Annotated in this window: 91 protein-coding genes, 2 tRNA genes and 2 pseudogenes (1 of these 95 cut by a window edge); 40 read left to right on the forward strand and 55 right to left on the reverse strand. The window is 74.2% G+C overall.

Annotated elements, in window-relative coordinates; genetic code table 11:
• The 3 genes from IPO09_11390 to IPO09_11400 form a co-directional block, all read right to left on the reverse strand.
• Nucleotides 1–4,873 carry the 5' portion of a hypothetical protein gene (locus tag IPO09_11390; GenBank protein ID MBK9517940.1) on the reverse strand. Its footprint begins 1,652 nt before the window's first position, so 4,873 of the gene's 6,525 nt are visible here — the first part of the coding sequence; it begins with the start codon at nt 4,871–4,873; its stop codon lies off the left edge, out of view.
• A 241-nt stretch (nt 4,874–5,114) separates the two neighbouring features.
• Nucleotides 5,115–5,444 (reverse strand): BON domain-containing protein, encoded by a 330-nt coding sequence (locus IPO09_11395; GenBank protein MBK9517941.1) that lies wholly within the window; start codon nt 5,442–5,444, stop codon nt 5,115–5,117.
• A 71-nt stretch (nt 5,445–5,515) separates the two neighbouring features.
• On the reverse strand, nt 5,516–5,797 hold the full coding sequence (locus tag IPO09_11400; GenBank protein MBK9517942.1) for a hypothetical protein: 282 nt from the start codon (nt 5,795–5,797) through the stop codon (nt 5,516–5,518).
• Between the two features lie 130 nt (nt 5,798–5,927).
• On the opposite strand from IPO09_11400, the gene IPO09_11405 reads away from it, so the two are divergent.
• From IPO09_11405 to IPO09_11420, 4 genes are all read left to right on the forward strand, one after another.
• Complete coding sequence (locus IPO09_11405) at nt 5,928–6,119, forward strand: hypothetical protein (GenBank protein MBK9517943.1); 192 nt, start codon at nt 5,928–5,930, stop codon at nt 6,117–6,119.
• A gap of 496 nt (nt 6,120–6,615) precedes the next feature.
• A complete protein-coding gene (locus IPO09_11410) occupies nt 6,616–8,574 on the forward strand; it encodes a hypothetical protein (GenBank protein ID MBK9517944.1) in 1,959 nt (652 codons plus the stop codon).
• A 260-nt stretch (nt 8,575–8,834) separates the two neighbouring features.
• Entirely contained in the window at nt 8,835–9,455 is a 621-nt protein-coding gene (locus IPO09_11415) for a chemotaxis protein CheB (protein ID MBK9517945.1), read from the forward strand.
• Nucleotides 9,456–9,467: 12 nt separating this feature from the next.
• Nucleotides 9,468–10,808, forward strand: a complete 1,341-nt coding sequence (locus tag IPO09_11420; protein MBK9517946.1) for an alpha/beta hydrolase — start codon at nt 9,468–9,470, stop codon at nt 10,806–10,808.
• Between the two features lie 69 nt (nt 10,809–10,877).
• Here the strand turns inward: IPO09_11420 and IPO09_11425 are convergent, their stop codons facing one another.
• From IPO09_11425 to IPO09_11450, 6 genes are all read right to left on the reverse strand, one after another.
• Nucleotides 10,878–11,459 carry a hypothetical protein gene (locus IPO09_11425; GenBank protein MBK9517947.1) on the reverse strand — a complete coding sequence of 194 codons (582 nt, stop codon included), beginning with the start codon at nt 11,457–11,459 and terminating at the stop codon, nt 10,878–10,880.
• Nucleotides 11,460–11,564: 105 nt separating this feature from the next.
• Nucleotides 11,565–11,969, reverse strand: a complete 405-nt coding sequence (locus IPO09_11430) for a DUF937 domain-containing protein (GenBank protein ID MBK9517948.1) — start codon at nt 11,967–11,969, stop codon at nt 11,565–11,567.
• A gap of 116 nt (nt 11,970–12,085) precedes the next feature.
• Nucleotides 12,086–13,012, reverse strand: coding sequence for an EamA family transporter (locus tag IPO09_11435; GenBank protein MBK9517949.1), 927 nt, complete (start codon nt 13,010–13,012; stop codon nt 12,086–12,088).
• A 73-nt stretch (nt 13,013–13,085) separates the two neighbouring features.
• Nucleotides 13,086–13,538, reverse strand: coding sequence for an arsenate reductase ArsC (locus IPO09_11440; GenBank protein ID MBK9517950.1), 453 nt, complete (start codon nt 13,536–13,538; stop codon nt 13,086–13,088).
• Entirely contained in the window at nt 13,535–14,659 is a 1,125-nt protein-coding gene (arsB, locus tag IPO09_11445; protein ID MBK9517951.1) for an ACR3 family arsenite efflux transporter, read from the reverse strand. Before arsB ends, IPO09_11440 begins: the two co-directional genes overlap by 4 nt.
• 10 nt (nt 14,660–14,669) lie before the next feature.
• The gene (locus IPO09_11450) at nt 14,670–15,020 is read right to left on the reverse strand and encodes a winged helix-turn-helix transcriptional regulator (protein ID MBK9517952.1); all 351 of its coding nucleotides are present in this window, start codon (nt 15,018–15,020) and stop codon (nt 14,670–14,672) included.
• Between the two features lie 197 nt (nt 15,021–15,217).
• On the opposite strand from IPO09_11450, the gene IPO09_11455 reads away from it, so the two are divergent.
• The 4 genes from IPO09_11455 to IPO09_11470 are packed head-to-tail and all read left to right on the forward strand — an operon-like array spanning nt 15,218 to nt 17,596.
• Entirely contained in the window at nt 15,218–15,607 is a 390-nt protein-coding gene (locus IPO09_11455) for a thioredoxin family protein (protein MBK9517953.1), read from the forward strand.
• A 10-nt stretch (nt 15,608–15,617) separates the two neighbouring features.
• Nucleotides 15,618–16,319 (forward strand): cytochrome C biogenesis protein, encoded by a 702-nt coding sequence (locus tag IPO09_11460; GenBank protein ID MBK9517954.1) that lies wholly within the window; start codon nt 15,618–15,620, stop codon nt 16,317–16,319.
• 6 nt (nt 16,320–16,325) lie between these two features.
• Nucleotides 16,326–17,348, forward strand: coding sequence for a permease (locus IPO09_11465; GenBank protein MBK9517955.1), 1,023 nt, complete (start codon nt 16,326–16,328; stop codon nt 17,346–17,348).
• 14 nt (nt 17,349–17,362) lie between these two features.
• Entirely contained in the window at nt 17,363–17,596 is a 234-nt protein-coding gene (locus tag IPO09_11470; protein MBK9517956.1) for a TM0996/MTH895 family glutaredoxin-like protein, read from the forward strand.
• A gap of 116 nt (nt 17,597–17,712) precedes the next feature.
• Here the strand turns inward: IPO09_11470 and IPO09_11475 are convergent, their stop codons facing one another.
• The 6 genes from IPO09_11475 to IPO09_11500 all read right to left on the reverse strand — a co-directional run bounded on the left by IPO09_11475 (nt 17,713) and on the right by IPO09_11500 (nt 22,555).
• The gene (locus tag IPO09_11475) at nt 17,713–18,108 is read right to left on the reverse strand and encodes a hypothetical protein (GenBank protein ID MBK9517957.1); all 396 of its coding nucleotides are present in this window, start codon (nt 18,106–18,108) and stop codon (nt 17,713–17,715) included.
• A 157-nt stretch (nt 18,109–18,265) separates the two neighbouring features.
• Nucleotides 18,266–19,342, reverse strand: coding sequence for a Gfo/Idh/MocA family oxidoreductase (locus IPO09_11480; GenBank protein ID MBK9517958.1), 1,077 nt, complete (start codon nt 19,340–19,342; stop codon nt 18,266–18,268).
• Between the two features lie 12 nt (nt 19,343–19,354).
• Nucleotides 19,355–19,930, reverse strand: a complete 576-nt coding sequence (locus IPO09_11485; protein ID MBK9517959.1) for a hypothetical protein — start codon at nt 19,928–19,930, stop codon at nt 19,355–19,357.
• Nucleotides 19,927–20,301, reverse strand: a complete 375-nt coding sequence (locus IPO09_11490) for a hypothetical protein (protein ID MBK9517960.1) — start codon at nt 20,299–20,301, stop codon at nt 19,927–19,929. The genes IPO09_11485 and IPO09_11490 overlap by 4 nt, the downstream gene beginning before the upstream one ends.
• Before the next feature lie 105 nt (nt 20,302–20,406).
• On the reverse strand, nt 20,407–21,702 hold the full coding sequence (locus IPO09_11495; GenBank protein ID MBK9517961.1) for a cytochrome c: 1,296 nt from the start codon (nt 21,700–21,702) through the stop codon (nt 20,407–20,409).
• Nucleotides 21,703–21,970: 268 nt separating this feature from the next.
• Entirely contained in the window at nt 21,971–22,555 is a 585-nt protein-coding gene (locus IPO09_11500) for a DUF2378 family protein (protein ID MBK9517962.1), read from the reverse strand.
• Between the two features lie 142 nt (nt 22,556–22,697).
• Between IPO09_11500 and IPO09_11505 the strand changes: the two genes are divergently transcribed.
• On the forward strand, nt 22,698–23,975 hold the full coding sequence (locus tag IPO09_11505) for a 4Fe-4S dicluster domain-containing protein (protein ID MBK9517963.1): 1,278 nt from the start codon (nt 22,698–22,700) through the stop codon (nt 23,973–23,975).
• A 138-nt stretch (nt 23,976–24,113) separates the two neighbouring features.
• On the forward strand, nt 24,114–24,710 hold the full coding sequence (locus tag IPO09_11510; GenBank protein ID MBK9517964.1) for a hypothetical protein: 597 nt from the start codon (nt 24,114–24,116) through the stop codon (nt 24,708–24,710).
• Between the two features lie 60 nt (nt 24,711–24,770).
• Here the strand turns inward: IPO09_11510 and IPO09_11515 are convergent, their stop codons facing one another.
• From IPO09_11515 to IPO09_11535, 5 genes are read right to left on the reverse strand one after another with little or no spacing between them, the layout of a single operon-like run.
• A complete protein-coding gene (locus tag IPO09_11515) occupies nt 24,771–25,985 on the reverse strand; it encodes an ABC transporter permease (GenBank protein MBK9517965.1) in 1,215 nt (404 codons plus the stop codon).
• Nucleotides 25,985–26,725, reverse strand: coding sequence for an ABC transporter ATP-binding protein (locus IPO09_11520; GenBank protein ID MBK9517966.1), 741 nt, complete (start codon nt 26,723–26,725; stop codon nt 25,985–25,987). The genes IPO09_11515 and IPO09_11520 overlap by 1 nt, the downstream gene beginning before the upstream one ends.
• A gap of 46 nt (nt 26,726–26,771) precedes the next feature.
• Nucleotides 26,772–28,169 carry an efflux RND transporter periplasmic adaptor subunit gene (locus tag IPO09_11525; GenBank protein MBK9517967.1) on the reverse strand — a complete coding sequence of 466 codons (1,398 nt, stop codon included), beginning with the start codon at nt 28,167–28,169 and terminating at the stop codon, nt 26,772–26,774.
• On the reverse strand, nt 28,166–29,641 hold the full coding sequence (locus IPO09_11530; protein ID MBK9517968.1) for an efflux transporter outer membrane subunit: 1,476 nt from the start codon (nt 29,639–29,641) through the stop codon (nt 28,166–28,168). Before IPO09_11530 ends, IPO09_11525 begins: the two co-directional genes overlap by 4 nt.
• 9 nt (nt 29,642–29,650) lie before the next feature.
• Nucleotides 29,651–29,800, reverse strand: a complete 150-nt coding sequence (locus IPO09_11535; GenBank protein ID MBK9517969.1) for a lmo0937 family membrane protein — start codon at nt 29,798–29,800, stop codon at nt 29,651–29,653.
• A 274-nt stretch (nt 29,801–30,074) separates the two neighbouring features.
• On the opposite strand from IPO09_11535, the gene IPO09_11540 reads away from it, so the two are divergent.
• The 3 genes from IPO09_11540 to IPO09_11550 all read left to right on the forward strand — a co-directional run bounded on the left by IPO09_11540 (nt 30,075) and on the right by IPO09_11550 (nt 32,042).
• The gene (locus IPO09_11540; protein ID MBK9517970.1) at nt 30,075–31,211 is read left to right on the forward strand and encodes a nuclear transport factor 2 family protein; all 1,137 of its coding nucleotides are present in this window, start codon (nt 30,075–30,077) and stop codon (nt 31,209–31,211) included.
• A gap of 120 nt (nt 31,212–31,331) precedes the next feature.
• The gene (locus IPO09_11545; GenBank protein MBK9517971.1) at nt 31,332–31,700 is read left to right on the forward strand and encodes a molecular chaperone DnaJ; all 369 of its coding nucleotides are present in this window, start codon (nt 31,332–31,334) and stop codon (nt 31,698–31,700) included.
• Nucleotides 31,701–31,820: 120 nt separating this feature from the next.
• Complete coding sequence (locus tag IPO09_11550; GenBank protein ID MBK9517972.1) at nt 31,821–32,042, forward strand: hypothetical protein; 222 nt, start codon at nt 31,821–31,823, stop codon at nt 32,040–32,042.
• Nucleotides 32,043–32,064: 22 nt separating this feature from the next.
• Here the strand turns inward: IPO09_11550 and IPO09_11555 are convergent, their stop codons facing one another.
• Together IPO09_11555 and hflX are read right to left on the reverse strand one after the other, a co-directional pair.
• On the reverse strand, nt 32,065–34,452 hold the full coding sequence (locus IPO09_11555; protein ID MBK9517973.1) for a DNA polymerase II: 2,388 nt from the start codon (nt 34,450–34,452) through the stop codon (nt 32,065–32,067).
• Between the two features lie 40 nt (nt 34,453–34,492).
• Nucleotides 34,493–35,904: pseudogene (gene hflX / locus IPO09_11560) on the reverse strand (GTPase HflX).
• An 87-nt stretch (nt 35,905–35,991) separates the two neighbouring features.
• On the opposite strand from hflX, the gene IPO09_11565 reads away from it, so the two are divergent.
• Nucleotides 35,992–36,150: a hypothetical protein gene (locus IPO09_11565; GenBank protein ID MBK9517974.1), complete on the forward strand. Its 159-nt coding sequence runs from the start codon at nt 35,992–35,994 to the stop codon at nt 36,148–36,150.
• A gap of 184 nt (nt 36,151–36,334) precedes the next feature.
• Complete coding sequence (locus IPO09_11570) at nt 36,335–39,928, forward strand: hypothetical protein (protein MBK9517975.1); 3,594 nt, start codon at nt 36,335–36,337, stop codon at nt 39,926–39,928.
• A gap of 99 nt (nt 39,929–40,027) precedes the next feature.
• Here IPO09_11570 and IPO09_11575 read toward each other — a convergent pair whose 3' ends face one another.
• Both IPO09_11575 and IPO09_11580 read right to left on the reverse strand, forming a co-directional pair.
• Nucleotides 40,028–43,951 (reverse strand): SEL1-like repeat protein, encoded by a 3,924-nt coding sequence (locus tag IPO09_11575; GenBank protein MBK9517976.1) that lies wholly within the window; start codon nt 43,949–43,951, stop codon nt 40,028–40,030.
• A 69-nt stretch (nt 43,952–44,020) separates the two neighbouring features.
• Nucleotides 44,021–44,191, reverse strand: coding sequence for a hypothetical protein (locus IPO09_11580; protein MBK9517977.1), 171 nt, complete (start codon nt 44,189–44,191; stop codon nt 44,021–44,023).
• A gap of 220 nt (nt 44,192–44,411) precedes the next feature.
• Here IPO09_11580 and IPO09_11585 point away from each other — a divergent pair, with 220 nt between their 5' ends.
• Entirely contained in the window at nt 44,412–46,115 is a 1,704-nt protein-coding gene (locus IPO09_11585; GenBank protein MBK9517978.1) for a TIGR03768 family metallophosphoesterase, read from the forward strand.
• A 151-nt stretch (nt 46,116–46,266) separates the two neighbouring features.
• Here the strand turns inward: IPO09_11585 and IPO09_11590 are convergent, their stop codons facing one another.
• A complete protein-coding gene (locus IPO09_11590; GenBank protein MBK9517979.1) occupies nt 46,267–47,253 on the reverse strand; it encodes an NAD(P)-dependent alcohol dehydrogenase in 987 nt (328 codons plus the stop codon).
• Nucleotides 47,254–47,611: 358 nt separating this feature from the next.
• On the opposite strand from IPO09_11590, the gene IPO09_11595 reads away from it, so the two are divergent.
• Nucleotides 47,612–48,160 (forward strand): dihydrofolate reductase family protein, encoded by a 549-nt coding sequence (locus tag IPO09_11595; protein MBK9517980.1) that lies wholly within the window; start codon nt 47,612–47,614, stop codon nt 48,158–48,160.
• Between the two features lie 203 nt (nt 48,161–48,363).
• Nucleotides 48,364–48,891 (forward strand): hypothetical protein, encoded by a 528-nt coding sequence (locus IPO09_11600; protein MBK9517981.1) that lies wholly within the window; start codon nt 48,364–48,366, stop codon nt 48,889–48,891.
• Between the two features lie 270 nt (nt 48,892–49,161).
• Here IPO09_11600 and IPO09_11605 read toward each other — a convergent pair whose 3' ends face one another.
• The 7 genes and pseudogenes from IPO09_11605 to IPO09_11635 all read right to left on the reverse strand — a co-directional run bounded on the left by IPO09_11605 (nt 49,162) and on the right by IPO09_11635 (nt 57,559).
• Nucleotides 49,162–49,665 (reverse strand): hypothetical protein, encoded by a 504-nt coding sequence (locus IPO09_11605; GenBank protein MBK9517982.1) that lies wholly within the window; start codon nt 49,663–49,665, stop codon nt 49,162–49,164.
• A 78-nt stretch (nt 49,666–49,743) separates the two neighbouring features.
• Entirely contained in the window at nt 49,744–51,045 is a 1,302-nt protein-coding gene (locus IPO09_11610) for a hypothetical protein (protein MBK9517983.1), read from the reverse strand.
• Nucleotides 51,046–51,111: 66 nt separating this feature from the next.
• The gene (locus tag IPO09_11615) at nt 51,112–51,285 is read right to left on the reverse strand and encodes a DUF2384 domain-containing protein (GenBank protein MBK9517984.1); all 174 of its coding nucleotides are present in this window, start codon (nt 51,283–51,285) and stop codon (nt 51,112–51,114) included.
• A gap of 679 nt (nt 51,286–51,964) precedes the next feature.
• Nucleotides 51,965–53,049, reverse strand: a pseudogene (locus IPO09_11620) (IS3 family transposase).
• 294 nt (nt 53,050–53,343) lie between these two features.
• Nucleotides 53,344–54,840, reverse strand: a complete 1,497-nt coding sequence (locus IPO09_11625) for a hypothetical protein (protein ID MBK9517985.1) — start codon at nt 54,838–54,840, stop codon at nt 53,344–53,346.
• Between the two features lie 825 nt (nt 54,841–55,665).
• Nucleotides 55,666–56,970 (reverse strand): hypothetical protein, encoded by a 1,305-nt coding sequence (locus IPO09_11630; GenBank protein ID MBK9517986.1) that lies wholly within the window; start codon nt 56,968–56,970, stop codon nt 55,666–55,668.
• A 13-nt stretch (nt 56,971–56,983) separates the two neighbouring features.
• Complete coding sequence (locus IPO09_11635) at nt 56,984–57,559, reverse strand: hypothetical protein (GenBank protein MBK9517987.1); 576 nt, start codon at nt 57,557–57,559, stop codon at nt 56,984–56,986.
• 95 nt (nt 57,560–57,654) lie between these two features.
• Here IPO09_11635 and IPO09_11640 point away from each other — a divergent pair, with 95 nt between their 5' ends.
• Together IPO09_11640 and IPO09_11645 are read left to right on the forward strand one after the other, a co-directional pair.
• Nucleotides 57,655–58,548 (forward strand): hypothetical protein, encoded by an 894-nt coding sequence (locus tag IPO09_11640; GenBank protein ID MBK9517988.1) that lies wholly within the window; start codon nt 57,655–57,657, stop codon nt 58,546–58,548.
• A gap of 574 nt (nt 58,549–59,122) precedes the next feature.
• Nucleotides 59,123–59,650, forward strand: coding sequence for a hypothetical protein (locus IPO09_11645; GenBank protein ID MBK9517989.1), 528 nt, complete (start codon nt 59,123–59,125; stop codon nt 59,648–59,650).
• Between the two features lie 87 nt (nt 59,651–59,737).
• Here IPO09_11645 and IPO09_11650 read toward each other — a convergent pair whose 3' ends face one another.
• Nucleotides 59,738–60,517 carry an HNH endonuclease gene (locus IPO09_11650; GenBank protein MBK9517990.1) on the reverse strand — a complete coding sequence of 260 codons (780 nt, stop codon included), beginning with the start codon at nt 60,515–60,517 and terminating at the stop codon, nt 59,738–59,740.
• 33 nt (nt 60,518–60,550) lie between these two features.
• Complete coding sequence (locus IPO09_11655) at nt 60,551–60,850, reverse strand: helix-turn-helix transcriptional regulator (GenBank protein ID MBK9517991.1); 300 nt, start codon at nt 60,848–60,850, stop codon at nt 60,551–60,553.
• Nucleotides 60,851–60,866: 16 nt separating this feature from the next.
• Here IPO09_11655 and IPO09_11660 point away from each other — a divergent pair, with 16 nt between their 5' ends.
• From IPO09_11660 to IPO09_11695, 8 genes are all read left to right on the forward strand, one after another.
• On the forward strand, nt 60,867–62,003 hold the full coding sequence (locus tag IPO09_11660) for a DNA cytosine methyltransferase (protein MBK9517992.1): 1,137 nt from the start codon (nt 60,867–60,869) through the stop codon (nt 62,001–62,003).
• A gap of 40 nt (nt 62,004–62,043) precedes the next feature.
• Nucleotides 62,044–62,211, forward strand: coding sequence for a hypothetical protein (locus tag IPO09_11665; GenBank protein ID MBK9517993.1), 168 nt, complete (start codon nt 62,044–62,046; stop codon nt 62,209–62,211).
• Between the two features lie 392 nt (nt 62,212–62,603).
• A complete protein-coding gene (locus IPO09_11670) occupies nt 62,604–63,314 on the forward strand; it encodes a hypothetical protein (GenBank protein MBK9517994.1) in 711 nt (236 codons plus the stop codon).
• A 163-nt stretch (nt 63,315–63,477) separates the two neighbouring features.
• Nucleotides 63,478–63,714 (forward strand): hypothetical protein, encoded by a 237-nt coding sequence (locus IPO09_11675; protein MBK9517995.1) that lies wholly within the window; start codon nt 63,478–63,480, stop codon nt 63,712–63,714.
• Entirely contained in the window at nt 63,707–65,977 is a 2,271-nt protein-coding gene (locus IPO09_11680; protein ID MBK9517996.1) for a hypothetical protein, read from the forward strand. Before IPO09_11675 ends, IPO09_11680 begins: the two co-directional genes overlap by 8 nt.
• The gene (locus IPO09_11685; GenBank protein MBK9517997.1) at nt 65,974–66,300 is read left to right on the forward strand and encodes a hypothetical protein; all 327 of its coding nucleotides are present in this window, start codon (nt 65,974–65,976) and stop codon (nt 66,298–66,300) included. The genes IPO09_11680 and IPO09_11685 overlap by 4 nt, the downstream gene beginning before the upstream one ends.
• 233 nt (nt 66,301–66,533) lie before the next feature.
• Nucleotides 66,534–66,713, forward strand: a complete 180-nt coding sequence (locus IPO09_11690) for a helix-turn-helix domain-containing protein (GenBank protein ID MBK9517998.1) — start codon at nt 66,534–66,536, stop codon at nt 66,711–66,713.
• Complete coding sequence (locus IPO09_11695; protein ID MBK9517999.1) at nt 66,713–67,891, forward strand: site-specific integrase; 1,179 nt, start codon at nt 66,713–66,715, stop codon at nt 67,889–67,891. Before IPO09_11690 ends, IPO09_11695 begins: the two co-directional genes overlap by 1 nt.
• A 20-nt stretch (nt 67,892–67,911) precedes the next feature.
• Here IPO09_11695 and IPO09_11700 read toward each other — a convergent pair.
• The 3 genes from IPO09_11700 to IPO09_11710 all read right to left on the reverse strand — a co-directional run bounded on the left by IPO09_11700 (nt 67,912) and on the right by IPO09_11710 (nt 71,346).
• Nucleotides 67,912–67,985, reverse strand: a tRNA-Pro gene (locus IPO09_11700).
• Between the two features lie 248 nt (nt 67,986–68,233).
• Entirely contained in the window at nt 68,234–69,553 is a 1,320-nt protein-coding gene (locus IPO09_11705; GenBank protein MBK9518000.1) for an aminopeptidase P N-terminal domain-containing protein, read from the reverse strand.
• 50 nt (nt 69,554–69,603) lie between these two features.
• Nucleotides 69,604–71,346, reverse strand: a complete 1,743-nt coding sequence (locus IPO09_11710) for a M61 family metallopeptidase (GenBank protein MBK9518001.1) — start codon at nt 71,344–71,346, stop codon at nt 69,604–69,606.
• A gap of 162 nt (nt 71,347–71,508) precedes the next feature.
• Between IPO09_11710 and IPO09_11715 the strand changes: the two genes are divergently transcribed.
• From IPO09_11715 to IPO09_11725, 3 genes are all read left to right on the forward strand, one after another.
• The gene (locus IPO09_11715) at nt 71,509–72,549 is read left to right on the forward strand and encodes an L-erythro-3,5-diaminohexanoate dehydrogenase (GenBank protein ID MBK9518002.1); all 1,041 of its coding nucleotides are present in this window, start codon (nt 71,509–71,511) and stop codon (nt 72,547–72,549) included.
• A complete protein-coding gene (locus tag IPO09_11720) occupies nt 72,546–72,833 on the forward strand; it encodes a hypothetical protein (protein ID MBK9518003.1) in 288 nt (95 codons plus the stop codon). The genes IPO09_11715 and IPO09_11720 overlap by 4 nt, the downstream gene beginning before the upstream one ends.
• Nucleotides 72,834–72,910: 77 nt before the next feature.
• Nucleotides 72,911–72,996: transfer RNA gene (locus tag IPO09_11725), tRNA-Leu, on the forward strand.
• On the opposite strand, the gene IPO09_11730 is transcribed toward IPO09_11725, so the two are convergent.
• Entirely contained in the window at nt 72,994–73,455 is a 462-nt protein-coding gene (locus IPO09_11730) for a DUF2203 domain-containing protein (GenBank protein ID MBK9518004.1), read from the reverse strand. The two genes, IPO09_11725 and IPO09_11730, sit on opposite strands and share 3 nt — an antisense overlap.
• A gap of 43 nt (nt 73,456–73,498) precedes the next feature.
• Here IPO09_11730 and ffh point away from each other — a divergent pair, with 43 nt between their 5' ends.
• Entirely contained in the window at nt 73,499–75,148 is a 1,650-nt protein-coding gene (ffh, locus tag IPO09_11735; GenBank protein MBK9518005.1) for a signal recognition particle protein, read from the forward strand.
• Between the two features lie 81 nt (nt 75,149–75,229).
• Here the strand turns inward: ffh and IPO09_11740 are convergent, their stop codons facing one another.
• The 11 genes from IPO09_11740 to IPO09_11790 all read right to left on the reverse strand — a co-directional run bounded on the left by IPO09_11740 (nt 75,230) and on the right by IPO09_11790 (nt 101,804).
• On the reverse strand, nt 75,230–76,318 hold the full coding sequence (locus IPO09_11740) for a TIGR04552 family protein (protein MBK9518006.1): 1,089 nt from the start codon (nt 76,316–76,318) through the stop codon (nt 75,230–75,232).
• A 78-nt stretch (nt 76,319–76,396) separates the two neighbouring features.
• Entirely contained in the window at nt 76,397–78,139 is a 1,743-nt protein-coding gene (locus tag IPO09_11745) for a zinc-ribbon domain-containing protein (protein MBK9518007.1), read from the reverse strand.
• 10 nt (nt 78,140–78,149) lie between these two features.
• Entirely contained in the window at nt 78,150–90,440 is a 12,291-nt protein-coding gene (locus tag IPO09_11750) for a hypothetical protein (GenBank protein ID MBK9518008.1), read from the reverse strand.
• A 16-nt stretch (nt 90,441–90,456) separates the two neighbouring features.
• Entirely contained in the window at nt 90,457–91,071 is a 615-nt protein-coding gene (cglE, locus tag IPO09_11755; protein ID MBK9518009.1) for an adventurous gliding motility protein CglE, read from the reverse strand.
• Nucleotides 91,072–91,109: 38 nt separating this feature from the next.
• Complete coding sequence (gltG, locus tag IPO09_11760; protein ID MBK9518010.1) at nt 91,110–93,173, reverse strand: adventurous gliding motility protein GltG; 2,064 nt, start codon at nt 93,171–93,173, stop codon at nt 91,110–91,112.
• Between the two features lie 4 nt (nt 93,174–93,177).
• The gene (cglF, locus tag IPO09_11765) at nt 93,178–93,432 is read right to left on the reverse strand and encodes an adventurous gliding motility protein CglF (GenBank protein ID MBK9518011.1); all 255 of its coding nucleotides are present in this window, start codon (nt 93,430–93,432) and stop codon (nt 93,178–93,180) included.
• A 61-nt stretch (nt 93,433–93,493) separates the two neighbouring features.
• Entirely contained in the window at nt 93,494–94,792 is a 1,299-nt protein-coding gene (locus IPO09_11770; GenBank protein MBK9518012.1) for a tetratricopeptide repeat protein, read from the reverse strand.
• Complete coding sequence (locus tag IPO09_11775) at nt 94,789–98,328, reverse strand: tetratricopeptide repeat protein (GenBank protein ID MBK9518013.1); 3,540 nt, start codon at nt 98,326–98,328, stop codon at nt 94,789–94,791. Before IPO09_11775 ends, IPO09_11770 begins: the two co-directional genes overlap by 4 nt.
• Nucleotides 98,329–98,389: 61 nt before the next feature.
• Entirely contained in the window at nt 98,390–100,204 is a 1,815-nt protein-coding gene (gltC, locus tag IPO09_11780; GenBank protein MBK9518014.1) for an adventurous gliding motility protein GltC, read from the reverse strand.
• Complete coding sequence (locus tag IPO09_11785; protein MBK9518015.1) at nt 100,201–100,971, reverse strand: outer membrane beta-barrel domain-containing protein; 771 nt, start codon at nt 100,969–100,971, stop codon at nt 100,201–100,203. The genes gltC and IPO09_11785 overlap by 4 nt, the downstream gene beginning before the upstream one ends.
• A complete protein-coding gene (locus IPO09_11790) occupies nt 100,968–101,804 on the reverse strand; it encodes an outer membrane beta-barrel domain-containing protein (GenBank protein MBK9518016.1) in 837 nt (278 codons plus the stop codon). The genes IPO09_11785 and IPO09_11790 overlap by 4 nt, the downstream gene beginning before the upstream one ends.
• Before the next feature lie 168 nt (nt 101,805–101,972).
• Between IPO09_11790 and cglC the strand changes: the two genes are divergently transcribed.
• Both cglC and IPO09_11800 read left to right on the forward strand, forming a co-directional pair.
• Entirely contained in the window at nt 101,973–102,398 is a 426-nt protein-coding gene (gene cglC, locus IPO09_11795) for an adventurous gliding motility lipoprotein CglC (GenBank protein ID MBK9518017.1), read from the forward strand.
• A gap of 44 nt (nt 102,399–102,442) precedes the next feature.
• Nucleotides 102,443–102,904 (forward strand): DUF192 domain-containing protein, encoded by a 462-nt coding sequence (locus IPO09_11800; GenBank protein ID MBK9518018.1) that lies wholly within the window; start codon nt 102,443–102,445, stop codon nt 102,902–102,904.
• A 16-nt stretch (nt 102,905–102,920) separates the two neighbouring features.
• Here IPO09_11800 and IPO09_11805 read toward each other — a convergent pair whose 3' ends face one another.
• Nucleotides 102,921–103,289, reverse strand: coding sequence for a TIGR02266 family protein (locus tag IPO09_11805; GenBank protein MBK9518019.1), 369 nt, complete (start codon nt 103,287–103,289; stop codon nt 102,921–102,923).
• Between the two features lie 68 nt (nt 103,290–103,357).
• Between IPO09_11805 and IPO09_11810 the strand changes: the two genes are divergently transcribed.
• Together IPO09_11810 and IPO09_11815 are read left to right on the forward strand one after the other, a co-directional pair.
• Nucleotides 103,358–105,640 (forward strand): type VI secretion system protein, encoded by a 2,283-nt coding sequence (locus tag IPO09_11810; protein ID MBK9518020.1) that lies wholly within the window; start codon nt 103,358–103,360, stop codon nt 105,638–105,640.
• A 61-nt stretch (nt 105,641–105,701) separates the two neighbouring features.
• Nucleotides 105,702–106,169 carry a nuclear transport factor 2 family protein gene (locus IPO09_11815; protein MBK9518021.1) on the forward strand — a complete coding sequence of 156 codons (468 nt, stop codon included), beginning with the start codon at nt 105,702–105,704 and terminating at the stop codon, nt 106,167–106,169.
• Nucleotides 106,170–106,187: 18 nt separating this feature from the next.
• Here IPO09_11815 and IPO09_11820 read toward each other — a convergent pair whose 3' ends face one another.
• Both IPO09_11820 and IPO09_11825 read right to left on the reverse strand, forming a co-directional pair.
• The gene (locus tag IPO09_11820) at nt 106,188–107,156 is read right to left on the reverse strand and encodes a homoserine kinase (protein MBK9518022.1); all 969 of its coding nucleotides are present in this window, start codon (nt 107,154–107,156) and stop codon (nt 106,188–106,190) included.
• A gap of 41 nt (nt 107,157–107,197) precedes the next feature.
• Complete coding sequence (locus tag IPO09_11825; protein MBK9518023.1) at nt 107,198–107,689, reverse strand: hypothetical protein; 492 nt, start codon at nt 107,687–107,689, stop codon at nt 107,198–107,200.
• A gap of 57 nt (nt 107,690–107,746) precedes the next feature.
• Here IPO09_11825 and IPO09_11830 point away from each other — a divergent pair, with 57 nt between their 5' ends.
• Nucleotides 107,747–108,568 carry a tetratricopeptide repeat protein gene (locus IPO09_11830; GenBank protein MBK9518024.1) on the forward strand — a complete coding sequence of 274 codons (822 nt, stop codon included), beginning with the start codon at nt 107,747–107,749 and terminating at the stop codon, nt 108,566–108,568.
• Between the two features lie 228 nt (nt 108,569–108,796).
• Nucleotides 108,797–110,446, forward strand: coding sequence for a sigma 54-interacting transcriptional regulator (locus tag IPO09_11835; protein MBK9518025.1), 1,650 nt, complete (start codon nt 108,797–108,799; stop codon nt 110,444–110,446).
• A 67-nt stretch (nt 110,447–110,513) separates the two neighbouring features.
• Here IPO09_11835 and IPO09_11840 read toward each other — a convergent pair whose 3' ends face one another.
• A complete protein-coding gene (locus tag IPO09_11840; protein MBK9518026.1) occupies nt 110,514–111,362 on the reverse strand; it encodes a tetratricopeptide repeat protein in 849 nt (282 codons plus the stop codon).
• Between the two features lie 99 nt (nt 111,363–111,461).
• Nucleotides 111,462–112,142, reverse strand: coding sequence for an OmpA family protein (locus tag IPO09_11845; protein MBK9518027.1), 681 nt, complete (start codon nt 112,140–112,142; stop codon nt 111,462–111,464).
• A gap of 90 nt (nt 112,143–112,232) precedes the next feature.
• Between IPO09_11845 and IPO09_11850 the strand changes: the two genes are divergently transcribed.
• Nucleotides 112,233–113,594, forward strand: a complete 1,362-nt coding sequence (locus IPO09_11850; GenBank protein MBK9518028.1) for a sigma-54-dependent Fis family transcriptional regulator — start codon at nt 112,233–112,235, stop codon at nt 113,592–113,594.
• Between the two features lie 309 nt (nt 113,595–113,903).
• Complete coding sequence (locus tag IPO09_11855) at nt 113,904–114,410, forward strand: four helix bundle protein (GenBank protein MBK9518029.1); 507 nt, start codon at nt 113,904–113,906, stop codon at nt 114,408–114,410.
• Between the two features lie 59 nt (nt 114,411–114,469).
• Here IPO09_11855 and IPO09_11860 read toward each other — a convergent pair whose 3' ends face one another.
• Nucleotides 114,470–114,844: a four helix bundle protein gene (locus tag IPO09_11860; protein MBK9518030.1), complete on the reverse strand. Its 375-nt coding sequence runs from the start codon at nt 114,842–114,844 to the stop codon at nt 114,470–114,472.
• Nucleotides 114,845–115,042: the final 198 nt, after the last annotated feature.

Genomic DNA, 115,042 nt, shown 5'->3' on the forward strand with positions numbered 1-115,042 from the left:
CGCCGCAGCCGCGCCCCTGCGCGACGGCGGCGCCGCCGGGCAGGTCGAGCCGCACCAGCCGCCGCTCGGTGTCGTAGCCGAAGGCCACCCGGTCGGCGCCAGGCGGGTCGCCGCCGACGGCCGGCGGCTCGTGGGCCGCGAGCAGGCCGCGTCCCTCGCGGACCAGGCGGTGGCGCGCGCCCAGCGGCGTGTCCACCGCCACCGCGGCGCCCAGGCCGTCGCGGGTCACGCGCAGCGTGTCGCCGCCCGGTCCGGTGACCGCCACCGGGCGCGCCGCCGCGTCGTGCTCCAGGGTGGCGGCGCGCCCCGTGGCGTCGGTCACCCGGGCCAGGGTGCCGTCCGCGCCGTACAGGCCCGCGGTGCGGCGGGTCTCCGGCCCCGCCGAGCGCCGCTGCTCGGTGAGGCGCGCCGGCGCCTCGTAGGAGAGGACCAGCGGCGCCAGGGCGCCCACCTGCAGGGAGGTGACCCGGCCCGAAGGATCGAGCGTGCGCCGCACCACCCGCCCCTGCGGCGTGGTGGCGGTGAGCGCGCCGCTGGCCGCCTCCCAGTCGAGCCGCCAGGCCCGGCCGTTGACCACCACCGAGCGGTGCGAGGCCGTCAGGGAGAGCGGGTCGCCCGGGGTGGCCAGGGTGACCTGCTCCGAGAAGGTCGCCACCGAGCGGAGGCCGGCCGGGGTGGTCACGGTGCGGCTGACCAGCGTCGGGGCCAGCCAGCCGAAGCGGGCGTCGGCGCCCAGCACCTCCTCCACGGTGGTGCCGTCGGCGTGTTCCACCCGGGTGCCGCCGCTGGAGTCGGTGCGCCAGGACGAGATCGGGCAGCCCGCCGGGGAGACGGTGCGCTCGACGCCGCCGGCCTCGGTATGGTGCGTCTGGTAGGTGGTCGCCACGCCGCCGAAGGGCGAGACGGTCACCTGCTCGTCCATCGGCGTGCCCGCGCGCGCCAGCGTGGTCACCCCGCCGGCCGGGTCCTCGTGGCGGGTCAGGGCCCCGGTCCCGTCGTAGGCGAAGCGCGCCACGCCACCCGCCGGGTCGGCCAGCCGGGTGAGGAGGCCGTCGGGCGTGTAGGAGAGCGCCCAGGCGCCGCCGGCCGGATCGACCACCGTCTCGAGGAGGCCACCCGGTCCGAAGCCGAGCTCGGTGCGCTGGCCGCCCGCCGCGACGACGGTCGCGCCGCCGGCGCGCCGCTCGATGGCCGCCAGCAGGGTCCCGGCGCCGTCGCGCACCTCGGCGAGCCTGCCCGCGGCGTCGTAGCCGAAGGCGTGCAGCACCTGGCCGGTGAGCGCGTGCACGGTGGCCAGGTGCCGGCCGCCGCTGGAGAGCCGGTAGAGCCGCGCGCCTCCCAGGTCGGGCAGGACCAGATCGCCCACCAGGAACGAGGACACGGGACCACGCACCACCCGGACCAGGTAGCTGCCGCTGTCGAGCAGGTAGAGGTCTCCGTCCGGCGTGGCGGCCAGGTCGGTCGGGCCGCACAGGATGCTGCCGGCGGCCGAGTTGCCGTCGCCGCCGGCGCACCCGAAGCAGGTGCCGGAGACGAGGTCGATGCAGGTGGATTGCGCCCCGGCCAGCGCAGTGATGGTCCCGTCCGGCCCGATGCGCCGGACCCGGTGCTCCGCGTCGGAGACCAGGAGCGCTCCCTGGGGCTCCAGCGCCAGCTTGTAGGGGGTGAGCCGGGCGGCCAGGGCCGGGCCGCCGTCGCCGGTGGCGCCAGGCTGCCCCGTGCCGGCCACCGTCTCGATCCGCCCGGCGAAGTCCAGGCGGCGCACCCGGGCGTTGCCCAGGTCGGCGACGAGGAGGTTGCCGGCGCGGTCCACGGCCAGGCCGGTCGGCTGGGAGAGCTGGGCCAGCGCGGCCAGGCCGCCGTCGCCCGAGAAGCCCGCCTGGCCGGTGCCGGCCACCGTGGAGATGGTGCCCCCCGGCGCCACCCGCCGCACCCGGTGGGCGCCGCGGTCGGCCAGGTAGAGCGCGCCGTCGGCCGACGCGGCCAGCGCCGCGGGGTCGGTGAGCGCGGCCGCGGTGGCCGGTCCGCCGTCCCCCGAGTCCCCCGCCTGGCCGGTGCCGGCCACGGTGGTGATGGTGCCGTCGGGGGCCACCCGCCGCACCACCCGGTTGCCGCGCTCGGCGACGTAGACGCTGCCGTCGGGCCCAACGGCCAGCGCGGCCGGCGCCGAGAGCCGGGCCAGGGTGGCCTGACCGCCGTCGCCCGCGTACCCCGCCGTGCCGGGCGTCCCGGCGAACACGCTCCAGCTGCCGGTGGCGGCCCGCGCCGTGGTGGCAGTGGGCGGGCCGGCAGCCCCGTCGGGCGGCGGCGGCGGTGGCGGTGGCGCCTCGACGGGCGGCCCGAGGCGCCGCACCACGTGCCAGTTCGTGTCGGCCACCAGGAGGGACCCGTCGGGCAGCAGGGCGAGCCCCTCGGGCCGGACGCCGCCCCGGAGCGACGGCGACCCCAGGAGCCGGAAGGCCGGCAGGAGGGGGCTGGTCTGGCCGGGCACCTGCTCGATGAGCGGCAGCACCCGGTGGGGCGTGGCGCCCTGCCGGCTCCCGTCGCCCAGGTGGAGCACCTTGGTGGCCGGCTGGTAGGCGTGGTGCGGGCTCAGCGACCACCCGCCCAGCGCCGCCCCCGGGAGGCCGCGCAGCGCCTCCAGCGTGCCCGACCACATCGCGACCCTGCCGCCTTCCTCGAGGCCGCGCACCGTCACCAGCGTGGGCACCGAGCCAGGCGGGGCGTCGCCGAAGGTGCGGTAGTACTGCCCGCCGACCGCCCAGTACTTCACCGGGTAGCGGTAGGTCACGTACACGGTGACCGGCACCGTCCCGAGGGCCGGACGCCCGTAGGGGTCGACCAGCCCCCGGGTCGAGACCCTGAAGACCTGGTTCGGGGCGGCCGGCCTGAACTCCTGGTAGAGGACCTGGCCCAGGATGGAGACCTGGACGTCCACGGCCAGCAGCGCCGGGTGGATGGAGGCACCCGTGACCTGGAGGTCGAACTCACCGGTGCGCCAGCCCTCCGTGCGATCCGTCCCGTAGTGCAGGCTGAAGGGTGTGCCGGCCAGCGGGATGGCCTCCCCCAGCACCTGGTTGGCGCACTCCAGTACCGAGCCGGGGCGGCAGCAGTCCTGGTCGGCTGGCCGGGGCCGGGGCGGGAGCGGCGGGGGGAGGTCCGGCGGCGGCACGTCGGGCGGGTCGAAGGTGGAGGGGAAGTTGCAGTCGATGGGGGAGAAGTGCGCCAGCGGCACCCGCCACAGCCGCTGGCCCGCGGCGTAGAGCGCACCCAGCTGCGCCCGCTCCGCGGCCGTCACGCCGAGGGCCGAGCCGTCGTCGGCCGCGCCGTCGCCGTCGGTGTCGAGCGCCGCCACTCCGCCGGTCACCGCCAGCACCTGCACCACCCGGCCGTTCGGCTGCGGCACCCACTGGCCCAGCGCCCGGTCGTAGGCGCCGGTGGGGACGCCGCTCCCCACCGGGAAGCCGAGGAAGTCCTCCAGGTAGAGCGGCACCGGCCGGGTGAAGGTCACCCGGGTGGCCCCGGCGGCCAGCGCCTCGTCGACCGACAGCTCCACCGCGTAGGTGTAGGCGGTGGTCGGCGGCAGCTCGGCGGGCATCCGCTGCTTCCCGCTCGGGCCCACGGTGTACTCGGTGGCCCGCACCGTGAGGGTGGTGAGCGGCTGGGTCGCGCCGCCGGGCAGGACCAGCTCGGCCCCCGTGCCCGCCGGGAAGAGCACGGTGGCGCGGCGTGCGCCGTCGGCGTCCGTCACCAGGCTGCCGCGCGCCACCTGGAACGGCGCCGGAGACGAGAGGTCCACCGCCGTGGCCGCCGGGTCGAGCGGCACCAGGGCCACGTCGGGCAGGTGGGCGAAGTCGCGCCAGGGGGCCCGGACCTTCCGCTGGGCCGGCAGGAAGCCCGTCAGGGCATAGTCCACGGTGAGCTCGCCGCCGCCGTTCACCGCCAGGTCGAAGCGCCCGTCGGCGCGGCTGTGGGTCCGCCCCAGCTCAGGGTGACCGAGCACGGTGAGCCGCACCCCGGGCAGGGGCGCGCCGGCCTCGTCGAGCACCCGCCCCCGCAGCACGGCCGCCCGCCGCTCGCCGATGGTCCCCGCCGCGACGCCGCTCTGGATGGGGCTCGAGCCCGAGTACAGGAAGGAGACCGCCGCGCCGAAGGAGGTGGTCACCGTGGGGTCCAGCGGCGGCGCCACCGTGGCCGGGTCCGGCGGGACCACCGGCGGGAGCGCCGTCACCACCAGCGTGAACGGCGGCAGCGCGGCGCTGGCGCCGGCCAGGTCGGTCACGGTGAGGGTGATGGGGCCGGCGGCGCCCACGTCACCGGGCCCCGGGAGCCCGGCCAGCACCCCGCTGCCGGCGTCGAGCAGGATCCAGGCCGGCGCGCCGGCCGCCGAGAAGGTGAGCACGTCGCCCACGTCCACGTCGGCGGCGGCGGGCGTGAAGCTCCAGGGCGAGCCCTCCTCCACGGTGGTGGCCGGCGCACCCGCGATGGTGGGCGCGTCGTTGACGTTGGCCACCGTGACGCCGAAGGCCTGCGTGGCCGAGGCGCCGGCCCGGTCCTCCACCACCAGCGCCACCGCGGCCGCGCCCACGTCCTCGTTCCGCGGCGCGCCGGAGAGCGTGGCCGTGCCGTCGCCGTGGTCGACGAGGGCGAGCCAGGCCGGCAGCGCGGTGGCCCGCAGGGCGCGGACGTCGCCGGCGTCGGGGTCCGCGGTGACCACCTGGTAGGACCAGGGCTGGTCCTCGGTGGCCGCGGTGGCCGGGGTGCTGGTGAAGGTGGGCGCCCGGTTCCCCTCGCCCCCCCCGCCACCGCCCGGGCACCCAACCAGCGCCAGCGGCACCGCCGCGACCAGGATCCGGAGCGTGGAGCGGCTCATGGCGACCCTCCCCCGGGGCGCGCGGGCCGGTGCAGCGCGCCGGGCGCCACCGTGACAGCGGGCTGCCGCGCGCGATCAGCCGCTCGGCCTCCGTTCCGCCGACCGGACGGTGGGCTCGCTCGAGGCACGCCCCATCACCTGGAAGCGTGGGCCGACCTCCCGGGACCGTCAACGGGAGCGGGCTCGCTCGCTTGGGGCTGCGCCCGGCTGGCCCCTCCCTGGCGGGTGCGCCGCAGGCCCGCTACTTCACGATCAGGTCGTTGCGCACCGAGCGGACGCCCTTCACCCCGCCGGCGACCTCCCCGGCCCGGCGGGCGGCCTGCGCCGAGTCGACGAAGCCGCTCAGCTGCACCACGTCCTTGAAGGTCTCGACGCTGATCTGGAACGACTTGAGCGAGGGCTCGTCGAGCAGGGCCGCCTTCACCTTGGTGGTGATGACCGAGCTGTCGACGAACTGGCCGGCGCTCTCGGGGGACTTGTCGGCCGCCTGCGTGGTGGCGCACCCCAGCACGGCGGCGCCCGACAGCGCCAGACCGGCGGCGGTGAGCATGGTCAGCGTGAGCTTCTTCATGGTGGTGCTCCAGGTCAGTGGGTTGGACCGTGCAGCGGAAGGGCGCGGGTGCCACGGGACGGCGGACGTGGTCAGCCGCGGCGCGACCAGAAGAATCCGCCTCCGCCGAACAGCAGGACCAGGACGATGACGATGAGCAGCGTGTTGGTCGACATGGGTTCCTCACGTGGTGCGAAGGCGTGCCCAGGAAGAGCCAGGGCGCCGGGTTCGATCGATGAGGTTGCACCCGCCGTGCCTGGCCCGCGCAGGCGCCACACCTCGCTCCGGGGCCCGGTTGGCACCGGATCCGCCGGGGCGGCGCGTTCACGAACGTTCGTGGGCGCCGTCAGGCCGCCGATCGGCGAGGCGATCACGGCCGGGGGCGCCGAGCGCGCACCGGATGGATCGGCCGCCAGACCTGGGATCCGCGCGGCGGGCCTGGCCGCAGCGGCTGGCGTGGCCTGGTGCGTGCAGTCTCGAAGGTCATCCCCCAAGGAGCACGCCATGAAGACAGCCTCCCGCACGACCGCCCCCCTCGGCGACCTGATCACCGCCGCCTTCGACGGCGCCCGGGGCTACTCCACCGACCCGGGCGAGGTGTCCCTCCTGGCCACCCAGGCCGTGGCGCACATGCTGCGTCGCCTCGGACGGGCCGCCTCCACCTCCGAAGTTCCGCTGGCACCCGTCCAGCCCTGAGCGGCCGTCCGGTCCGTCGAGCTGAGCTGCGGCCACTTCGGTGCGAAGGGCCGGCGGTGCTCGCCGACGTCGTGGAGCCGTCGGCAGCTTCCGCCGACGGAAGATGAGGGGCACCGCGGGCAGCGTCCCGCGTGAGTCGGATCGTCGGCGACAGCTGGCCCCTCCGCCTGGCCGGAGCGTGGCGCTCCCGCTCGAGCCCGCTCGTCTCGCCCTGGACGGGCCAGCCGTCCAAGCCTGTTCGCGAACAACCGCTCGACCACACCCGGCGGGGGCAGCGCTCGCGAGATCAGGGACTTGCGTCGATCGGCGCGAGGCACGGCGGGTGCAGCCTGTACCGAACTCACCCGACAGCGGTTCTTCCCGAACGTCCGGCTCGCGCCGGCGTGGGGTGGACCGCTGCCGGCGACGGGAGGCCGTCGACGGGCACGTTCCGCGAGGCGTGTCTCGCACCACCACCCGCAGCGTCGGGTGCCACTGCAGGGTCCGAGGAGGACACATGATGAAGCCGAAGCAGTACACCGCAGCCACCTGGTTGGGCGCCGCGTCACTCGCCCTGTTGCTCGCCGCCTGCGGCTCGTCGGACTCCCCGTCCGCCGGCCAGGCCCTCACCGACTCGTCCAGCGCGGGCGTGGTCTCGCTCAAGGACTCGTCCTCGGACGCCAAGTCCCGCACCGGACCGGTGCAGGCCGACGGGAGCTTCGCCCTCGACATGGCCGGGCTCTCGGCCCCGTACCTGCTCCGCGTGGAGTGGAGCGAGGCGGGCTCCACCCGCCGCCTCTACGCCGTGTCCGAAGGGCGCGAGAACCTGGACGTCAACCCCCTCACCGACGTGGCCTTCCGCGGCGGCCACGACGAGGACGACGACGACGACGGCGACGAGGAGGAGGACGACGGCGTCTTCGAGGGCTCCGACCACGACGGGAAGCACGGCTCGGCCACCCAGGCCCGGTACATCCTGGGCCAGCTGACCGTGGTGCTGGCCCCGCTCTTCGAGCGCTATGGCATCACCGACCCGCGCACCGACCGCGACGCCGTCCGCCTGCTCCTCCGGGACGTGAGGGTGTCCCTGAGCCACCGCGTCGTCACCGTGACCAACCGCGAGACCGGCGGCGTCATCTTCACGGGGCACCTCAACCGGCTGTCGCAGGGCACCTTCACGGCCGCCAACATGCCGGCCGGCCCCGGCACGCCCGGGACCACCTGCACCGCCTTCACCTACTCGGCGTTCGGTGAGTGCCAGCCCGGCAACACCCAGACCCGCACCGTGCTGACCTCGACGCCCGCCGGCTGCACCGGCGGCGCCCCGGTCACCTCGCAGGCCTGCACCTACGTGCCGCCCGTCAACGCCTGCACCGCCTTCACCTACTCGGCGTTCGGTGAGTGCCAGCCCGGCAACATGCAGACCCGCACCGTGCTGACCTCGACGCCCGCCGGCTGCACCGGCGGCGCCCCGATCACCTCGCAGGCCTGCACCTACGTGCCGCCCGTCACCACCTGCACCGCCTTCACCTACTCGGCCTTCGCCGCCTGCCAGCCGAACAACACCCAGGTCCGTACCGTGCTGACCTCCTCGCCCGCCGGCTGCACCGGCGGCGCCCCGGTCACCTCGCAGGCCTGCACCTACGTGCCGCCTGTCAACACCTGCACCGCCTTCACCTACTCCGCCTACGGCGCGTGTCAGCCCAGCAACACCCAGACCCGTACCGTGCTGACCTCCTCGCCGGCCGGCTGCACCGGCGGCGCCCCGGTCACGTCGCAGGCCTGCACCTACGTGCCGCCCGTCACCACCTGCTCCAGCTTCACCTACTCGGCCTTCGCCGCCTGCCAGCCGAACAACACCCAGGTCCGCACCGTGCTGACCTCCTCGCCGGCCGGCTGCACCGGCGGCGCCCCGGTCCTCACGCAGGCCTGCACCTACGTGCCGCCCGTCACCACCTGCACCAGCTTCACCTACTCGGCCTTCGACGCCTGCCAGCCGAACAACACCCAGGTCCGCACCGTGCTGACCTCCTCGCCGGCCGGCTGCACCGGCGGCTCGCCGGTCCTCACCCAGGCCTGCACCTACGTGCCGCCCGTCACCACCTGCACCGCCTTCACCTACTCCGCCTACGGCGCGTGCCAGTCCAACAACACGCAGACTCGCACCGTGCTGACCTCGTCGCCCGCCGGTTGCACCGGCGGCGCCCCGGTCACCATGCAGGCCTGCGTCTTCGTGCCGGCCTGCACGCTGGCCACGGCCACCCCCTCCTGCAGCACCTGCCACGGGACCCCCGGCACCGGGTCGCATGCGAGCAGGCCGCTGAGCTGCGCGAACTGCCACGGGCCGGTCAACAACGGCGCGGGGACGCCGTCCACCGGGATGGCCGCCGCGCTGTCCGGCACCGCCTGCCGGCTGACCTACCCGACCTCGGGTACGCACGACAACGGCACGGTCAACTTCGGCGCAGCCCAGTAGACCAGCCGTCGTCGAGTCGACTCCCGGTGACCCCCGGGCGTCGCCTCGACACCACGGGCCCGCCAAGGGCCCGGCAAGACCAGCCGCCCTGCCCCGCACCGTCGGGGTGGGGCGGCGTCGCGTCCGGGTCTCCACGCCGACCGAGCGCCCGCACCACCCGGCCCTGTCGCCGCGGCGGCGCGCCGCCCCCGTTTGACCCCGGCCAGCGCGCGGCCGGCGGCATACGGATCCCGGGAACGAAGCCACGAGGTGCCGCACCGATGAACACCCTGGTCCCCGCCATCGACTTCCCCGTGGTCTGCGTCGGCGGCTCGGCCGGCGGCCTCGACGCCTACATCCGCCTGCTGGACCACCTCCCGCCCGACCTGGGCGTCGCGGTGGTCATCGTCAACCACCTCCGGACCGTGGACACCCTGCTCCACCAGATCCTGCCGCACCACACCTCGATGCCCGTGGAGCTGATCTCCGAGCGGCTGCGCATCGAGCCCGACCACGTCTTCATCATCCCGCCGCAGCGGGACCTGCACGTCCTGGAGGGCGAGTTCCGCCTGAAGCCCATCTCCAAGCCCAGGGGCTGGCCCGACGTGATCACGGTCTTCCTGCGCTCCTTGACGGAGCACTGGGACGGGACGCTGGTGGCCGTCATCGTCTCCGGCTACGACGGCGACGGCGCCGCCGCGCTCTGCGGCATCCAGGAGGCCGGGGGCATCACCATCGCGCAGCGGTCCGACACCGCGGCGCAGCCCGCCATGCCCGAGAGCGCCGTCGCCAGCGGGTGCGTCGACCTGGTGCTCTCGCCCGAGGAGATCGCCGACGAGATCCGGCGGATCGCCCGGGCCGAGCCCCGCCGCTGGCGGGCGCGCGCCGTGGCCGTGCCATGATGGAGGCGCGAGGTGCACACGGGCGACAGGAGCGACACGGCCGTGGCCATCCTCAACGGGGCCATCGGGGATCACCTGGCCCGGACCGGGAACGCCCTGGCCACCGGGCTCACCCTGCTGGCGCGGGGCCGGCCGGTGGCGCTGGAGCGCGCCGCCCTGGCCCAGGCGCTGCCGTCGGCCGGCCCCCGCGTGGTGGTCCTGCTGCACGGCCTCATGACCACCGAGGCCATCTGGCGGCTGGCGGACGGCCGCGACCACGGCGCGCTGCTGGAGCGGGACCTCGACCTGACGCCCCTCTACCTCCGCTACAACTCCGGGCTGGCCATCGCCGACAGCGGCGCGGCCCTGGCCAGCCTCCTGGAGCGGCTGGTCGAGGTCTACCCGGCGCCGCTCGAGGAGCTGGTGCTGCTCGGCTACAGCATGGGCGGGCTGGTGGCCCGCAGCGCCTGCCACGTGGCCAGCCTGGAGGGGCACCGCTGGCTGCCGCTGGTGCGCCGGGCCATCTACGTGGGCACGCCGCACCGGGGCGCCCCCCTGGAGCGGGCCGGGCGGCTGGTGGCCCGGGTGCTCCAGGCGGTGGACGACCCCTACACCCGGCTGGCCGCCGAGCTGGCGGACCTGCGCAGCGACGGCGTGAAGGACCTCGGCGACGCCGATCTGCGCCACCAGGACCGCGCCAGGCGCCTCGCCAGCCCCTCCCTGCGCGACCCGCACCACCCGGTGCCGCTCCTGCCGTCCATCCGCCACCACCTGGTGGCCGGCGCGCTCTCGCGGGAGCCCTGGCTGGCGTCGCTCTTCGGCGACGCGCTGGTCTCCGTGGCCAGCGCCACCGACGGCGCCGCCTCCGGCCGTGAGGCCGCGCCGCTGCCCCGCGGCCAGGTGCGGGTCCTCCCAGGCCTCTCCCACCTCGCGCTGGCGAGCCGGCTCGAGGTCTACGAGCAGGTGCGCGACTGGTGCGAGGAGGAGCTGCCGGCCTCGACCCCACCCTCCCGCCCGACGCGCCACGCCGCCGACCTCCCGGTCGCCGCCGCGCCGGCCGGCGACCCGCGCCCGCCACCCCTCCCCCCGCCGGGCCAGGAGGCCAGCCGGCCCGCGGCCAGGTGGCGCGGCCTCGCCCAGCTGGCCGGGGAGGCCGTGGAGCACGGCGCCGGGGCGGTGGAGCGGGTCCACCTGGCCACCGCGCGGCGTCCGTTCACCGTGCTGGAGCGGGTCCCAGGGCTCGCCGGACCGGCGCGGCTGGTCCACCGGGTGCACGACGCGGCGGTCACCGGCGCCTACGGGCTGGTCCGCCTGGCGGGGCGGGCGGTGGGCGCAGCGGCGCCGGGCCGATCCGGCGCCGGGCGCCCGCGCTGACCGCCGGCGGCGCCCGGCACCGGCGTCCCTGGTTCGGTCGACCGCCCAGGGATCCGGCAGCTCGCCTGCTCAGTCGTTCGGGCGCCACTCCACCAGCCAGCTCGCCAGCGGGGCGTCGGGCGAGCGCGGCTCGAGCGTGACCCGTCCCTGGTACTTCGAGAACGAGAAGGCCGACTCCAGCGTCCCGCAGACGGCGGTGAGGTAGTGGGAGCCGCGCAGCTCCGGCGGCAGCTCGCGGATGGTCAGCCTGGTCAGGCCGGCCTTCGGGTTGGTCACCTCGACGTGGCCGCAGTCGCGGTAGGTGGTGAGCCACCCCTGCGGGAAGGTCTTGAAGAGGAGGCTGGGCGACGGGCTGAGGAGGCGGGTGAGCCCCTGGAAGAGCGGCTTGAAGAAGCCGTCGAGCGAGTGGAGGAAGGAGGCGGTGCCCCAGCGCCGCAGCCCGGCCTCCCCGGCCTCGGCGAAGACCGCCTCGGCCAGCTCGGCGTTCAGCGCCACCGGCAGGTGGTCGGTGCGCAGCGCCTGCTCGATGGCGGCGACGGTGTCGGGCCGGAGGCGCGCCCGCACGGCCGCGGCGCAGCCGAGCCGGTCGATGGCCCAGAGATCGTCCTTCAGGTGGGCGGCGCGGACCGCGGGGCCTCGGGGCGTGGACACGTCCACCTCGAATACGCGAACGGACCGGGCCTGTCGAGCCGCCGGGCCCGGGGCGGGCCGCGGCGAACGGCTGGCCGCAGCCCGCTCCAGGACGGGTGGGGTCGCCTAGAAGAGCCCCTTCAGCAGGCCGCCGAGCGACCCCTGCAGCGACCCAGCGTCGGGGAGCCGCCCCTCCGGCGTCAGCTTGTCCACCATCCCGGGCAGGAGGGTGGAGAGCTGGCCCGCCAGCGCCCCCGGATCGATCCCGACCTGGCGCGCCAGCTGGCCGAGCTGGTCGGGGCCGAGCGCGCTCGTCACCTGGGCGGGCGAGACCGGGAGGTTGGCCCCGGTGGACACCCAGGAGCCGACCACGTCACCCAGCCCCTTCTGCTGGAAGGACTTCACCAGCCCCTCCAGCCCTCCGCCCGCCAGCATCCCCACGACGGCCTGCACCAGCGCGCCCTGCCCGCCGCCCGCCTGCGCCCCGCCCGCGTTGCCCACGGCCTTGCCCAGCTCGTCCAGCAGTCCCATCGGTCGCTCCCATGAGGTGAAACGGGTGTGGGCGCAGCGTACCCTGGGTGCGGCCTGCCGCCAGCGTCCCGTGCGGGGCCAGTGTCGACCAGCGCCGCGCCCGGGGGACCGGGCTGCTAGGCCCGCGCCGCCCGCTCCTTGGCCCGCAGCACCAGCACGGTGCCGGCCAGCACCAGGCCCAGCCCGGCCGCTGCGGTGGCCGTCCACCGGTAGCCCTCGAAGAGGGTGGAGGCCAGCATGGCCACCACCGGGATGACAGCCGTGGAGTAGCCGGCCCGGCCGGCGCCGATCCGCCTGAGGAGCGTGAGGTAGCTCACGAAGGCCACCACCGAGCCGAACAGCGCCAGGTAGAGGAGCGACGCCACGTAGGGCGTCCGCCAGTCGAAGGTGAAGGGGGTGCCGGTGGCGACGCACCAGCCCGCCACCAGCAGCGCCGCGTAGCCCATGGCGTAGGCCGTGGCCGGCACCACCGCCACGCCCCGGGCGAAGATGCGCTGCGAGAGCAGGTTGCCCCCGGCGGCCACCACCGTGCCGCCGGCCGCGTAGGCCACGCCGGTGAGCAGCCCGGCGTCGCCCCGCACGCTGCGCACCTCCGGCCAGAAGAGCAGCCCGACCCCCGAGACGCCCAGCACCGCCCCGAGGAGCACCGCCGGCGGCGCCGGGGTCCCGAAGAACAGCCGCGCGCCGGCCAGGTTCCAGAACACCATGAAGGCAAAGAGCACCGCCACCAGCCCGGAGGTGAGCGTGGCCTCGGCCCGGTAGACCAGCACGTAGTTGAGGCCGAAGAGCAGCACCCCGAGCAGCGCGAAGGACAGGTGGTCGGCCGCCGCGTAGCGGAGGCGGGCGCCGCGCAGCGCACCCCAGGAGAGCAGGAGCGCCGAGGCCAGGGCGAAGCGCCAGGCCACCGACACCTCCGGCGCCACCAGGCCGAGCTGGAACTTGATGACCAGCCAGGTGGTGCCCCAGATGAAGGTGGGCACCGCGAAGAGCAGGAGGCTGCTGGCGCCAGCCTCGCGGGCGGCGGCGGGTGCGGGCGTGGTCATGGGCGGCGCCGGAGCATAGCGGCGGCCCCGGAGGGCCGCCAGGCGCGGCAGGCGCCGCCGGAGGAGGCGGCCTTCAGCGGGAGAAGACCACCGCGAGGCGCCGCCGGAGCTCGTCGCGGACGTCCCGGAAGGACTGGAGCTTCTGCGCGTCGGTCAGGCCGGCGCCGCCGGGATCCGGCAGGCCCCAGTGGATGCGCCGGGCCTGGCCCAGGAAGACCGGGCACTCCTCCTCGGCGCAGAGCGTGATGACCACCTCGACGTCCCCGGGCGGGATGGTGTCCACGCTCTTGGAGAAGTGGCCGCGGAGGTCGATGCCGATCTCGTCGAGCGCCTGGATGGCGAACGGGTTGACGTGTGAGGGCTTCGAGCCGGCCGAGGAGACCTTCACGCCCGCCGGCGCCAGCGACCGGGCGATCCCCTCGGCCATCTGGCTGCGCGCCGAGTTGGCCACGCAGAGGAAGAGCAGGTGCCTGGGGGCGAGCCGCCTCAGCTCCGCGGCCTCGGACTGCCAGGTCGACTCGGTCACGGCTTCACCTCTCCCGGGGCGGGAAAGTCCCCCGCGCAGTTCTCGAGCGCTGCCAGCCGGGCCGTCTCGCCCGGGAACCAGCGATCCCGCAGCCGCAGCGACACGTTGACCAGGCCGATGAGCACGGGCACCTCCACCAGCGGCCCGATGACCGCGGCGAAGGCGGCGCCGTGGTTCATGCCGAAGGTGGCCACCGCCACCGCGATGGCCAGCTCGAAGTTGTTGGACGACGCCGTGAAGGAGAGCGTGGCGGTCTGGCCGTAGCTGGCGCCGAGCTTGCGGCTCATGAAGAAGGAGACGAAGAACATCACCACGAAGTAGATCAGCAGCGGGATCGCGATGCGCACCACGTCGAAGGGGACCTGCACGATGGTCTCGCCCTTGAGCGAGAACATGACCACGATGGTGAAGAGCAGCGCGATGAGCGTGATGGGCGAGATGCGCGGGATGAAGACCGTGCGGTACCAGGCCTCCCCCTTCCAGGCGGCCAGGCCGAACCGGCTGCTGATGCCGGCGATGAACGGGATGCCCAGGTAGATGAAGACGCTCTGCGCGATCTCCCCGATGGTGATGTGGACCTCGGCCCCCTGCAGCCCCAGCCAGCCCGGCAGCACGGTGATGAAGACCCAGGCGTAGACCGAGAAGAAGAGCACCTGGAAGACCGAGTTGAAGGCCACCAGGCCGGCGCAGTACTCGGTGTCGCCGTCGGCGAGGTCGTTCCAGACGATGACCATGGCGATGCAGCGGGCCAGGCCGATCAGGATGAGGCCGACCATGTACTCCGGCCTGTCGCGCAGGAAGACCACCGCCAGCACGAACATCAGGATCGGCCCGACGATCCAGTTCTGGACGAGGGAGAGCGTCAGGATCCGCACGTCCTTGAGGACCCGCGGCAGCTCCTCGTAGCGGACCTTGGCGAGCGGCGGGTACATCATGAGGATCAGGCCGATGGCGATGGGCAGCGAGGTGGTGCCGACCGACAGCCGGTCGAGCAGGGGGACCACCCCGGGCCAGGCGAAGCCGAGGGCCACGCCGGCCGCCATGGCGGCGAAGATCCAGAGGGTCAGGTAGCGGTCGAGGAAGGAGAGGCGGCCGGCGACGCCGGCGGCGGGCTGGGTCACGGACGGACTCCTAGAGGCTGCCGATGAGCGCCTTCAGGCGGCGCAGGGTGCGGGGCTCGACGCAGTAGCAGACCCGCGGGCCTTCGATGTCGCCGCGGATGAGACCCGCCTCCTTGAGCACCTTGAGGTGCTGGGAGACGGTGGACTGGGCCAGCGGCAGCTCGTCCACGATGTCGCCGCAGACGCAGGCTTCGCGGCGCACCAGCAGCCGCATGATCTGCACGCGGGCCGGGTGGCCCAGCGCCTTGGCCAGGAGGGCCAGCTCCTCGTCGGCCGCCTCGCCCTCCACCGGGCGGGCGTCGGGCTGGGGGCGCGGCGCGGCCGGTGGGGCGCAGGGGTCCTTCTTGGCGGGGGCGGGCATGTATCGCCTATCTACGATGGCTGAGGCGCCGCGCGCAACGGGGCGTCGCAGCCGTCACCATCTCGTTGCCGATGGACTCTGCGCCAGATGACCGCAGGACCTCGGGTTGTCCGTTCATCGTCATCATGCGATAGGTTGGGCGACCCGCAGGGAGGCGATCCGTGACGAGGCGATCCTGTCGCAGCACCGCGCTGGCCCTGGTGGCCTGCGCCCCGCTCCTGGCCGCCTGCGCCAGGAGCGGGGCGGAGCCCAGCGCCGCCGCGGCCCAGGGCCGCGCGGGAGAGGCGGCCACCGCCGTGGCGCCTCGCTCGGTGCCGCGCCTGGTGGACCTCGGCGCCGGCACGTGCATCCCCTGCAAGGCCATGGCGCCCATCCTGGAGGGGCTCAGGGTCGAGTACGTCGGCCGCATGGAGGTGGTCTTCATCGACGTCTGGAAGGACCGCGCCGCCGGCGAGACTTACGGCATCCACATGATCCCCACCCAGATCTTCTTCGGCGCCGACGGCCAGGAGCTGGCGCGCCACGAGGGCTTCATGGGCAAGGACCAGATCCTGGCCCAGTGGAAGGCCGTCGGCGTGGGCTTCTAGGGAGGCCCCGGTGGTGGAGCTCCTCACCGCGTTCGGCCGGGCCTTCGAGGCCTCGGCGGCCCTGGCCCTCCCGGCCGCCTTCCTCTGGGGCGTGCTCTCGGTGGTCCTGTCGCCCTGCCACCTCTCCAGCATCCCGCTGGTGGTGGCCTACATGAGCGGCGGCGACGAGCTCCCGACCGGCCGGCGCGCGGTGGTGCTCTCCGGCAGCTTCGCCCTCGGCATCCTCGGCAGCATCGCTCTCATCGGCGCCCTCACGGTGGCGGCCGGCCGGATGGCCGGCGACGTGGGGCCCTGGGTCACCTACGCGCTGGCCGCGGTCTTCTTCGCCGTGGGCCTGAACCTCCTGGGGATCCTGCCCCTGCCCTCCTGGTCGGCCCTGCCGGCCGGCGCCAGCCGGAAGGGTCCCGCCGGGGCCCTCGTCCTCGGGCTGGTCTTCGGCGCGGCCCTGGGCCCCTGCACCTTCGCCTTCATGGCGCCGCTCCTCGGCCTGGCCTTCCGCGCCGGCGCCGGCCAGGCCGCCTACGGCGTGCTCCTGGTGGCGCTCTACGGCCTGGGCCACTCGGTGGCCATCGTGGCCGCCGGCGCCTCGGCCCAGAACGTCCAGCGCTGGCTCTCCTGGAAGGCCGGGGCCCGCGCCGCGGTCCTGGTGAGGGGCGTGGCCGGCCTGGCCGTCATGGCGGGCGGCGCCTACTTCCTCTACACGGCGACCTGAGCCCCGATGCCTCGCACCACCCGCACCGCGCTGCTCCTCGCCCTCGGCCTGGCCGCCTGGGCCGCCGCCTACTCGGCCATCCACCCGCTCTCCGAGTGGCTCAGCTTCACGGTCCTCGGCCTGGCGCGCGGCTCGCACCTCGGCGAGGCGGTGGCCTTCTTCCTCTACGACACGCCCAAGGTGCTGCTCCTCCTCACGCTCATCGTCTTCGCGGTCGGCATCGTCCGGTCGTTCTTCACGGCCGAGCGGACCCGCGCCATCCTGGCCGGCAAGCGGGAGTCGGTGGGGAACGTGCTGGCCGCCCTGCTCGGCATCGTCACCCCCTTCTGCTCCTGCTCGGCGGTGCCGCTCTTCATCGGCTTCGTCGAGGTGGGCATCCCGCTCGGCGTGACGCTCTCCTTCCTCATCTCGGCGCCCATGGTGAACGAGGTGGCGCTGGTCCTGCTCTTCGGCCTGTTCGGCTGGAAGGTGGCGGCGCTCTACCTGGCCACCGGGCTCACCATCGCCATCGTCGCGGGCTTCGTCCTCGGCCGCCTGAAGCTGGAGCGGTTCGTCGAGCCCTGGGTCTACGAGTCGATGCAGGCCGAGGCCACCTTCGAGGCGGAGCGGCTCGGCTTCACCGGACGCGTGGACAAGGGGCTGGAGGCGGTCAGGGAGATCGTCGGCAAGGTCTGGCCCTGGGTGCTGGCCGGCATCGCCGTGGGCGCCGGCATCCACGGCTACGTGCCGGAGGGGGTGCTCGCCGCCTTCATGGGCAAGTCGGCCTGGTGGTCGGTGCCCCTGGCGGTGCTCATCGGCGTCCCCATGTACTCGAACGCCGCCGGCATCATCCCGGTGGTGGAGGCCCTGCTCGGCAAGGGGGCGGCCCTCGGGACCGTGCTGGCCTTCATGATGTCGGTCATCGCCCTCTCGCTGCCGGAGATGATCATCCTGCGCAAGGTGCTCCGGCCGCGGCTCATCGCGACCTTCGTGGGCGTGGTGGCCGCCGGGATCATGCTGGTCGGCTGGCTGTTCAACTCCATCCTCTGACAGGGGGCAGGACCATGAAGATCCAGGTGCTCGGGACCGGCTGCGCCAAGTGCAAGCAGCTGACGTCTGCGGCCGAGAAGGCCGTGGCGGAGCTGGGGCTCGGCGTCCAGGTCGAGAAGGTGGAGGACCTCCGCGAGATCGTGAAGTTCAAGGTCATGTCCACCCCGGCCCTGGTGGTGGACGGCCAGGTGCGCTCCACCGGCAAGGTGCTGTCGGTGGAGGACGTGAAGGGCTACCTGCGGGGCTGAAGCAGGACGCCGTCCCCTCCGCCCGCGACGCACCGTGGCAGCCCCCGCTGCTGCGACACCCCCGACACGGATCGTCTCGCCGGGGCGCGGCCGGGCCGCTCCTCCCCCCACCGGGCTCAGGCGCTGGGACGGAGGGCCTGGCGGGACTGCGCGATGCGCGCCGCCCACTCGATCCCCTCGGGCTCCTCGAGGAAGGTGGCCACCCGCACCGACGCGCCGAGCCGCTCGATGGTGGAGGCGAAGGCCATGGCCTCCACCTCCACCGCCCAGGACCCGGAGACGATGGCCACGGCGGCGATGCGGGAGGCCGGGTCGCTGACCACCCTGCGCCAGAAGCCCCTGACGATGGGTGAAACCTCGCAGATCCGCTCGGCCAGCACGAAGACCACGCCGATGGGGCCGGTCTCGGAGGCGGCCTGGGCGCAGGCCACCAACTCCCCCTGCCACCTGGGCAACAGCAGGTGCGGCCACTCGTAGCGGGCCACCACCAGGCCCGGCGCGCGAGTCTCCACGACTGGGAGGTAGACCGACATACCCGGCCACACAAGCACGCCGCATGCCGCGCCCGGGCGCATACCCGGCGGCCGTTTGGGCGCCAACCGTTTCCCGCGGCGCCCCCGGGGCGTCCCGCGTTCCCGGGACGGCCGGGGCCCGGCGGGCGCGCCCCGGTCAGGACCCGAGCCGCTGCACCTGGCCGGTGGTGGCCGCCACCCGCGCCGCCTCCAGGACCTCGAGCCCGGCGATGGCCTGCTCCGGCGCCGCCGGCGGCGGGCCACCCCCCCGCAGCGCCGTGGCGACCCCGGCGTAGAAGGCCGGGTAGTCTCCCCGCTCGGTCCGCACCGGGCGGGCCTCGCCCTCCAGCCCCAGCAGGCCCCAGGTCTCGGGCGCCGCCTCGCCCCAGCCCGGCGCCCCCGGCCTGGCCCCGGCGGCCAGCGCCTGCTCCTGGCCGTCGAGGCCGTGCAGCGTGAAGGCCGCCCGGTCGCCGACGACGCGGAAGCGCGGACCTCGCTGGGCGGCCACCTTGCTCATCCAGAGGTGGCTGCGTGCGCCGGAGGCGTGGCCGATGGCCAGGAAGTCGTCGTCGTCCACCAGGGACCCTGGGCGGCGGCGATCGAGCTCGGCGTAGACGCTCCGCGCCGGGCCGAGGAGCAGCAGCGCCTGGTCCACCAGGTGGGGGCCGAGGTCGAAGAGCAGGCCGCCGGCCTCCTCGGGCCCTGGCCGCTCCTTCCAGCCGGCCCGGGGCGCCGGCGACCAGCGCTCGAAGCGCGACTCGAGGCGGCGCACCTCGCCGAGCGCGCCCTCGGCCACCAGCCGCCGAACGGTGAGGAAGTCGCCGTCCCAGCGCCGGTTCTGGAAGACGCCGAGGAGCAGGCCCCGCTCCCGCGCCAGGCCCGCCAGGGCCCGCCCCTCCTCCGCCGACGCCGCGAACGGCTTGTCGACCACCACCGCCAGCCCGACCTCCAGCGCCGCCCGTGCCAGCGGCGCGTGGCTCCGGTTCGGCGTGGCCACCACCACCAGGTCCAGGCCGAGCGCGGCGCGCCGCTCGAGCAGCGCCTCCACCGAGTCGAGCGCCAGCGCGCCCGGGTGCTCCACCGCCAGCCGGGCCCGCCGCGCCCCGTCGCGCGTCACCACGGCGGCCAGCACCAGGTCGGCGGCGGCGGCGATGAGCGGCGCGTGGAAGGTACGGCCGGCCAGGCCGTAGCCGAGGAGGCCGACGCGCAGCGGGCCCGGGTGGGTGATGGGCATGTGGTGGCTCCTTCAGCGGGGGCGCGGCAGCCAGCGCGGCCAGGGCGCGTGCTTCTCCAGCACGGCGCCGCTCCGGAACTCGGCCACCGGGCGGAAGGGCCGGCCGAGGTCGCTGTTGTCGTACACCAGCACGTGGGGCAGCGACCGGATGGCCCTGGCCAGGTTCTTCAGGGACCTGGGGTAGCGCGCCACGAGCTTTGCGGTGGGGACGTCGTGGCCTCCCTGCAGGACGCGCATCGAGACGCGCTCCTCGCTCAGGGCCGGACCGTCGAGCCCGATGAAGCAGAGCACCACCGCGTGGCCGAGCGCGGCGGCCCGCTCCAGGAAGGCCACCTTCTCCCCCACCGGGTCCGAGAAGACGGTCTCGAAGACGAAGCTCTCCCGCTGCTCCAGCAGCGCCTGCCGGAGCCGGCCGGCCGCCTCGGCCGCCTGGTAGGCGTCCACCGAGAGCTCGCGCGCCAGGTCGTCGGCGTTGACGAAGCGCAGGCCGGCCGGCTGCAGGTGGGCGCCGAAGAAGGTGGTCTTGCCGGCCCCGTTCGGCCCGGCCACGGCCACCACGATGGGCCGCGCGTCGAAGGGGGACTTCACGCGCGGCCGGCAGGCCGGAACACCCGGTTGACGAACCGGCCCACCGTGCGCTTCCCGCCCTCGTCGATCCGGACCAGCAGGCCCGGCCTGCCGGGCGCCGGCTCGAAGTGCGGGAAGGGCCGGCCGGCCAGGTGGGCCTTCAGCCGGGCGCGGCCCTCCGTGGCGTCCACGGTGCGCAGGCAGTCGGAGAGCGGCGCCGCCTCGCCCCGCTGCTTGAGCCGGAGCACGCTGTCGGTGCGCAGCACCGACTCGACGGCGCGGCCGATGCGCGCCCAGAACTCGATCTGGCCGGCGATGGAGCGCTCGGCCGTCTCGCCCACCACGCGGGCGTCGAGGACGAGGGCGTCGGAGAGCTTGACGGGCTGGCCCATGGCGGCATGGTAGCATTTTGCTACCAGGCGGCAAGGCCCGCCCGGGGTTGGCTCGGGGACCTGGGGCGCGGCCAGGGCTCGCCCGGGCCCCGGCCCGCCACCGGCCTACGGCGCCGCCGCGATGGCGTCGATCTGGGCCCGGGTCAGGGCGCGCAGGGCCGCCGTGCCCATGCCGCCGGTCTTCTTGTCGATGGCCCGGCTGATGGATCGGGCCGAGCTCCCCTTCTTCCGGTCGCCGTGGCACCCCGCGCAGTACTGCGCGTAGAGCGCCGCGCCGTCGAGGGGCGCCACGTAGAGGCAGGCCCGCACGGTGACCGGCGCGCCGCCGGCGCAGCCGGCCGGCGTGGCGCTCGCCACGGCGCGGACCTGGCTGCCGTCGGGCTGGCAGGCCCCGTAGGCCGAGTAGGTGAAGGCGGTGCAGGTGGCCACCGGCGGCAGGTAGGTGCACGCCTGCGAGGTGACCGGGGCGCCTCCGCTGCAGCCGCTCGGCGAGGCGCTCGCCACGGCGCGGGCCTGGGTCCCGCCCGGCTGGCAGGCCCCGTAGGCCGAGTAGGTGAAGGCGGTGCAGGTGGCCACCGGCGGCAGGTAGGTGCACGCCTGCGAGGTGACCGGGGCGCCTCCGCTGCAGCCGCTCGGCGAGGCGCTCGCCACGGCGCGGGCCTGGGTCCCGCCCGGCTGGCAGGCCCCGTAGGCCGAGTAGGTGAAGGCGGTGCAGGTGAGCTGGGCCGGGACGCCCGGGCCGCCCGGCATGTTGGCGGCGGTGAAGGTGCCCACCGCCGGGGCGGAGAGCCGCCCCGTGTAGATGACGCCGCCGGCCGCGCGGTTGGTGACGGTGAGGACGCGGCCCGACCTGGTCGCCTGCACGTCCTCGAGGAGCAGGCGGACGGCGTCGCGGTCGGTCCGGGTGTCGGCGACGCCGTAGCGCCCGAGGAGCGGGGCCAGGGCCACCGCCAGCTCGGCGTGGAAGGCCCTGGCCTGGAGGGGCAGGCCGCGCGCCTGGTCGGGATCGCCGCCCTCGAAGACGAGGTCGTCCTCCGCGTCGTCGCCCCGCCCGTCGGGATCGGTGGCGTCGTCGTGCCAGCTGCGGAAGGCCGCGTCGGTGAGGGCGTTGACGTCGAGGTTCTCCCGGCGCTCGGCCACCGCGTAGAGGCGGCCCTCGGCCCACTCCAGCCTGAGCAGGTAGGGCGTCTGGAGCCCGGCCACGTCGAGGGTGAAGGTCCCGTCGGCCTGCGCGGTGGTGGTGCGGGTGGTCGCCGCGCCGGACGAGTCGGTGATGGTGACGGTCCCGGGGCCGGGGGCCTGCCCGGGGGAGCTGGAGTCTCCCACGCCGCAGGCGCCGAGCAGCAGGCCGAGACAGGCGGTGCCCAGCCAGGTCGAAGCGGAGTCCGGCGGCGGCTTCATCGGGTGACCTCCTCGGGTCATGCGCGCGCGCCCGGTCCTGGGGCACGCCGGGCCGCGAGCGGGCCGGCCCGATCGAGCCGAGCCCACGGTGGCCCCCGCCTTCGGTGCATCCAGCGTGCCGCACCACGATCGCCTCCGGGCAGCGGATCGCGGCGCCAGCCTGCGCCCCGGAACGCCCGCGCGGGTGTTCGCGAACGGCCCGTGGCGCCCGTGGAGCCGCCGCGGCCTGGGCCCCCACCGCAGGGCCGGACGGCACGCCGGCCGCGGCTCAGGCCTCCCAGCGGACCCGGTAGGTGGCGTCCAGCAGCGCCACCTGCGTGCCCGTCACCTCGAGGCCCTTCACCCCGAACGGCTCGAGCGCGGCGGTGAAGACGCCGCAGTGGAAGGGGGGCACCAGGAAGTCGCGGGAGAAGGTGACCAGCGCCTCCCGCTCCCCCACGAACTGGATGCGCCGCTCGCCGTAGCTGACGGTGCCGCGGTAGGCCGTCGGCGTCTGGCCCAGGATGGCGCGCGGGCTCCGGCCCGCCAGCGCCACCAGGGTCGCGCCCAGGGTGGAGCCGAACACGTTGGCCAGGGCCCGGTAGCCCACCTCGAAGAAGGCGCGGTCGACCGAGCCGAGCTCGGGCTCGAGCTGGTCCACCGCCCGGCCGATGATGGTGAGGAAGTCGGCCACCGGGAAGGAGAAGAAGTCGGTGCGGTGCGCCTTGCCGGTGGGGTCGCAGGCCTGGGCGGCCGCCTTGCCGAGGTGCTGCTCCACGGTGTCGAAGATGGCGTTGAAGATCAGGCCGCGGACCGTGTCGCGCGGGGTCGAGGCCGCGATGCGTGTCTGGAGGTCCCGCTGGTCGACCGGCATGTCGCCTCACAGTGTGCCCCGGTTCGGCCGAGGAGTGAACACGCCCAGTCACGACGTGCCGGACGGGGCTCCCCGGCCGGGCCGCCCTGTCCGCCGTCCCGGGGGGCTACCATGGCCCGCACCACCCACCGGGGATGCCCGCATGGCCCACCACGCCTCGCGCTCCGTCTACGACCGGCTCACCGAGCGGCTCAACCGCTTCCCCCAGGGCGCGCCGCCCTCCGAGACCCTCTTCGAGATCCTGAAGCTCCTCTTCAGCGAGCGCGAGGCGGCCCTGGTCTCGGTGCTCCCCATCCGCCCGTTCACTGCCGCCCGCGCGGCCCGGCGCTGGAAGACCAGCCTCTCCGAGGCCCGCGGCGTCCTGGAGGCCCTGGCCGCGCGCGCCATCCTGGTCGACTGGGAGGGGGCCGACGGCACCTGGTACGTGCTGCCCCCGCCCATGGCCGGGTTCTTCGAGTTCTCGCTGATGCGGGTGCGCCAGGACGTGGACCAGCGGGCGCTGGCCGAGCTCTTCTACCAGTACCTCAACGTGGAGGAGGACTTCGTCCGGGCGCTCTTCGCCGGGGGCGAGACCCAGCTCGGCCGCGCCTTCGTGAACGAGCCGGCCCTCTCCGAGGAGAACGCCCTGCACGTGCTCGACTTCGAGCGGGCCAGCCAGGTGGTGCGCACCGCCAGCCACCGCGCCATCGGGCTCTGCTACTGTCGCCACAAGATGGCGCACCTGGGGCGGGCCTGTGACGCGCCCCAGGACATCTGCATGACCTTCAACACCTCGGCGCAGTCGCTGGTGCGCCACGGGCACGCCCGCGCCGTCGGCGTGGCGGAGGGGCTGGACCTGCTGCAGCAGGCCCGCGAGCGCGGCCTGGTGCAGTTCGGCGAGAACGTCCGCCAGGGCGTCAACTTCATCTGCAACTGCTGCGGCTGCTGCTGCGAGGCGCTCATCGCGGCGCGCCGGTTCGCCGCCGCCCACCCCATCCACACCACCCCCTTCCTGCCGGTGGTGGCCGAGGCCGCCTGCACCGGCTGCGAGCGCTGCGTCCGGGCCTGCCCGGTGGAGGCCCTGGCCGCGGTGTCGGCCAACGACCCGCGGCAGCCCCGCCGCACCGTGGCGCGGCTGGACCTGGACCGCTGCCTGGGCTGCGGCGTCTGCCTGCCGACCTGCCGGCAGGGCGCGCTCACGCTGGCGGCGCGCCCCGCCCGGCGGCTCACCCCGCTCGACAGCGCCCACCGCGCCGTCCTCATGGCGCTGGAGCGCGGCACCCTCCAGGACCTGGTCTTCGACAACCGGCTGCTCTTCAGCCACCGGGCGCTGGCCGCCTTCTTCGGCGCCATCCTCCGGCTCCCGCCGGCCAGGCGGCTGCTGGCCACCGGGCAGGTGCGCTCGCGCTACCTGGAGGCGCTGGTGCGGCGGCTGGCCTGACGGGGCGGCCGCGCGCGGCCCGGCACACCGGCCGCCCACCGCGGCGCCACTCCCACACCCACCCACGCCGGCGCCATGACGGACCGCGCCGGACCTGTCAGCGTGGCCGCTCCACCAGCGACGAGGGGCCCCGGACACATGTGGTTCCTGCTCTTCAGCCTGGGCGCCGTCCTGCTCGGCGCCGTCGGACTGCCCGCGGCGCGGCGCCTGCCGGCGGCGCCGCCGCCCGAGGCGCTGGTGGCCTGCTACTTCCTCCTGGCCGCGCTCCTCCGGCTCCTGGTGCGCAACGCCCGCCTGGCCGCCCACGCCCGGAAGGCCCGCACGCTGGCCAGGCGCAAGGCGGACAAGCCCGGCACCTTGATGGGCGAGCTCGGCCTCGGCGTCGGGCGCGGCGCGCTGCAGGCGGTGGGCGGCGACGTGCTCGGGGCCGGGCTCTCGCTGGCGACCGCCCTGCTGCGGGGCGCCGCCTCATCGCTCTCGGCCCCCCCGCCCCCGCAGCGGGAGCGGCGCCGGGCCTCGCGGTGGGAGCAGCTCAAGGCCGCCGGCTGCATCGCCGGCGTGGGGGTGGTGTGCGCCGGGGTGGCGTGGGAGCCCCTGGTGCACCGGCGCCTGGTGCGGGCCGCTGAGGCGGCGGTGCAGGCCGGTGGGCAGGCGACCGCGACCCCGACCCCGACCCCGACCCCGACCCCGACCCCACCCCCACCCCCGGATCCCCCCGCATCGCTGGACCTCTGACCGCCCCCACCTCCTCCCCGCGGCCCCTGCCGCGGCCAGGGCGAGCAGGCGCGCCGGCACCTACTCGTGCCGCAGGGCCACGATGGGATCCATCCGCGCGGCGCGGCGCGCCGGGAAGTAGCCGAACACCACGCCGATGCCCGCCGAGAAGACCAGCGAGAACAGGTTGATGGAGAGGCCGAAGACGAACGGCACCTCCATCCAGCGCGCCAGCCCGAAGGAGGCCGCGGTGGCGATGACGATGCCCACCAGGCCGCCCAGGGCCGACAGCACCACCGCCTCGATGAGGAACTGCAGCAGCACCTCGCGCTCCAGCGCGCCGATGGCCAGGCGCAGGCCGATCTCGCGGGTGCGCTCGGTCACGCTCACCAGCATGATGTTCATGATGCCGATGCCGCCCACCAGCAGGCTCACCGCCGCCACGGCGCCCAGCAGCGTGGTCAACACCTTGGTGGTGCTGGACAGGGTCTCGGCCAGCTGCTGCGTGTCGAAGACGTTGAAGTCGTCGTCGTCGCCCTCGGCCAGCTTGCGCCGCTCGCGCAGCAGCTGGCGCAGGCTGGCCTTGAGCGGACCGCTGTCGCTGCCCTCCTGCATCGACACCAGCAGCGTGCCGACCTTGCGGGTGCCGGTGACCCGGCGCTGCAGCGTGTGCAGCGGCACCAGCACCACGTCGTCCTGGTCGCCCATGCCGCCCTGGCCCTTGGAGGCCAGGATGCCGATCACGTCGCAGGAGAACTGCTTGACCCTGAGCTGCTGGCCCAGGCCGGTCACCCCCGCCGTGCCCCCGTAGAGCTCGCGCCGCACCGTCTCGCCGACGACGCACACCGCCGCCCCGGCGCGCTGCTCGTCGGGCTCGAAGGCGCGCCCGGCGGCGAGCTTCCAGTTGCCCGTGTCGAACCAGGCGTTGCTGCTGCCGGTCACGCCGGTGGCCCAGCTGCGGCCGTTGGCCACCACCGTGACGCTGGTGGTGCCCTGGGGCGCCACGGCGGCCACCCCGCCGATCTGCGCGGCGATGGCCTCGGCGTCGGCCTCGGTGAACTGCGGCACCCCGTGTCCGCCACCCCCGCCGAAGCCGCGCTGGCCGGGCCGCACCATCAGCAGGTTGGTGCCCAGGCTGGAGATCTGGGTCTGGATGGCCTGGGTGGCGCCGTTGCCCAGCGTCACCATGGTGATCACCGCGCTCACGCCGATGACGATGCCGAGGATGGTGAGGAACGAGCGCAGCAGGTTGCGCTGCACCGACCGGATCGCCAGCAGGAAGACGCTGAGGAGCATCAGGCCCCCTCCGCCATGGCCGGCTCGGGCGGGGCCGCCGTGACCGGGTGCAGGTTCTCGGTGGAGGCGGCGATGGTGCCGTCGACGAAGTGCACCATGCGCCGCGCGTAGGCCGCCATGTCGGGCTCGTGCGTCACCATCAGCACGGTGATGCCGTGGTCCCGGTTCAGCGCCAGCAGCAGGCCCATGATCTCGTGGCTGCGCCTGGTGTCGAGGTTGCCGGTGGGCTCGTCCGCCAGCACCACCGCCGGCGCCGTGACGATGGCCCGCGCGATGGCCACCCGCTGCTGCTGGCCGCCCGAGAGCTCGGCCGGCGCGTGGTGCTCCCAGCCGCCCAGGCCCACCGACCGCAGGGCCGCGGCGGCGGCGGCGCGGCGCACGCCGGCGGCGTCGCCGCGGTACAGCAGCGGCAGCTCGACGTTCTCCTGCGCCGAGGTGCGCGCCAGCAGGTTGAAGCCCTGGAACACGAAGCCCAGGTAGCGGCGCCGCAGCCGCGCCCGCTGGTCGCGCGACAGGGCCTCCACGTGCGCCCCCTGGAACAGGTACTGCCCGGCGGTGGGGGTGTCCAGGCAGCCGAGGATGTTCATGGCGGTGGACTTGCCCGAGCCGCTCGGCCCCATGATGGCGACGAACTCGCCGGCCGCCACGTCGAGGTCGATCCCCTTGAGCGCCAGCAGCTCGGACGCGCCGCTGCCGTAGCGCTTGGTGACGCCGCGCAGCCGGATCAGCGGCTCGCTCACGGCCCGCCTCGTGGGCCGGCGCGCCGCGGCGAGAGCGCCGCCGCCCTCATCGCGCCGTCCGCTGGTTGGTGATGACCAGCATCCCCTCGGTCAGGTCGCCGCCCGTGATCTCGGTGAGGTGCCCGTCGCTCAGGCCCGGCGTCACGGCCACCGGCACCGGGGCGCCGTCCCGCAGCGTCCACACCTGCCTGGCCGCGGTGGTGCTGGCCCCGTCCGCGGCCGGCCGACGGGTGCGGTTCCCGGGCATGCGCGGCGTCAGGCCGGAGAGCACGCCGCCCTTGGCCGCGCCCGGGGCGGACGCGGCCGTGGCGGCCGTGGGGGTGAAGCGCAGCGCCGCGTTGGGCACCAGCAGGACGTCCGGCAGGTGCGTGGCGGTGATGGTGGCGGTGGCCGTCATGCCCGGCCGCAGGCTCAGGTCGGCGTTGTCGACGTCGAGGTAGGTGAGGTAGGTGACCACGTTGTCGGTGATGGTCGAGCCGAAGCCCACCCGGGTGATGCGGGCCGGGAAGGCGCGGCTCAGGAAGGCGCTGACGGTGAAGGTGGCGTCCTGGCCGACCTTCACCGCGCCGACGTCGGCCTCGTCCACGTAGACCCACAGGCGCAGCCTGGTCAGGTCCTCGGCCACGGTGAAGAGGGTCACCGCCTGCAGCGAGGCGGCCACCGCGTTGCCGGGATCCACGCTGCGGGTGAGCACCACGCCGTCCTCCGGGGCGGTGATGGAGGCCTTGGACAGGCTGGTCTGGTCGGTGGAGAGCGCCGCCTGCCCCTCGCTGACGCCGGCGCGGGCGCTGCGGTCGTCGGCGACGGCGCGGGCCAGGGTGGCGCGCCCGGTGTCGAGCTCGGCCTCGGATGGCACCTTGCCGCCGGAGAGCCGGGCCACCTCCTCCAGGCGGGCCAGGCCGGCGCGCGCCTCGATCACCGTGGCGCCGGTCTGCGCGACCTTTCCCCGGGCCGCCGCCAGGGAGGCCCTCGAGCGCAGCACCTGGTCGCCCAGCCTGGAGGTGTCGAGCTCCACCAGCACCTGGCCCTTGGTGATGCGGTCGTTGACGTCCACGTTGACCTTGAGCACCGTGCCCGAGAGCTCGCTGCCGATGCTGATCGAGCGGGTGGGCTGGAGCGTGCCGTTGGCGGTGACCGTGAGGGTGAGCGGACCGCGCGCCGCGGGCTGCGTCGTGTAGCTCGGCGCCGCGCTGGCCGCGCTGCGCCAGCGCCAGAGCCCGACGCCCCCGGCGGCCAGCAGCAGGGCGGCCGTCGCCATCCAGGTGGTCGGCCGGCGCCACCAGGCGCGCGCGGCCGGCTCGTCCAGCAGCGCGGCCAGGTCGCCGGGGGGCGCGGGGGGCGCCGCCGGAGGTGCGCCGGGGAGCGCCGGCGGGGGCGCCGCCGGGGACCTGGCGGCGGACGCCGCAGGCGGGGAAGCGGGGGGCGAGGCGAGGTCGTTGGTCATGGGTCGGTGCGCCGTGGGCTGGATGGGTCGTCGCCGGGGCCGGCCGGAGGGGTGGCGTCCGCTCGCTGCCAGCCGCCCCCGAGGGCCTTGTAGAGGCGCACGTGATCGGCGCTCAGCTCGGCCTGGGTGCTGGCCACGCCGTCCTGGGTGGTGAGCAGCGAGCGCTGCGTCTCCAGCACGGTCTGGAAGTCGACCAGCCCGCTCTTGAAGCGCTGCTTGGCCAGCAGGGCGGCCTGCTCGGCGGACGCCCTGGCGCCCTGCAGGTGGATCAGGCGCTGGCGGTTCCCGCGCAGCGAGACCAGGGAGTCCTCCACGTCCTGCAGGGCCGTCAGCACCACCAGCCGGTAGGCCAGCCGCGCCTGCTCGAGGGCCGCGTCCTGGGAGCGCACCCGGGCGCGGGCCGCGCCGCCGTCGAGGAGCGGCACCGACACGCTCCCGAGCAGCGCCCCCACCACCGCGGCGCCGCCGGTGAGCGCGCTGAGCGCCACCGCGCTCACCCCCAGCGAGCCGCCGAGCGTGAAGCTCGGGTAGCGCGCCGCCTCCGCCTGCGACAGGCGGGCCAGCGCGGCTCGCACCTCCTGCTCGGCCGTGCGCACGTCGGGGCGCTGGCGCAGCGTCTGGGCCGGGATGTCGAGGGCCAGGTCGGCGGGCGGCGCCGGCACGGGCACCTCGACCTCCAGCTCGGCCTGCCGGGCGTCCGGCGCCTGCCCCGTCAGCACCGCCAGGGCGTGTCGGGCCCGCGCCACGCTGGTCTCCAGGGCGGGGATCTGGGCCTGGGTCTGCTCGGCCGCGGTGCGCGCCTGCGCCAGCTCCAGCGAGGTGACCAGCCCGGCCTGCAGCCGCCAGTCGGTGATCTGCACCGTCTCCTGCTGGCTGGCGAGGTTGCTGCGCGCGATGGCCAGGCGCGCCTGGTAGCCGCGCAGCTGCACGTAGTCGACGGCCACCTCGGCCGCCACCGAGACCTGGGTGGCGGCCAGGCGCGCGGCGCTGGCCTGGGCGTCGGCCTCGCTGGCCTTGAGGGCGCTGCGCCGGCCGCCGAAGACGTCCGGCTCCCAGGTGGCGTCGAAGCCGGCCTGGAAGGTGTTGCCGGCCGGCGCGTCCCCCACCTTGCTGCGCCTCGCCGAGGCCGACACGCCCAGCGTCGGCGACAGGCCGGCGGCCTCGACGTCGCGCAGGGCCCGCGCCCGGCGCAGCGCGGCCTGGGCGCCGAGCACCGTGGGGTTGGCGTCGAGCGCCTCGGCGACCAGGGTGGTGAGCAGCGGGTCGTCGAAGCGCTCCCACCAGCTGGCCAGGGCCGTGGCGTGCCCCGGTCCGGCGCCCTGCGACCACTGCGCCGGCGGCTCCAGCTCCGGACGGGCCGACGGTCGGCCGGACGCCCCAGCGCACGCGCCCAGCGCGACGGCCAGCGCCAGGGTCAGGACGGCGCCCAGGGCCCGAGGCCCGGGGTGCCGGGGGCGAGCCCGGGGCGGCATGTCGGCCGGTCAGGTCAGGCGGCGGCCCTGGATGAGCTGGATCAGCACGACCACCACGGCGACCACCAGCAACACGTGGATGAAGCCACCCATGGTGGTCGAGGTCACCAGGCCGACGGCCCAGAGCACGAGCAGGATGATTCCGATGGTCCAGAGCATGGCGTCTCCCTTGAGGTTCGAGGCTCCAGGGAGCATCGGCCGTGCCGCGCGCTGCGAGGCCAGGACCCCCCTGGTTCCGGGGGCCTGCTGGCGCGGGGCCCCGGTCAGGGGCGTTCGCCCACCCGCCCGGACGTTCGCGAACGGGAGGCGGGTGGCCGCCGGCGACCGCCCTCGACAGGCTGGCGGCCGGGTGAAACCATGGGTGGCACCTGGCCGCAGCGCCACCTCGACTCCTCGAGCGCGACGGCGGCCAGGACGGGACAGGTGCCGACGGATGGACCCCAGCGACCAGCAGGCCCTCCGGCAGCTCCTCGACGACTACCTGCGGGCGTACGCCGCCCGCGACGACCGCCTCACCGCCTCCTTCAGCGAGGACTTCTCCGGCTTCACCGGCGGCGGCGAGGAGCTGGTGAAGGACCGCCAGGCGTGGGTGGCCATCACCCGCCAGGACTTCGCCCAGGTCCGGGATCCCCTCCGCCTCGAGGTCAAGGACGTCTCGCTCCAGTCGCTGGCGGAGACGGTGGCCGTCGCCACCGCCTTCTTCTCGATCCACCTGCCCATCCAGGACCACGTCCTGTCGCGCGAGACCGCCCGCCTGGTGCTGGTCTTCCGCCGGGAGGCGGCCGGCTGGAAGATCTCGCACAGCAGCATCTCCATCCCCTACCACCTGGTGCGCGAGGGCGAGGTCTACCCGCTGCAGGAGCTGACCACCCGCACCCAGGTGCTGGAGCAGCTGGTGGCCGAGCGGACCCAGCAGCTCTCCGAGGCCAACGCCGTGCTGGCGCGGGAGATCGCCGGGCACCAGCAGACCGAGGCCAAGCTCCGGGAGAGCGAGGCGCTCTACCGGTCCATCCTGGACGCCTCGCCCGACGACATCACCATCGCCGACCTCGAGGGCCGGGTCCTCCTGGTCTCCTCGGGGGCCGTGCCCATGTTCGGCGGCGAGTCCGCGGCGCAGGGCACGGGGCGCCGGGTCACCGACTTCCTGGTCCCCGAGGACCGGGCGCGCGCCATGTCCCGGGTGGCCCTCCTGCTCCAGGGCGTCGCCCCGGGCCCGAGCGAGTACCGTGGCCTGCGGCTCGACGGCACCACCTTCGACCTCGAGGTCAACAGCGCCCTCCTCCGCGACGCGGAGGGGCGGCCGTCCAAGCTCGTGGTGGTGGCCCGCGACGTCACCGCGCGCAAGCAGACCGAGGCCGCCCTGCAGCAGGCCGTCGCCCAGATCAAGACGCTGCACGGCCTGCTCCCCATCTGCATGCACTGCAAGAAGATCCGGGACGACCAGGGCCAGTGGAGCCCGGTGGAGGTCTTCGTCCGCGAGCGCACCGACGCCGAGTTCAGCCACGGCCTCTGCCCGCAGTGCCTGGCGGCCAAGTACCCGGACCTCACCCCGGGCGAGGGGGAGCCCTGAGGCGGGCGCGGCGCGGCGCCCCGTCTGCCGGGAGCGCCGGGGAGCGGCGGGTGCTACAGATCCACCCCATGAGCGCGAACCGGCCGGCCCCAGACGACGCGACGCCGCAGCGAGCCTCCCATGGAGGGTGATCCCTGCCGGATGTGCGGTGGAGACGGGCGCGTCGACAACGCCCTGGGCGGCACCTCGGCCAGGTGCCCCAGCTGCCACGGCTCGGGCCGGCGCGCCGAGCTGTACTCGGGCTTCCACGACGTCACCAAGACCAAGCCGTCGCACCACCTGGCGCCGGCCCAGGCCTCCAGCGGCCCGCAGGGGCCGGTCACCCCTGAGGCGGTGCAGCTCGCCGGCGAGGTGAGCGCCAGCACCACGCTCGCCGAGGACGCCAAGAAGCGGCTGCTGGCGGAGATCGTGAACCACGAGAGCACGCACGGGCGCTGCACCAAGACCTTCCTCAAGAAGGTCCGCAAGCTGGCCCGGCCGGCGGGGTAGCCCGCGGGCGCAGGGCCTGGCTGCCCCTTGCGTCCCGGGGGCGCTTGCCCGCATACTGCTCGGATGTTCAGCCCCGCCGCCGCACCGCCCCTCCCCCGCCACGCCGGCGCAGCCTGAGCCATGGTCGACCGCCCGGCCGTCCGGCTCGACCACCCCACCCTCGAGCACGCCATCCTGCAGCTCGAGGCCCGCCTGCAGGCCGTCGTCACCTACGGCGCCGGCGGCTGCCCGACCTGCCACGACGCCGAGCTGCGCGGCGGCATCGCCATCCTGAGGCGGCTGCTGGAGCCGGCGGCCGTGGCGGCGACCTCCGCGGTGGCGTCGAGGCTGCGCCGGCGGTGAGGCCACGCGGCCCTGGCGCGCCTCACGACCCGAACAGCCCGAGCTGGGCCGTCCCACCGAACCAGGGGCGGGCGTCCCAGCCCCGCGCCTCGGCGACGGAGCGGGCGATCGGCAGGAGCTGGCGCTCCAGGTAGTGCTGGTAGTCGAGCCGCGCGCCGGAGCGCGCCTCCACCGGCTCCGCGCCGGCGCGGGTCATGACGTAGGAGATCCGGCCGCGCTGGCCCTTCCAGCCGAGGAGCCGCGCCGCGCGCACCTGCGGGGACTCGGTGCCATAGTCCTCGGCCGGCCGCCGGAGCGACCGCCGGTACACCAGCTCGGCGTCGAGCGAGCCGCCCTGGAGGCGGGTCACCAGGTCCCGGCAGAAGCCGGCCACCTCCGCCTCGCCCGCGTCGGCGAAGGCCCGGGCCAGCAGCTCGACCTGGAACCGGCGCGCCAGCGGCGTGAAGTCGCTGCGCGCCGCCTCCATGCCCTTCACCTCCACCTCGGCCGCCCCGCCCGGGCCGAGCCGCAGCCCGGCGTAGCCCTTGGCGCGGCCGCGCCCCTCGCCGGTGTGGTCGTGCTTCAGCCGGGGGATGAAGAAGCGCCGGTAGGCCTTCTCGCAGCGGATCCTGAGGTGCGAGGGGACGTCGTGCTCCCGGCGGATCCGCCCGGTGAGGGCGGCGTTCAGTTCGTCCGCCGCGCGGGCGCCGAAGGCCGCCAGGTCGTCGAACCCCGCCTCGTCGCCCAGGCCCGAGAGCACGAAGACCGAGTCGGTGTCGCCGTAGAGCGTGCGCAGGCCCCGCTGCTCGAAGAAGTCGCGCGCCGCGGTGAGGAAGACCTTCCCGAACGAGGTGATGGCGCCGGCCAGCTCGGTGCGGGCGTAGCGGCAGCCGTCCGCGCCGAGCACGCCGTAGAAGGAGTTCTGCAGGATCTTGTAGACGTAGGCCGCCGTCTCGTCGCCCGCCGCGAGCGCCGCCTCGCGCTCCTCCGCGTAGCGCGTGATGATGGCCGGCAGGATCCCCGCGGCCCGCTCGAAGCGCGCGCCGTTGGGGGCCACGAGGTCGTCGGGGGCGGGCGCCCGCTGGTCGGCCCGGGCGTGCGCCAGCGGGTCGATGTTGAAGGTCCGGATGAGGGACGGGTACAGGCTGCGGAAGTCGAAGACCAGCACGTTGGGGAAGAAGCCCGGCAGCGCCTCGAGGACCGTGCCGCCCGCCGCCCCCGAGACGCGCCGCTCGGCGCGGGGCGGCGGCAGGACGCGGCGCGACCGCAGCTCGGCCGCGTAGATGCGCTCGAAGGCCGGGATGCTGGTCCAGGCGAGCTCGAGCGAGACCCCGGTCAGCGCCGCGCGCCTGGCGGTCAGCGCGTCGAGCCCGGTCCTGGCGAGGATGCGCAGCACCAGCTCCGAATCCCGCAGGCAGTAGGCGCAGAAGGTGATGGGCTCCTCGCGGCGGAGCCGGTCGAGCTCGTCCAGCTTGGCCAGGCCCCGCGCGGACACCGTCTTGCCCTCCCCGAGCACGGCGCGCGCCACCGCCTCGAGGGAGAGGTCGTCGAAGCGCTCCCCCGAGGCGCGCACCAGGCGCATGGCGTCGAGCACGGCGCGCCCGGACACCTGGAAGGCCGCCCGGCGCCCCTCGCGGTCCAGCAGCGACGCCTCCTCCGCGGTGCGCCCCACGTCGAACGGCAGGCCGTGGGCCGCGTAGCGCTTCGCCAGCACGCGCAGGTCGAAGTCGATGACGTTCCACCCGGTGATCACGTCCGGGTCGCGGGCCAGCAGGCGCCTCGCCAGCGCCGACAGCAGGGCCGCCTCGGTCGGGAAGGAGGCCACCTCGGGCACGCCCAGCGGCGGGCCCACGAACAGCACCTCCCCCGCCCCGCCGGCACCGGCCAGCGAGACCGCGACCACCGTGCCGGCGCGATCGGTCTCGATGTCGAGCGCCAGCCACGCCAGCGGGGTGGAGGCGCGGCAGGGCCCGAGGGTGGGCTCGACGAACACCGCGTCGACCCGCCGCCCCGGCGCGGCGCGGCCGCGGATGGCCACCGGGCCGTGCAGCCCGAGCGCCAGGAGCGCCTCGGCGGCCCGGGGCCGCTCCCGCACCAGCACCGGCAGGTGCGCCGCCGCCAGCGCCAGCTCCGCCCCGTCGAGCGCGGCGTGCCCCACCTCCAGCCGGGCCAGCGCGGCGCCCGGCAGGTCCGACCAGGGCTCGGGGTCGAGGGAGGCGCCGCCCAGGCACGCCAGCGCGGCCGGGCCGTGCTCCCAGGGCAGGTACAGCGCGGGCCGCGGCGCCGGCACCACCGCGGCGAAGCTGCGCCGGTCGTCGAGCCGCCCGGTCAGGAAGATGCGCCCGGCCGCGCCCGCGCCGCGTGGCCCGGCGGAGCGCGCCTGGCGCCCCTCCTCCCAGGCCGCCACGATGAAGCCCTGCACCTCCTCCATCCGCGGAGCTTACTCCGTGGGGGCGGGCCTGCCCGGCTCCTCAGCCCTGGAAGGCGCGCGTCAGCCTGGCGATGACGCCGGGCGTGGAGCGCACCCGTACGCTGCGGCCGGCCTCGTCGAAGGTCTCGGAGAGGACGCGGGCCGTCTCGTACACCTCGCCGATGCGCCCCTGGCTCGAGTAGGGGATCACCAGCTCGGCCTCGACCATCTGCGCCTCGAAGAAGTCGAGCACCGACTGCCGGAGCGCGGCCACGTCCTCCGGCACGTGGGCCGAGAGCTGGATGGCCCCTGGGAACCGCGCCGCCAGCGCCAGCCGCGCGGCCTGGTCGAGCCGATCGACCTTGTTGAGCAGCAGGAGGCTGGGCACCTCGGCCGCGCCGATGTCGCGCAGCACGGTCCGGGTGACCTCGAGCTGGGCCTGGCAGGTCGGGTCCGAGGCGTCCACGACGTACAGCAGGAGCGAGGCCTCCAGCGCCTCGTCGAGGGTCGAGCGGAAGGAGGCCACCAGGTCGTGCGGCAGCTGGCGGAGGAAGCCCACCGTGTCCGACACCAGCACCCGGGGGCGGGACTCCGGCTGCAGCGCCCGCACGGTGGTGTCGAGCGTGGCGAACAGGCGGTCCGCCACCAGCACCTCGCTGCCGGTGAGCGCCCGCATCAGCGACGACTTGCCCGCGTTGGTGTAGCCCACCAGGGCCACGCGCAGCTGGTCGCGCCGGGCGAAGCGGCGGTGGTCCTGCTCCCGCTGGACCGCGGCCAGCCCCTCGGCCAGCTCCGCCAGCCGGTCGCGGATCTTGCGCCGGTCGAGCTCCACCGCCGAGTCGCCCGACCCCCGCCCCTGCTGGCGCTCCGACCGGCCCGCCGACTCCCGCAGGCGGGGCGCCAGGTACTTGAGCCGGGCGATCTCGACCTGCATGCGCGCCTCGCGGCTGCGGGCGTGGCGGTGGAAGATGTCGACGATGACGCCGGTGCGATCGAGCACCAGCGCGCCGGTGGCCTTCTCCAGGTTGCGCAGCTGGCCCGGCGAGAGCTCGTGGTCCACCACCACCACCGTGGGCTTCTCCCCGGCCACGGCCAGCGGCTCGGCGCCGGCGGCCTCCTCCTCCTCCGGGCCGTCGGCCTCCTGGGGGCGCCGCCAGCCTCGGCGGCCCCTTCCTCCTCGGCCCCCGCCTCCCAGCGCTCCCTGGCCTTCGAGGTGCGGTCGGCGGCCCCCGAGGCGATGACGCCCGGGCCCCCGGTGAGCCGGGCCAGCTCCTTCAGCTTCCCGCTGCCCAGCACCGTGCCTGCGCCGGTGGTGGTGCGCCGCTGGCTGAGCGTGGCCACCGTCTCGTAGCCCAGCGTGTTCACCAGCCTGCGCAGCTCGGCCAGGTGGGTGGCGTGCTCCAGATCCGACGCGTCGGGGAGCTGGACGCCGACGAGGACCGCCCTGGGCCGATCGGCGAGGTTGTTCGACATGGGGGGTGCTCGTAGCAGATCCGGCGGGTCGGCGCGCGGGCGGGCAGCTTCAAGGCCGCCGAGGCCCGCTACACCGCCAGCGACCAGGTGAACAGGAAGGACCTGAAGCGCTGGCTGGCCAAGGCCCGGGACATCCAGTGGGACCACCAGCACATGGTCCGGCGGAAGGGGAAGCTGGAGCGGCTCAGGTGGGATCCGGCGCTCGCTGCCCTCTCGGTCCCCCGTAAGGTCTCCGCGGCTCGCTGACCCGCCCAGGGTCGACAGGCCAGCCCAGGCCGAGCGGTTCAGCGCGGCAGGACCGGACGGTGGCGGGATTCGAGGTGCCCTGGGCACGCTCCGTGTCACAATGGTGTCTCCCGGGCGCCTACGACATCAGACCCCGCATCGGCCGAAGCGAGGTCTGTGGTCCCTTGGGCCCCGAAGGGCTGCCGTGCCCCACGCCGTCCAGCAGCGCCGCCTGCGTCCGGCGCCTTTCGAATCGCATCGCTCCTGCCGCGAGGCCATGGTGCCGAACCACTCGAAGCGCAGCCTCACCTTCCTCGGCATGCTGCTCTGCGCGAGCTGTGGCTCGGGATCCACGGCGCGACCGGAGGCCACCGGGGTCCAGCTGTCGCCCGCGCGGGTCTCTCTCCAGCCCGGGGCGTCTCTGCGCTTCCAGGCCACCGTGCTGGGACCTGCGGGGATCTCGCAGGCGGTCGCGTGGACCCTGCTCCCCGCGCCCGGGGGCCTCCCGGCGGCCGGGTGGATCGATCCCGACGGCACCTATCATGCGCCCCTGGTGGTCGCCTCCGTCACCGAGACGGTGCGGGTCACCAGCGTGGCCACCCCAGCGGTCACCGCCACGGCCGAGGTCGTGCTGCCGGCCCGGACTGTCATCGTGAGCCCCTGGTCCGCGCAGGTCGAGGTCGGCGGCTCGGTCCAGTTCACGGCGGCCGTCGCCGGGCTGGTCGACACCAGCGTCACCTGGGAGACCGATGCGCCCGGCAGCCCCATCAGCGCGGGCGGGCTGTTCACGGCGGGCCCGGAACACGCCCAGCACAGCTGGACCATCTGGGCGCTCAACGCCGTGGGGGAGGCGGGCGCCGGCCTCCTCACCGTGGGCAGGAACCCCCCGATCCTCACCCATACCTCTGGCCCGGCCGCGCCTGGCGACGTGATCACGCTCCACGGGCAGGAGCTCGACACCTGGCAGGAGATGGTGGTGGCCTTCACCGATGCCCTGGGAGGTGAGGTCCTGACCGGGGGCATCCCAGCCGAGGATGGCCGCTCCATCACGACGCGCGTGCCAGTGGGAGCGGCCAGCGGCCCGGTGCGAGTCGAGGCTCCCGTCGCCTCGAGTCCGACCCACTTCGAGAGGGCTCCGGCCCTCCGCCTGCGCCTCCAGGAGCAGGTCCTGGCTCCCGGCCAGTCCACCACGGTGCAGCTCGCCCTCCTCGGAGCGGCCGGGGTGCCGACCACCGTGGTGGCGGAGCTGGGCTCCATGGCCGGGATGACCTACCAGGCCCCCACCTCCGTGGCTGGCCCCGTGTTCGACACCATCCGGGCCTGCCTCACGGGCACCAGCCGCTGCACCTCCGCCACGGTGGAGATCAGGCCCGTGGTCGCCGGCCCCGCACCCCTGGTGGTTGCCAGCGGCGGGTCGATCCAGCTCGAGCTCCGCGGCGCAGGTGGCCCGGTCGGCGCGACCTTCGGCCTCCGCAGCGGCCCCGGGTTCGTCAGTCCCGGGGGGCTCTACCAGCCTGGCGCCGAACCGTTTCAGGAGGGTCCAGCGCTCCTCCAGGCCACCTGGGCCGGCGGCACCGAGACGCTGGAGGTGGGCGTCCTTGGAGTCGGTCCAGGGCTCGTCTCCCGGCTCTCCGATCCAGTCGACCACCGGCCTGCGCTCCCAGCGGGCACGCCGCTCGGCGGCAGCTGGGCGGACGCCGTGGCGGTCGCTGGGCACCTGGCCTACGTCGCCGCAGGGCCACCGGAGGTCACGGTCTGCGAGCCGATCGACTGCCCGATCGTCCGCCCGGATGGCTCGCCGGAGACCTGGTGGATCGACGTGTACGACCTGTCGGACCCGCTCCGACCTCGCTGGCTCGGCGCGAGCGAGTCGGCGACCCACCCGCAGCAGCTCTTCGTCGCCGGTGGGCTCCTCCTGGCCTGGTCTTCGAAGGACACCACCGCGAGGGCCTGGTCCGACAGCCACGGGTTCCTCGCGGTCGGTCCGCCGACGCTGGCGGTCTATGATCTCACGGGTGGTCTCCCCGCGCTGCGAGCCCGCTGGGTCGCGCCGACCTACACGGCAGGACCACCGCTGGCGGATGGCGCCTCGCTGCTGCGCTTCCAGTACCCACCGATCCCGTACGGCCAGAGCCGGCCGGAGACCGTGCAGATCTCCGCCTCCGACCTGGCCGGTGACCCCGCGGTGGAGACCTGGAGCAGGACCGCCACCTTCTCGCCAGGCTGCCGACCCATGGGGGCCCCCACGGCTCGAGGAAGTCGGCTCTACGCGCAGGCCGAGTGCGGCAATGGGTACCCCCCCTTCACGTACGAACTCTTCGCCTGGGACCTCGCCAGCGAGCCCCCCGCGCTCCTCGGCCGGACCCCGCTCCCGCCCTGGTGGGGCGCCGGACTCCTCAGCCTCCTGGAGCAGGACCTCCTGGTGACGTGGAGCTCCTACCTGCGGATCTACGGCCTCGGGTCGGGGCTCCCCACGCTCAGGGCCGAACGGCCCTTCGGTTCGCTCACGCCACCGATCCCCGGCCCGCAGGGGCGCTGGCTCTTCTCCGGCGGCTTTCCGCCATTCGAAGGGGACCACGGGCAGGTGTTCACCGGGAATCCTGGACTCGACGTTCTTCAGGTTGACCTGACCGACCCGGCCGCGCCAAAGGCGGTCGCCTCGACCTTCGGCACGAGCCTTCCCCGGTCGGGCGCCGCGCTGGCCGGGAGCGTGGCGCTGATCGCGGAGGGGCTGGCGGGCGTGGGCATCTACGACCTCTCCTCGGCCGGAGGGCCGGTCCGAAACTCCGTCTTTGGTCAGGATAGCTCGCTCTGCGGCCTGCACGTCTCCTCGGCCGTCGTCGCCTCCGGCTACCTCTGGACCAGCGGCGACGGATTTTTCTCGCAGATCTCGGCCTGTGAGGGGCCGTTCCCTTTCCTCGCCGCCCACGATTTGGGTGCCCCAGGCCGCCCGGTGCGGCCCCTGGCGTGGCGGCGGGTCGAGTGGTTCGTGCCGCACACCGGGGTCATCGCCGCCTGGCCCGGCGGTCTCCTGTATGCCTACGGGGCCTCGCTCGAGATCATCTCGCTGGCCGATCCCGCGCAACCGGACCTGCTGGGGGCGCTCGATCTGGACCTCCACGCCCTCGCCGCCGAGGGCGCGCTCGCCTGGGGTGGAACCGCCGACGGGCGCCTCGTGGCCATCGACCTCACCGATCCCAGGCTGCCGACCGTGGTCGGAGAGGTGGACCTCGGCCTCCCGGTGGCAGCCGTGGAGCTGCTCGGAGGAGGCCGACTCGCGGTCGCGCTGGCCTGGGGAGGTGACGGAGACCTCGTCCTCGTGGACGGCTCGACGCCGACCGCTCCCTTCGTCCTCGCCCGGGCGGGGATCGGAGAGGCGGTCTACGCCTTGGACACCCACGGGACACTCGCCGCGCTCACCACCGACACCAGCCTGCTGGTGCTCAACCTGGTCGACCAGGCACGCCCTGCGCTGCTCGGCAGCGTGACACTCCCCTCGCCGGTACCCTTCGCGGAGGTATACGAACCCGGCCGCGGTCGGGCCGTCGCGTTCCACCAGGGCCTCGCATGGGTCGGGACCTGGGCTGGGCGTGGCCTGGTTCGCGGGTACGACCTCGACGTGCCTGGGTGGCCCCGCCTGGTCTCCACCATTCAGGCCGAGGAGGCCTCCCATGTCGGTGCGCTGACGCCCTTGGGCGGCTCGCTCCTCGTGAGCGGTGGCGGCACGGTCGAGGTCGACGTCTCCCGGCCTGGCAACGTGGTGAGGAGCCTGGCATCGCCGCGGGACTTGCAGCGCTGAACGGCTCGCGCCCAGCGAGGCGAGCGCGCCGAACCAGTACCCGGCGGATGGTGAGGAGGGTCTGAGCGGGGCGGCCCGGCGCCGCGCCCGACCATCCGCCTAGGGCCGCTCCGCGAGGTGGAAGCGCTCGACCCGGCCTCGCCGCGCCAGCGCCGCCGCCACCTCCGGCCTGGCCAGGAGGGCCCGCTTGGCGGCGCGCCAGCTGGCCGTCGTCGGCGTCGCGGGCTGCTCGTCGAGGGCCTGCGCATAGAGCAGGGCGCCGGATCGCTCGGAAGGGGTCTCCAGCCGCTCCAGGTAGACCGCGGCGGCCGCGTCGAGCGCTCCGAGGACGACCAGCGCGCGCTGCCAGGTCGACAGGGCGTCGACGCGGTGCGCCTCCAGGTAGTCCTTGGCCGAGGCCACCGTGGCGGCGTCACCGAGCTGATGGGCGGCGATGAGGCGGACCATCTCGAGCTGCATCCGCCCGTAGGGGCTGAGGCCCCCGATGCCCCGGATGGCCCGCAGGGCTTCCGTGGGCTGGCCGAGCCTGCAGCGAAGGAAGGCGTGGTTGATGGCGACGCCCACGTCTGGCTGGCCTCCCGGTCCAGGCGCCGCGGCCAGGCCAAGCGCCAGGCCGGCCTCCTCGGGGCGCCCGAGCGCCTCCAGGGTGGTGCCGCGAGCGTTCTGGAGCCAGGCCGCCTGCTCGCCGGCGTCGGTGTAGTGCCCGCGCGGCACGCCCATGAGGGCGAGCGCCCGGTCCGCCTCCTCGAGCGCCTCCCGCTGGCGGCCGGCGTCCGCCAGCCCATCGACCAGCGCCACGACGGGCCGCAGCGAGCGCGGCTCGCGCTCCACCGCGGCCCTCAGGCGGCCCAGGTTGCGGGCCTTGGCCGCCTCGACGTCCAGGCGCGCCGGCGCCCTCGCCACCAGCGCCTCGCAGGCCGCGTCCACCCTGAGCGCGGCCAGCTCGTAGGGGTCGAGGACCCGGCCCACCACCTCCTCGGCGCGGTCGAGCCGGCCCTGAGCGCAGAGCGCCACCACCAGGTCGGCCCACTGGCTCCCGTCGTCGTCCTCGGGCACCCAGCCCGCGTCGAAGAGCGCCTCCAGGAGCCGCGACCGGGCGCCGGTGTCCGGGAGGCGGGAGGCCGCGCGGAGCAGGCGGCGGACGCCGGACTCCTGGACCTCGTCCAGCGAGGACCGGTGGGTGCCGGCGAAGGTGGTGAGCGCCTCCACCGCCTCCGCCGCTCGAGGCGCCCCTGGCCCGGCGGTGAAGCCGAGGAGCCCGCAGCCTCGCGGGTCTCCGAGCCGGCACGCCTTGAAGCTGAGGTCAGCGGCGCGTGCCTGGTCCTCCGGGACCCCCTCGCCGCGCAGGTGCACCAGCGCCACCAGGAAGCAGGCGGCCGGCCCATCCTGGTCGCAGGCCACCTCGACGGGGCCCCACTCCGCCGCCGCCGCGGGGGCGGCGCCGGCACCGGCCACCAGCAGCTGCGCCACCTGGTAGCAGGAGGGTGCGAAGCCCTGCGCGCAGCCCTGGAGCTGGAGCGCGCGCGCCCGCCCGGCGTCCTCCCGCGCGGCGCCACCCACCTCGTGCTGGAGGCCGAGCTCGAAGCACCCCTGGGGCGTGCCGAGGCGGCAGGCCTTCTCGTAGAGGACGAGGGCCCGGGCCTTGTTCACCGGGAGGCCGGCCCCGCGCATCAGGTTGTTGCCCAGGTTGGAGCAGGCCCGGCCGTTGTCGAGCTGGCAGCCCCGCGCGTAGAGCGCGTTGGCCATCGCCCAGTCCTGCGGGACGGCCTGCCCGCTCTCGTGGGCGTAGCCGAGGTTGTTGTACCCGAGGCCGGAGCCGAGCTCGACGGCGCGCCGGTAGAGCAGGAGGGCCCGGGCCTGGTCCTTGGGAACCCCCTCGCCGTGGTCGAGCTGGTGGGCCAGGCCGGCGCAGGCGTCGCCGTGGCCGAGCGCGCAGGCGCGCTCCTGGTGGCCGGCGGCTCGCCCCGCATCCCTGGGCACGCCCTTGCCGTGCAGGTGTGCGATCGCCAGGTTGTTGCAGCCCTCGGCCGAGTCCAGCCGGCAGGCCTCCTCGTAGCGCTCGTTGGCGGCCGCGAGATCCACCGCCCTGCCACGGCCCAGCTCCGCCGCGGCCCCCAGGCGGCTGCAGGCGTCGCCGTCCCTCATCTGGCAGGCCTTGGCGTAGAGCGCGTTCGCCAGGTCCCAGTCCTGCGGCACGCCCACCCCCCTCGCGTGGAGGCTGCCCTGGTTGCGGCAGGCAAAGGCCGTGCCCAGCTCGCAGCCGCGACGATGGAGCTCGAGCACCCGGGTCGGGTCCCTGGGTAGGCCCTCGCCCCGCTCCAGGTGGACGCCCAGGTTGGAGCAGCCCGATCCCTCCCCCAGGTCGCAGGCCCGCTCGAAGAGGCGGACCGCCCTTCCGAGGTCCTTGGTCACGCCGCGACCGCTCGAGTAGCTGAGCCCCAGCTCGCTGCACCCGGCGCCGTCCTCCCGCTGGCAGGCCCGCTCCAGGAGCTCGTTGCCGCGGGCCGTGTCGAGCGGCGCGCCGGTCCCCTTCACGAGGCGTTGCCCGAGGCTGCTGCAGGAGGCGGCGTGGTCCAGCCGGCAGCCGCGCTCGAAGTGGGCCAGGGCCTTCGACGCGCCGTCGGGGGCCTGCTCCTCGACGAGGCCGAGGTTGCGGCAACACCAGCCCTCCCCTGCGCTGCAGGCCTGCTGGTAGAGCTCCCTGGCCTTGGCCGGGTCGGCGGCACCTCCAGCGGCCGTCTCGAGCGCGTAGGCGAAGCTACCGCAGGAGCTCGCGTTGCCCAGGCGGCAGCCGCGCTCGAACAGCGCCCGGACCCGGCCCGGCTCGACGGGTCGGCCGCGTCCACTGGCGCCGGCGCGGCCCGCCTCCAGGCAGCCGAGGGCGTACCCCAGCTCGCAGGCGCGCTCGAAGCGGCTGAACGCCTTGTCAGGGTCGAGCTCGACGCCGCGGCCGCGCCGCAGGGCGTCGCCCAGGTTGGCGCAGCCCATCCAGGAGCCGAGATCGCAGGCGCGCTCGAAGTGGCCCATGGCGGCGGCCGGATCGGCCGGGGGCACCAGGCCGCGCTGCACCGCCACCCCCAGGTTGTTGCAGGCCGCGCCGCTCCCGGCCCGGCAGCCCCGCTCGTGGAAGGTCAGGGCGGTGGCCGCGCGCCCGGCCCGGTCGGGCCCCTGCTCCAGGAGGAGGCCGAGCTCGGTGCAGGCGGTGCCGGCGCCGAGTTCGCAGCCCTTGCCCCAGGCGTCGATCGCCTCCGACCGCTCCGCCTCGGTCGGCTCTCCCTGGTACAGCGCGCCACCCAGGGCCGTGCAGGCCGGGCCGTCGCCAGCCTGGCAGCCCTCGCGGAAGAGCCTCAGCGCGGTGGCCAGCGCACGGGCCACCGCGGCCTCGTCGCGCAGCGCCGCGCCGAGCAGGAGGCAGGCCTGGCCCGAGCCGAGCGTGCACCCGCGCTCGAAGAGGTGCGCCGCCCTGGCCGGGTCCGCAGGGGTGCCCGTGCCGTCGCGCAGGTTCATGCCGAGGTCGGCGCAGGCGGCGCCGCTCCCGAGCTCGCAGCCCTCCTCGTAAAACCGGTTGGAGCTGGCCTCGTCCCTGGCCACGCCCCGACCGATCTCGAGGCTGTGCCCGAGCCAGGCGCAGGCGTCGCCGCTCCCCGCCGCGCAGCCCTGGTGGAGGTAGGCGTTGGCGCTGGCCCTCGCCTCCTCGCTCGTCGGGTCCTGGTGCGCGACGGCCGCCAGCGCCAGGCAGGCCTGGCCGGCGCCGAGGCGGCACGCCTCCCCCAGCAGCCGCCCGGCCAGCGCCGAATCCTGCGGCACGCCGTCGCCCCTGGCGTGCTGCCAGCCGAGCCGCTCGCACGCCGTGGCGCTGGCGCAGGGCAAGGGGCTGGGCTCGGCCGGCGACGCCGCGGGCGCGGCGGCCACCGGTGACGCGGACCCACCGGAGGCGGCGGCGCCACCCGCGCCGAGGAGGAGCGCCGCCAGGCCCAGGCAGGGCACGCGCCGGAGGAGGTAGGACAGGGCGTGCGCCTGCATGGACGCGGATGATTGCACTCCTGGTCCGCGCACGCCAACGCCATGGCCGCGGGACGGGGGAGGGAGCGCTCACGACCTCTTCGCGGCGAAGGCCCCGGCGGTCTCGATGAAGAGCCTCAACGGCCCGGAGCGCTGCGACCGGTGCTCCACCAGGCCCATCGCCAGCCCGCCGTGGTTGGCGAGGTACGAGGGGGCCGCCACCACCACGAAGCGGAAGGCGCCGGTCAGGCGCACCTGCACCGCCAGCGACCCGGGGGCCGAGGAGACCTGCGCGCAGGGTCGCGCCTACACCTGGCGCGGATGATCGTGGTTGAGACGGCCCGCGCTGGCCCGCGCGCCTGCCGTGGCTCTCAGGGCGCCGCGGGCGGCGCCTCGTGGCAACCCTGGCCCCACGTTGGCTGGCGCGGGCGTTGCACGACCTGGCGTCGGCCCGGTGGTGGTGACGAGAGGCGGTGCACACATGCTCGCAGGTCGCGCAGGGTTCCAGCTGGTGCTGGCCGGAGTCCTCCTCGCCGGCGCGAGCGGCTGCACCGGTGGCGAGGCGCGCACCCGCCCGCCGGTCGCCTACCCGAACGCCCCGGAGGTCCTCACCACGCGCCAGCGGATCGTCCTGCCCGACGCCAGCCCCTGGGGCGCGCCGACCATCTTCCCCCACGAGCTCTCCAGGTACGAGGCGGCAGGCTACGGCACCTGGCGCCTCGCCGCGGGGTACGACGCCGGGCGCCGGCTGGACCTGATGCCGCCCGGCTACACCGGCGCCCAGGTCAGCGGGGCCGCTCGCCTGGCCAGCCTCTTCGCCTTCTCCGACATCCACGTCGGCGACGAGGAGTCGCCGGCGCAGGCCGTCAACTTCGGCTGGCAGGGTGGCAGCTCCTCGGCCTACTCCGGGGTCATGCTCTACACGACGCAGGTGCTCGACGCGGCGGTCCAGACGGTCAACGCCATCCACCGCGAGCGGCCCATCGACTTCGGCCTGAGCCTCGGCGACGTCACCAACAACAACCAGCACGACGAGCTCCGCTGGTACCTCGACGTGATGGACGGCCGGGTGGTGCGCCCCGACTCGGGCGACGAGGACGACCCCATCCCCGGCCCGGGCAACGACCACCAGGACCCCTTCCAGGCCGCCGGGCTCGACCCGGCCATCGCCTGGTACCAGGTCCGCGGCAACCATGACGACCTGTGGATGGGGACGGCCCCGGTCACCGACCGGATCCGGGCGGCCTACACCGGCGACCTGATCCTCGAGCTCGGTGACGTCTTCACCGCACCGGAGGGGATCGAGAGCCACGGCTTCTACATGGGGGCCCTCGACGGTCGGACCCCCTTCGGCGACGTCTTCGGCGCCGGCCCGGTCGACACCTTCCCGAGCCCGCCACGGGTCCCGGCGGCCGACCCCGACCGGCGCCCGCTGAGCCGGCCGGAGTACCTGGAGGAGTTCCTCGGCTCCACGTCGCGCCCGGCCGGCCACGGCTTCACGGCCGACGCGGTCGCCGCCGACTCCGCCAGCTACACCTTCGAGCCCATGGCCACCCTGCCGCTCAAGGTGATCGTGCTCGACGACACCCAGCCGGCCGACGACTTCGCCCTCCACGGCCAGGGGTACCTCGGCGCCGACCGCCTCGCCTGGCTGCTGGCCGAGCTCGAAGCGGGCCAGGCCGAGGGGAAGCTCATGATCATCGCGGCCCATGTCCCGCTCACCTACGTCAACTGGCGGCGGGCGGCGCCCCTCCTCACCGCCGCCGAGATCGCCGCCAGGCTCAACGCGTACCCGAACCTGGTGGCCTGGCTCTCCGGCCACGTCCACCGCAGCAACGTCACGGCTCGGCCGTCGCTCGATCCGGCCCGCCCGGCCTCGGCGGGCCACGGCTTCTGGGAGATCTGGAACCCGTCGCTGCGTGACTTCCCGCAGCAGTTCCGCCTGATCGAGCTGGTCCGCAACTCCGACGCGACCCTCTCCATCTTCCTGACCAACGTCGATCCGGCGGTGGCCGAGGGCTCGCTGGCCGCCACCTCGCGGCGGTACGCGGTGGCCAGCCACCAGCTCTTCCGGGCCACCGTCGAGCCCGGGACCGGCGGGGCCTACAACGCCGAGCTCCTGAAGCCGCTCGGCCCCGCGCTGCGGGAGGCGCTGCAGGGGCTCGGGACGCCGCTGCCGCGTTGAGCTGGACCGTGGGGCCGAAGCGGCCATCTGGAGCGCCAGCGCCGCCGGGATGCGCAGGCCGGGTCTCGCGTCGCCGGGTGGCGGTGCGATGGGGGTGTCATGGTGTTCGCTCAGTCCCTGTGGCGGCGCGGGCCCGCCACCGGAGGCGTGATCACACCGTCACGACGACGTTCCCCCGCTTGTGCCCCGCGTCGACGTGGCGGTGCGCCTCGACCATCTCCTCGAACCGGTAGCGGCGATCGATGACCGGCCTGTACTGCCCGGCCTCGGCGAGGGTCGCCAGGAGGCGCAGGTCCTCCACGCCCCAGCTCACCACGCCCCCGATGACCTTCTTCGTCGTCGTGAGCGACACCCAGGGCGCCCGCAGCATCTCGGGGAGCGAGCCGAGGACCACGAGCAAGCGCCCCCCCTCGGCGAGCGAGCCTTCGCAGCGGGAGAAGGGCGCCGTGCCGGCCGTGTCGACGATGACGTCGTAGCGCGCGCCGCTCCGGGTGAAGTCCTCATTCGTGTAGTCGATCACCTGCTCGGCCCCGATGGAGCGCACCAGCTCGAGGTTGGCCGTGCTGCACACGCCGGTCACGCGCGCCCCGAGGTGCCGGGCGAGCTGGACCGCGGCGGTCCCCACCCCGCCCGAGGCGCCGACGACCAGCACCTGCTCTCCGCGCTGGAGCTTCGCCCTCCTGAAGAAGCTCAGCGCGGTCGTCCCGCCGAAGGACAGGGCCGCCGCCTCCTCGTGGCCGAGGCTGGCGGGCTTGAGCGCCACGGCCTCGTCCTTCCGGCCGTGCCCCTCCTCCGGCAGGCACCGGTACTCGGCGTGGCAGCCCATGCGCGTCCCGGTGAAGCCGAAGACCTCGTCGCCCACCTGGAACCGTGTGACCGCCTTCCCGGTCGCCTCGATCTGGCCGGAGAGCTCCGTCCCGAGGATCGGCTGGCGCGGCCCGGAGAAGCCGAGCGCCAGCCGGGAGAGGAGCCCGAAGCCTCTCGGGACGTCGAGGCTGCGGACCCTCCAGTCGCCGGCGGTGACGGTCGTCGCATGGACCCGGACGAGGACCTCGTGGTCCCCGGGCACCGGCTTCGGAACCTCCTTCAGCGTGAGGACCTCGGGCGGTCCGAACCGGTCGTACGTGTAGGCCTTCAGGAGTCCTCCCGCGTCACGGTCAGCCCGGCGCCCCCATCGGTCCTCGTCTGTAATGCGACCGCGCCGCGGATGACCTCCCACACCGAGTCTGCCCCTTCCGGGCCCTTCCGGCCCCGGGCCGTCCGCCCCCCACCGTCGGCGGGCGTGCAAGCGAGGTGAGGGTCATCGGCTGGCGATGGCCCCCGGATCCGACCTTCGCCCCGTGGACTGGCTGCCGAACCTGATCGCGGCGGGTGCCACCCAGCTGTCCGAGGCGTGCTGCTGCTGCGCTGGCGATGATGGGCCCCTGAGGGCGCCCGCGTCGTCGGGGAGGCCGGTGGCTTGAAACGGCGCAGCCACCTGGCTAGGAGCCGAACGCATGGGACTCCTGACCTTCGCGCTCAACGTGACGCTGGATGGCTGCTGCGACCACCGCGAGGGGGTCGCCGACGACGAGATGCACCGCTACTGGACCCGGGCCATGGACTCGGCGGGCGCCATGCTCTTCGGGCGCACCACCTACGAGCTGATGGAGTCCGCCTGGCCCCAGGTGGCGAAGGATCCGAAGGCGGCGCCGTCGGACCGGGCCTGGGCCAGGAAGCTCGAGGCCAAGCCCAAGTACGTGGTCTCGACGACCCGCCGCGACTTCCCGTGGAGCAACACGCACCACGTCCGAGGGGACCTGGCCCGGGCCGTGAGGGCGCTCAAGAAGGCCACGCCGCGCGGGGTGATGGTGGGGAGCCCCATGCTCTCCGCCGAGCTCCTGCGCCTGGGCCTGGTGGACGAATACCGCCTCCTGATCCACCCCGTGGTGGCCGGGCACGGACCGTACCTGTTCGCCGGCCTGCAGGCCTCCTTGCGCCTGGAGCTGGTGGCCTCGAAGCGGCTCAAGTCGGGCATCGTGGCGCTGCACTACCGGCGGCGGTAGGGGGCGGGGCGGACCGAGCCGGTCACCCGCCGCCACACTCCGGTCGCGGTACACGGCCCGCAGGTGCGGAGCCCTTGCCGCCCTACCGGCCATGAACGGGCCAGGGCCAACGATTCCAATTTGATCTCGGCTTCGCTGTTGGCTCCGACGCCCGTGCACTCATAGTCTGGACCGGTTCAACTGGGCCGTGCTTTAGTCTGCCCATGGCATCCGGCCCTGACGACAAGAGCGTCGAAGCGCTCACGGACGATTTTCGCGCATGGGGAGTCTCGGATCCGGAGACCTGGGCTCGCTCGCAGGCCGAGGAAGGCATCGACCAGTATGGGCGCCTCGTCTTCCTTCGAGGCGCATGGCAGGCCGTCCTGAAGGATGGCGACACCAGCTGGATCGATCCCCTCGTCGCGCGAAGCGAGGCCCGGCCCACGGAGCCTGGGGCAGGCGCCGGCCAGGCGCTGAGGCGCCTCCTGGCCGCAGGAGCCTCCCGCAGCGACCTCGCCGAACTCGTGCGCGTGATGCAGTGGGAGACGATGGCTGGCCTGGCCTACCAGCTCTCCGACCCGGGCGTCGTCACCTACCCCTCGAGCGACGCCCCCCGCGTCGAGTGGGCGCTGGTTCGAATCGACGCCGACGGGCAGCCGATCTCCGAGATCGGCTCGCTCCACGAGAGCGTCCTCGAGACCGATCCGACGGGACGGGAGATGCGCCCGGCCTCGCCCATTGCGGGCCGGTAGGGCTGCCTCTCTGCAAAGGCGCTGCAAAAGAACAGGGGCCCGTGAGGACCCCTGTTCTTTCAACCGTTTATGAGTCGGGGAGACAGGATTGGAAAGAGAAGTATGGCGCTTAGCTAACTACGCGACGGCACACAGACTTTCCCGGTTTCCGTTGTCGCGTCGAGGGCTTCGTTCGGTCCAGGGAGTGCAGTGGCGTCCGGCTCGGTGACGCCGAGGGCCTCCGAGTTTTGGCAGCAGTTTGGCAGGTAGTTTCTGCCAGCCCAGGTCGCTCTACGCCTCGCTCCTCCACAGAACCACGCGTCGGAAGCGCTCGTATACCCAGACACGGCGAAAGACTCTTGGGTGGACTTCCAGGAGCGGGCGCCAGACGTGACGCACGAGACCCTCGATTGGCTCTGCCGCGATGCTCGCCGTCCTCGGGTTCGCGTCCTCGAAGTCGTAGTAGAGGAGCAACTCGAATGGCGCGCCATCGACCTCGTAGGACTTCCCAAGCTTCTGCTCCAGCATCGTCCGTTCAGGAAGCCGGACTCGGGTGATGTCCAGAGGAACCTGGGCGGGAGCCACCCGCATGGCAGTGATCCTCTGTTCAACAAAAGCGCTGTCGAGGATCCTGCCAAGCTCAAAGTACGTGGTCACGCCATCGAGGCCGCACATGATGTCGGGCTTCGGTTCGTCTGGGCTCTGCACGGAATCGGGAGCGACTCCCAGCCCTCCGGCCACACTGAATTCGAGGAATACCTCTCGCTCGTGTGCCTTCTTGCTCTCGCTGGTCATGTCCCGCCTGACAGATAGCTACCCACTCGCTCGCTCGTGCCTCTGAATGTCACAGCCGACTATGACGCCGCACCTCCACTAGCCTGCGTCGGGTCTTGAGCGTCGGAACAGGTTCGAGACCATTCGCCAAGCTCGGGTAACCCTGGTCGGTGCCACGGCTGTGGGTACAAGGGGAGTGAGCGTCAGCTCTGCGCTGACGCGGTTGCCCCCCTCCTCGGCGGCAGGCAGCCCGTCCATGGTTGGGCCCCTGACTTCTATCCGGCTGGGGACCAGGGTCACCCCGTCCCCCATGGCAAAGCTCATCTGATCCTCTGGCATCACTTCGTAGTGTCCTGCAGCAGCGCGGCGTAGTGACTTGATGCGCGAACTCCAACGAATGTGCGGGTAGAGTTCGTTTGGTGGCGCGAGACTCTCCACGGCCCCCTGCAGCACACCGTGAAACGACCTGGTCAACGGAAGCGCCTCGAATGGGCGTTCAAATGGCTGGGCCACAAGCACAAGACGGCTTGCCTCCGGCGTGCCCGACAACTCGAGTATCGCCTCCCGCAAGTAGCGAGCGGTGTCGACAACCGCCCTCCCAGCGACGACATAGACTTCCGAGAAGCCCTTGTAGCTGTGTTCGTAGGCGTCGCTCGCCTCCTTGGCGTCCTGGTAGGTCACGTCGTCACCCTTGAAGAGAACGCGCCTCCGGATTTCGGCATCCAGGGACTTCTTTGGAATGGCCCATTCTTTGGCCAGCCCCTCCTCGTCTACGGCCATCTCCAGTTTCAACCGCCTGCGGACAACGGGAGTGAGCGCCTCCATCCCCACGAACAGGTGCGAGAGCGCCATCGACTTCTGCTCTGGCCGCCAGGCGCGAAGCGCCAAGTCATAGTGAACTGCTGCCCGGCTAAGTCGTGCCAGGTCTGGGTTGTGCCCAAACGTCTGCAGGAACGCCATCGTTGCGTCCAGGTCGAGCCACCTTCCTGGCACAGGAAGGCCCGTCGGCGCCGGTAGGAAGCGCTGCACAAACTCGTGCTCCATCCGACCCGGGGTCACGTCGAGTGCGAGTTCGATCTCCAGGTCACCGACGCTGGCATTCGCCGCGACGGAAAGCAGCGACTTCAAGAACATCGCCGCATTCGGAAACGCGCCCATCGCCTTCTGGGCCGTCGCTGCGGGACCACTGACCTCGACGAAGATTCCCCTAGGCACTGCCGCGTCGAACCCCTCGTCGACAAAGTGGGTCCGGACGACACACGTCACCGGCCCTTCAACTGTAGGAATCCCTGCGACAACGATCTGCTCACCAGGCCTGATGCGCGCGAAGGTTGTTCCGCGCATCACGACCACGAACTTGGGCTTCGTGGCCTCGCTCTCCGCGGTGTCCGTGAGCGCCATTCGATCCGCCTTGCCTTGCTCCGCCAAGAAGACTCTGGAGGTCTTCGTCCCTGACGTGGCCTCGGCCTACGAGTAAATGCCGAAGTCGATCCGATCCAATATCCCGAGCACGCTATCAGTTCCGGCCTTCGTGCGAAGAAGCCGCTTAGGCTTCTCAAAGCTCAGCGCCCAGTTCGGACGGTCGAGCCAGGTGCGGGCACCTCTAGCGTCGCCGAGTACTGCCCTCGCCCGGTCGAGCACCAGTCTCTCGCGCTTGCGAAGCTCCTTGGCACTTCCGGCACGGGGCCACCTCCCGGCGGCTGCCTCTTGGACCTCCTTAGGACCGGTAGAGCGACTGCCGGGAGCCGTCCTCCATCTCCTGTTCTTCCTTCGGTGTCATAGCCAGCTACGACGCTTAGGCCCACCTGTTCACGGAGGCATTGTCCCAGCCAGCTATGACAGCCGCTCCCGCCTCCCGGCCGTTGGCGAGGGGAAACATCCCGTCATCCCACTAGGGCTGGCTCCGCGGGTCCGGAACGCCCTTTCGAACAAGGCCACTCTTCGTGAACTCCAGCCCTGACAGGAACGCGCAGGCACGAAGCGGACCGCTGATGAAGAGAGATCCTGCTACGCCCTTGTCGGTGCAGGCCCGAGCGATGATGGACTGTCGAGGCATGGGGGCGCAGGCCGAGCGCATGTCGATCAGCGGATCAACCTTGAGTTCCAACTGCGCCACTTGACCGCCTGGTACGCTTCCGTATGGAACGGGAGTTGGCTGGACGCCCGAAAAGACCGCGAGCGTGTCTGCGGCGAGCGGGGGCCTGTTCAAAGCTGGGTCTCCTGACCTGACCCCCAACTCTAGGCCGCCCCGGATGCAACCGAGTTGTGACGTGACCCTCCCCCGGGGACTGGTCCTATCCGAGGTTGAGAATCTCCTCCCCCGAAGGGCGTTGCTTGGCTGCGAAGGGTCCGGCGTCATGTCGGAAAGCCCTGTGTGGGGCCTGTTTCCGTTGTAGCCCCGCCGCCAGGCCTCGATCTTCCGGCGGGCATCGTTGATGTCCAAGAATAGCTCAGCCTTGAGCAGCTCGTCTCGCAGCCTCCCGTTGAAGCTCTCGATGAAGCCGTTCTCGACCGGCTTGCCGGGCCGGATGAAGTCGGGCCGCACGCCGCGCCGGTACGCCCAAGCGTCCATCTCCTTCGAGTAGAACTCCGACCCGTTGTCGACGGTGATGGTCTTCGGGTAGCCGCGGTTCGCCGCGAGCCCGTCGAGCGCCGAAGCAACCTTCTTGCTGGTGAACGAGGTGTCCACCGCAATGACCGGGCACTGCCGGGTGAAGGTGTCGACCACGATTGGCGCCCGGAACCGCCGGCCGCTCATCAACTGGTCCTGGACGAAGTCCACCGCCCACCGCTCGTTCGCCGCCGTCGGCGCGGCCGGCACGACGCGGAGGTGGGCGCCGCGCTTCTTCAGGGGCTTGGTGCGCACCGAAAGCGCTTCCGCACGGTAGATCCTGTGTCTCCGCTTCTTGTTGATCAGCCACCCCTCGCGTCGTAACAGGATGTGGAGCCGCTGATAGCCCCATCGCTGCGGTGCCTGCGCCAGCTCGCGAAGTCTTGCCCGAATCGGTGTGTCGTCCGGACGATGCGCCCGGTAGTAGAACGTCGCCCGGCAGAGCAGCACCAGCCCGCAGGCTCTCCGCCTGCCGACGCGGAAGCGCTCGACCAGGTGGTCCACCTGTCGGCGCTTGCCTGCGGGCTTCACCATTTTCCCTTGAGGACCTCCTGGAGCATCTGCTTGTCCAGGGTGAGGTCGGCGACCAACCCCTTCAGCCGCCGGTTCTCTTCCTCGAGCTGCCTCACCTTCTTCAGCTCCGCGACGCCCATCCCGCCGAGCCGCCGGTTCCACAGGTAGAAGGTCTGCTCCGAGATCCCCATCTTCCGACAGAGCTGCGCGGCCGGCGTCCCCGCCTCCACCTGCCGCAAGGCGTAGGCGATCTGCTCCTCCGTGAACCTCGACTTCCGCATCCTCGGCTCCTCTCTCCAGAGGCCCCCGAAGGAAGGAGAGTTCTCAACCTCGTTTCGGTCCAGTCTCTTGGGGGGACGTCACTTCAGTTGGGGCGCGAGCAGGCCCGCGTACCAATGCGGCGCGACCCGGGCTGAAGCGTCCGCCTCCACGGATCCGGCGTCATCTCCGTCGGCGGCAGGGTGGCGCCCACCTTCCTGCCGCAGACCTGGCAGGCCACCACGGCGCCTAGATGGGCGTCGGGCAGGGGTAGCCAGGAGCCGGGGCAGTCGGTGGTGAAAGCCACCGGGGCGAAGCTACGGGCAGGTCGCGGTGGTGTTGTTGCCGGAGATATCCACCCTGGCCGGAGATGCATTCAACTTCGCCAGAATCGCCTCGGCCTGACATTGAGGGAAGTTCGGGTTGCCGACGATCCAGAGCCCATTCCCAATGGTTTGCAGTGCCGGCGTGGTCACGGTGCTCAAGATGCTGTTGCCTTCGATATCCACGATGAGTGCACTGCGCAACGCCGGTGCACCGATACTGGCAAGGGAAGCGTTGCTGAAGAAGACCAACTCCTCGGCGCCCGTCATGGCGGGCAAGCTCACCGAGGTCAGGCCAATTGTATGGTGAACTGAGATGGCTCCCGCCGACAGCGCCGGCAGGCTCAACGTGCTCAGGGACGTCGTGCAATCGATGCCGACAGATCCCGTAGTCAGCACGGGCAGGCTCAAGCTCGGCAGGTTCGACCACTCCCCCCATGACGCCACGTAGACGGAACCCGTGGTCAACGCCGGCAAGCTCAAGCCTGGCAGGGCAGTGGCCCCCTCGATGCTTACCGTTGCCGGATAGGCGTTGGCTGGTCCTGTTGCAAGGACAGGGAGACTCAAGCTCGCAAGGGACGGTGAGGCCCTCACACGGACGGCTCCGCTCGTCAACGAAGGCAGGCTTATGGTGGTCAGTGAACCCCCATAGCAATCGATCGCCCCCGTGGTCAATACAGGCAGGCTCAATGCAGCAAGCGTCGCATTGCCGCCCACCGTAACGGAGCCCGCAGTCAGCACAGGGAGAGTCGCGCTCTTCAGGGCTGGATTGCGTTCAATCAGCACATTGCCCAAAGTGAGCGCGAGAAGGTCCAGGCCTTCGAGCACCGGGTTGGCTGAGACCTCCACGGTGCCAGCATCCGTCAGCGCATTCAGGGCCAAGGTGTCAAGGGCGGGGTTGTCCGAAACGACCAGTCCGCCATAGCAGACCATCGTCTTCGTGTTGCAGTACCTCTCGGTTGTCACGGACGTCAGCGAAGGAAGGGCTACGGCTCGCAACATCGTGTTCCCCTCGACCACCAGCGAGTACACACTGGTCAGTAGCGGCAGGCTCACACTCGTCAGGTTGGTCCCCGAGATCGTCAGCGTTCCAGTGAGGGAAGTGCAGCCGCGAGCAGCGAACGCATCCAGGTCGGCAACGCTGGTGATGGACACGTCGCCAGTGCAGGCAACGGATTGCGCACTTGACGCCGTGAAGTCCTGGCCGCCAGCATCCACGCCGCTCAGGCTCACGGAACGGTTGGCCGGCGTGAAGGTGAAGTTGGCGAGCGAGGGCGTGACGGTATAGGCACCGTCGGTGAGGCCCGCAAAGGAGTAGTGACCCGCCGTGTCCGTGGTCGTGGTGGCCCTGCTCGCGCCGGTCAGCGACACGGTGACGCCCTGGGCCACCGCCCCGGAGACGGTGCCAGCTACGCTCCAGGTGTCAGGTGTCGATGATCCTCCGCACGAACCGAACCAGGCGCTGGTCGAAAGCCCCACAAGGACGGCCATCAACTGGACTGCTCTCCAGGTGCGCATGGGTTCCCTCCGCAGCGTTGCTCCCTCTCGGCAGTCCGAGAGGACCAGGACTCGACAGCCACCAGGAGGAGGACGTATTCAGGGGCTGCCGGCGCGCTTGGGCCTCAAGGTCGACGACTCTCGCGGGACCAGTAGCCAAGGCGGCTCCTCCGATTCAGGCTCGACCTCTGAAAGGGATCCCACAAGCGCCGCGTTGTCTCAGCCCGGCGAGGACGCCCCGGCTTGGTGACACCGCGCGGGTGCGGCAGAGGGCGCTCCGCCGGCGCCAGTTCCGCCCAGAAGCCCGGGGCCGTCCCAGCCACGCCCACCTCCGAACCTTCATCGCCCAGCAGGTGCTCCAGCTCGTCCCTTAGCGCCGGCTTGGCATCAGCCAAGGCTGCCTCGACGGCGGAATGCTCGTCCCCTTCCAGGATCTGCTCCGAGTGCACGAGGAGCACGCGCAGGCCTGCGGGGTGGAGCGGGGTTGCCAGCGGGGTGGCTACCCATCCGCACCCCCGAGGGCGCCCATCCACGGAAGGGGATGGATTTGGCAACCCAAGTGGCAACCCGGAGCCGGTTCACCAAAAGCGAAGGGCCGGATTCCGTAGTGGATTCCGGCCCTTCCAAGTCGGGGAGACAGGATTTGAACCCGTAGTGGGCGTCTTACGCAACCCGGTGATGGCACTCGCCCTTTCGCCCTTTCACCAGTAACGACGCCTGCTTCGGGTGGACAACCTGTAGGACTGGAGTGGACTCGGTTCGACGGAGTTCGACCATGGTTCTGGAGACATTCTGGAGACGGCGCTTGGCGCCGCGTGGCTACTTCTCCACGAAGTATGCGATGTCGCCGCACCATGCCCGCTCAAGTCCCTGCCAAGACCTTACCGCCTGCGCGCCATCGCCCGGGTTGTGGACCATGGCTTCCGTGAGCGTGCTCTCGGTGATGACGATGCAGTGGGCGGGTGCTCCAAGCTGGCCAATAGGGAAGAGCACGTAGCTGCCGTTGGCATTGAGCTCGGTCACCCTTCTCGCCAAGGCGCCGGGCAGTGGCCTCTCAATCCGGAGTTCCCACTTCGATCCGAGAACCGCCAGAGCGCTCTTCAGCCGATCAAACCCCGAACCAGCGCTCCCTGCTTTGTGCCACATGATGTCTACCAGCGTCGCTTCATCGACCACGTCCGCCCCCTTGTGGCGGAGGACGCTTCTCGCGCACGCTGGGATGCATCCATAGTCCTTGTCGGCCTGCTTCAAGATCTTGAACTGTTCGGCCATGTCAGGCACCTCCCGGTTCTGGGCGTTTGCACCGACCACGAAGACGAACCCTGTTGTGAGACTCAAGGTCTCGCGCAGCGCAGCAAAGTCGGCCTCGCTGAAGCACTTCAGTTCGCGCGTGACCATCTCGGCGGTCATGGCTGCGAACCTGGCTGCCTCGCGGTAGGCCCGGCCACCGAGAAACGGAAACACTTCAGCAGCGATGTTGGCGATGCCCGCCGCGCCGGAGCCGTGGACGTTCCAGCAGAGCTGCGGATACCGAAGCCGGTAGAACTCCTCGTAGCCGGTCTGAAGGTGGCCAGCGGCAGCGAGGTCGGCGTTCTTGGAGTCCGTGGCCAGGTCGCGCCCGGTCCAGCGTGGCGGGTGGCTGCCGTCGTAGCTCGGCCACCACCGTGACCGTAGTGCCTGGACGCGCGCCTTCTCCCTGGTCGCGTAGTTGAGGATGGTCTGCTCCTCGGTGGAGGGTGCCCGCCCAACGCCCGCCAGGTAGCCGGCCATCGTCTGGGCGTGTTTCAGCTTCGCGGAGTCCTCCCAGGCGTCCATCATCTCAGGAGAATGTGCGCCCGGGGCTAGGTGCATGAGGGTGACGTCCACGGCGCCCTCGAAGAGAGCTCGAGCAGCTGCGATGACGGCCTGGAAGTCGGCCGGGTGGTTGAGCTTGGTCAGGCTCCGGAGCCAGGCAATGGCGCGGAGGAGCTGCACCTGGAAGGCCAGTCCGTGGGGCGCGGTCGCGGCCCGCTCATCGACGGCTACGCGGACCTTCTCGTCGATGAATGCTGCCACGACCTGGCACTCGGCGAAGAAGGCGTTGGACAACGCAAGGGCTTCTGACTTGGTCTGCTCAGGGTCCACGTGTCCTACCCCTTCACCGAACCACAAGAGTCCATGGCTGCGGCTTGTCCGGGTCGATGATCACGCCGGGCCACGGCCCGAGGTCGGGGCGCAGCCGAACGACGGAGCTGTACACGGCAAGGATGACGGCCACCATGTTCCCCTCGTGGAACGCGACCTCGCTGTGCTCGTGCATGTACCGCCACCGCTGGAACGTGCCCTCGAACTCCTTGAGCGATCTGGCCAACCCCTCCACGGTGGCAGGTTGCGCGTCGACGTGCAGAAACGAGGCGACATCCTCCTGGGCGCGGCGGGACAGAAGGCCGAACATGGCAACGTACCGGTGACCATCCGGCCCCTTGGACGGGGGCGTGCCGCCGTCCAGCATGACGCGAGACTTCAGCGCGAGTTCCAGGGCGAGTGCTGCGCAGGTCGCCTGGGATTGGATAGGCGAAGGTCCCCGCCCCCCTCGAACGTCGGGGGACGCCATGAACGACCCCAGCACCTGGTATGCGAGGAAGAAGTCCCTCGAGCCGCGAAACATGTGGCAGGCGGCGATGTTCCGGATCACCTGCTCGCTGTCCGGGGTCATCGGCTCGTCCGGGCTCATGCCTGTCATCATCGTCGAGGCCCCCGACATCGCGGGCGCCAGCGAGGTTCGCGGAGCCCCTCCTCGGCTCTTCCCACCGGCTGATCGACAGGATCATGCTGGAAACCATGGCGACCTCCCGCTCCCCGTCCAGGTCTACCGCGCAGGCCGAGGCCAGCCGCAGCAACGGCAGCCAAGGTCGCGGCCCCGTAACGCCCGTTGGCCGCGCCCGGAGCGCCCAGAACCCCCTCGACCACGGCCTGCGCTCGGAGGAGCTGACGGTCCTGCCCCACGAGCGGCCCGAGGAGGTCGTGGAGCACATCGAGCGCGTCCTCGCCGACCTTGGCGTCGAGGGGTACACGGAGACCATGATCGGCAAGCGGGTGGCTCTGCGCCTCTTGCAGCAGCGCCGCCTGGAGGATATCGAGGCCCGCCACCTCCAAGCCGAAGTGGACCGCCGCCTCGACGACACCGACGAGATGAAGGCGGTCCGGCTCATCGAGGGGACCTGCGCCGCGCTCCAGACAATGGCGACCGTCATGTCCTCATCGTTCCCCACCGGCCGCGAGGCGCTGGACCAGCTCCTCGTCCCAGTCTCGGCCGTGTCGGCCATGCTCGAGCAGGTCGAGGCCACCGGCGCCAAGGTCTTCGTCGGCGGCGCGGCGCTCAAGGCGGCGCTGAGCCGGTTGAGGCAGGAGTCCCCCTTGGAGACCGACGCGGCGGCCTACGCCGTGGTCCTGGAGAAGGCCCTCGTCGCCCTTGGCGCTGTTGAGCAGCTCCTCCCCGGCACTCGGGCCGCAGTCGAGGCCCGGAAGGTCGAGGTGGCGAGCCAGATGCCGCTCCCTGACGACCGCGACGCCCTCCTCCGCCGGCGCTACGCCGCCGACCTGGACCGCCGCCTCGCCGCCGACATGCGCCTGCTGGCGGCGCTGCGGGAGCAGCGAGAGGCGCTTTCCGGCTCGGGTTCGCTCGGTCAGCCTCCCCAGGTGCAGGTCCGCCTCGTTCGCTGACCTCGCCAATCGCTAGGGCTACCCTTTCGGGTCGGCACCGTCAGGCTAGCCCCACAGAGGTACCCAGCGCTGGGACCTCACACGAGGGGGTCAGGCGCTCTTCAAGTTCCCATTCTGGCGGGGCAGTTCCGCCCTTCAGGCTCCAATCGGGGAGCAGGGGGGTGGCCGCTTCCGTAGCCGGGGGGGGAGGGGCGTGGCAGCCAAAAGTTCCTTTGGTTCCTGTGAGTTCTGCTTGGGATGCGACCAGACAACTGGGCTGAGCAAATCCTGCCTCCTTATGGGGATAAGGAGATAGTCCGGGAGTTCCAGGAGTGACCGGGCTTCTTGGTCTCCACGCCGGCGAGATCCGCTCGCCGCTGTAGTCCACCAGGATCACCACCATCACGCCGACCACCGGCGCGGATGTTCGCGCGCTGGGGGCCTGGCCCTCGTGTGCCCGGCGCGCCCCGGAGCAGCGATGGTCCAGCAAGTTCAGCAGCAGTTCTCGGGGTTGATGCGGAGGCGGGCCTTCGAGCCGATCAGGAGGTTCCTCACGGGGACCGACGCCGACGACAGGTTGAGCGAGGGGATCGCCATGGCCTACGAGGCCGCCCTCCGAAAGGCGGCGCAGGGGGTGCTGATGGACGACGCCCTGGTCGTGTACGCCGCTCGGCTCCGCGCCATCGAGATCAGGCGCGAGTTCGTTCGTGGCCGGCAGCCGCGCCGTGACGCCCTGCACCGCGCCAACTTCACCGACGGCCGCACCGAGGTCTTCCACCTCGATGGCCTGCTCAACGAGGACGATGGCTGGCAGAGCGAAGGAGACGTCGGTCTCCAGGCCGCCTGGCTCGCGGCCACGTCGATGGACCCTGCCGAGCAGATCGCCGCCGCCATCGACCTCGGTACCTGGCTCTCCAGCCTGGGAGATGGCGACCGTGACCTGTTGGCCGGCCGCATGGCCGGCCACACGCTGCAAGAGCTGGCCTGGCGCACCGACGCCTCGGTCTCCAGCACGTTCAAGCACCTGCGGGACCTCGGCAAGGACCTGGCCCAGCACGCCGGCATCCTGCTAGTGAAGAAGAAGCGGAAGCCGCGAGGCCGCACCGCGGTGGCTCGCTGCTGACCGCGGGTCGCGGTGGTGGAACGGGAGGCCGAACCGGCCCCTCGTTCTTAGCCCTCGCCGCCCGTGTAGGCGACCTGCCCCACCAATCTACCGACCCTTCAAGAGCGCCTTTAGGAGCTGCTTGGCGTGCACCTGGACGTCCTCGCCCGCCGCCGCGGCCGCCTTGGCCAGGACCTCGTAGACCGCAACCTCTTCCTCGGCGAACAAAAGTTCCAGAGCCCGGGTCTCTGTCAGTGCAACGTGGGAGTATCCGGAAGGAGTCGCCCAGAAGCACTTCTCGCACACGGACTTCTTCTTCGTGGTCGTGAAGTTCTTGCAGTGCTCGCAGGCCCAACTCTTTCTGCGCTGGCATGACGGACACAGCAGCATGAACTCGTCGACCTTTGTCAGGTCAGGGTCCCCGAAGATCTCGAAAGGAAGCCGGTGATCCACCTGCAAGAAGTTCTCGTCGAATCCGGCAAAGCAGACGGAGCACTTGGCCCCGTCCCGTGCCACGAGCGACTTCTTGAGCGCCTTGGGAAAGGCCTTCCGCCCGCCCAACTTGGAGCTCTTGGCGTCAGCCGGGTCTCCGATGGTGTACGCGGCGATCTTCCGGGTACCGCTCCTGGACGAGACCTTGAACGTAACGAGTGGAACGCCGTTGTCCAACACGTCCATGCGGGCGCGCGGCGGGTGATGGTAATCGTACTGGTCGTGGAGTTCCTCCGTCGTCACGTATCCTTCGCGAAGGATGTGCGCGAGCACGCGCTTTGGACGGGCGGCCTCGACCTTGTCGATCAAGTCCAGCAAGTCCTTGGGCAACTTCTTGCTCTTCGCCCGCTCGATCAGCTTCACAAACTCAGGGTTGTCGGTCGGCGACTTGGACACTGGGCGTTGGCGCTTTCTGCGCATGTCCCACGTTCACTTGTCCGCACGGGGCGACCGAAGGTCCTCGGCACGCGTCAGCACCGAACTCGCCCGCACCCCAAGCGCGGCCGAGATTCGCTCGATGTTGTCGATGCTGATGTTCTTCTCGCCGCGCTCGACGGCGCCCATGTACGTCCGGTGAACCCCAGCCAGTTCGGCCAAGTGCTCCTGGGAGATCTTGCGTGCTTCTCGTAGCTTCCGCACGGCAAGCCCGAAGGCTGTTCGAAGGGTCACGGCGAGGCGAATCTCAACACCTTGACTCCTGTTGGTCGACACTCTATAGGCAGCGCACATGCCGAAAGGTCTGAAGATGAACGTGCTTGATCTCTACTGCGGAGCCGGAGGCCTCAGCGCCGGCTTCGAGTTGCTGGAGACCTTCCGCGTCGTTGCGGGGCTGGACCACTTCGAGCCGGCCGTGAAGACGTTCTACCGAAACCATGTCGACGCAAATCGAAAGTTCGCGTCGCCGACCGACATCACGAGCGTCCGTGGGGAAGACCTCGAGAAGGAACTCGGCAAGATCGACATCGTCATCGGTGGCCCTCCTTGCCAGGGGTTCAGCCACGCTGGTCCGCGCACCGTCAAGGACGCCCGCCGAGACCACGTGTGGGAGTTCGCTCGCCTCGTCTCGGAGATCAAGCCAAAGGCGTTCGTGATGGAGAATGTCAACGGCCTGCTGGTGACCGGGCAGAAGAAGCGCGGCCAACTCCTGGAGGAGCTGACGGCGCACTACGAGAAGTGCGGCTACCGTGTTGTCTCTCAAGTACTGGACGCCGCGGACTACCTTGTCCCACAGCGCAGGAAGCGCCTGTTCATCGTTGGCGTCCGCTCCGGCAAGTTCGAGTTCCCGTTGCCGATGTCCGGTGCGGTACCGGACCTGTTCCACCGAGTGGAGCGGTTCTCGACGGTCAGCGATGCGCTTGGCGATCTGCCGGAGCCCAAGGGCCTGCCCGACCAGCCCTACGAGGCCTCGCCCCACGGCTGGCTCCAGCAGTACCTGCGGCACGGCTCCAACGGGCTGAACAACCACACCCCATCCAAGCACAGTCCAGACATGCTCCGGCGGCTCTCCAAGCAGGAGCCGGGCACCCGCCTCTACCCGAACTGGAACCACTCCTGGTTCCGACTGATCTTGGCGCAGCCGTCTCCCGCCGTGAAGGAGAATCACCGGGCGCCCTTCGTTCACCCGACAGCACCGCGCGTCACAACGCCGCGGGAATGCGCTCGGCTCCAGACCTTTCCTGACTGGTTCGTATTCGAGGGAACGAAGACCGCCCAGCTCATCCAGATCGGCAACGCTGTACCGGCGCTTCTCGGTCTTGCGGTAGCGACCGCGCTCGCCAAGTCGTTGGGTGCCAGTCTGAAGCTGACAGAGCGCGCCGCCATGGTGCCCTCCGCCGCTGTCCCGACATCTCGGGCGGAACGAAAGGGCCGACTGGCCGGGTAACACTCGAGATCCGCTCATGCCAAAGCTTGGTACGCGAGGGATGTTCTTCTGCAAGCTCTGCAAGGAGCCCACGACGCACGTCTTCAAGGAAGAGAACGGCAGGGAGAAGTACGTGTGCCTCTGCTGTGAGAGCGAGAAGGTCCGGGGCAAGGACGCGACGGAGCAGATCAAGAAGTCACGCAAGGGCGGGATGTACACGCCCCCGTAGACGGCGCAGTGACCCTGCCCTCCCGACTTGGAGCGCAAGAAGACCGTGCTCGCCGGGGGACTGCCTTGCCAGGCCTTCTCCCACTGAGTACCGCCTCAGCTAGATTCCACCGTGGCCGCGTCGCCTCGGCTGCCTGATGCCCCTGGCCACCGTCCCGTCGATGCCCGTCGCCTGCAACTGACCCCAGCCGGACCTCAAACGACCGTCGGCGAGCGGCCTGGCGGCCATGTCACGCTGCACGGCGGCTACGTCGCCGAGGCTGAGAGGTCGGAGCGGCAGGATATGAAGTAGAGGGGCTAGGGCCGATCACCCGAACGCCGCCGTCCTCGGGCGGCCGCCCCTCTCCATCGCCGAGGCGACCGCCGCGCCAGTAAGGCGCACGAGGAGCGGCCATGGGCTTCGCGCGCGTACCGAAGGTCGCCGGCATCGGCGAGAACACCGGGGACGACTACCGCTTCCCCGACGACAAGGCGGCCCGCGACTACATCATCGTGACCCGCGGGCGCACCCCGGAGCAGCTCGTGAGGATCACCACCGCCGGCATCACGGGCTTCTCGGTGGCGAAGGTGATGGCGAAGTTGGAGAGCGCGGGATGGGCGCTCGGTCCTCACGGCCCGGCAGCCAAGGAACCGCCCGGTCTCCCCGACGCCGCCGCGGTGGCCTTCCTCCGCGGACCGCCCGAGACCGTCGCGACCGAGCTGCTGAGCGTGGTCACCATGGCCCAGCAAGCAGTCCGGGCGCTGGAGCTGCTCGACGAGCTCGTCCCCCTTGCCCGGGAGCTCCGAGCCTTCCGGGAGCGCACGCCCGGGGCATCCGAGAGCCTGTCGAGCTGGCGGAGCGAGTTGCAGATGATCGCCGCGTTCACGCACTTCGCGGCGGAGCGCGAGGGCCTCGAACTCGGCGACAAGGAGATGGAGGCCTTCGCGCTCATCATCGGGTTCAGACTGCCGGAGGAGGAGTTCCACCGCGACCCGCTCACCACACGTGACCGCGCCCAGAACTGGCGCCGGACTCTCAACCGGGCCGAGGCGAACGGGATCATCGACGTCCTGCGGGCACTCGCCGACCAGGTGAAGTCGGAGACCCCGCCCACCAACGCTTAGGGCGTCACGGATTCGACCATACGCGCCGAACCGTGACTCACGGGGACTAAGCGTCTGGGGTAGGTGAGCGTCACGGATCGCTCTGTTCTGACCGATTCGAGAGGCTTTCCACCAAGTATAGTAGGCGTAGTTGAGAAGACCTCACCAGCACAACGAGGTCTTCATGCCCATCAACTTCAACACCAACCCCGACGCCACCACCATCATCGGCGTCTTCAACAAGAACAAGTCCACCACCACCAGCACCTGGAACTCGATGAGGGGGCGCAAGTGTCCCCCTAATGTGCGGGTTGAGTGGTGGTGGTGGCCGAATCCCAAGTTCATTCGAGTGGATGTGGGGCTTCCGGTCCTGGACACCTTCCACGCGGTCCTGGTCGCCGGTGAGGTGCGTCGTGCATGAGGCCGACATCACGGCCCTCATGGCCTTGCTGCTTCTGCGGACACTGACTCCACGTCGCCAGATCGACGTCACGCCCATCACGGCGCCCGTTGTCGCCGTCGAACTCGACCACAATGCAGGCGAGACCACCGTCGGCATCAAGTTGGCGGTGGAGATCAACGGTACGGCCCTGGTCCACACCGAGCTGGTGTTGGGCGCCTCGGTCTCGGTCACCTCCCTCACCGCCGCCATCGCTCGGTTCCTGGAGCAGGTAGGTGTCACGGTTCCTGTTAAGAGGAAGATCGGGCGGGTGTTCCTCGTGGCTCAGGATACCAAGGCCGTGCTCGGCCTCATCGAGAACGTCACCCGCGACACTCGCATCCGGCAGCTCGGCGAGGACGTCCACCACGCCGACTTCATGCCGGTCCAAGTCGGCACGGGCAGGTGGGTCCTCTCCCTCATCGACCTCCGGGCCTTCTTCCAGGACCGCGACATCGAGAACGTGGCTGACTTCATCGGCTTCGCCTCGGTCGAGGCCGTCTCCCACCAACTCGCCGGCCAGCTCGGCCGGGATGCTGCCCAGCGGCTGGCCACCGAGGGCCGGGGCGTGGCCGTCATCAGCCTGGCCTTCAAGCAGTTCCGGGACCGGATGCTGTCGAGGTGGGGGGCTGATCCACTCCGGAACCGCACCCTGGCGTCGCTCGCCGCCCGGGTGTTCCGCGGGAGCTTCCTCAAGTCGGGCCCGGCGCCGTGGAAGCGGCGACTGTCCGTGAAGAAGCGGAAGACCACATCCGGCTTTCGGGATGAGCGCCGGAACGAGAAGGTCTTCGCCGGCAACCCGGACGTCCGCCTCTCCGCCGCACGTGCGCTCTGGGGCGGCCTGATGATCGCGTTCCAGCGGGGGTTCGTCGTCCGGCCGCTCGTCGAGCTTGACACCATCAGCCTCTACCCGCACGCAGCGATCATCCAGGCCCTGCCCTACCAGCGCACCCGTTGGCGCGCACTTCGCGGCCTGGGAGAGATCGAACAGGTGGAGGGCTTCGCCACCGTCGAGTTCGAGTTCCCGCCCGACTGCGCCTACCCCAACTTGCCGACGGTGCGCGACGGCGTCCACCGGATGCACTTCACGCGCCGGGGCGTCAGCACCTGCACTGTTGCGGAGCTGCAGGTCGCCGTGCGGCTCGGTGCAAGAATCCAGATCATCAGCAGCCAGGTCTTCGAGCCGGGCGAACGTGAGCGTCAGCACGACCCGGGCGCCTACATGCGCGTCCTGCTGGCCGACAAGGCGAGCGCCCCCAAGGGGAGCATCCAGTACGAGATGTCCAAGCTGCTCGTCAATGCGCTCATCGGCAAGCTGGTGGAGCGGTTCGGCGGCTCGACCCTGCTGGACTTCGAGCGCACCGCGCAGCTCCAGGGCTTCGCGGCCGGCCTCGGGTCCACCGTCGCCAACTCCAGCACGCTGCACCAGGCGTTGAAGCGCAACCTGGATGCCGGCTCCATGTTCGCGCCGGAGTGGGCGGCGCTGATCATCGGCCGCGGTAGGGCGATCATGGGCGACGCCTGCGCGAAGGGCCAGGTCGCCCTGGTGTCGACCGACGCGGTGCTCGTCGCGCCCGGCACCGACCTCTCCTGCCCCGGACTCGACGCCCTACGCGCCGTCGGCTCGGATCTGCGGCTGGAGCACACCGCCGACGCTGCCTTCATCGCCAGGAATCGGTGTTACGCGCTCCTCCGCCGACCCGAGAACATCACGGAGAAGGACGACGTCCTCGCGTCGAACTCGAAGTGGGCGGTGATCAGGACGGCCAGGCACGGCCCGTCGGAGACGCCCGTTGAGTTCGCCGAGACGGTGCTCGCCTGCATCGCCGCTGGCCGCGACGTGGCGCCGGCGCGTGTCCGCGAGCGCCGCATCGGCGCCCATGAGGCGGTGCGCCTCGGCCGCCGCATCAACGAGGAGGTGTCGGAGCCGCACCGGACGACGTTCAGCTGGGATGGAAAGCGGCGCCTCCTGAACCGGGACGTGAACATCTTCACCGACGCGACCGCCACTGCACCCTACGAGACGCTGGGTGCGATGGAGGGCGCCGAGCGGCAGGCGCAGCGGTCGAAGAGTAAGCGGGAGCGGGTCACCTCGCGGGAGCAGGCGAAGAAGCTCCGCGCCGTGATGGCCCTGCTGGCCGACGGGCTCACCGTGGCCGAAGTAGCGCGCGAGGTGGGCGTGGAGCTGAACGTGGTGGAGGAGATCCGGCGACGGATGCCAGTCGGTAGCCGGGGGGCGCCATGACCCGCACGACCCGGTCCAGCAGCTCCCTCGTCGCGGCACTCGAGGAGTCCGGCCGCCGGATCTTCGAGACCGACACCGGCCGGCTCTACATTCGCTGTCCGTGGACACGCTGGCACGCTGACGTGCTCATCAAGCACGCCGAGATTGTCCTGGGCATCGAAGGGGTGTCACCGGACTTCCTCAAGTGCGAGATCTGCGGCCAGAAGAGCCACGGCGACGTGCTCCGGATTCTGGATCCCTGGGCGGTACACCGGGCGGTGCTCCGAGCGTTGGGTGTGGTTGATCCGCCCGCGGCGACTGACCCAGAGGAGGACCCGTCGTGAGCTCGCCGGGGAAGTCGGGGCGCTGGTTGTGCCGGTCGTGCGCGTGCATCACCGGAGAGCCGTACCGGTACCCCGAGTCACCGTGGACGTACTGCTCCAGGTCTGGGTGCGCGATGTCGGAACAGGAACAGGTCGTCGCGCTGGCTCGGCTCCAGAGGGAGGTCCACTTGCCGCCCCGGCTGGTTCCTGTCTCCGGCGCCGGAGCGCCAGCCCCCACCTCTGAGAAGCCGTTGATGACGGTGAAGGACGTCGGGGCGTTGCTCTCGAAGTCCAACCAGGCCGTCCACAAGATGATCGAGCGGGGTCAGCTTCCCGGCGTCACCCGCGTGGGCCGCCGCGTCTACGTCCGTCGGGCCGACCTGCTACGGTCCCTGGCCGAAGGGCGAGTGCCTTCACCTGGAAGGAGCAGGTGATGGCGGTTCAGGTCAGGCCCTACGTGGTGGCCATCAACCACGTCGAAGGCTGCGCCAAGCGCAAGTGCGGCCGGGAGTGCGTGCGCACCGTGGACGGGTGGGAAGTGGACGTCGTCGCGTACAGGGCCAACGGCGAGATGGTGCGGGACCGGAAGAAGGTCACCGGCTCCAAGACCGCCGCGTGGCGCTGGGGCGAGGAGCGCCAGAGCTTCCTGCTCCTGAATGGCAAGACCAAGCCGGTGGTGGCCCCGACGTTGAGGGTCTTCTGGCCCAGGTACCTCGGCGCGTGCCGCGCCAAGCGGTTGAAGCCCTCGACCCTGGTGCAAAAGGAGCTCATCTACGCCCACGACCTGGAGCCTCTGCTCGGGGACGTGCGGCTCGATGACATCACCGACCGGCGCATCTCGAAGCTGCTGGAGGCCAACGCCGAGAAGAACCCAAAGACCGTCAACAACATCCTGGTCAACGTGAACCAGCCGCTCAAGCTGGCGCTGAAGTGGGGCGAGATCAGCAAGATGCCCTGCACCATCGAGCTGCTGAAGGTGACCGACACCGAGGTCGCCTTCTACGAGCCCGAGATCTACGAGAAGATCCTGGAGGTGGCCAAGGGCATCGATCCCCGTATCGAGCTCCTGGTCCTCCTCGGTGGCGAGGCCGGCCTGCGCTGCGGCGAGATCATCGCGTTGGAGCAGGGCGACGTCGACCAGCAGCGGAACTACATCCACGTCCAGCGGTCGGAGTGGGAGGGCCACCTCACCACGCCGAAGTCTGGCCGGAGCCGCAAGATCGACATGACGGAGCGTCTGCGCTCCGCGCTCAAGAAGGCCCGGCACCTGCGCGGCGACCGGGTCCTGTGGCGCGAGGACGGCTTCCCCAAGGTCACCCAGGTGCTCTTGGCGAAGTGGATGGTCAGGGTGCAGAAGCTGGCCGGCGTGGAGGTTACCGGCGGCATCCACATCCTGCGGCACACGTTCTGCTCCAGGCTGGCGATGGCCGGCGCCCCGGCGCTGGCCATCAAGGAGCTGGCGGGCCACCAGTCCCTCGCCACCACGCAGAGGTACATGCACCTCTCGCCGAAGGCGAAGGAGAGCGCCGTGAAGCTGCTGGAGGGGGTGAGGTTTGACCAAACCTCTGGAGACATTGTGGAGACGGCCCAGGGGTCCGTGAGGAACCCCTGAGCCGTCAGGTACTTACGTAGTCGGGGAGACAGGATTTGAACCTGCGACCCCTTGGTCCCGAACCAAGTGCTCTACCAGGCTGAGCCACTCCCCGATGCTGCGGCGTCGGTGCTGCGCTCGCGGGTACGGGAGGCCCACGAACCGACGTAAGGCGGCGTGAATACTGGACCGCCGAACGGGTGTCAAGGCCCTTGCTCCCAGCAGGAATCGCCCTCGGTCCGGGGAGCAGGGCTTCACCCTGGGATCTGGAATGGCACCATCCGGGTCCTCGAACCGTCCGCCACCGGCGGCCCTGAGGGGCGGCGCCACCGAGGGTCGCCAGCGCCGCGCCGGCGGCCCCCCTCAGCGGACGCAGGCCGCCTCCAGCTCGGCGATCTCCTTGGGCACCCCGGCGGTCAGGTTCTGGTGGCCGTCGGCGGTGACCAGGATGTCGTCCTCGATGCGGATGCCCACGCCGCGCAGCCCCGGCGGCGCGGTCTCGTCGTCCTCGGCCACGTAGAGCCCGGGCTCGATGGTGAGCACCATGCCGGGCACCAGCGGCCGGCTGGCGCCGTCCACCTGGTAGTCGCCCACGTCGTGCACGTCCATGCCGAGCCAGTGGCTGGTGCGGTGCATGTAGTAGCGGCGGAAGCCCTGGTCGGCGATCCGCTCCTCCGGCGTGCCGGAGAGCAGCCCCATGGCGCACAGCCCCTCGGTGAGGCCGCGCACCGTGAGGTCGTGGAGCTGCTCCACCGTGGCGCCGGGGCGCACCGCCGCGATGGCCCGCTTCTGCACCTCCAGGCACAGCGTGTAGAGCCTGGCCTGGGCCTCGGTGAACTGGCCGGAGACCGGGAAGGTGCGGGTCACGTCGGCGGTGTAGAGCTGGTACTCGCCACCGGCGTCCACCAGGCAGACGTCGCCGTCCCGGAGCACCGCGTCGCCGGCCCGGTGGTGCAGGATGGTGGAGTTGGCGCCGCTGGCCACGATGGTGCCGTAGCCGGGCCCGCTGCCGCCGCGCCGCCGGAAGGCGTACTCGATCTCGGCCTGCACCTGGTGCTCGCGCCGCCCGGCCCAGCCGTCGCGCATGGCGGACAGGTGGGCCTCGGCGGTCAGGTCGGCGGCCTTGCGCAGCAGCCCGAGCTCGGTGGCGTCCTTCACCAGCCTGAGCTCGTGCAGGATGCGGCCGGGCTCGACCACCGCCCCGGGCGCCCGCCGGCCGGTGCGCGCCCCGGCCCGCAGCTCCACCAGCAGCCGCACCACCCGGGCGTCCCAGGCGTCGGCGGCGCCCAGCTTGAACCAGAGGGTGCGGGCCGCGTCGAGCAGCCCGGGGAGCTGGGCCTCCTGGTCGGCCACGGTGAAGGCGGCGTCGGCGCCCAGCACCGCGGTGGCCCCCTCCACCCCGAGCCGCCGCCCGGTCCAGATCTCCTTGGCGCGGTCCTTGGGGCGCACGAAGAGCAGGAAGCGGCGCTCGCCGGGCCGGGCCGACAGCACGGCGCACCCCTGCGGCTCGTCGAAGCCGGTGAGCCAGTAAAAGTCGGAGTCCTGGCGGAAGGGGTACTCGGCGTCGCCGTTGCGCAGCGCCTCGTCGGCGGCGGGCAGCAGCATGACGCCGCCGCCCTGCCGCTCCATGGCCTCGAAGACGCGGGCGCGGCGGGCGGCGTACAGGCTGGCATCGTGGTCCATGGCGTTTCTGCTCCTCGGGCACCGGCGGCTGCGCCGGGCCCCTCGTTCACTCAGGGGCTGGGAAAGGGCTGGCCGCACCAGGCCTGGAAGGCGGCCCGCTGCGCCTGGGAGGGCGCCTCCACCGGCTCCAGCCAGGCGGTGTCCTCGGGCGGCGCCCCGAGCGGCACCTCCACCTCGTGCAGGGCGTCGCGCCGGAACAGGGTGAGCCTGAGCGCGCCGGCCGGGCCGCGCTCCTCCAGCCGCTCGGCCAGGCCGGCCCGATCGAGCCGGAAGCCGCCCTCGGCCAGCAGCTCGTCGTCGGCGGTGAGGCCGGCCAGCCAGGCCGGGCTGCCCTCGCGCACCGAGGTCACGGCGAGCCGCGGCCCGCTGCTGAGCTCGGCCCCCAGCCAGCCGTGGGGCGGGCCGTCCTCGGGCCTGGCCGGCTTGCCGCCCTTGTCGTCGGGGCCGCGGGCCGGCCGGCGGCGCAGCCGCAGGCCCACCAGCTCGAGGTCGGGCTCCAGCGGCCCCACGCCTCGCACCAGCTGGTCGAAGAGGAGCGCCGCCGCCTCGGCGCCCACCAGCTCGGCCACCACCCGCTCCACCCCGTCCTCGGGCACCCCACCCTGGGCGTGGCGGGCGTAGAGCTGCCGCAGCACCTCGTCGAGCGAGGCCCCGGCCCGCCGCAGCGCCAGGTCCAGCGCCAGCGCCACCAGCTCGCCCTTCACGTAGTAGCTGACCGTGCTGTTGGCGGTGTTCTCGTCGGGCCGGTAGAGCTTCACCCAGGCGAGCAGGCTGGACTCCTCCGCCGAGGTCTTGGCGGCCCCGGGGGTGCGCCACAGCGTGGTGAAGAGCCGCCCCAGCGCCTCCTGGTGGCGGGCCGGCGGCAGCAGCCCGGCGCGCACCAGGGTGAGCTGCTCGTAGTAGCTGGTGGCCCCCTCGAACCACCAGAGCAGCCGGGTGTACTGCTCGCGCCCGTAGTCGTAGGGCGTCAGCGCCGCCGGGCGCAGCCGCTTGACGTTCCACAGGTGGAAGAACTCGTGGGAGACCAGGCCGAGCACGTCCTCGTAGCCCTGGCGGGAGCCGAAGCCCAGCCGCGGCACCAGCAGCACGCTGGAGGCCAGGTGCTCCAGGCCGCCCCGCCCCTTGCCGGTGAGGTGCACCACGAAGACGTAGCGCCGGTAGGGCAGGCTGCCCCAGAAGGCGCCGTGGGCCTCCACGATGCGCTGGACGTCGCGCACCAGCCGCGCCAGGTCGTGGTTGCCGCGCCCCCACACCACCACCTGGTGCTCGCGCCCCAGCGCCTGGAAGCTGGCCGCCTCGTGCTCGCCGATCTCCAGCGGCGAGTCCACCAGCTCGTCGTAGTCACGCGCGGTGAAGTGGGTGGGGCCGCCCTCCAGGGCGGTGGCCACCCGCCAGCCGGGCGGCAGCGCCACCTCCACCCGGTGCGGGCCGGTCTCGCGCCCGCGCGCCGCCAGGAAGACCCCGGCCGGCGAGAGGAAGGCGTGGCTCTGGTCCACGTGGCTGGTGCGCACGGTCAGGTCGTTGGCGTAGACGCGGTAGCGCACGGTCACCCGCGCCGCGGCCCCGGCGTCGAGCCGCCAGCGGTGCTTGTCGAGCCGCACCACCGGCACCGGGCAGCCGGTCTCGTCGCTGGCCTCCACCTGCTCGAGGTGGCGGGCGAACTCGCGGACCAGGTAGCTGCCAGGGGTCCAGACCGGCAGGGCCAGCTCCAGCCCGTCGCCCGGCTGCTCCAGCTCGAGCGCGACGTGGAGGTGGTGCGTCTGGGGAGCGGGGAAGGAGAGCCGGTAGCGCATGGCGACCCCGAATCTAGCCCGGGAGCGGGGGGGCGCAGGGGAAAGGCCAGGCTCCCGCGTGGGGGGGCCCCGCCGCCCCGGGTCGGCCCCGGCGCCCGGCCCCGTCCCCCGGCCCGCCGGAGCGCTGGCCCCGGCGCCCGCGGGCGGCTACCGTCGTGCGCCATGGATCCCTACGGCCTCAGGCGCGTCGTCTCCCCACCCGGCGTGCTGCCCCAGCGGGCCGACCGGCTCGACCCCGACCTGCCCCTCGGCGAGGACGAGCTGGCCATCGACGTGACGGCCCTCAACGTGGACGCCGCCAGCTTCCGGCAGCTGGAGGGGAAGGTGGGGCGCGACCCGGCGGCGCTGGCCGCCGAGATCACCCGGCTGGTGGCCAGCTGCGGCAAGCTGCACAACCCGGTGACCGGCTCGGGCGGCATGCTCATCGGGCGGGTCGCCGAGGTGGGCCCGCGCCACCCGGCCGCCGGCGCCCTGCTGCCCGGCACCCGCGTCGCCACCCTGGTCTCGCTCACCCTGACGCCGCTCCGGCTGGACGCCATCACCGCGGTGCGCCCGGAGACCGACCGGGTGGAGTGCAGCGGGCGGGCCATCCTCTTCGCCTCCGGCCTGTGGGCAAGGCTGCCGGAGGACCTGCCCGAGACGCTGGCGCTGGCGGCGCTCGACGTGTGCGGCGCCCCCGCCCTGGTGCTGCGCCACCTCAGGCCGGGCATGCGGGTGCTGGTGCTGGGCGCCGGCAAGTCGGGCACCCTGGTGGCCTTGGCGGCCCGCGAGGTGCTGGCCGGGCGCGGCTGGGTGGTGGCGGCCGACCGCTCGCGCGCCGCCCTCGACGACCTGCGCCGCCTCGGCGCGGTGGACGACGCGGTGGAGGTGGACGCCACCGACGCGGTGGGGTCCATGCGCCGGCTGGAGGCGGCCGGCCCGGCCTTCGACCTGGTGGTGAACTGCGCCTCGGTGCCCGGCACCGAGCTCTCCTCCATCCTGGCGGTGCGGCCGGGCGGCACGGTCATCCTCTTCTCCATGGCCACCAGCTTCACCGCCGCGGCGCTGGGGGCCGAGGGGGTCGGCAAGGACGCCACCCTGGTGATCGGCAACGGCTTCGTGCCGGGCCACGCCGACCTGACGCTGGACCTGCTGCGCCGCCACGCCCGGCTGCGCACCCTCTTCGAGGGGCGGTACGCCCCCGGCCACAGGAGCGCGCCATGACCGACGAGCAGGTGAAGCAGGTGGTGACCGCCTACCAGGTCCGGCTCACCCGCGAGGGCTACCAGCCGGTGCAGATCGACTTCGACCGCACCACCGCCGCCTTCCCGAAGAGCCGGCAGCTGGAGCACGTGGCCTGGATGTGCGGCGGGATCCTGGAGGCGCTGGCCGCCGGCGACCGGGAGCGGGCCATGCGCTGGCTGGGCTTCACCCAGGGCGTGCTCTGGGCCCACGGGGTCTACGCCGTGGCCGAGATGCGCGAGCAGAACCGCGCCAGCTCGCCCTAGGGCGGGGGGAGCGGCGGGGCTGCGCGTGCGCCCCGCGGGGCGGCCGCCGGGGGGCGCGGTGGTATCCTCGCGCCCGCGGGGCCGTGGCGGAACTGGCAGACGCAGCGGACTTAAAATCCGCGTCCCCTCGCGGGGAGTCCCGGTTCGACCCCGGGCGGCCCTAATTGGCGAACGGCGGCGGCTCGAAGGTGACGCCCTCGAGCGGCTGGCGCGCCGAGAACCCGGCGTCGAGCGGGTGCCAGTGGATCACGGCCGGCTCGCCGAACTGCCAGCACAGGAAGACCGGCTCGTCGTCCACGGTGGAGTAGAAGTCCACCAGCCCCTGCTCCAGGTCCTTCACCAGGCAGCCCATCTCGTTGATGCGCTCCACCGCGGCGGTGATCTCGCCGGCCAGCCGCTGCAGCCGCAAGGCGTCGGCCTCGCGCCCGGGCGGCGCGGCCCGGCCGTCCTGCAGGATGGCCACCGCCACCTCGGCGCCGCCCATGGACTCGATGAGCGGCTGCAGCTCGGAGCGCACCTGGGCCACCCGCCCGAACTCCAGCTGCAGGGCCCCCACGAGGTCGTTGGCCTCCTCCACGGTGAAGAACCGCGGGCCGTCGTCCTGGTCCTGAATCCCTGGCATGGGCGTGTTATACCAGCCCGCCACGTGAGGGGGGATCACCGCCGTGCTCGAGACGGTCGCCAAGGGCTTCAAGGCTGCCCGCAACAAGCTGAAGGGTCGCACCGAGATCACCAGCGAGGTGGTCGACGAGGCGCTGCGGGACATCCGCGTGTCGCTGCTGGAGGCCGACGTGGCCTTCGAGGTGGTGAAGCGCTTCGTGGCCCGGGTGCGCGAGAAGGCCGTCGGCGAGGTGGTCGAGACCAAGGTCAAGACCGCCAAGGGCAAGGTCAAGGTCTCGCCGCAGGACCACTTCATCAAGATCTGCCACGACGAGCTCGAGGGGCTGATGGGGCCCGTCGACACCTCGCTCACCTGGGCCGAGCGCGGCCCCACCGGCATCATGATGGTGGGCCTGCAGGGCTCCGGCAAGACCACCACCGCCGGCAAGCTGGCCAACAAGCTGAAGAAGGACGGCAAGCGGCCCATGCTGGTGGCGGCCGACATCTACCGCCCGGCCGCCGTGGAGCAGCTCAAGGTGCTGGGCGCCCAGCTGGGCGTGCCGGTCTTCCACCAGGCCGGGGTCCAGCCGCCCGAGCTGTGCCGGCTGGCGCTGGCGGCGGCGGCCCACGAGAAGGCCAACGTCCTCATCTACGACACGGCCGGCCGCCTCGCCATCGACGACACGTTGATGACCGAGCTGGAGCAGATCAAGGCCAACGTCGCCCCGCACAACGTCCTGCTGGTGGTCGACGCCATGATCGGCCAGGACGCGGTGCGCACCGCGGCCGAGTTCGACCGGCGCCTGGCGCTGGACGGCTTCATCCTCACCAAGCTGGACGGCGACGCCCGCGGCGGCGCGGCCCTCTCCATCAAGGAGGTGACCGGCAAGCCCATCAAGTTCCTCGGCATGGGCGAGACGCTGGACCGCCTCGAGGAGTTCCGGCCCGAGGGCCTGGCCTCCCGCATCCTCGGGTTCGGCGACGTGGTCGGCCTGATGAAGGACTTCGAGCAGCACGTCGACGCCGAGAAGGCGGAGGCGGACGCCGAGAAGATCCTCTCGGGCGAGTTCACGCTGCAGGACTTCGTCGAGCAGATCCAGCTGGTCCGCAAGATGGGGCCGCTGGGCGAGCTGATGGAGAAGTTCCCGCTCTTCGGCGACCTGCCGGAGGGCTTCCAGTTCGACGACCAGGCCCTGCACAAGATCGTGGCCATGGTCGGCTCGATGACCCGGGCCGAGAAGCTGCGCCCGGACTCCATCACCGACCCGCGCATCAAGCGCATCGCCAAGGGCTCGGGCCGCAGCGAGAAGGAGGTGCGCGACCTCCTCAAGCAGTACCACGCGATGAAGTCGGTGATGAAGTCGATGGGCTCGGCCTCGGGCCTGCTGTCCCGCCTCCCCGGCATGAAGAACCTGATGAACCTGCGCAAGCTGCAGGGCAAGGGGATGGAGGACGTGCTGGGCGCCGACGCCGCGGCCATGGAGCAGGCCATGGGCGGCGGCATGGACCAGGCCGCCATGGCCCGCATGGCGGGCCTGCCCAAGGGCTACACCCCACCCATGGCCTCCGGGGCCATGGCCCGCGCCCGCCTCATGGGCTACGCGCCCGAGCCGGTGGCGGTGACCGAGAGCAGCAAGGACCGCGACGCCCGCAACAAGAAGCGCAAGGCCGAGCGGCAGTCGCGCAAGAAGAACCGCAAGAAGAACAAGCGGTAGGGCGCAGGCGGCGCCTCGGTCTCGCGCCCGCCGGGCAGCTGCTCGGCGCGGCGGGAACGGCGGCGCCGGGCCCGGTCCGCCCTACCCCTTGGCCTTCGCCTTCACCCTGGCCTTGGCCTTGGCCTTGCGGGCCTTCTGCTTCTTCGGCACCACCAGCCCGCGCGACAGCCGGCGCAGCACCTGCTGCTGCTGGCGCCGCTTGTAGCGCTCGTGGGAGGCGTCGCCCTCCTCGTTGCGGCGGGCCGTCTCGGCGTCGATGACCTGGAACTCCACCAGCGAGAAGACCACGCTGCCCAGCTCGTCGGCCATGGGGTCGAGCGGCGGCAAGAGCTCGTCGATGCGCACCGGCACGTCCACCACGAAGTTGAGCACCTTGAAGGTGTCGGCGCTGAAGTCGTTGCGCGGCGCGGCCGGGTCCTTCTTCTCGGCGTGCAGGGGCAGCTGCAGCTCGGCGGCCAGCTCGGCGCCGCGCGGGTGGCGCGCCAGCAGCTCGCCGAAGCGCAAGAGGCTGTTCTGCACCTGGCCGGGCACCGCGTAGTTGAAGGGGAAGAGGTGGCGGGTCAGGTGCAGCACCACCGGCGGGATCTGCTCGGGCCGCTCGGTGACCACCCGGTAGCGCACCCGGTCGAAGACCTGGGCCGCCACCGACTCCTTCTTGGCCAGCAGCTTGGTGACCAGCGACTCGCGCGTCTTGACGTTGCCGCGGAACTCCACCACCGGCAGCCCCAGGGCGCGCATCCGCTCGGCCTCGGCCATGACGCGCCGGTGGACCCGCTCGGCCAGGTCGGCCTCGCGGATGGGCGTGCGGAAGAGCAGCTCGCGCGCCTCCAGGTGGTGGATGACGTGCATCACCTTGAGCACCACGCAGGCGATGCGGCGCAGCTTCCTGGGCTCCAGCACGCCGGAGGCCCACAGGAAGAGGTGGCGCAGGTCCTCGGGGTTGGCCACCACGTCGGCCACCCGGTAGCCGAAGGCGCTGCGCAGGTAGTCCACCGACTGCGACAGCACCATCCGCAGCCGCCGCTCGTCGCGCGCCTCCTCCAGGTCGAAGAGGTTGAGCCGCAGGAAGGCGTCCACCTCGGCCGGCGAGGTGAACTCCAGGCGGCGCCAGTCGATGACCGAGCCGCCCCGCAGCAGCAGGCGCAGCGCCTCCAGGTCGGCCAGCCCCATCTCCTCGATGGGGTGGTAGGCGCCGCCCGCGTGGGCGGGGGGCTTGTGCGGAGGGGTCACGGGCGGGCGCCTTGGGCGCTAGAAGCCGAACGGGAAGGTGACCGGCTGCCCGCGGGCGTCGCCGATGCGGGGGAAGCGGATGCCGCGCACCACGCCGGTGATGCAGCCGGCGAACGGGCTCTGCGCCAGGTCCGGCGTGAGGCAGCGCACCTCCTTGGGCACGCCGTCCGGCTGGATGGTCCAGGCCATCTTGAGCGTGCCCTTCACGCCCGGCTCACGGGCCTGCTGCTCGGCGGCGCAGCGGCGCAGGGCGTCCACGTGCAGCCGCACCGACTCGGTGATCTGGGCGTCGCTGAGCCGCTCGGGCACGGCCGCGCCGCCGGTCTTGGGCGGAACGTAGACGGTCCGGCCGGAGCCGCCCAGCGCGGCCGCCAGGTCGTCCTCGGCGCCCTGGTCGAAGTCCAGGACCGAGTCCTTCTTCTTGGCGGCGGGCTTGGTGGCGGGCTGGGCCGGCGGCGCCTCGGCGCGCGCGGCCACCCTGGGGGCGGGCGCCTTGGCGGGCGGCGGGCGCACCGGCCTGGGCGCCGCCTTGGGCGCGGCGGCGGCCCTGGCCACCGGCTCGGGCGCGGCGGCGGGGGGCGCCGCGGCGAGCGCGGGCGCGGCGGCGGGTGCGCCGGCCTCCGGGGCCGGAGCCGCGGCGCCAGCGGCCGCCTGGCCGCCGGCGGGGGCGGGCTCCACCGGGGACGGGGCCGGGATGGGCGGGGCCGGCGGCTGGACCTGGACCACCGCCGGCGGGGCGGGCGGCGGCGCGGGGGGCGGCTGGGGCGCGCCGCCGCCAGCGGTGAACCACCAGGTGGCGCCGGCTCCGGCCACCACCACGGCCAGGCCGACGCCGGCCAGGAGCGCGGTGCGGCCGCTCCGCTGCTGGCGCATCGCCTCGGCGCCGCGGGCCACCGAGGTGCGGCGGACGGCCCGCTCGTCGGTGACCTCCATGCCCTTGATGGGCAGCGGCAGGAGGCCGGTCGGGTCCACGCCGCCGGTGTCCGGCAGCTCGTCCACCAGCGAGCGCCCCGGGCTGGGGCGCGGCGCGGCGGGCGCGGTGGCGGCGTCGCGGGCCGCCAGCTCCTCGGAGGCCAGCGACGCCAGGGCGCTGGCGCCGGCGGGCTTCCACTCCACCTCGGGGGCGGGCGCGGCCGGGACGCCGGCCGGGGGGGTCAGGGCGCGGGCCGGCTGGTGGGCGGCAGACGCCACCCGCGGGGCCACCGGCGCGGCGGCCACCACCGGCGCGACCACCGGCGGCAGCGTCGGCAGGCGCTCGGGCTCGGGCTGCGGCAGCGGGCTCACGGCGGCGGCCAGCTCGGGCACGCCGGTGAGCGGCGCCCAGTCGGCCATGCCGGCGCGCCACACCAGCGAGTCGGGGCCGAGCTCGCCGGCCTCCCAGCGCCGCTTCACCTCGGCGACGGGGAGCGGGCCGACCTGGGCGTCGCCGATGCCGACGAACCACTCGGTGGCCGCGGTGACCGGGGGCGCCGGGGCCGGCGCGGGCTCCGCCGCGGGCGGCTGGGGCGCCGGGGCCGGCGCGGGATCGCCGAAGGCGTGATCGAAGGCCGCGCCGAGCTCGTCGTCCAGCCCGGGCCCGGGCGACCCCTCGACCTCGGGGGGCGGGGCCACGGGCGGCGGCGCCACCACCGGCGGCGCCTCGGCCCGCCGCACGGTGACCACGTTGCCGCACTTCTTGCAGCGCACCTTCACGCCGGCCGGACCGACCTTGTCGTCCGGGATCATGTAGGCGGAACCGCAGCTGTCGCACGTGAATTTCATGGGGGCACTCTCAGGCCGGGACGACCGCCGCGAGGCCGAGCTGCTCGCGCACGAAGGCATAATCCTCCGAGACGCAGAAGAGCGAAAGATCCTTGAGCCTGGTCTCCTCCCGCAGCTTGGAGACCTGGGGCCGCTCGACCTGGACGGCCCGGCGCACCACCTCCAGATCGGCGGCCAGGAGCGCCCCGGCCCGGTTGGAGGTCAGCTCGGCCCCGTCGAGGTAGGCGCGCACGTCGCCGGGGTGCTGCACCTCGGTGTAGGCGCGGGCCAGCAGCTTGAGCGTGTTGGCCCGCACCTTGTCGGGCAGGAACTGCTCCAGCTGCCGCTTCAGCTTCGCCACCAGGTGCGGGTCGGCGGTCACCACGAAGCGCGAGGTGCCCACCGAGCAGGCGGCCTGGAAGACCAGGTCGAGCTGGTCGTGGGGCATGAGCCGGGCCATGAAGAGCTCGGGCCGGGCGAAGGCCATGGCCTTGGCGATGAGGAACCAGAGCTCCTTCTTGGGCCGGTCCTGGAAGACCTCGGCCGCCGCCAGCAGGCCGGCCGGGTCGGTGGGCACCAGCTGCAGGCGGGCCCCCGGCTCGTCGCGGCGGAAGAGCCGCAGCGGCTCGACGGCCAGGGTGCGCGCCACGTACTTGAACATGTTGGCGAAGAAGAGCATCGAGGCGGCCACGTCGACCTCCTCGCGCCGCACGTCGATGCCCAGCGCCTTGGGCGCCTGCACGAAGAGCGGCCGGGCGTGCACCGCCAGCAGCGCCATGATGTCGGCCAGCGGGCCGCGGGCCCGCTCGTGCAGCAGCCGGCCCCACAGGGCGTCGTCGAGCGGCCGGTTGGCCTGGTCGCGGGCGAAGGTGCGCAGCCGGGACAGCACCGCCACCTCCTCGTCGCTGGCGCCGCCGGTCAGGTGCACCAGCACCTGGGCGGCGTTGTAGGCCCGGTCGTACTCCTTGCGGCCGGCGTGCAGCCGCACCAGCGCGGCCAGCGCCTTCTGCGGCGCCGGCGCCAGCCTGAGCAGCTGCCGGTAGGCGGCCACCGCCTCGCCCTCCTGCCCGGGCGCGGCGGCGGCCAGGTCGGCGTAGCGCTCCACCACCACGGCGTCCTCCGGGTCGGCCCGGGCCACCACCTGGTAGGCCATGCGGGCGCCCTCGTCGCTGCGCAGCACGGTGCGGTAGAGGTCGCCCAGGGTGCGCCACAGCGCCAGGCGGGCCTGGGCCGCGTCGGGCGTCTTGGGCAGCCGCTGGATCATGCGCACGTAGGCCTGCTCCAGGTCCGGCCAGCGCTTGGCCCGGGCGTGCGCCTCCTCGATGGCGGCGAAGGCCTGCGGCAGGCGCGGGTTGAGGTCCAGCGCCTGCTCCAGCGCGGCCAGCGCGCCCACCTCGTCCTTCACCTCGTCGCGCAGGATGTCGGCCAGCAGCAGGAGCAGCCGGGCCGCCCGCGGGGGATCGGCCTGCACCTCCGGCCGGGTCAAGAGCTGCTGCAGCACGTCGGCGGCCTTCTGCCCCTGGCGCGTCTCGCGGTACAGGGCCAGCAGGGCCTCGGTCACCGGCAGGTCGGTGGGGTCCAGGCGCGAGGCGCCCAGGTAGGCGTCGATGGCCTGGTAGGGGTCCTGCAGCTGCTCGCGGCAGGCCTTGCCGATGGCCACGAAGAGGTCGAAGCGAGCCTTGCCCTCCAGCACCGGCAGGAGGCGCTGCCGCTGCTCCACCGCCCCCTCGTGGTCGCCGGCCGCCTCCAGCAGGCCGATGAGGGCGCGCCGCGACGGCTCGTGCCCCTGGTCGATCTCCAGCGCCTTCCTGAAGCTGGCGATGGCGCGGTCGGGCTGCCCGAGCCGGCCGGCCAGGTCGCCCAGCTGCCAGTGCGTCTCCACCACCTCCAGGTCGGAGAGCCCGTCGCGGTGGTGGATGAGGATGGCGGTGAAGATGCGCAGCGCCTCCTCGTCCTGCCCCTCGGCCACCAGCAGGTTCCCCAGCCCCTCCAGCGCCGGCAGGTAGGTGGAGTCCAGCTCGTAGGCGCGCCGGAAGGCCTGCAGGGCCTTCTCCTGGTTGCCCAGCTTCTGGGCCACGTAGCCCAGCCGGTAGGACTGCCGGCACAGCTCCTTGGCGTCGCCGCCGCCGGCCAGGGTGCGCACCATGCCGTCGAGCACCCGCTCGGCGTCGGGCCACTGCTGCGCCGCCACGTAGAGATCGGAGAGCGGGCGGGCCGCCGGCAGGTGGTCGGGCCGGCGCCTGAGCGCCTCCTCCCAGGCGCGGGCCGCGCCCTCGCGGTCGCCGCGCTCGTCCAGGAAGAGCCGCCCCACCTCGGTGCCCAGGGCCGCCTGGGTGGAGGCGTCCTCGGCGTAGCGCGCCTCGGCCACCAGCTGCTCCAGGAACCCGGCGCGATCCTGCTCGGCCTCCAGGATCCCCTTCATGGCCCGGATGGCCGGCAGGCAACCCGGATCCAGGGCCAGCGCCTTGCCGTAGGCCTCCTTGGCCCCGGCGCGGTCCATCAGCATCTGCTCCTGGATGGCCCCGGCGCGCACGTAGAGCTCCACGGCGTCGCGGCCGGCCCCGGCCAGGCGGGCCTCTCGCCGCAGCATGTCGAGCGCCAGGTTCCAGTTGCCGCTGCGCTCGTAGAGCCGGCCCAGCGCCGAGACCGCCTCCCTCGACTCCGGCTCGAGCTGCAGCGCCTGGCCGAAGATCTGCTCGGCGCGATCGACGCGGGAGAGCTCCTTCCACCAGACCTCGCCGGTGGCCACCAGCAGCGCCACCTGCTCGCGCCGGTCGGTCAGCAGGCCGAGCTGGTGGCCCATGATGGCCAGCAGCTTCTCCCACTCGCCCTGCTGCCGGTAGAGCCGGGAGAGGGCGCGCACCGCCCCCAGGTTGCCGCCGTCCAGCCCCAGGATGGCCTCGTTCTGCGCCACCGCCCGGGCCGGGTCGGTCATCTTCTCCTCGAAGATGGAGGCGCTCTTGGCCAGGATGCGGGCCTGCTCGGCCGGGTCCGGCGAGAGCTGCACCTGCCGCTCGTAGACCCGGTTCAGCTCGGCGAAGCGATCCAGCTTGGTGTAGAGCCGCTCCAGGCCGGCCAGCGCCTCCTGGTGCTGGTCGTCCAGGCCGAGCACGGTGCGGTAGGCCTCCACCGCCGCCTCGTCGTCGCCCAGCTCGTTCTCCTGCACGCCCGCCAGCTGCAGCTGCCAGGCCACCCGGGCGGCGTCGTCGGCCGCCAGGTCGCGGGCCCGCGCCAGCACCGCCGCCAGCTGGCCCCACTGGTGCTCGCGCCGGTGCAGCGCCACCAGGCCGGCCAGGGCCTGCGCGTCGCCGCCGTCCAGCTCGAGGAGGCGCTTGAGCGCCCCCACCGCCTCCTCCACGTCGGAGAGCGCGCCGTCGTAGAGCCGCGACAGCTCCAGCAGCAGCGCCTTCTTCTCGTCGAGCCCCGAGGCCGCCAGCAGCTTCTGCTCCAGGGCGATGACCAGCTCGCGGCTCCGGCCGCGCCGCGTGAAGAGGCCGGTCAGGGCGTCGAGCGCCTCGCCGCCGGCCGGGTCGGCCTCCAGCGCCCGCCGGTAGGCCTGCTCGGCCCCGTCGGCGTCGTCCAGCACCGCGTCGCGCAGGGCGCCGAGCCGGAGCAGCAGGCGCGCCCGCACCAGGCCGCGGGCCTCCTCGCTCACCTGCTCCAGCACCGCCGCCAGCTCCTCGTCGGCGCCGGTCTCGTGGGCCAGGCGGGCCGCCTCGGTGAGGGCCTCGGCGTCGCCGGGCGCCTCGCCCAGGGCGCGGCACCAGGCCAGGAAGGCCATCTCCTTCTGGCCCAGCCGCTTCTCGTGGACGCCGGCCACCTCCTTGCGCAGCGCCAGCCGCTCGGCCTCGTCGGTGAGCTGCGGGGCGAAGAGGTCGCAGACCCGGGCGTAGTCGCGCCAGGAGCCGGCCGCGGCGTGCAGCGCCCGCAGGCCCAGGTAGGCGGCCCGGCTGGCCGGGTCGAGCTCCAGCACCTTGTCCAGCGCCGCGGCCGCCGCGTCGGGCCGCTTCTGGCCGCGCCACAGCTCGGCCACCGCCAGCCAGGCCGGCACCGCCTCGGCCGGCCCGCCCTGGGCGGAGAGCAGCGCGGCGCGCGCCTCGGCGGCCCGCACCCCCTCGGCCCCGGCCCCGGCGGCCCCGAAGAGCCGCTCCAGCCGCTCCAGCTCGTCGGCGGCGTGGGGCTCGATGTCGAAGGCCCGCTTGCCCTGCTCCACCGCCTCGGTCTTCTGGCCCGAGCGCAGCAGCACCTCGGCCAGGTCGAGCCGCACCCGCTTCACGCCGGCGGCGTCCTCCTGCAGGGGCACCAGGCGCCGGTAGGCGCTGGCCAGGGCGTCCAGGTCGCCCTGCGCCGCGTACAGGTCGCGCAGCGCCTCCAGGGCGCCGCGGTTGCGCGGGTCGGCCTCCAGCACCGCCTTGTAGGAGGCCACCGCCTGGGCCGGGTCGCCCAGCTTGCGCCCGGTGACGAACCCCAGCCGGTCGTTGAGCCGGGCCGCCTCGCGCCGGTCGACGGTGGCCGAGAGCTGCACCCGCAGGTGCTGGGCCAGCTCGCCCCAGCGCTCCTGCCGCTCCAGGAGCTGCTCCAGCGCCGCCAGCGCCCCCTCGTGGCGGGGGTGCTGCTGCAGGAGCTCGCGCCACAGCCCGACCGCCTCCTCGGTGCGGCCCAGCTGGTCGGCCAGCCCGCCCATCTTGGCGAGGAGCCGCTCCCGCGACGCCCCGTCGCCCACCGCGGCCCGCTGGGCCGCCAGGGTCTCGAGCAGCGCCTCGGCGCGGCCGGCCGCCTCGTGCAGCGCCTCCAGCGCCTGCAGCGAGGGCAGGTGGCGCGGGTCCACCTCCAGCGCCTGGCGGTAGGCCTCGACGGCCTGGTCGGCCGCCGAGAGCCGCTCCTCGCAGAGCCGCCCCAGGCGGAAGAGGAAGGCCAGCCGCTCCGGGCCGGCCGCCGCCGCGGCGCGGGAGCGCAGCACGTCGGCCAGCTCGGGCCAGCTCTCCAGCCGCTGGTAGAGCCGCTCCAGCGCCGCCAGCGCCTCCGGGGCGGCCTCCGGCTGCAGGGCCAGCGCCCGCCGGAAGCAGGCGGCGGCCTGGGCCGGGCCGGCCAGCGGCCCCTCGTGCAGGCGCCCCAGCACCAGCGCCACCTCGGCCGTCGGGCCGGGCGGCAGGTGGTCCAGCTCGTCCTCGTAGAGCGCCGCCAGCTCCTCGTGGTGGCCGCCGGCCTCGGCCGAGCGCTCCAGGCGGGCCCGCACGGCCGGGTCGGCCGGGTCCTCGCGGAACGCCTTGCAGAGCGCCAGGAAGGCCAGCTCCTGGTCGCCCAGGCGCCGCTCGCGCAGGTCGGCCAGGGCCAGGAAGAGCGCCTTGCGCTCCTCGGGGTCCGGCCGCTCGGCGGCGCGGGTCTCCAGGGCCGCGGCCTGGCGCACGTGGTCGCCGGTGGCGGCGTAGGCCGCCTCCAGCGCCAGGGCGGCGCGGGCGTTGCTGGAATCCTTGGCCAGCATGGCCTCCAGGCGGGCCAGGGCCCCGGGGTGGTCCGGGGTGGTGGCCAGCACCTGCTCGAAGAGGGCCAGCGCCCCCTCGCGGTCGTGCAGCCGCCCCTCCCTGAGCTCGGCCAGCCGCTGCCTGAGCGGCGTCAGCACCTCCAGGTCGCCGTCCGCCTCGGCCGCCGCGAGCTCGCGGGCCAGGACGTCGCCCAGCTCCACCCAGCGCTCGCCGGCCACGCAGAGCCGGTCGAGCCGGCCCAGGGCGTCCCGGTCGCCCGGCGCGAGCTCCAGCAGCCGCTTGAGCGACACCGCCGCGCCGGCCCCGTCGCCCAGCCGCTCCTCCTGCAGCACCGCCAGGTCGTACAGCAGCCCGGCGCGGGCCTCCGGCCGCTCCTCCAGGGCCAGGGCCCGCCGCAGCGCCTTCTCCAGCGGCTCGGCGTCGTCGCCGCTGCGCAGCGCGCCCAGCAGCCCGGCCGACGCCTCGCGGTCCTCGGGCAGCAGGTCGAGCAGCCGCTGCCAGGCCTCGGCCACCCGGGCCGGCTCCTGCTCCAGGCGGGCCAGCTGCCGCAGGTACTCGGCCCGCACCTGCGGGTCGTGAGCCCGGTCGGCGTGCTCGGCCAGCAGCGCCGCCAGCTCCTCGCCCACCCCGGCCTGCTGGCCGAAGCCCACCGCCAGGGCCAGCGACTCCAGCGCCTCCGGGTCGGCGGCCAGCGCCCGCGCCGCGGCCGAGAAGGCCAGCTCGGCGTTCTTCACCTGGTGGCCGTAGCGCTCCGCCACCTGCCGCAGCAGCGCGGCCCGCGCCGCCGGGGCGGGCTCGTTGCGGGCCCGCGCCTCCAGCACCTCGATGACCTTGGAGTGGTCGTTCTCGGCCGCGAAGATGGGCTCGAGCAGCGTGGCGGCCTGCACCGCCACCGGGCCGGTCCCGTGGCTCAGCTCCTCCAGCGCCGACAGGGTGCCGGGGTGGCGCGGCGACCGCTCCAGCACGGCGCGGAAGCAGGCCAGCGCCCCGGGCGCGTCGGAGAGCCGGGTCTGGCGGACGCGCCCCAGCCGGTGGCGCAGCTCGGCCGCCTCGGCCACCGCGTCGGGCCGGGCCTCGGCCGCGGCCGCCTCGCGCTCCAGCACCAGCGCCAGCTCCTCCCAGCGCTCGGCCGCCCCCAGCAGCCGCGCCAGCAGGCGCAGGGCGTCGGGGTCCTCGGGGTCCACGGCCAGGATCTTGCGGAACGCCGCGATGGCGCCCTCGCGGTCGGCGAGCTGCTCGTCCATGATCTTGGCCACCTCGAAGAGAAGGTCCTTGCGGGCGCCGGCCGCCGGCGTGGCGTCCGCCAGCCGGTCGAGCGCCGCCGCCAGCTCGCGGCGCTCACCCTGCCGCCGCCGCACCCGCACCAGCGCCGCCAGCGGCTCGGGGCCGGGCGACGCGGCCGCCACCTCGTCCCACAGCGCGGCCGCCTGCTCCAGGTCGCCCAGCCGATCGGCGCACAGCGCCGCCAGGCGCCGGCGCAGCTCCAGCCCGGGGTCCGGCAGCCGGGCCAGCGCGGCCCGGTACAGCCCCGCCAGCTCCGGCCAGCCGCCGGCGTCGCCGGCCAGCCGCTCCAGCTCGCCGCGCGCCTGCGGGTCGTCCCGGCCGGCCGCCAGGGCCGCCTCGAAGGCGCGGCGGTGGGCCGCGAAGGCGCCCGGCGCGTCGCCGGCCCGCTCGCGCAGCCCGGCGATCTCCGCCAGCAGGTCCAGGTGGTGCGGGCCCGAGGTGGCCTCCAGCCTGATCTCCAGCAGCGCCGCCAGCCGGGCCGGGTCGCCGGAGAGCCGCTGCACGTCCTCCAGGATGCGCTGGGCCGCGCCGCGGGCGTCGGGCCGGGCCAGCAGCCGCTCCAGCCCCGCCACCGCGCCGGGCTCGCGCGGCCACTCGGCCAGCACGGCGGCGTAGGCCTCCACCGGGTGGAGCGGGTCGGGGTCGGGCTCGAGCAGCGCGGCGCGCCGCAGCAGCAGCGCCAGGCGCGCGGCCTGGTCGCCCTCCCCGGCCACCTCGGCCAGCGCCGCCAGCACCTCGCACCGCTCGGCCACCTGGCCGGTGCGGGCCAGGGCCTCCTCCAGCGCGGCCAGCACGGCGGCGTCGCGGGGGGCCAGGCCGCGGGCCTCGGCCAGCAGCGCCACCTCCACCTCGGGCGCGCCCATCAGCAGGGCGATCTCCGAGGCGTGGCACAGCGCCGGCACCTTGGCCGCGCCCACCGCCACCGCGGCGCGGCGGCGCGCCACCTCGAGCCGCTCGCGCCCGGCCTGGGCGTCGGTGTAGAGCCGCTCCAGCGCCTCGAGCGCCTCGGCGTCCTCGCTGGCCAGGTCGAGCACCCGCCACCAGGCCACGATGGCCGCCGGCCCGTCGCGCATGTCGCCGTCGCGCACCCGGGCGGCCCGCCGCCGCCACTCCACCTCGCCGGCGCCGCCGGCCGCGGCCACCGCCTCGTAGGCCTCGGCCACCTCGCCGCTGCGGCCGCAGGCCCCGGCCAGCCGGACCAGGTCCAGCTCGGCCTCGACGCGCCCCGGGCCGCCCTCCTCGAAGGCGCGGCGGGCCGCGGCCAGCGCCCTGGCCGGATCGCCCAGCTCGCGCTCCAGCAGGCCCCGCAGCTCGGCGTGCAGCCGGCCGCGCTCGGCCGGGTCGTCGACCACGGCCAGGCGGGCCTCGCGGGCCGCCAGCCGGCGGGCGTGCTCGCCGGCCGCCTTGAGCGCCACGTCGGCGGCCAGCAGGGCCTCGCGGCCCACCGGCCCGGGCACGGCCGCCAGCAGCGAGAGGGCCTCGCGCGGGCCGGTCCGGCCCGGCTCGCGGCGGGCCAGCTCGGCGTGCAGCTCGAGCGCCCCGCCGGGATCGGCCAGGCGGGTGCGGCGCAGCTCGGCCAGCCGGAAGGCGGCCTCGGGCTCCCAGGCGCGGGCCAGCCGGCGCTCCAGCGCCGCCGCCAGCTCGTCGGGCCGATCCAGCCGGGAGAGGAGCCGCTCCACGGCATCGGCCACGTCGCGGTCGTCGGGCGCCAGCGCCGCCACCTCGCGCCAGGCGGCCAGCGCCCGCGGCAGGTCGGCCAGGCGCGCCTCGGCCACCGCGCCGATCTCGCGGAGCGGGTCCTGGCGGGCCGCCGGGGAGGCGGCCCGGGCCGCCAGCTCGTCGCACACCTCGAGGAGCTGCGGCCACCGCTCGGCGGCGCGGTGGAGCCGGCGCAGCGAGGTGAGCGCCGTCGAGTCGCCCGGGGCCAGGGCCCGCACCCCGGCCCAGGCGGCCACCGCCCGATCGCGCGCCTCCAGCCGCCGCTCGCACCAGTCGGCCAGCTCGCGCAGCACCGGCAGCCGCTCCTCGGCCGGCAGGGCCGTCGCCAGCGCCTCCAGCAGGCCGGCCGCGGCCTCCGGCTCGTGCGCCAGGTCGGCCAGGCGCCGCACCTCGCGCCGCCGCTCGGCGTCGGCCGGGCGGGCGCGCGCCGCCTCCAGCGCGGCCGCCAGGGCGTCGCCCGGGCAGGCCAGCTCCAGCTCCTGGGCCCGCGCCACGTCGCGCCAGGCCTCGGCCCGGGCCTCGGGGTCCGGGTGGCAGCGGGCCTGGGCGGTCAGGGCCCGCACCCGGCCCCGCACGTCGCCGCGCAGCGCGTAGACCGGCGCCAGCGCCAGGCCGGCCGCCAGGGCCACCCCCGGGTCCGGCGACGCCAGCGCGTCCTCCAGCGAGCGCGCCGACGCCGCGTCGTCGGGGTTCACCATGAGCGCCTGGGCCAGCCGCTGCACCGCGCCGGCCAGGTCGCCCAGGCCGGCCGCCAGCCGGGCGCTCTCGCGGGCGGCGCGGGTGGCCTCGACCGGGTCGTCGGTGGCCGAGGCCAGGTCGGCCAGCGCGGCGGCCTGCCCGGCCTCGTCGCCGTCCTTGCCCAGCGCCGCGGCCAGCCGCCCGAGCAGGCGCGGCCGCTGCGAGGGGGCCGCCACCGCCAGCGCCTCGCGGTAGACCTCGGCGGCGGCGCGCGGGCTGGCCAGCCGCTCGGCCAGGACGTCGGCCAGCTGCCCGAGCAGGGCCACCTGCTCGGCCCCGGCGGCGGCGCGCGAGCGCTCCAGCAGGAGGTCGGCGGCCTCCTCCCAGCGCTCGCCGGCCAGCGCCACGCGGGTCAGCGCCGCCAGCAGCTCGGCGTCGCCGGGGCGCAGCGCCAGGCAGCGCCGCAGCTGCGCGGCCGCCTCGTCGGAGGCGCCCAGGTCCTCCTCGGCCACGGCGGCGGCGCAGCGGCGCAGGGCCAGCTCGTCCTCCGGCCGCCCCGCCAGCCGGCCGGCCAGCTCCCCCAGCAGCGCCACCAGCTCGCCCTCGGCCCCCACCCGGCGGGCCAGCGCCTCGCAGCGGCGGCGCGCCTCGGCGTGCTCCGGGCAGGCCCGCAGCGCCTCGGCCGCCACCGAGAGGGCGGCGCGCGGATCCGCCAGCCGGTCGGCCCGCAGGGTCGCGGCGTCCAGCAGGAGGCGGGCCCGCTCGCGGGGCTCGGCGCCGGCCGGCAGGCTGCGGGCCGCCAGCTCCAGCATGGCCACCTGCCGGTCCACCTCGCCCCGGGCGGCGTACTGCGGCGCCAGCACCAGGGCCAGGCGGGCCGGGTCCACCCCGCGCTCCAGCAGGCTGGCCAGCAGCGCCACGGCCCGCTGCTGCAGCGCACCGGCCAGCCCGCCGCCGGCCAGCGTCGCGGCGAGCGCGGCGGCCGCCTCGCCGGGGCGGTCGAGCGCGTCGGCCAGCAGGCTGGCCCGGTCCAGCTCGAGCCCGGCCCGCTCGGCCGGGTCGGCCGCCAGCGAGGCCAGCCGGCCCAGCACCTGCTCGCGCTCCTCCGCGGCGCCGCTCCCCGGCGAGGCCTCCAGGGCGGCGTGCAGGCCCCACAGCGGCGCCACGTCCCCGGGCGCGCCGGCCACCAGCTCGCGCCACCGATCGGCGGCCCGCGCCGGCCTCCCCAGCGCCAGCTCCAGCCGGGCCAGGGCCTCGCCGGGGGCGCGCCGCGCCTCGCCCCGCGCCGTGGCCAGGTCGGCCTCGAGCCGGTCGGCCTCGGCCTGCTGCGCCTCGGCCCGCGCCTGGCAGGCCAGGCGCGCGGCGGCGGCGGCGTGGTCGGCGGGGTCGAGCCCGGACACCTCGGCCCAGACCTCGGCCGCCTGCCCGGCCAGCCCGAGGTCGCGGTCCAGCACCTCGGCGGCCCGGTGCAGCAGCGGGGCGCGGTCGGCCGGGGCGGAGGGCAGGGCCTGGGCGGCGGCGCGCAGGGCCCGGCAGAGCGCCGGCAGCGCGGCGGCGCGACGGGCGGCCTCCTCGAGCGGCGCCCGCAGCGGCGCGTGGGCCGGGGCCTGCGCCAGGGCGCGGCACAGGGTGCGGAAGGCGTCGCGCGGCCGGTCGAGCGGCCCGAGCTCCAGGGCCGCCAGCTGCTCCAGCAGCTCCACCCGCGCCGAGGTGTCCGGCTCGGCGGCCTCGCGCAGGGCCAGCAGCCCGGCCAGGGGCTCCCACTCGCCGGCCTCCGCCAGGAGCGGCGCCAGCGCGGCCGCGGCGGGGGCGTGGCCGGGATCGGCCCGCAGCGCCGCCTCCAGGTGACGGCGGGCGCGCCCGGGGTCGCCGAGGCGGCCGGCGGCCAGGGCGGCGGCGCGCACCTGCAGCGGGGCGTGGCCGGTGCGGGCCGGCGCGGCGCCCAGGTGGCGCTCCAGCAGCGCCAGCGCCTCCTCGACCCGTCCGGCGTCGACCAGCAGCTCGAAGGCCTGCAGCGCCGCCGGCTCGCAGGCCGGGTCGGCCTCCACCGCCTCCAGCAGCGCGGCCAGCGCGCCGGCCCCGTCGGCCAGCCGCACCAGCCTGAGCTGGGCCTGGGCCAGCAGGATCCGCACCAGCGCGCCGCGGTCGCGCGTGGCGGCGGCCAGGCGCGCCAGCGAGGCGGCCTGGGCGCCGTGGTCCTTGCGCTCGGCCAGGATCCGCTCCAGCAGGTCGAGCACGGCCGGGTGCCCGGGCGAGAGCACCCAGGCCCGCTCCAGCCGCTCCACCGCGCGCGGCACGCCGTCGGGGTCGTAGGCGGCGTAGAGCTGGGCGGCCTGCACCAGCAGCCCGGCCGCCGCGGGGCGCGCCACCCGCTCGGCGCCGGCCTCCAGCGCCGCCGCCTCCTCGCGCCAGCGGCGCGGCAGGCCGGCCAGCCGCTCGCGGGCCTGCTGGGCCCCGGGGCTGGTGCGGTCCAGGGCCTGCGCCTCGATGAGCGCGTCCATGGCCAGCTCGTGGAAGAGCGCCTCGCCGGTGAGCTCCGAGCCGAGCTGCACGTAGGCCGCCGCCAGCGCCGGGCGCGCCGCCCCGGCCTCGCGCGCCCCGTCGAGCAGCCGCTTGGCCTGGCCGAAGCGGCGCAGCGCCAGGCAGGCCTGCAGCGCCAGCCGGCGCGCCTCCTCGAGCCCTGGGTCCAGCTGCACGGCGCGCCCGTAGTGCAGGGCCGCCCGATCGCGCCGCCCCAGCCGCTCCTCGCAGATGGTGCCGAGGCGCAGCGCCGCGCGGGCCGCCTCCCCCGGCGTGGCCGCCGCCTGCTGCGCCACCTCCAGCGCCGCCGCCAGGGCCGGCCAGTCCTGCCGCTCCTCCGCCAGCGCGATCAGCCCGGCCAGGCCGGCCGGGTGGCCCGGCGCCACCGCCAGCAGGGCGCGGTAGAGCGCCTCGGCGCGCCGGTCGTTCTTGAGCTCGAAGCGGGCCAGGTCGGCCGCCTGCTGCCAGAGCGGCGCCGCCTCGGCGGGGGGCAGGACCCGGGCGCGCGCCTGGTGCAGGGCCACCAGCGCCTCGACGCGCCCGGCCTGCCGGTGGTGATCGGCCAGCTGCTGGTAGGCCGCCAGGTCTCCGGGCGCCGCTTCGAGGGTGGCGAGGTGCGCCCGGATCGCGTCGTCCATGGCCCCGTGCCGTCGGCTAGAAGGTGTAGCGCGCGCCGGTCAGCAGGGCGACGCCCGCCGTCTCGGCGGAGAGCACGTACAGCCCGTCGACCTGCACCCACCAGGAGAAGTGGCGCAGCTGGGCGAAGTACTCCGCGCCCAGGCCGCCGCCGAGCAGCACGTCCTGGTCGCCGAAGAGGCCGGCCGGGTGGGCCAGCGAGACCCCGCCGCGGGCGTGGGCGTAGGTGAAGAGCCGCTCCCAGCCGTTGGCGTCGCGGTAGGCCCAGAAGGCCACGCGCGCGTCCAGCCCGGCCACCATCAGGTCGAAGGCCCCGTAGTCCAGGCTGGCCTTCTGGAAGATCCCCTCGGCGAAGAGCGAGACGGCCACCCGGCTGGTCACGTCGTAGCCGAGCTGCAGCCCCACCAGGTGGCCGGTGGCGGTGCCGCCGCCGTCCGCCGCGGAGGGGAAGGCCAGCGGGTCCTTGGCGGGCGGCGTGTCGAGCAGCACCACCGGCCAGCCCACCTCGAAGCCGATGAACAGGCCGCGCTCCACGTCGGCGAAGCGGGGGGCGCGCGGGTCCTCGGCCGGGCCGGGGGCGGCGTCCTGGGCCAGGGCTGGCGCCGCGGCGGCCAGCAGCAGCGCCGCGGCCAGGGAACGTCGGAAGGCGATGGGCACGGGTCTCCCCTCCCCTACTCGGCGCCGGCGGCGCGCAGGATCCACGGGTAGGTGATCACGGCGATGCCGCCGCCCTTCGGCTTCGGGAACTGCCAGCTGACGATGCGGGCCATCATGCACTGGTGGACCTTGTCGTCGGCCAGGGAGGTGCCGCCGCCGTCGATGGAGGCGTTGGAGGCGTTGCCGTCGGCGTCGATGGTCCAGCGGATGACCACCTTGCCGGCCAGCTTGGGGTTCACCGCCAGCTGCTCCTCGTAGCAGAAGCGGATCTGGGCGGCGTGCTCGCGGATGACGGCCCGGATCAGCTCCTTGTCGATGGAGCCGAGCACGGTGGCGGTGCCGGTGGTGATGGCGATGTCGCGGTCGCCCTTCTTGCCCAGCGCGCCCACGCCCTGGCCGTAGCCGCCCAGGCCGCCGCCGCGCCCCTTGGTGCCGATGCCGCCGATGCCCACCGTCTCGCCGGCGCCGCCGCCGCCGCTGCCGGTGCCGCGCACCCCCAGGCCGCCGAAGCCGAAGCTGTCGCCCACGGTGGCCCCGAACATGTTGCCGGTGGCGCCGCGCAGGTCGCCGCCCAGGCCGCCGGAGCCGAAGACGGTGGCCAGCCCGCCGCCGCCGCCGCGCCCCAGCGCCCCCAGCACGCCCATGCGCTTCACGACCTCCTTGGCGTTGGGGTCGATGGCCTTGGGGGCGGAGCGGCCGGTGGTCTTGGGCGCGTCCTTCTTGCCCATCTGGCCCTCGTCGCCCTTGTGCTTCTCGGCCATCTCGCCGGCCTGGTCGTCCTTCTGGCGCTTGTCGCCCGGCAGCTTCTCGGCCGGCTTGGGCGCCTCGGGCGGCTTGATGATGAACTTGGCCATGCGCGACGGGTTCTTGAAGAGGTCGTCGGCGGTGGTGTCGGTGTCGTAGGGGAAGTTCTGCGCCGCCACCACGAAGCCGGCCTGCACGAAGAACAGGATCAGGAAGAGGTTGAGGAACTGGTAGTTGATGCGCTCCCACCAGGGCGGCACGTGCAGCGGCTCGGGCCGCCGCGCCCGGGCCTCCAGCGCCAGGCCGCCGCCCAGCTCGGCGCGCACCGCGCCGGCGCGCGGCACGCCCACCCAGTAGGCGCCCGGCAGGGCGCCGTCGGCCTCCACCTTGCGGGCCAGCACCAGCTCGGCCAGCGAGGTGCGGGCTCCCCGGTCCTCCACCGCGCCGGTCATGCCGCGGGCGAAGGCGAACTGGTACTCGCCGCCCTGGTGGCGCAGCACCGGGAAGGCCGGCGCCGGGAGCAGGCCGGCCGGGATGGCGAGGGCGCAGCCCGGCCCCTCGCCCACCAGCACCGGGCGCGGCGGGGCCACGAAGCCGCCGGCGTCGAGGAGGGTGTCGCCCCAGAGCAGCCGGAGCTCCACGCCCACGTCGCCCTGGCTGAGGTCCTCGGCGGCCCCCGAGGCCGCGCCGAGCGACCAGCGCCGCCTGGCGTGGCGGTGGGGCTGCGCCGGGCGGACGGGTGCAGCGGCGATCGGGGAAGCGGTCGCGGTCGCGGTCGCGGTCGAGGTCGAGGTCGAGGTCGAGGTCGAGGTCGGGGTCGAGGTCGGGGTCGAGGTCGAGGTCGAGGTCGGGGTCGAGGTCGAGGTCGAGATCGGGGCCTGGGCCGCGGTCGCGGCCGTCACCGCCCTCGTCACCCGCGGCGCCACCGGCGGCGCGGCCGGACGGGCCGGGGCTGGCCGGGTCGAGGCCGCCGGCGCCCGGGCCGGCGCAGGCGTCGTCGCCGGCGCGTCGCCCTCCGCCCCGGCGGGCTCCCCCTGGCCGAGCTCGAGCACCACCTTCAGGCCACCCAGGGTGATGGCGTCGCCCGGCCGCAGCTGGCAGCGGGTGACCTTCTTGCCGTTGACGAGCGTCCCCTCGGCGCTGCCCATGTCGATGATCGACACGGCGCCCTCGGGCGAGACCTCGATCACCGCGTGCACCCGCGAGATCCGGTCGTCGTCGAGCGACAGGTGCGCCGTGGCCAGCCGGCCGATCTTGATGATCTCCCGGTTGAAGACCTCGGTCCGCAGGAGCTCGGTCCCGCGGAACACCTTGAGCGTGAGGGGCGTGGCCATCCGGCTAGAGCTCCCCGCTGGCCCGCATCACCTTCTCCCGCCAGTCCTCGCGGATGCGGATGAGGTTGGAGTGGGTCACCTTGCGGCGGGACTCGACGTATTCGCCGTCCGGGCGCTTCAGGTCGCCGTCGATGGTGTCGTCCTCGAAGTTGATCTCGGTCCGCTTCTCGTAGACCACGGTGGGCTTCACCTCGCCCTTGTCCTGAGCGGACGGGACGGCCGGGAGAGCCAGCAGTGTGAGCAGCGCCAGGGTGCGCATGGTCGTCACCTCGATTCGCGCCGAGCTTACCACCCGGTCCGAGCCAGAAAGAAGTGGCAGATCAGGGCTTTCTGCCACCGCCCGGGGGGGGCGGTGTAGGTGCGGCCCGTTCACCCGGGGTGGCGGTGGCGGCCGGCGCCGGGGGGGCGCCCGCCCTGGCCTTGGCCGCCTGCCGCTCGGACTCGGCCTGGGCGGCCCGGGCCGCCTCGCCGGCCTGCCGTTCCTGCTCCAGGCGCCCCTGGCACTCGCGCATCAGCCGCGGCGCCGGCGAGCCCTCGGGCAGCACCGGCCCGGCCGCCTTCTCGTAGGCCTCGAGGGCCCGGAGCGCCCCCTGGCAGTCGCCCTGCTCGCGCATCAGCAGCAGGCCGCGCGCCAGGTGGACCTCGGGCAGGGCGCCGCGCGCCTGGCGCTCGGCCTCCTCGTAGGAGCGGAGCGCCTGGTCGGGCTTGCCGAGCCGGCGCTGCGCCACGCCCAGCGTCAGCCGCACCGGCGCGTCGGTGGGATCGTCGGCCAGGAGCGCGGTGGCCTGCGCCTCCACCTCGGCCCAGCGCCCCTGGGCCGCCGCCGCCTCCAGCAGCGCGGCGCGGGAGGGCCGGTGGCCGGGGCTCAGCGCCAGGGCCCGCTTCCACTGCGCGGCCGCCCCGGCCGCGTCGCCCTGGCGGGCCGCCACCTGCCCCGACAGGAAGGCCACCTCGGCGTCGTCGGGCGCCACCTTCTGGGCCCGCAGGGCCACCAGCCTGGCCAGGTCCACGTCGCCCCGCGACAGCGCCACCTGGATCAGGGTGCGGTAGGCCACGGCGCTGCCGGGCTCGCGCAGCAGCGCCTCGCGCGCCAGGCGCCAGGCCTCCTCGTTCTGCCCGGAGCGCTGGTAGAGCGCGCCCAGCCGGGCCCGCGCCACGCCGTCCTCCGGGAAGTCGCGGATGGCCTGGCCGTACGCCGCGGCCGCCCCGCGCGAGTCGCCCTCCCGCTCCAGCAGCACCGCCAGGTTGACCGCCGACTGGCGCAGCGGCCGGGTCGCCTGGGCCCGCTGGTACGCGGCGCGGGCCTCGGCCAGCCGCCCCTGCCGCTCCAGCGCCACCCCCAGGTTGTGGTGGGCCTCGGGCTGGTCGCCGGCGGACGCCACGGCGCGCCAGCGGGCCTCCATGACGGCCCAGTCCACGTCGCCGGCCTTCTCGGCCGCCTGCTGCTGCGCCGCCGCCTCCTCGAAGAGGCGGGCCGACCGCCCGGCGCCCGGGTCGGCGGGCTCGACCGGCCTGACCGGGCGAGGCGCCGGCGGGGGCGGCGGCGCCACCGGGGCGCCGGCGCAGGCCGCGAGGAACAGGGCGGCCACCAGGGCCGGGGCGTGCGGGGCGCGGGTCACGGCAGCAGGTCCTCGTCGGCGCCCTTCTTCGGGCGGGGCAGCGGGTCCTCGCCGCGCGGCCTGGGCGGCGCTGGCTCCTGGACCTTCGGGGCGGCGCGCCGCTCGCCGGGCAGCTTGAGGGCCGGCAGCGCGGGGTCGGCCCTGGTCCCGGCCTCGGGGCGCCTGGCCCCCTCGCGCGGCCTCGGCGCAGCCGGCGGCGGCTCCACCGCGGCCAGCGTCCCGTGCCCCATCGGCGTGGGCGGCGTCGCCAGCCGGGAGAGCGCCGGCAGGGGCTCGGCCCCGGGGCCCAGCTCGGGCCGGCGGGCCGCCACGGTGGCGGTGGCCCGGTCGGCGCAGTCGTTCTTGACGCCCAGCTCGCGGGCCTTGGCCACCGCCAGCTCCAGCCCCTCCCCGGCCTTCTGCTCCAGCGGCTCGGCCTGCTCGCCCAGCTGGGCCCGGTACTCCTCGAGCAGCTCGGGGTTGCCGCGCAGCTCCTTGGGCACCGGCGCGTCCTGCAGCACCCGGGCGAAGTTCTCGTAGAGGCGCCCGATCCGCTCCAGGGCGCAGACCGCCGGGTCGGCCACGCCGAGCTTCACCACCGCGGTGTACTGCTCCTCCAGCCGCTTGAGGCGGGCGCCCTTCAGCTGCAGCTGGCCCGCCAGGTACTTCGGGCCGACGTTGAGGTCCACGGTGCGGTAGTCGGCGAAGGCCGGCTCCAGCTCGCGCAGCGCCGCCTCGGCCGCCAGCGGCAGGCCGCGGTCCTTCACCTGCTCGCGGTTCTTGCGGTAGTGCTCCAGCCCCTGCTCGTAGGCCCGGCGCGCCCCGGCGGCGTTGCCGGACTTCTCCATGAGGCGCGCCACGCGGTGCTGCGCCGAGAGCCAGTCGTCGGGGGTGCGGGCGTAGCGGCGCTGGTAGGCCTCCAGCCGGGCCAGCTCCTTCTGGGCCTGGCCCTGGCGCCCCGCCAGGTCGGCCAGCGAGAGGGCCAGGCGGGCGGCGTCGGGGCCGTCCGGCCAGGTCTCCAGGTAGGCCAGGCTGGCCGCCTCGGCCCGGCCCCAGTCGCGCAGGCCGGCCCGGAAGACCGCGGCGTTGATGATGGCGTCGGTGGCCCGCTTCTCGTCGTACTGCGGCCCGGCCGGCGGCGCGGCGCCCGGCGTGGCCGGCGCCCCCGCCTTGCCCTTGCCCTTCCCGGGCGGCGGACGCTTCGGGGCGGCGGCGTCCCGCTGGCGGCGCCACTCGCGGAAGTAGCGCTCGTAGCCGTCGGCGGCCCGCTCGAAGTCGGCGGTGGCCTCGTACCCCTCGGCGTTGTCGTAGAGGCAGCGCGGCGCCAGCGCGTCGCCCGGGTAGCGCTGCAGCAGGAGCTCGCGCACCTCCATGGCCTTGTCCACCCGGTGGCCCCGGGCGTAGTCCACCGAGGCGTTGTAGAGGGCGGTGGCGCCCAGCCGGGTGGCCGGCCAGTCGCGCACGAAGGCCAGGTAGGCCTCGGCCGCGCCCTCCCAGTCCTTCTTCTGCTCCAGCTCCTCGATGATCTTGAAGGCGCTCTCCTCCACCACCCGCGGCAGGTCGTCCTTCAGCTTGGGGTGGGCCGCCACCAGGGCCGCGTTGGCGTAGAAGCGGCGGGCCCAGCCGTTCAGGTTCCGCCAGTCGCCCAGCTCGTTGTAGGCGTCCAGCACCAGGTTGGTGGCGTACTCGGCCTCGGTGCTGGCCGGGTGGTCCAGCGCCACGCGGGTGAAGAGGTCGATGGCGTCGGCGTAGTCGTAGTGGTCGTAGTGCAGCTTGCCGGCGCGGTAGGCCGCCTTGGAGGCCAGCTTGCCGTCGGGCGCCCACCGCACGTAGCGCTGGTAGGCGCGCACCAGCTTCTCGCGCTCGGGGGCGAAGGCCACCCGCCTCTTCTTGTCCGGCTGGGGCGGCACCGGCGGGGCGGCCTTGGCGGCCTCCTCGTGGGCGTAGAGGGCGCCCTCCAGCGCGTCGGCGAACCACTTGCCCGCCTTGGCGGCGCCCTCGGCGGGGCGGGCCGGGCCGGCCTTGCCCTCCAGGGCGGCCACGTCCACCGCCACCACCCGGTCGTACTCGTCGCCGGCCTCGGCGAAGCGCCCCAGGGCGTAGAGCAGCTCGCCGTGGAAGAAGCGCATCTCGTAGGCCGAGGTGCTCTGCCCGAACACCTCCAGGTAGTCCACGTAGACGCTGGTGGCGAAGCCGGCCACCGCCTGGTCGTCGGTCTTCTTCCACTCGTTGTGGTAGCGCAGCGCCAGGGTGCGCAGGGTGTTCTCGGCGGTGGAGCGCGCCCCCGCGGTGGCGGTGGCGTTCCTGGGGTCGCGCCCGGCCGGCGAGGCCTCGAAGTCGGTGAGGATCTTGACGAAGACGTGGGCCTGCTGGACCGCGATCTCCTTGCGCCCCATGCGCCCGGCCATGGTGACGATGCGCGACTGGAAGGTGGGCGCGTCGGGCGAGACCGGCCGCTCCTGGATGAGCCGGTGGTAGACCAGGATGGCCTCGCGGTCCTTGCCGTCGGTCCAGTAGAGGTCGGCCAGCGACTTGAGCATGTCGCCGGCCCCGGCCTCGCCGCCCACCCGGCGGAAGTCCTCGAAGGCCGCCTCGGCCGAGCCCACGAAGGGCCAGGTGCGCACGTAGTCCTTGCGGGCCTCCTTCACCAGCGCCAGCTTGCGGTCGGCCGGGATGGTGGAGGTGGGCAGCTCGCCGAAGTAGACGACGCTGCGGAAGAGGTCGAGGGCCTCGGGGAAGGCCCCGAGGTTGAACTGCACCCAGCCCTGCTTGTAGAGCGCGTAGCCGTAGACCGAGCTCTCCTGGAAGCCGGCCGCCTTCTGGTAGGCCTCCAGGGCCCGCTTCAGGTTGGCGTTCCGCTCCCCCTGGTTGGCCTTCTCGAAGTAGTACTCGCCGAAGGCCATCCAGGCGTCGGGCACGTAGGGCGACGCCGGGAACTTCTGGATGAGGGCCCGGTAGGCCTTCATGGCCTCCTGGTCGGTGCGGTCGCGCAGCAGCAGGTTGCGCGCCAGGAAGAAGAGCACCTCGTCGAGCCGCTCGTAGGACGGGTGCTTGGCGATGATGGCCTTGTAGAGCACCACCGCCTGCTTCTGCATGTCGCGGAACTGGCCCTCGGCGTCGGCCTTCTCGGCCTGCAGCCGGGCCACCCGGGGGTCGCCCTTCTGCAGCCCGAGCAGCTCGCCCTCGGCGCGGTTGGCCTCGAAGAAGAAGTACTGCGACTCCTCCCAGAGCAGCTCGGCCAGCCGGAAGTAGTAGCTCGGCAGGTCCCGGTCGCCGCCCTGGGACGACAGCTTGATGAGCTTGCGGAGGCTGGCGATCTCCTCGCGCCGCTTGTCGGAGAGCTTCACCTCGATGCCGGCGCGGAACTGCTCGAACTTGAGGGCCGGGCCGGTGGGCGCCGCCGCGGCCGGCTTGGCCCGCTCCAGCGTGCCCTCCAGCGAGGCGTCGGGGCCGATGGAGCGCTTCTGGCCCAGGGCGCCGGTGGGGGGCGCGGCGCGCGGCTCGGCGGCGGCGGCCCGGCCGGGGGCGGCCAGGGCCAGGCCCAGCGCCAGGACCAGCCAGGCGGCCGGGGCGCGGTGGGTGCGGAGGGTCACGGGTGGCGGCTCCCGGTGCGGCGGCTCACGGGGCGGCGGACCGCGGCGGGCGGTCCTTGCAGCCCTTGGTGAGGGTGTAGGAGTAAGTGCCCAGCTCGTCGCGCCAGAACTCGCCCTGGTACGGCCAGTAGAGGTGCTCGTCGGAGACGGCGTGGGTCCAGCGCAGGTTCTTCACCACCTCGACCTGGCTGCCGGCCGCCAGCGAGCTCTCCAGCGCCTCGCGCTCCTGGCGCGAGACCTCGATCTCGATGCGCAGGGCCTGGGCCAGCATGGCGCGCAGCTGGTCGCGCTCGTACTCCAGCTTGCCGCGGGCCCGCAGGCCGGCCTCGTTCAGCAGCTGCGCCTTCTCCTGCGCCAGCCGGGCCTCGATGGCCTTGCCGAGCAGCGAGCCGCGGAAGGCCTCGCCGCGCCGGGTCAGCCCGCGCGCCAGCTCGCCGTCGATCTCGCGGGCCGCCTCGGCCAGCCGCCGGATGGCCCGGTCGGTGAAGGCCAGCGCCCGCACCCGCGGGCTGGCCGCCTGCTCCAGGAAGGCCTCCGGGGGGCCCGGGCGCGCCGTCAGCGCGGTGAGCTCGTCGTAGAGCGGCTCGTAGGCGGCGGTGAAGTCCTTCAGGACCGAGGTGGCCTCGGGGTAGCGGCAGTTCTCGTAGTAGATGATGGCCTTGAGGACCCAGGACTCGGGGAAGAACTCGTCCTTGAAGTAGGCCGACTGCAGGGTCAGCAGGTTGCCCAGCGCCTTCTCGTGCTCGCCGATGCGGTAGTGGGCGTAGGAGGCCTCCCACAGCCCCTCCAGCCAGCTCGGCCCGCCCCAGGGCATCTTGCCGTAGTAGAAGATGGCGTAGCGGTTCTGCCGGTTCTGGTAGTGGAGCCGGGCCAGCTGCAGGAAGGCCTGCTCGCGCACCACCGGGTCCTCGGCCCGCCCGCGCTTCGGGTTGGTGAGCCGGACCACCTCCTTGAACCGCTCGTTGGCCTCCGGCTCCTGCCCCAGCGCGTAGAGCGCCAGGCCGTCCAGGAAGACGGCGCGGGCGTAGGTGTCCTGGCCGCCCACCGAGCCGGCCGCGCCCGCCCGGGCCGACCCGTCGCCGGCCGCCTCGCGCACCAGCGCCGCCAGCCGCCGCGCCTCGCCCCAGGCGACGCGGGCCTCCTCCTTCTTGCCGGCCTCCTCGAGGGCGCGGCCGCGGTCGAACTCGTAGGTGGCCAGCAGGGCGTGGAAGCGGTCCTCCCGGCCGGGCGGGACCCCCTCGCGGGCGTGGCGCGCCACCCGGGCCAGCAGCGGCTGCTCGTTGGCGAGCCGGTCGCCCACCTCGAAGAGCCGCTCCAGGGCGTCGTGGAAGTGGCGGGTGCGCGACGGCCCGCGGGCCAGCACCTCGTCGAGCGTGGTGAGCGCCGCGTGGTCCAGCCCCAGGGCGGCCAGCGCCCGGGCCAGCTGGTAGCGGGCCTCGTCGTGTCCCTCGGCCAGCCCGGGGTCGCGCAGGATGGCGTCGTAGGCCAGCGCCGCGGCCTCGGCCTTGCCCTGGTCGAGCAGGGCGCGGGCGGCCTCCAGCCTGGGCTTCACCTCGGCGCGCGCGGCGGCGGGGGGGGCGGCCGGCTCGACCCCCCTGGTCCTGGGCGGCCGGGCCACCGGCGGCGGCGGCAGCGGCGGCTCCGGGCGGACCAGCGGGTCGGCCGGGGCCGGCCGGGGCGCGGGCTTGGCGGCGGGCTTCGGGGCGGCCTTCTTCGGCTCGTCCTTCTTCTTGCGGGGCGCCGGCTCGGGCGCCGTCAGGTCGAGGCCGAGCTGGGCCGGGGCCGGCAGCGGGGCGGCCAGGGCGAGCGCCAGCAGCAGGGCGGTCAGGGCGCGGCTCACGGGGTCCTCCCGGCGGCGCGCGGGCGGAAGGGGAAGAAGACCGAGACGCCCAGCTCGGTGAAGAGCTGGTTCTGGATGTCGCGGCGGGGCGCGCCGGCCTCCTGCACGTTGGGCACGTCCACCGCGTAGACCAGGTCCTTCACCACCAGGCGCAGCGCCACCATCTCGCCGAGGAAGAGGCGCACCGCCAGGCCGGCGTGGCCGCCCACCGTGGAGACGCGGCCCGGGGTCAGCCCCTGCCGGACGGCCTCGTCGGTGGTGAGCACGGCGTCGTGGGTGATCCAGTCGGCGCCGGCCACCAGGCCCAGGTCGAAGTGCGCCACCCGCTCCGCCAGCACGTTGAGCTTGCCGTAGATGGGGGTCCAGGCCACCTCCAGGCCGGCGGTGGTGCGCAGGCGGCCGGGCAGCTGGGCCAGCTCGGCGGCGGTGGCCGGGCGGCAGCCCAGGTTGGCGGGGCACACCGTGGTGGAGCCGGTGGGGCTGGCGCCGCCGCCGGCGAAGGAGGCGCCCACCGACCAGAACTCGGTGAGGTGCCAGGCGGCCTGCAGCCCGCCGAAGGTCTTCGAGTAGAAGGCGTCGTTGAGCGAGAGCGCGCCCAGGGCGGTCAGCTCGAGGCGGCCGGCCTTGCGGTAGAGCTGGCCGGAGATGGGCTGGATCTTCCCCTCGAAGGCGTCGGCCTTGTTGCCGGCGCGCGCCGCCGCCGGCAGCGCCAGGGCCACCACCAGGAGCGCCGCCAGGCGGGCGCGGGTGCGGGTGGGCGTGCTCACTGGGGGTAGGCGTAGTCGAAGGCGGTGGGGAAGAAGAAGCTCAGGCCCACGTTGGCCACGAAGACCGTCTGCATGGTGGCCGGCACCGAGAGGACCGGCTGGTCCGGGTAGAAGGTGGCCATCAGGCCGAGCTCGAAGGCCATCCACTCGTACGGGTAGAAGCGCACGCCACCGCCCAGCTCGGCGGCCAGGTGCGGCCCCTCGTTGCGCGGCGCCAGGCTGGTGGCGCTCCAGACCGCGCCGAAGCCGGCCGCCAGGTAGAGGTCGAAGTGGACGATGGCGTCGGCCAGGAAGGAGGCCTTGCCGTAGATCGGCGACCAGACGCCGTCGAGCATGGCCTGCCCGTAGAGCTGCGAGGTGAGCAGCTGGCTGGAGAGGCCGATCTTGCCGGCCGCCACGTTGTCGGTGCGGAAGGGCGTGTAGTAGGAGCCGCGCACCGCCAGGGCGAAGCTGTCCTGCAGGCTGTAGGCGAGCCGGAGGCCGCCGCCCACCTTCTGGAAGAAGGCGTCGTTGACGCTGAGCGCCAGGATGGGCGCCACCTCGAAGCGGCCGCGCTTGAGGAAGCCCTTGCGCTGCACCGCCTTGACCCGGTCGCCGAGCGCCACGTCGCGCTCGCCGAAGATGGCGCCGGCCTTCTGCCCCGCGGCGCCGGACCCGGACGCGCCCACCGCCTCGGGCTCCAGCGAGAGCGGCGCCACCTCGGTGGGCGGCGCCGCCTTCTCGCCGGCCGGCGCGGCCGGCCTCGACAGGTCCAGGCCGGGCAGGTCCTGCGCGCCCGCCAGCGGCGCCAGGAGCGCCACGATCAACGCTGGGATGATCTGCCGGAGTCGCATGGGTGTCGTTGGAGTCCGGGGCATCGTAGCCCTTGACCGTGGGAGGGGCAACGTACCGCGAGGTGCCGCGAGGTGTGGCCTGGGCACACAGGCAGGGAGCGCCCCATCGGGCCGCCGTCGCCTTGCCGCTCGCTCCACCCGCGTGCTAACGATCCTCGCGGTCCCTCCATGCGCCCCGCCCGTCTCGCCCAGGCTGCTGCGCTCGCCGCCCTGCTGCTGCTCGCGGGCTGCCAGTCTCCCGACGTGGGCCAGCCGTGCAAGCTGCCCTCCAAGCCCGGCGCGCCGTCCCCGGGGCCCACGCCCGACACCGCGGCCGGCGACTACCTCGAGTTCGGCAACACCTTCTGCGACAACCTGGTGTGCATCGTCTCGCCGGCGGTCCCGGGCGGCCGCTACAACGGGTGCTCCGGCGACCAGTGCGGCTACTGCTCCAAGCCCTGCGTCTCCGACCAGGACTGCTCCCGCTCCGAGACCGGCCTGGCCTGCCGCCAGATGGTGCTCGACCCGGCCTTCATCGCCTCGCTCGACGAGGCCACCCGGCTGAAGTACCTGGCCGACATCCAGTTCTCCAGCTACTGCGCCGTGCCGCGGTGAGCGCCGGCGCCCCGGCCCGGGCGCGCGACGCCGCGACGAGGTCGATGGCCCTGGCGCTGGGCCTGGCCGGGCTGCTGCTGGCCGCCTGCGCCGCCCAGCCCCCGCCCGAGCCGCCCGCCCCGCCCCGCCCCCGGGTGGTGCTCGAGACCGCCGCCGGCGCCCGCCACGTGGTGGTGGTGGAGCTGGCCCGCACCCCGGCCGAGCAGGAGCGCGGCCTGATGCACCGCCGCGAGCTGGCCGAGGACGCCGGCATGCTCTTCCTCTTCCCCGAGAGCCGGGTGCACGCCTTCTGGATGAAGAACACCCTCATCCCGCTCGACCTGATCTTCATCGACGAGGCCGGCGTGGTGGTGGGCATCGTGCGCCGGGCCGAGCCGCTGACCCTCTCGCCGCGCAGCCCGGGCGTGCCGAGCCGCTACGTGCTGGAGGTGGCCGGCGGCTGGGCGGAGCGCCACGGCGTGGAGCCGGGGGCGCGGGTGCGGCTGGAGGACGTGCCGCGCTACTGAGCGGCCGGCGCCCGCCCTACCGGTCCTGCCGCAGCAGGTGGTGGGTGACGTGGGGGCCGAGGCTGCGCTCCATCAGCTCCTCGACCACCCGCTCGAACTCGATGCGGGCCAGCTCGTCGGCCCAGACGAAGCGGATGCCCATGCCGGCGTCGTCGCCGGGCTGCGACCGCACCACCTCGCCGCTCAGCTCGAAGGGGTGATCGCGCCCGGGCACCTCGAGCCGGAAGACGAAGCGCGTGCCCACCGGCAAGGCCTTGCGGGTCTTGATGAAGGTGCCGCCCTTGGAGATGTTGCGCGTGTAGTCGGCGAAGAAGCTGTTGAGCTTCTTGTATTCGACCTTGAGCTCGATGGGCGCTCGAGGGTGCGCGCGGTGGTCCGGCGTCATGGGGTGGCGCATGGTAACGCGCCCGGTGACCTGGCGATAGGATGCCCCTTCACCACCCCCACCCACCCGTGCCCCTGCCCGCCCTCACCCTCGCCGCCGCCCTGCTCCGCCGCCGCGCCGCGCTGGCCGCCGCCGGCGCCCTGGCGCTGCTGGGCGCCCTCTCGGGCCTGATCCCGCTGCTCGACGTGCCGGGCTTCGAGCTCGGGCTGGTGGGCGCCTGGCTGGGGGTGCTGCTGGCCGGGCCGCTCGGGCTGGCGGCGGCCCGGGCCGAGCGGGCCCGGGTGGGCGGCTCGCCCGGGGTGGCGGCGCTGGCGGCGGCCCTGGCGGCGTCGCTGCTGCTGCTGGTGCTGCTGGCCTCCTCGGCGGCGCGCGCCGCGCTGGGGCCCTGCCGCGCCCTCTTCGGCGCCGCCTTCTTCCCGGTGCTGGCCCTTCCCTCGGCCTGGCTGGCCGCGGCGCTGGCGGCCGCCGCCGGGTGGGCCACCCGCGGGCGGGCCCTGCCCACCGGGCTGGCGCTCGGCGCGGCGGTGGTCGCCTCGCTGGCCGCCACCCTGCGCGACGCCTGGCGCGGCCCGGCCGCCTTCGCCCTCGACCACCTGCTGGGCGCCTGGCCCGGGCCGCTCTACGACGAGGCGCTGCGGCTCGACGCGCGGCTGCTGCTCTTCCGGCTGGGGACCACCGGGCTGGCGCTGCTGGTGGGCGCCGGGGCCGCCTGGCTGGCCGGGCGGCGCGGCGGGCGGCGGGTGGCGCTGGCCGCGGCGCTGGCGGCCGCGGGCGGGGCCGGCGCGGCGGCGGCCCGGGTGGCGCTGGCGGCGCAGGGGCTCGACGGCCACCGGGGGCGCATGGCCGCGGCGCTGGGCGGCCTGCGCCAGGGGCCCTCCTGCACCGTGCACCTCCCGGCCGAGAAGCCGGCCGAGGCGGCCGACGCCCTGCTGGCCGACTGCGAGTTCCACGTGCACGACCTGGCGGCGGCGCTGGGGCTCCCGGCGGCGCCCCGGGTCACCGTCTTCGTGCACCGCAGCGACGAGGAGAAGCGGCGCCACGTGGGCGCCTCGGGCACCAGCTTCGCCAAGCCCTGGCTGGGCGAGCTGCACGTCACCGACGCGGCGCTGCCCCACCCCATCCTGCGCCACGAGCTGGTCCACCTGGTGGCCGCGGCGCTCGAGCCGGGCTGGCTGGGGGTGCCGGCGCGCCACGGCCTGCTGGTGTCGATGGGGCTGGTGGAGGGGCTGGCGGTCTCGCTGGAGCTGCCGCGCGGCGGCTGGACCGGCCACCAGTGGGCCCGGGCGGCGCGCGACCTGGGCTTCCTGCCCGACGTGGCGGCGGCGCTCGGGCCGGCCGGGTTCTGGCGGGCCGCCCCGGCGCGGGCCTACGGCGCGGCCGGCAGCTTCCTCGCCTTCCTGCGGGAGCGCCACGGCGCGGCGCCGGTGGCGGCCCTCTACCGCAGCGGCGACTTCCAGGCGGCCTACGGGCGCCCGGCGGCGGCGCTGCTGGCGGAGTGGCAGGCCTTCCTGGACGGCGTGGAGGTGCCGCCCGGCCTGCTCCGCGCGGCGCGGGCCCGCTACGCCAGGCCGGCCCTCTTCGCGGTGCCCTGCGCGCGCGAGGTGGCGGCCCTGGAGGAGGGCGCCTGGGCGCTGGCCGGCCGGGGCCGGCGCGACGAGGCCTGCCAGGCGCTGCGACGGGTGGCGGCGGTGACCGGGCGGGCCGGCCCGCTGCGGGCGGTGGGCGACCTGCTGGCCGCCGCGGGCGACCTCGACGGCGCCGCCGCGGCCTACGAGGAGGCGGCCCGCGCCGCCCCGGAGGTGGACGCCCACTTCAGGGCGCAGCTGGTGGCGGCCGAGGCGGACCTGTTCTGGCGGCGCGGCGAGTTCGGCGCCGCCGCGGCCGGCTGGTCGCGGGCGCTGGCGGTCGAGCCGGACCGGCCGGAGGCGCGGCTGCTGCAGGCCAAGCTGGCGGCGGTGGCGGATCGCGAGCTGGCGGTGGAGGCGCGCCCCTACCTGCTGGGGCTGGAGGCGCAGGCCGCCGCGCTGGACCGGCTGAGGCGGCTCGACCGGCCGCTGACGGCCTACCTGCTGTCCCGCCAGGCGCTGGGGCGCGGCGAGGCCGGCGCGGCGGTGCCGCTGCTGGAGCGGGCCGCGGCCGGCGGGCTGCCGCCGCTGCTCGCCGGCGAGGCCCGCCTCCTGCTCGGCGAGGCCCGCTGCCAGGCCGGGGCGGCCGCGGGCGGCGGCGGGCCCGCGGCGCTGCGGGCGGGCGCGGCGGAGCTGGCGGCGGTGGAGGCCGGGGCCGCGGCCGAGGCGGACCGGGTGCGCGCGGCGGCGGGGCTGCGCCGCTGCCGCTTCCTCGCCGGGGGGTGAGCCCCTCGGGGCGGCGGCGCCCGTTGACCACACCCTCCCCGCGCGCCTACGGTCGGCCACCATGACCATGCGCACCGTCGCCCTCCTGGCCACCCTGGCCGCCGCGGCCTGCTCCCCCCGGCTCATCCCCGGCACCCCCATCCCCTCCACCGCCGACAACCGCGCCGTCTACGGGGTGCTGCGCGCCTACGCCGAGGGGCTGCAGGCCAAGGACGCGGCGGCGGTCCTGGCGGTGGTGGCGCCCGACTACTTCGACAGCGCCGGCACGCCCCAGCCGGAGGACGACCTGGACCGCGCCGCGCTGGAGCGCGCCCTCCCGGCCGACCTCGCCAAGGTGGACTCGCTGCGCATCCAGATCGCCGTGAAGAAGATCGAGGTGGAGGGCGACCGGGCCCGGGCCGAGCTGGTCTACGAGGGCTTCTACCGGGTGGTGACTGCGGAGGGCACGGTGCCCAAGCGCGAGTCCAACCTGAACCAGATGCTGCTGCGCCGCATCGGCAAGGACTGGAAGATCACCTCCGGCCTGTAGGCCGGGGGCGCCGCGGCCTCAGCGCGCCAGGCCGAGCAGGTCCAGGTAGCCCGCCGGCCCCATGGCCTGGAGGGCCAGCAGCCGGTCGCGGTAGCGGCGCCAGTCCTTCCAGACCGCCTGGCCGTCGGCCGGGCGGCCACCGCGGAAGGTGTGGAGCCGCCCCACCGCGTAGCGCAGCGCCTGGAAGCGGGCGTAGGGGTGCAGCGCGGCCACCGTCTCGGGCTCGAGCTTGCGGCGCGAGCGGTAGCCCTCCACCAGCGCCACCGCCCGCAGGTGGTCGTGCCGGTCGCCGTAGCACCAGGCGTCCACCGCCACCGCCAGGTCCCAGGCGAAGGCCTCGGTGCAGGCCATCTCCCAGTCGAGCAGGTAGCCCACCCGGTCGCCCAGCCAGAGCACGTTGTCGACGAAGAGGTCGCCGTGCACCAGCCCCCGCGGCGCGCCCGGCAGCGCGGTGGCGGCCAGCTCCCGGCGCAGCAGCGGCAGCGCGGCCCGCACCTCGGGGTCGGCCCCGCCCTCGCCCAGCGCCTCGAGCCAGCCGGCCACGCGGGCCGGGCCGTAGGGGTTCGCCCGCTCCACCGTCAGGCCGGCCGACAGCTCGTGCAGCCGCCCCAGCTGCTCGCCGATGCGCCGGCAGCGCTCGGGCCCGATGGCGGCGCGCTCCACCTCCTCGCCGGGCGCGTAGGCGAAGAGGAGCGCCGGCTTGCCGGCCACGGCGGTCGACCAGCGCCCGTCGGCGGCGGGGCGCAGCTGCGGCACCGGGAAGCGGGCCTCGAAGAGGAAGCGCAGCACCTCGGCCTCGAAGGCCACCCCCTCCGGCGTGGCCTCCTCGGCCAGCCTGAGGAACCAGCGCTCCCCGCCGGCCCACAGGTGCAGGCTGGTGTTGACCCGGCCGCGCGGCTCGGCGGCCACCCGCTCCGGCGGCGGCAGCCCGAAGGCGGCGCAGGCGGCGGCGAGGTCGGCTGGCGAGAGCGTGGTGTAGGAGGCCATGCCGGGGAGCGTGCCCCCCAAACCCGCGGCGCGTCAACGCGTCAGGGCGCCGGCGCGCCCAGCAGCTCGGCCAGCGGGCGCTCCGCCCAGCTGGCCTCCACCACCCGCCAGCCCTCGGCCTCCCTGGCCAGGCGGCAGTCGAAGCGCCAGGCGCCGCCCGCGGCCGGCAGCAGGGCGGCGGCGGACGACCCGGCCCCGCCGCGCGACAGGAGCACGTCCACCTCGGCGCTGGCCTGGTCGCCCGCCACCTCCACCCGCACGTCCGCCACCGTGACCGCCACCCAGGCGCCACGCAGCGCCAGCGCCGCCACCGCCCGCTTGGCGTCCCGGCGGTCGAGCCCCTGGCCGCGGAAGGACTCCGACAGGCCGGCCACCGCGTCGGAGGCCCGACGGTCCCCGGCGGCGCGGGCCGCCTCCAGGAAGAGGGTGCGGATCTGCTGCGCGTCGTCCAGCGGCGGCGGTCGGGTGGCCAGCCACCACCCGGTGGCGGCGGCCAGCACGACGGCCAGGAGCAGGAGCAGGCGGCGGGGCATGGGGAGGGTCGGGAGCGGGGTCGGGGCCTTCGGCGAAGGTCGAGTAGACTCCCGGCCGTGAGCCAGGACAAGGACCGGACCGGCCAGGCCGACCAGCACAACGCCCGTGGCATCGAGCTGGCCGACCGCGGCTGGCTGGACGAGGCGGTGAAGGAGTTCGGCAAGGCCATCCTGCTCGACCCGGCCTCGGCCCACCCGCACGACAACCTGGGGGCGGTGTACGCCGAGCAGAAGCGCTACCGGGAGGCGCTGGCGGAGTACCTGGAGGCGGTGCGGCTCGAGCCGGACAGCGCCGCCGCCCACCACGAGCTGGGCTGCTTCCTGGCCGGGCACGGCCCGGACCTGGCGGTGGCGGAGCTGAAGGAGGCCCTGGCGCAGGAGCCGGGGTTCCAGGACGCCCAGCTCAACCTGGGGATGGCGCTGGCCGACCTGGGGCGGACCGAGGAGGCGCGCCAGGCGCTGGAGGCGGCGGTGGGGCTCGATCCGACGGATCCCATGGCCCGCCACGAGCTGGCCGGGCTGCTGCTCGACGAGGGCGACGTGCGCGGCGCCATCGTGCAGCTCAAGGAGGTGACGCACCTCGAGCCGGGCAACTTCGAGGCCCACCTCGACCTGGGCGTCGCCTACGCGCAGAAGGGGTTCTTCGCCGAGGCGGAGCGGTGCTACGCGCGGGCCGTCGAGCTCTCGCCCGACGACCTGGTGCTCAACTACGACCGGGCCGCGCTCTACGCGCTCTGGGGGCGGCCGGTCGAGGCGCTGGAGGCGCTGCGACGGGCCATGTCGGTGGACCCGGCGAAGGTGCGCGGCTGGCTGGCCGTGGACGACATGTTCGCCTCCCTGGCGGGCAACGCGGAGTTCGAGGCGCTGGCGAAGGGCTGAACCGCGGGCGCCCGTCCGCGCGGCGGACCAGGGTCCGCGCCGCGGACCCTCGCGGACCCGCGCCGGACGGCCGCGCGGCGGCCAGTCCGCAGTCCGGACGGTCACTTGGCGGAGGTCCGGGCCACGGCCCCGGCCGTGCAACGGCTGGTCCGCATGACGACCACCCCCGGACCGAGCGTCACTTTCTCCTTCACCTCCCACCCCGAATTCGGTAGCGACGGAGGGGCCATGCCCGAGCTCGCCTTCTTCCGCCACGGTGAGGAGCTGCTGCGCGTCCCCCTGGGAGACCGGACCGCCATCGGCCGGGCCCCGGAGTGCGAGGTCTCGCTGCCGGACCCCGGCCTCTCCCGCGTTCAGGCGGTGGTGGAGCGGCGCGGCGAGGGCTACCACCTGGTCGACCGCTCGGGCCGCGGCACCAGGGTGGGAGGCGCGGACGTGGCCGAGGCCCTGCTGGCCGACGGCGCCGAGATAACGCTGGGGGCCTGGCGCGCCCTCTTCCGGGTGGCCGGCCCGGCCGGCGCCGAGGCCACCCACGCCGGGCTCACCCAGGTGCGGGCCGGCGACGCCGCCGAGCTGGCGCCGCCGCCGGCCCGCCTGCGCATCCGCGAGCGCGGGCGGGAGCGGTCGGTGGCCGTGCCACCGGCCGGCCTGGGCGTGGGCAAGGGGGCCGGCAACGAGGTGTCGCTGGAGGACCCGTTCGTCTCCACCCGCCACCTCCGCCTCGAGCCGCGCGCCGGGCGCTGGCACCTCGCCGACCTCGGCTCCACCAACGGGACGCTGCTGGGCGGCGTGCGCGTGGAGCGCGCCGAGCTCCCCTTCGGCGTGCCGGTCCAGCTGGGCGACACCGAGCTGGTGCTGGAGCCGCCGGGCCCCGCGCACGGCCAGCGGCCGGTGGTCTTCGAGGGCATGCTCAGCAGCGACCCGGGGATGCGCCAGGTCTTCGAGCTGGTGGAGCGGGTGGCCCCCTCCACCGCGGCGGTGGCCATCCTGGGCGAGACCGGCACCGGCAAGGAGCTGGTGGCGCGCGCCCTGCACCTGCGCTCGCCGCGCTGCGCCGGCCCCTTCATCCCGGTCAACTGCTCGGCCATCGCCGAGACCCTCATCGAGTCCGAGCTCTTCGGCCACGAGCGCGGCGCCTTCTCGGGCGCCGAGCGGCTGCGCAAGGGGGCCTTCGAGGAGGCCGGCGGCGGCACCATCTTCCTGGACGAGATCGGCGAGCTCCCCTTCGACCTGCAGGCCAAGCTGCTGCGCACGCTGGAGCAGGGCGAGGTGAAGCGGGTGGGCGCCTCGCGCCCCATCACGGTGGACGTGCGCATCGTGGCCGCCACCCACCGCGACCTGCGCGCCCAGGTGCGGGCCGGCCGGTTCCGCGAGGACCTCTTCTACCGGCTCTGCGTGGTGCCGGTGACCATCCCGCCGCTGCGCCAGCGCCGGGGCGACGTGACCGCCCTGGCCGAGGCCTTCCTCTCGGCCGCGGCCCCGCGCGGCTCGGGCCTGGCCTGGTCCCAGGAGGCGCTGGCCCGGCTGGAGGGGTACGACTGGCCTGGCAACGTGCGGCAGCTGCGCAACGTGGTGCAGCGGGCGCTGCTCTTCCGCGGCGAGGGGCTCACCGTGCCGGCCGCGGCGGTGGTGTTCGAGGACACCCGCACCTCGGCGGGCGACACCGGCGACGACGACACCCTCTTCGTGCGCGGCCTGACCATGGAGGAGATCGAGCGGGAGGCCATCCGGCTCTCGCTGCGCCGCCACGCCGGGAGCCGCGCCGCGGCGGTGAAGGAGCTGCAGCTGGCCAAGAGCACCGTCATGAAGCGCATCGCCCAGTGGGGGCTGCAGCTGGAGGGGCGCGCCGGCGGGGCGCCGCCCGACGACGAGGCCTGAGGGGCCGCCACGGGCTCCCCTGGACGCCCCCGGGCGGGCGCGCCCGGCCCGGGGCCGGCCTCACCCCTCACTTCTTCTTGGGCGCGGGCTTCCTGGCGGGGGGCGGCTTGGCGGCCTTGGCCGGCGGGAAGAGCTCGGCCAGGCGCGCCCTGGCCTTGGCGGCCGCCTCGGCCTTGGGGTAGTCGGCCACCACCTGCTCCAGCAGGGCGCGGGCGTCGTCGCGCCGCTCCAGCTGCACCAGCCCCTCGGCGGCCAGCAGCAGCGCCGGCCCGGCCCGATCCGAGCGCGGGTGATCCTCGGCCACCCGCCCCAGCACCACCACCGCCTCGCGCCAGCGCGCCTGGCCGGCCAGCAGCTCGCCGGCCCGGAAGCCGGCCTCGTCGGCGCGGTCGTCGCGCGGCCACCGCTTCACGTAGTGGAGGAAGACCTCGCGGGCCACGCCCGCCTCCCCCGCCTTGGCCTCGCGCTCGCCCAGCGCCAGCACCGCGGCCCGGTCGTCGGCGCGGGGCAGCTCGGCCAGCTTCTGGCGGGCCATGGCCTCGTCGAGGGCGCCGGTGCCGCGCAGCGCCGCCAGCCGCGTCTCGACCTCCTTGTCGGAGGCCTTGGACTGCTGATCGAGCTGGGCCAGCAGGTGCTGCTGGGTCTCCAGCTCGCCCTTCAGCCTGGTCAGCTCGTCCTGCAGGCGGTCCACCGCCACGCCCAGGTCGGCCCCCTTGGCGCGCGCCGAGGTGTTGAGCTCGTCGAGCTTGGCCTGGACCTCCTTGAGCTTGCGGTCCACCTGGCCGATCTTCTCCCGGACCGTCTCGTCGAGCCGCTGCGCCTGCTCCTTGGTCTCGACCTCCAGGCGGGCGATGCGGGCGTCCATGACCCGCCCCGCCTCCATCGGCACGAAGCAGCCCGCGGCCGCCAGCAGCAGGGCCGGGGCGAGGCGGCGCGCGGTGGGCGCGGCGCCGCGCCCCGCCTTGGCGGGCGGCGCGGCCGGTGGCGCGGCGGCGAGGCGGCGGGCGTCCATGGCTCAGCGCCCCAGCTGGACCTCGGCGCGGCGGTTGCGGGCCCAGCACGCCTCGCTGGCCTCGCGGCACACCGGCTTCTCCTCGCCGTAGGTGTTGGTGTCCACCGGGGTGGTCACGCCCAGGTCGCCCAGGTACCGCTTGACCGCCTCGGCGCGCTTCTTCCCCAGCGCCAGGTTGTAGACGGTGGTGCCGCGGTCGTCGCAGTGGCCCTCGACCGACACGCGGGACACGCCGCCCTTGAGGCAGGCGGCCAGCCGCTTCAGGGTCTCGGGCGCGCCGCCGCTCAGCTCGGCCTGGTCGAAGCCGAAGCCCACCGTGAAGGCGGCGGCGTCGGCGCAGGCCGGGTCGATCGCCGCGGTGACGCAGCGCCCGGCCTGGCAGTCGCGCCCGGCGCCGCAGTCGGCCGCGCCGGTGCACTCGGAGGCGGGGGTCTTGGTGGGGAGCGCCGCCTCGGAGGAGGTGGCGGCCTTCGGCTCGCAGCGGTTGGCGCGGCAGGCGAACCCGTCCTTGCAGTCGGCGTCGGCGGCGCACTCGGAGCACTGCCCCGAGACGCAGACCTTGCCGAACCCGGCCTGGGAGGCGCAGTCAGCCGACGACTTGCACTCGCCGTTCTTGGGGGGCGACGGGCAGGCGGTGAGCAGGGTGACGGTCGCGGTGAGCGCGAGGAGCAGGACGCGGCGCATGGGAACTCCGTTCGTGAGGGATGGCCTGTATCTGGCCTCCGCGACAACGGCTGTCAAAGGTTTTCATTCCAGAGGTACCATCCGGCCCCTATGCCCGCCCAGGTCCTCGTCGTCGACGACGAGAGCAACATCCGCCTCACCCTCGCCCGCGCCCTCTCCCTGGAGGGACACGCGGTGGAGTCCGCCTCCGGAGGCCGGGAAGCACTGGAGAAGATCGCCGCCCTGCCGGTGGACCTGGTGCTGATGGACGTGAAGATGCCCGACCTGGACGGACTGAGCGTCCTGCGACAGGCGAGGGAGACCCGTCCGGACCTCCCGGTCATCATCATGAGCGGCCATGGCACCTTCGACACCGTCCGCCAGGCCTTCAAGCTGGGCGCGCAGGACTACCTGGAGAAGCCGGTCGAGAAGGACAAGCTGGTGCTGGCGGTCCGCAACGCGCTGACCCGCCGCACGCTGGAGCGGGAGAACGAGGAGCTGCGCCGCGAGGTGGGCGGGGGTGGCGAGATGGTGGGCTCCGGCGCGGCCATGAGGCGGCTGCAGGAGCTGGTGCGGCGGGCCGCCCCGAGCGAGGGGCGGGTGCTGGTCACCGGGGAGAACGGCACCGGCAAGGAGCTGGTGGCCCGGGCCATCCACCTGGGGTCCCGCCACGCGGGGGGGCCGTTCGTGAAGCTCAACTGCGCGGCGGTGCCGGCCGAGCTCATCGAGTCGGAGCTCTTCGGCCACGAGCGCGGCGCCTTCACCGGCGCGGTGGCGGCCCGCAAGGGCAAGTTCGAGCTGGCCGACGGCGGCACCCTGTTCCTCGACGAGGTGGGCGACATGCCGGCCGCCATGCAGGCCAAGGTGCTGCGCGTGCTGCAGGAGGGAGAGTTCGAGCGGGTGGGCGGCAGCGTCACCCAGCGGGTGAGCGTGCGGGTGCTGGCCGCCACCAACAAGGACCTGCCGGCCGAGGTGGCGGCCGGCCGCTTCCGCGAGGACCTCTACTACCGGCTCAACGTGGTGCCGCTGCACGTGCCGCCGCTGCGCGAGCGCCGGGAGGACGTGGCCGAGCTGGCGGCCCGCTTCCTGGCCGAGGCCTGCCAGCGCAACGGACGGCGCCCCATGACCTTCTCCCGCGAGGCCATCCTGGCGCTGCAGCAGCACGACTACCCCGGCAACGTGCGGGAGCTGCGCAACGTGGTGGAGCGCATCGCCATCCTGGCCGACGGGCCGGCGCTGGGCCCGGACGAGGTGGGCCAGGCCCTGCCGGGCGCCCGCCGCCCCCGCGTCGAGCGCTGGCGGGCTGGGGCCGGCTTCCACGCCCTGGTGGAGGAGGCCGAGCGGGAGATCATCCTGGGCGCGCTGGCGGGCCACGCCGAGAACGTCTCCGAGACCGCCCGCGCCCTGGGGCTGGAGCGCAGCCACCTCTACAAGAAGATGAAGGCGCTCGGGCTGAAGCGCGGGGAGGAGTAGGAGGCCTGGGTCGAGGTCGGCGGGGTCGAGGTCGAGGTCGGGGGCGAGGTCGGGGTCGCGGTCGCGGTCGGGGTCGCGGTCGGGTGGTCTGCTCACCCTCTCCCCCAGCTTGCTGGGGGAGAGGGCCGGGGTGAGGGGGCCGCCTCGGGTCCGGGCGCCCACTCGTCGCTGCTGCTCTCACTGGCACGCTCGCGCCGGGCTGCGCCCGTCACTGCGCGTGCGGCGCACTCCTGGGGCGCGCCGGGTGGGCTCGGGCTCATGGGTGCCGTCGTTCATGTCGCGCTCCTTCTCGGGTGAAAGGAGCGCGACATGAACGACAACCACTCGCTCTTCGCTGATCACACGGCAACGGTTCCCCGCGGGTTCACCTCTTCTCCGGCCTCGGGTCCCGCGGGTTCCTCTTCATTGGCCTCGGGTCCCAGGAGTTCCTCCTCTCCGGCCTCGGGCCCCGGGGGTTCCTCCCCCATCCCGCTCGGCGCGGGCGGGGTCTCCCTCCCCCACCACCGACTCATCGCCTACGGCGTGGCGCTGGAGCTGCTCGCGGCGGTGCGCGCGGCCCAGGTGCGCGACCCCAAGCTGCGCGACGAGGCCCTGCGCTCGGCCAAGTCGGCGTGCCTCAACTCGGCCGAGGGCGCAGGCCGGGTCTCGCGCCCGGACAAGGCCCGCTCCTTCGCCATCGCCCGCGCCGAGGCCGGCGAGGCCGCGGCGGCGGTGGAGATCGCCGCCTCCTGCGGGGACGCCTCCCCGGCCGCGGCCGCCCGGGTGAACCAGGTGGCCCACCGGCTGGTGGCCCTGCTCACCGGGCTCATCCGGTAGCCGGCCGGGGGCGGACCAGGGGAGCCGAGCGCAACCGCCTCGGCTCCCCCGGCCTCCCCTCACCGCAGCAGCCCGCGCAGCAACGCCCGCACCCGGGCGGCGAGGGCGATGCCCTGCCGGGCCACCTCCTCGTCGAGCGCCCCGATGGCCGCCGCCAGGTCCAGCGCCCCGGCCACCTCGTGCACCGAGCCGTCCGCCTGCCGGAAGTACCGCCGGCGCACCCCCGGCCGGTCGTCGGGCAGCCCCTCGCACAGGTTCAGGAACGCCGACTTGGCCGCCCGCGTGGCCTGGTCGCGCAGCTCCGCGTCGGCGATGCCCGCCGTGCAGACCACCCGCGCCAGCTCCCGCGCCACCCGGTACGCGTCGAGCCGCTGGAAGGGGATGACTGGTGCTGCAACGGAAACCGCAGCAGGGAGAGCACCGGGGGCGGCCACCGGAGCAGCTGGATTGGCCGCCGGAGCAGCGAGATCAGCCACCGGAGCAGCGGGATCAGCCGCCGGAGCAGATGGATTGGCCACCGGAGCAGCGGGATCAGCCACCGGAGTGTGAGAGAGCGTCTGGAGCGGAGCGTCGAAGTGTGTGTGCATTGCAGCCTCCTCACCCGCAGGGGGAGGCTGCAATGCAAGCCCGTC

Source organism: Anaeromyxobacter sp. (assembly GCA_016718565.1).
Classification (GTDB): Bacteria; Myxococcota; Myxococcia; order Myxococcales; family Anaeromyxobacteraceae; genus JADKCZ01.

Bases quoted from the DNA above. Each gene is read 5' to 3' on its own strand.
- IPO09_11835 (MBK9518025.1), top strand. From the start codon at position 108,797: ATGCCCGAGCTCGCCTTCTTCCGCCACGGTGAGGAGCTGCTGCGCGTC.
- IPO09_11675 (MBK9517995.1), top strand. From the start codon at position 63,478: ATGCCCATCAACTTCAACACCAACCCCGACGCCACCACCATCATCGGC.
- IPO09_11435 (MBK9517949.1), bottom strand. From the start codon at position 13,012: ATGACCACGCCCGCACCCGCCGCCGCCCGCGAGGCTGGCGCCAGCAGC.
- IPO09_11745 (MBK9518007.1), bottom strand. From the start codon at position 78,139: ATGAAATTCACGTGCGACAGCTGCGGTTCCGCCTACATGATCCCGGAC.
- IPO09_11410 (MBK9517944.1), top strand. From the start codon at position 6,616: ATGATGAAGCCGAAGCAGTACACCGCAGCCACCTGGTTGGGCGCCGCG.
- IPO09_11595 (MBK9517980.1), top strand. From the start codon at position 47,612: ATGGGACTCCTGACCTTCGCGCTCAACGTGACGCTGGATGGCTGCTGC.
- IPO09_11645 (MBK9517989.1), top strand. From the start codon at position 59,123: ATGGCCTACGAGGCCGCCCTCCGAAAGGCGGCGCAGGGGGTGCTGATG.
- IPO09_11525 (MBK9517967.1), bottom strand. From the start codon at position 28,169: ATGACCAACGACCTCGCCTCGCCCCCCGCTTCCCCGCCTGCGGCGTCC.
- IPO09_11845 (MBK9518027.1), bottom strand. From the start codon at position 112,142: ATGCGCCGCGTCCTGCTCCTCGCGCTCACCGCGACCGTCACCCTGCTC.
- IPO09_11655 (MBK9517991.1), bottom strand. From the start codon at position 60,850: ATGTGCGCTGCCTATAGAGTGTCGACCAACAGGAGTCAAGGTGTTGAG.
- gltG (MBK9518010.1), bottom strand. From the start codon at position 93,173: ATGGCCACGCCCCTCACGCTCAAGGTGTTCCGCGGGACCGAGCTCCTG.
- IPO09_11670 (MBK9517994.1), top strand. From the start codon at position 62,604: ATGGGCTTCGCGCGCGTACCGAAGGTCGCCGGCATCGGCGAGAACACC.
- IPO09_11450 (MBK9517952.1), bottom strand. From the start codon at position 15,020: ATGCCCGCCCCCGCCAAGAAGGACCCCTGCGCCCCACCGGCCGCGCCG.
- IPO09_11550 (MBK9517972.1), top strand. From the start codon at position 31,821: ATGGTCGACCGCCCGGCCGTCCGGCTCGACCACCCCACCCTCGAGCAC.
- IPO09_11585 (MBK9517978.1), top strand. From the start codon at position 44,412: ATGCTCGCAGGTCGCGCAGGGTTCCAGCTGGTGCTGGCCGGAGTCCTC.
- IPO09_11395 (MBK9517941.1), bottom strand. From the start codon at position 5,444: ATGAAGAAGCTCACGCTGACCATGCTCACCGCCGCCGGTCTGGCGCTG.
- IPO09_11790 (MBK9518016.1), bottom strand. From the start codon at position 101,804: ATGCGACTCCGGCAGATCATCCCAGCGTTGATCGTGGCGCTCCTGGCG.
- IPO09_11545 (MBK9517971.1), top strand. From the start codon at position 31,332: ATGGAGGGTGATCCCTGCCGGATGTGCGGTGGAGACGGGCGCGTCGAC.
- IPO09_11685 (MBK9517997.1), top strand. From the start codon at position 65,974: ATGACCCGCACGACCCGGTCCAGCAGCTCCCTCGTCGCGGCACTCGAG.
- IPO09_11505 (MBK9517963.1), top strand. From the start codon at position 22,698: ATGGCCCACCACGCCTCGCGCTCCGTCTACGACCGGCTCACCGAGCGG.
- IPO09_11750 (MBK9518008.1), bottom strand. From the start codon at position 90,440: ATGGACGACGCGATCCGGGCGCACCTCGCCACCCTCGAAGCGGCGCCC.
- IPO09_11695 (MBK9517999.1), top strand. From the start codon at position 66,713: ATGGCGGTTCAGGTCAGGCCCTACGTGGTGGCCATCAACCACGTCGAA.
- IPO09_11665 (MBK9517993.1), top strand. From the start codon at position 62,044: ATGTTCTTCTGCAAGCTCTGCAAGGAGCCCACGACGCACGTCTTCAAG.
- IPO09_11465 (MBK9517955.1), top strand. From the start codon at position 16,326: ATGCCTCGCACCACCCGCACCGCGCTGCTCCTCGCCCTCGGCCTGGCC.
- IPO09_11415 (MBK9517945.1), top strand. From the start codon at position 8,835: ATGAACACCCTGGTCCCCGCCATCGACTTCCCCGTGGTCTGCGTCGGC.
- IPO09_11640 (MBK9517988.1), top strand. From the start codon at position 57,655: ATGCTGGAAACCATGGCGACCTCCCGCTCCCCGTCCAGGTCTACCGCG.
- IPO09_11740 (MBK9518006.1), bottom strand. From the start codon at position 76,318: ATGGGGCTGGCCGACCTGGAGGCGCTGCGCCTGCTGCTGCGGGGCGGC.
- cglC (MBK9518017.1), top strand. From the start codon at position 101,973: ATGCGCCCCGCCCGTCTCGCCCAGGCTGCTGCGCTCGCCGCCCTGCTG.
- IPO09_11705 (MBK9518000.1), bottom strand. From the start codon at position 69,553: ATGGACCACGATGCCAGCCTGTACGCCGCCCGCCGCGCCCGCGTCTTC.
- IPO09_11855 (MBK9518029.1), top strand. From the start codon at position 113,904: ATGAACGACAACCACTCGCTCTTCGCTGATCACACGGCAACGGTTCCC.
- IPO09_11515 (MBK9517965.1), bottom strand. From the start codon at position 25,985: ATGCTCCTCAGCGTCTTCCTGCTGGCGATCCGGTCGGTGCAGCGCAAC.
- IPO09_11470 (MBK9517956.1), top strand. From the start codon at position 17,363: ATGAAGATCCAGGTGCTCGGGACCGGCTGCGCCAAGTGCAAGCAGCTG.
- IPO09_11490 (MBK9517960.1), bottom strand. From the start codon at position 20,301: ATGGGCCAGCCCGTCAAGCTCTCCGACGCCCTCGTCCTCGACGCCCGC.
- IPO09_11575 (MBK9517976.1), bottom strand. From the start codon at position 43,951: ATGCAGGCGCACGCCCTGTCCTACCTCCTCCGGCGCGTGCCCTGCCTG.
- IPO09_11710 (MBK9518001.1), bottom strand. From the start codon at position 71,346: ATGCGCTACCGGCTCTCCTTCCCCGCTCCCCAGACGCACCACCTCCAC.
- IPO09_11555 (MBK9517973.1), bottom strand. From the start codon at position 34,452: ATGGAGGAGGTGCAGGGCTTCATCGTGGCGGCCTGGGAGGAGGGGCGC.
- IPO09_11495 (MBK9517961.1), bottom strand. From the start codon at position 21,702: ATGAAGCCGCCGCCGGACTCCGCTTCGACCTGGCTGGGCACCGCCTGT.
- IPO09_11430 (MBK9517948.1), bottom strand. From the start codon at position 11,969: ATGGGACTGCTGGACGAGCTGGGCAAGGCCGTGGGCAACGCGGGCGGG.
- IPO09_11510 (MBK9517964.1), top strand. From the start codon at position 24,114: ATGTGGTTCCTGCTCTTCAGCCTGGGCGCCGTCCTGCTCGGCGCCGTC.
- IPO09_11690 (MBK9517998.1), top strand. From the start codon at position 66,534: ATGACGGTGAAGGACGTCGGGGCGTTGCTCTCGAAGTCCAACCAGGCC.
- IPO09_11530 (MBK9517968.1), bottom strand. From the start codon at position 29,641: ATGCCGCCCCGGGCTCGCCCCCGGCACCCCGGGCCTCGGGCCCTGGGC.
- IPO09_11605 (MBK9517982.1), bottom strand. From the start codon at position 49,665: ATGACCAGCGAGAGCAAGAAGGCACACGAGCGAGAGGTATTCCTCGAA.
- IPO09_11540 (MBK9517970.1), top strand. From the start codon at position 30,075: ATGGACCCCAGCGACCAGCAGGCCCTCCGGCAGCTCCTCGACGACTAC.
- IPO09_11820 (MBK9518022.1), bottom strand. From the start codon at position 107,156: ATGGCCTCCTACACCACGCTCTCGCCAGCCGACCTCGCCGCCGCCTGC.
- IPO09_11405 (MBK9517943.1), top strand. From the start codon at position 5,928: ATGAAGACAGCCTCCCGCACGACCGCCCCCCTCGGCGACCTGATCACC.
- IPO09_11480 (MBK9517958.1), bottom strand. From the start codon at position 19,342: ATGCCCATCACCCACCCGGGCCCGCTGCGCGTCGGCCTCCTCGGCTAC.
- IPO09_11600 (MBK9517981.1), top strand. From the start codon at position 48,364: ATGGCATCCGGCCCTGACGACAAGAGCGTCGAAGCGCTCACGGACGAT.
- IPO09_11825 (MBK9518023.1), bottom strand. From the start codon at position 107,689: ATGCCCCGCCGCCTGCTCCTGCTCCTGGCCGTCGTGCTGGCCGCCGCC.
- IPO09_11850 (MBK9518028.1), top strand. From the start codon at position 112,233: ATGCCCGCCCAGGTCCTCGTCGTCGACGACGAGAGCAACATCCGCCTC.
- IPO09_11535 (MBK9517969.1), bottom strand. From the start codon at position 29,800: ATGCTCTGGACCATCGGAATCATCCTGCTCGTGCTCTGGGCCGTCGGC.
- IPO09_11800 (MBK9518018.1), top strand. From the start codon at position 102,443: ATGGCCCTGGCGCTGGGCCTGGCCGGGCTGCTGCTGGCCGCCTGCGCC.
- IPO09_11715 (MBK9518002.1), top strand. From the start codon at position 71,509: ATGGATCCCTACGGCCTCAGGCGCGTCGTCTCCCCACCCGGCGTGCTG.
- IPO09_11500 (MBK9517962.1), bottom strand. From the start codon at position 22,555: ATGCCGGTCGACCAGCGGGACCTCCAGACACGCATCGCGGCCTCGACC.
- cglF (MBK9518011.1), bottom strand. From the start codon at position 93,432: ATGCGCACCCTGGCGCTGCTCACACTGCTGGCTCTCCCGGCCGTCCCG.
- IPO09_11805 (MBK9518019.1), bottom strand. From the start codon at position 103,289: ATGACGCCGGACCACCGCGCGCACCCTCGAGCGCCCATCGAGCTCAAG.
- IPO09_11625 (MBK9517985.1), bottom strand. From the start codon at position 54,840: ATGGCCGTCCTTGTGGGGCTTTCGACCAGCGCCTGGTTCGGTTCGTGC.
- IPO09_11660 (MBK9517992.1), top strand. From the start codon at position 60,867: ATGAACGTGCTTGATCTCTACTGCGGAGCCGGAGGCCTCAGCGCCGGC.
- IPO09_11720 (MBK9518003.1), top strand. From the start codon at position 72,546: ATGACCGACGAGCAGGTGAAGCAGGTGGTGACCGCCTACCAGGTCCGG.
- IPO09_11635 (MBK9517987.1), bottom strand. From the start codon at position 57,559: ATGAGCCCGGACGAGCCGATGACCCCGGACAGCGAGCAGGTGATCCGG.
- IPO09_11815 (MBK9518021.1), top strand. From the start codon at position 105,702: ATGACCATGCGCACCGTCGCCCTCCTGGCCACCCTGGCCGCCGCGGCC.
- IPO09_11610 (MBK9517983.1), bottom strand. From the start codon at position 51,045: ATGGCGCTCACGGACACCGCGGAGAGCGAGGCCACGAAGCCCAAGTTC.
- IPO09_11730 (MBK9518004.1), bottom strand. From the start codon at position 73,455: ATGCCAGGGATTCAGGACCAGGACGACGGCCCGCGGTTCTTCACCGTG.